The 113,691-nt window shown below is 69.1% G+C and carries 100 protein-coding genes, 4 tRNA genes, 1 pseudogene and 1 riboswitch (1 of these 106 cut by a window edge); of the genes and pseudogenes, 65 read left to right on the forward strand and 40 right to left on the reverse strand.

Features of this window, described 5'->3' with window-relative positions; genetic code table 11:
* Positions 1 to 50 precede the first annotated feature (50 nt).
* Positions 51 to 1,034 carry a calcium/sodium antiporter gene (locus QWY80_RS05795; RefSeq protein ID WP_290229762.1) on the reverse strand — a complete coding sequence of 328 codons (984 nt, stop codon included), beginning with the start codon at positions 1,032 to 1,034 and terminating at the stop codon, positions 51 to 53.
* Positions 1,035 to 1,192: 158 nt separating this feature from the next.
* Here QWY80_RS05795 and QWY80_RS05800 point away from each other — a divergent pair, with 158 nt between their 5' ends.
* The 8 genes from QWY80_RS05800 (at position 1,193) to QWY80_RS05835 (ending at position 9,562) form a co-directional block, all read left to right on the forward strand.
* Positions 1,193 to 2,566: a paraquat-inducible protein A gene (locus tag QWY80_RS05800; protein WP_290229763.1), complete on the forward strand. Its 1,374-nt coding sequence runs from the start codon at positions 1,193 to 1,195 to the stop codon at positions 2,564 to 2,566.
* Positions 2,563 to 4,242, forward strand: a complete 1,680-nt coding sequence (gene pqiB, locus QWY80_RS05805; RefSeq protein ID WP_290229764.1) for an intermembrane transport protein PqiB — start codon at positions 2,563 to 2,565, stop codon at positions 4,240 to 4,242. Before QWY80_RS05800 ends, pqiB begins: the two co-directional genes overlap by 4 nt.
* Positions 4,243 to 4,267: 25 nt before the next feature.
* Positions 4,268 to 4,861 carry a PqiC family protein gene (locus QWY80_RS05810; RefSeq protein WP_290229766.1) on the forward strand — a complete coding sequence of 198 codons (594 nt, stop codon included), beginning with the start codon at positions 4,268 to 4,270 and terminating at the stop codon, positions 4,859 to 4,861.
* A 151-nt stretch (positions 4,862 to 5,012) separates the two neighbouring features.
* The gene (locus QWY80_RS05815; RefSeq protein ID WP_290229767.1) at positions 5,013 to 6,305 is read left to right on the forward strand and encodes a DEAD/DEAH box helicase; all 1,293 of its coding nucleotides are present in this window, start codon (positions 5,013 to 5,015) and stop codon (positions 6,303 to 6,305) included.
* 69 nt (positions 6,306 to 6,374) lie between these two features.
* A complete protein-coding gene (locus tag QWY80_RS05820; protein ID WP_290229768.1) occupies positions 6,375 to 6,923 on the forward strand; it encodes a hypothetical protein in 549 nt (182 codons plus the stop codon).
* A gap of 46 nt (positions 6,924 to 6,969) precedes the next feature.
* Complete coding sequence (locus QWY80_RS05825) at positions 6,970 to 8,127, forward strand: MFS transporter (RefSeq protein ID WP_290229923.1); 1,158 nt, start codon at positions 6,970 to 6,972, stop codon at positions 8,125 to 8,127.
* Between the two features lie 22 nt (positions 8,128 to 8,149).
* Positions 8,150 to 9,199 (forward strand): asparaginase, encoded by a 1,050-nt coding sequence (locus QWY80_RS05830; RefSeq protein ID WP_290229769.1) that lies wholly within the window; start codon positions 8,150 to 8,152, stop codon positions 9,197 to 9,199.
* A gap of 126 nt (positions 9,200 to 9,325) precedes the next feature.
* Positions 9,326 to 9,562 carry a DUF2789 domain-containing protein gene (locus QWY80_RS05835; protein WP_290229770.1) on the forward strand — a complete coding sequence of 79 codons (237 nt, stop codon included), beginning with the start codon at positions 9,326 to 9,328 and terminating at the stop codon, positions 9,560 to 9,562.
* Positions 9,563 to 9,578: 16 nt separating this feature from the next.
* Here QWY80_RS05835 and QWY80_RS05840 read toward each other — a convergent pair whose 3' ends face one another.
* Both QWY80_RS05840 and trhP read right to left on the reverse strand, forming a co-directional pair.
* Complete coding sequence (locus tag QWY80_RS05840) at positions 9,579 to 10,256, reverse strand: TVP38/TMEM64 family protein (protein WP_290229771.1); 678 nt, start codon at positions 10,254 to 10,256, stop codon at positions 9,579 to 9,581.
* 109 nt (positions 10,257 to 10,365) lie between these two features.
* Complete coding sequence (gene trhP / locus QWY80_RS05845; protein ID WP_290229772.1) at positions 10,366 to 11,784, reverse strand: prephenate-dependent tRNA uridine(34) hydroxylase TrhP; 1,419 nt, start codon at positions 11,782 to 11,784, stop codon at positions 10,366 to 10,368.
* A 228-nt stretch (positions 11,785 to 12,012) separates the two neighbouring features.
* Between trhP and queC the strand changes: the two genes are divergently transcribed.
* From queC to QWY80_RS05865, 4 genes are read left to right on the forward strand one after another with little or no spacing between them, the layout of a single operon-like run.
* Positions 12,013 to 12,759: a 7-cyano-7-deazaguanine synthase QueC gene (gene queC, locus QWY80_RS05850; protein ID WP_290229773.1), complete on the forward strand. Its 747-nt coding sequence runs from the start codon at positions 12,013 to 12,015 to the stop codon at positions 12,757 to 12,759.
* Positions 12,759 to 13,403 (forward strand): 7-carboxy-7-deazaguanine synthase, encoded by a 645-nt coding sequence (queE, locus tag QWY80_RS05855; RefSeq protein ID WP_290229774.1) that lies wholly within the window; start codon positions 12,759 to 12,761, stop codon positions 13,401 to 13,403. The genes queC and queE overlap by 1 nt, the downstream gene beginning before the upstream one ends.
* The gene (locus QWY80_RS05860; RefSeq protein WP_290229775.1) at positions 13,403 to 14,248 is read left to right on the forward strand and encodes a 6-pyruvoyl trahydropterin synthase family protein; all 846 of its coding nucleotides are present in this window, start codon (positions 13,403 to 13,405) and stop codon (positions 14,246 to 14,248) included. The genes queE and QWY80_RS05860 overlap by 1 nt, the downstream gene beginning before the upstream one ends.
* The gene (locus QWY80_RS05865; RefSeq protein ID WP_290229776.1) at positions 14,245 to 14,550 is read left to right on the forward strand and encodes a YkgJ family cysteine cluster protein; all 306 of its coding nucleotides are present in this window, start codon (positions 14,245 to 14,247) and stop codon (positions 14,548 to 14,550) included. The genes QWY80_RS05860 and QWY80_RS05865 overlap by 4 nt, the downstream gene beginning before the upstream one ends.
* Here the strand turns inward: QWY80_RS05865 and QWY80_RS05870 are convergent.
* A complete protein-coding gene (locus QWY80_RS05870; protein ID WP_290229777.1) occupies positions 14,525 to 14,818 on the reverse strand; it encodes a hypothetical protein in 294 nt (97 codons plus the stop codon). The two genes, QWY80_RS05865 and QWY80_RS05870, sit on opposite strands and share 26 nt — an antisense overlap.
* A gap of 291 nt (positions 14,819 to 15,109) precedes the next feature.
* On the opposite strand from QWY80_RS05870, the gene QWY80_RS05875 reads away from it, so the two are divergent.
* Positions 15,110 to 15,922: a helix-turn-helix transcriptional regulator gene (locus tag QWY80_RS05875; RefSeq protein WP_290229778.1), complete on the forward strand. Its 813-nt coding sequence runs from the start codon at positions 15,110 to 15,112 to the stop codon at positions 15,920 to 15,922.
* 54 nt (positions 15,923 to 15,976) lie between these two features.
* Here QWY80_RS05875 and QWY80_RS05880 read toward each other — a convergent pair whose 3' ends face one another.
* The 8 genes and pseudogenes from QWY80_RS05880 to QWY80_RS05915 all read right to left on the reverse strand — a co-directional run.
* Positions 15,977 to 16,354, reverse strand: a complete 378-nt coding sequence (locus QWY80_RS05880; protein WP_290229779.1) for a histone-like nucleoid-structuring protein, MvaT/MvaU family — start codon at positions 16,352 to 16,354, stop codon at positions 15,977 to 15,979.
* 254 nt (positions 16,355 to 16,608) lie between these two features.
* Positions 16,609 to 18,285 (reverse strand): 30S ribosomal protein S1, encoded by a 1,677-nt coding sequence (gene rpsA, locus QWY80_RS05885; protein ID WP_290229780.1) that lies wholly within the window; start codon positions 18,283 to 18,285, stop codon positions 16,609 to 16,611.
* A 179-nt stretch (positions 18,286 to 18,464) separates the two neighbouring features.
* On the reverse strand, positions 18,465 to 19,151 hold the full coding sequence (gene cmk / locus QWY80_RS05890) for a (d)CMP kinase (protein WP_290229781.1): 687 nt from the start codon (positions 19,149 to 19,151) through the stop codon (positions 18,465 to 18,467).
* Positions 19,148 to 21,409 carry a bifunctional prephenate dehydrogenase/3-phosphoshikimate 1-carboxyvinyltransferase gene (locus tag QWY80_RS05895; protein WP_290229782.1) on the reverse strand — a complete coding sequence of 754 codons (2,262 nt, stop codon included), beginning with the start codon at positions 21,407 to 21,409 and terminating at the stop codon, positions 19,148 to 19,150. The genes cmk and QWY80_RS05895 overlap by 4 nt, the downstream gene beginning before the upstream one ends.
* 3 nt (positions 21,410 to 21,412) lie before the next feature.
* Positions 21,413 to 22,504 (reverse strand): prephenate dehydratase, encoded by a 1,092-nt coding sequence (gene pheA, locus QWY80_RS05900; protein ID WP_290229783.1) that lies wholly within the window; start codon positions 22,502 to 22,504, stop codon positions 21,413 to 21,415.
* A 56-nt stretch (positions 22,505 to 22,560) separates the two neighbouring features.
* Entirely contained in the window at positions 22,561 to 23,679 is a 1,119-nt protein-coding gene (gene serC, locus QWY80_RS05905) for a 3-phosphoserine/phosphohydroxythreonine transaminase (RefSeq protein ID WP_290229784.1), read from the reverse strand.
* Positions 23,680 to 23,697: 18 nt separating this feature from the next.
* A complete protein-coding gene (gyrA, locus tag QWY80_RS05910; RefSeq protein WP_290229786.1) occupies positions 23,698 to 26,352 on the reverse strand; it encodes a DNA gyrase subunit A in 2,655 nt (884 codons plus the stop codon).
* A 111-nt stretch (positions 26,353 to 26,463) separates the two neighbouring features.
* Positions 26,464 to 26,823, reverse strand: a pseudogene (locus QWY80_RS05915) (acyl-CoA thioesterase); the annotation flags it as partial.
* Between the two features lie 110 nt (positions 26,824 to 26,933).
* Between QWY80_RS05915 and QWY80_RS05920 the strand changes: the two are divergent.
* The 4 genes from QWY80_RS05920 to QWY80_RS05935 all read left to right on the forward strand — a co-directional run bounded on the left by QWY80_RS05920 (position 26,934) and on the right by QWY80_RS05935 (position 31,767).
* On the forward strand, positions 26,934 to 27,857 hold the full coding sequence (locus tag QWY80_RS05920) for a recombination-associated protein RdgC (RefSeq protein WP_290229787.1): 924 nt from the start codon (positions 26,934 to 26,936) through the stop codon (positions 27,855 to 27,857).
* A gap of 5 nt (positions 27,858 to 27,862) precedes the next feature.
* Positions 27,863 to 29,032, forward strand: coding sequence for a 1-acyl-sn-glycerol-3-phosphate acyltransferase (locus QWY80_RS05925; RefSeq protein WP_290229788.1), 1,170 nt, complete (start codon positions 27,863 to 27,865; stop codon positions 29,030 to 29,032).
* A 96-nt stretch (positions 29,033 to 29,128) separates the two neighbouring features.
* Positions 29,129 to 29,836 (forward strand): transglutaminase-like cysteine peptidase, encoded by a 708-nt coding sequence (locus tag QWY80_RS05930; protein WP_290229789.1) that lies wholly within the window; start codon positions 29,129 to 29,131, stop codon positions 29,834 to 29,836.
* Between the two features lie 11 nt (positions 29,837 to 29,847).
* Positions 29,848 to 31,767: a bifunctional diguanylate cyclase/phosphodiesterase gene (locus QWY80_RS05935; RefSeq protein WP_290229790.1), complete on the forward strand. Its 1,920-nt coding sequence runs from the start codon at positions 29,848 to 29,850 to the stop codon at positions 31,765 to 31,767.
* A 97-nt stretch (positions 31,768 to 31,864) separates the two neighbouring features.
* Here QWY80_RS05935 and QWY80_RS05940 read toward each other — a convergent pair whose 3' ends face one another.
* From QWY80_RS05940 to QWY80_RS05965, 6 genes are all read right to left on the reverse strand, one after another.
* On the reverse strand, positions 31,865 to 32,203 hold the full coding sequence (locus QWY80_RS05940; RefSeq protein ID WP_290229791.1) for a tryptophan synthase subunit beta like protein: 339 nt from the start codon (positions 32,201 to 32,203) through the stop codon (positions 31,865 to 31,867).
* Positions 32,204 to 32,238: 35 nt separating this feature from the next.
* A complete protein-coding gene (locus QWY80_RS05945; protein ID WP_290229792.1) occupies positions 32,239 to 36,072 on the reverse strand; it encodes a retention module-containing protein in 3,834 nt (1,277 codons plus the stop codon).
* Between the two features lie 144 nt (positions 36,073 to 36,216).
* Positions 36,217 to 36,840 (reverse strand): response regulator transcription factor, encoded by a 624-nt coding sequence (locus QWY80_RS05950; protein ID WP_290229793.1) that lies wholly within the window; start codon positions 36,838 to 36,840, stop codon positions 36,217 to 36,219.
* Positions 36,841 to 38,271 carry an HlyD family type I secretion periplasmic adaptor subunit gene (locus QWY80_RS05955; protein ID WP_290229794.1) on the reverse strand — a complete coding sequence of 477 codons (1,431 nt, stop codon included), beginning with the start codon at positions 38,269 to 38,271 and terminating at the stop codon, positions 36,841 to 36,843.
* Entirely contained in the window at positions 38,271 to 40,436 is a 2,166-nt protein-coding gene (locus QWY80_RS05960) for a type I secretion system permease/ATPase (protein ID WP_290229795.1), read from the reverse strand. Before QWY80_RS05960 ends, QWY80_RS05955 begins: the two co-directional genes overlap by 1 nt.
* A gap of 33 nt (positions 40,437 to 40,469) precedes the next feature.
* Positions 40,470 to 42,347: a TolC family outer membrane protein gene (locus QWY80_RS05965; protein WP_353960440.1), complete on the reverse strand. Its 1,878-nt coding sequence runs from the start codon at positions 42,345 to 42,347 to the stop codon at positions 40,470 to 40,472.
* A gap of 410 nt (positions 42,348 to 42,757) precedes the next feature.
* Here QWY80_RS05965 and QWY80_RS05970 point away from each other — a divergent pair, with 410 nt between their 5' ends.
* The 3 genes from QWY80_RS05970 to QWY80_RS05980 all read left to right on the forward strand — a co-directional run bounded on the left by QWY80_RS05970 (position 42,758) and on the right by QWY80_RS05980 (position 47,889).
* Positions 42,758 to 43,039, forward strand: a complete 282-nt coding sequence (locus QWY80_RS05970) for a hypothetical protein (RefSeq protein ID WP_290229797.1) — start codon at positions 42,758 to 42,760, stop codon at positions 43,037 to 43,039.
* Positions 43,040 to 43,167: 128 nt separating this feature from the next.
* A complete protein-coding gene (gene thiI, locus QWY80_RS05975) occupies positions 43,168 to 44,649 on the forward strand; it encodes a tRNA uracil 4-sulfurtransferase ThiI (protein WP_290229798.1) in 1,482 nt (493 codons plus the stop codon).
* Positions 44,650 to 44,733: 84 nt separating this feature from the next.
* A complete protein-coding gene (locus tag QWY80_RS05980; RefSeq protein WP_290229799.1) occupies positions 44,734 to 47,889 on the forward strand; it encodes a transglycosylase domain-containing protein in 3,156 nt (1,051 codons plus the stop codon).
* A gap of 10 nt (positions 47,890 to 47,899) precedes the next feature.
* Here QWY80_RS05980 and QWY80_RS05985 read toward each other — a convergent pair whose 3' ends face one another.
* Complete coding sequence (locus QWY80_RS05985; RefSeq protein WP_290229800.1) at positions 47,900 to 48,169, reverse strand: hypothetical protein; 270 nt, start codon at positions 48,167 to 48,169, stop codon at positions 47,900 to 47,902.
* 278 nt (positions 48,170 to 48,447) lie between these two features.
* Between QWY80_RS05985 and metG the strand changes: the two genes are divergently transcribed.
* From metG to QWY80_RS06025, 8 genes are all read left to right on the forward strand, one after another.
* The gene (metG, locus tag QWY80_RS05990) at positions 48,448 to 50,484 is read left to right on the forward strand and encodes a methionine--tRNA ligase (RefSeq protein WP_290229801.1); all 2,037 of its coding nucleotides are present in this window, start codon (positions 48,448 to 48,450) and stop codon (positions 50,482 to 50,484) included.
* Positions 50,485 to 50,492: 8 nt separating this feature from the next.
* Positions 50,493 to 51,281 carry an RnfABCDGE type electron transport complex subunit B gene (locus tag QWY80_RS05995; RefSeq protein ID WP_290229803.1) on the forward strand — a complete coding sequence of 263 codons (789 nt, stop codon included), beginning with the start codon at positions 50,493 to 50,495 and terminating at the stop codon, positions 51,279 to 51,281.
* A 160-nt stretch (positions 51,282 to 51,441) separates the two neighbouring features.
* On the forward strand, positions 51,442 to 52,077 hold the full coding sequence (gene nth / locus QWY80_RS06000; protein WP_290229804.1) for an endonuclease III: 636 nt from the start codon (positions 51,442 to 51,444) through the stop codon (positions 52,075 to 52,077).
* Positions 52,078 to 52,145: 68 nt separating this feature from the next.
* Positions 52,146 to 52,901, forward strand: coding sequence for a YdcF family protein (locus tag QWY80_RS06005; RefSeq protein ID WP_290229805.1), 756 nt, complete (start codon positions 52,146 to 52,148; stop codon positions 52,899 to 52,901).
* A 120-nt stretch (positions 52,902 to 53,021) separates the two neighbouring features.
* Positions 53,022 to 53,393: a response regulator transcription factor gene (locus tag QWY80_RS06010; protein WP_290229806.1), complete on the forward strand. Its 372-nt coding sequence runs from the start codon at positions 53,022 to 53,024 to the stop codon at positions 53,391 to 53,393.
* Complete coding sequence (locus QWY80_RS06015) at positions 53,393 to 55,453, forward strand: 3'-5' exonuclease (RefSeq protein WP_290229807.1); 2,061 nt, start codon at positions 53,393 to 53,395, stop codon at positions 55,451 to 55,453. The genes QWY80_RS06010 and QWY80_RS06015 overlap by 1 nt, the downstream gene beginning before the upstream one ends.
* A gap of 28 nt (positions 55,454 to 55,481) precedes the next feature.
* Positions 55,482 to 55,685 (forward strand): hypothetical protein, encoded by a 204-nt coding sequence (locus tag QWY80_RS06020; RefSeq protein ID WP_290229808.1) that lies wholly within the window; start codon positions 55,482 to 55,484, stop codon positions 55,683 to 55,685.
* 3 nt (positions 55,686 to 55,688) lie between these two features.
* The gene (locus tag QWY80_RS06025) at positions 55,689 to 58,427 is read left to right on the forward strand and encodes a sensor histidine kinase (RefSeq protein ID WP_290229809.1); all 2,739 of its coding nucleotides are present in this window, start codon (positions 55,689 to 55,691) and stop codon (positions 58,425 to 58,427) included.
* A gap of 191 nt (positions 58,428 to 58,618) precedes the next feature.
* On the opposite strand, the gene QWY80_RS06030 is transcribed toward QWY80_RS06025, so the two are convergent.
* Genes QWY80_RS06030 through QWY80_RS06040 form a run of 3 tightly spaced genes read right to left on the reverse strand, consistent with a single transcriptional unit; the run spans position 58,619 to position 61,341 of the window.
* A complete protein-coding gene (locus tag QWY80_RS06030; protein ID WP_290229810.1) occupies positions 58,619 to 59,746 on the reverse strand; it encodes a DUF294 nucleotidyltransferase-like domain-containing protein in 1,128 nt (375 codons plus the stop codon).
* Positions 59,747 to 59,753: 7 nt separating this feature from the next.
* Positions 59,754 to 60,071, reverse strand: a complete 318-nt coding sequence (locus QWY80_RS06035; RefSeq protein ID WP_290229811.1) for an HlyU family transcriptional regulator — start codon at positions 60,069 to 60,071, stop codon at positions 59,754 to 59,756.
* Between the two features lie 49 nt (positions 60,072 to 60,120).
* The gene (locus QWY80_RS06040; protein ID WP_290229812.1) at positions 60,121 to 61,341 is read right to left on the reverse strand and encodes an argininosuccinate synthase; all 1,221 of its coding nucleotides are present in this window, start codon (positions 61,339 to 61,341) and stop codon (positions 60,121 to 60,123) included.
* 169 nt (positions 61,342 to 61,510) lie between these two features.
* On the opposite strand from QWY80_RS06040, the gene rnt reads away from it, so the two are divergent.
* Entirely contained in the window at positions 61,511 to 62,176 is a 666-nt protein-coding gene (gene rnt, locus QWY80_RS06045; protein ID WP_290229813.1) for a ribonuclease T, read from the forward strand.
* A gap of 154 nt (positions 62,177 to 62,330) precedes the next feature.
* Here the strand turns inward: rnt and QWY80_RS06050 are convergent, their stop codons facing one another.
* Positions 62,331 to 62,675 (reverse strand): Grx4 family monothiol glutaredoxin, encoded by a 345-nt coding sequence (locus QWY80_RS06050; protein WP_290229814.1) that lies wholly within the window; start codon positions 62,673 to 62,675, stop codon positions 62,331 to 62,333.
* Between the two features lie 165 nt (positions 62,676 to 62,840).
* Here QWY80_RS06050 and argF point away from each other — a divergent pair, with 165 nt between their 5' ends.
* The 5 genes from argF to QWY80_RS06075 all read left to right on the forward strand — a co-directional run bounded on the left by argF (position 62,841) and on the right by QWY80_RS06075 (position 66,529).
* Positions 62,841 to 63,761 (forward strand): ornithine carbamoyltransferase, encoded by a 921-nt coding sequence (argF, locus tag QWY80_RS06055; RefSeq protein WP_290229816.1) that lies wholly within the window; start codon positions 62,841 to 62,843, stop codon positions 63,759 to 63,761.
* Between the two features lie 108 nt (positions 63,762 to 63,869).
* Complete coding sequence (locus QWY80_RS06060; RefSeq protein ID WP_290229817.1) at positions 63,870 to 64,172, forward strand: hypothetical protein; 303 nt, start codon at positions 63,870 to 63,872, stop codon at positions 64,170 to 64,172.
* Positions 64,173 to 64,240: 68 nt separating this feature from the next.
* A riboswitch (TPP riboswitch) is annotated at positions 64,241 to 64,363 on the forward strand.
* A 59-nt stretch (positions 64,364 to 64,422) separates the two neighbouring features.
* A complete protein-coding gene (gene thiO / locus QWY80_RS06065) occupies positions 64,423 to 65,523 on the forward strand; it encodes a glycine oxidase ThiO (protein ID WP_290229818.1) in 1,101 nt (366 codons plus the stop codon).
* A complete protein-coding gene (gene thiS / locus QWY80_RS06070) occupies positions 65,520 to 65,729 on the forward strand; it encodes a sulfur carrier protein ThiS (RefSeq protein WP_290229819.1) in 210 nt (69 codons plus the stop codon). The genes thiO and thiS overlap by 4 nt, the downstream gene beginning before the upstream one ends.
* Entirely contained in the window at positions 65,729 to 66,529 is an 801-nt protein-coding gene (locus tag QWY80_RS06075; RefSeq protein ID WP_290229820.1) for a thiazole synthase, read from the forward strand. The genes thiS and QWY80_RS06075 overlap by 1 nt, the downstream gene beginning before the upstream one ends.
* A 123-nt stretch (positions 66,530 to 66,652) precedes the next feature.
* Here QWY80_RS06075 and QWY80_RS06080 read toward each other — a convergent pair.
* Positions 66,653 to 66,728 (reverse strand) — tRNA-Ala (locus QWY80_RS06080).
* 196 nt (positions 66,729 to 66,924) lie between these two features.
* Between QWY80_RS06080 and QWY80_RS06085 the strand changes: the two genes are divergently transcribed.
* From QWY80_RS06085 to nadB, 7 genes are all read left to right on the forward strand, one after another.
* The gene (locus QWY80_RS06085) at positions 66,925 to 67,572 is read left to right on the forward strand and encodes a response regulator (RefSeq protein WP_290229821.1); all 648 of its coding nucleotides are present in this window, start codon (positions 66,925 to 66,927) and stop codon (positions 67,570 to 67,572) included.
* 9 nt (positions 67,573 to 67,581) lie between these two features.
* Positions 67,582 to 69,396, forward strand: a complete 1,815-nt coding sequence (gene uvrC, locus QWY80_RS06090; protein WP_290229822.1) for an excinuclease ABC subunit UvrC — start codon at positions 67,582 to 67,584, stop codon at positions 69,394 to 69,396.
* A gap of 70 nt (positions 69,397 to 69,466) precedes the next feature.
* Positions 69,467 to 70,015, forward strand: a complete 549-nt coding sequence (gene pgsA, locus QWY80_RS06095) for a CDP-diacylglycerol--glycerol-3-phosphate 3-phosphatidyltransferase (RefSeq protein WP_290229823.1) — start codon at positions 69,467 to 69,469, stop codon at positions 70,013 to 70,015.
* A gap of 58 nt (positions 70,016 to 70,073) precedes the next feature.
* Positions 70,074 to 70,148 (forward strand) — tRNA-Gly (locus QWY80_RS06100).
* Between the two features lie 108 nt (positions 70,149 to 70,256).
* A tRNA-Cys gene (locus tag QWY80_RS06105) sits at positions 70,257 to 70,330 on the forward strand.
* 35 nt (positions 70,331 to 70,365) lie between these two features.
* Positions 70,366 to 70,452: transfer RNA gene (locus tag QWY80_RS06110), tRNA-Leu, on the forward strand.
* A gap of 53 nt (positions 70,453 to 70,505) precedes the next feature.
* A complete protein-coding gene (gene nadB / locus QWY80_RS06115; protein ID WP_290229825.1) occupies positions 70,506 to 72,959 on the forward strand; it encodes an L-aspartate oxidase in 2,454 nt (817 codons plus the stop codon).
* Between the two features lie 7 nt (positions 72,960 to 72,966).
* Here the strand turns inward: nadB and QWY80_RS06120 are convergent, their stop codons facing one another.
* Complete coding sequence (locus tag QWY80_RS06120; protein ID WP_290229826.1) at positions 72,967 to 73,371, reverse strand: hypothetical protein; 405 nt, start codon at positions 73,369 to 73,371, stop codon at positions 72,967 to 72,969.
* The gene (locus QWY80_RS06125) at positions 73,331 to 73,624 is read right to left on the reverse strand and encodes an FAD assembly factor SdhE (protein ID WP_290229827.1); all 294 of its coding nucleotides are present in this window, start codon (positions 73,622 to 73,624) and stop codon (positions 73,331 to 73,333) included. Before QWY80_RS06125 ends, QWY80_RS06120 begins: the two co-directional genes overlap by 41 nt.
* A gap of 199 nt (positions 73,625 to 73,823) precedes the next feature.
* Between QWY80_RS06125 and QWY80_RS06130 the strand changes: the two genes are divergently transcribed.
* From QWY80_RS06130 to lapB, 3 genes are read left to right on the forward strand one after another with little or no spacing between them, the layout of a single operon-like run.
* The gene (locus QWY80_RS06130) at positions 73,824 to 74,120 is read left to right on the forward strand and encodes an integration host factor subunit beta (protein ID WP_290229828.1); all 297 of its coding nucleotides are present in this window, start codon (positions 73,824 to 73,826) and stop codon (positions 74,118 to 74,120) included.
* 43 nt (positions 74,121 to 74,163) lie between these two features.
* Positions 74,164 to 74,469, forward strand: coding sequence for a lipopolysaccharide assembly protein LapA domain-containing protein (locus tag QWY80_RS06135; protein ID WP_290229829.1), 306 nt, complete (start codon positions 74,164 to 74,166; stop codon positions 74,467 to 74,469).
* A gap of 1 nt (position 74,470) precedes the next feature.
* Complete coding sequence (gene lapB, locus QWY80_RS06140) at positions 74,471 to 75,652, forward strand: lipopolysaccharide assembly protein LapB (RefSeq protein WP_290229830.1); 1,182 nt, start codon at positions 74,471 to 74,473, stop codon at positions 75,650 to 75,652.
* A gap of 3 nt (positions 75,653 to 75,655) precedes the next feature.
* Here the strand turns inward: lapB and pyrF are convergent, their stop codons facing one another.
* The gene (pyrF, locus tag QWY80_RS06145; protein ID WP_290229831.1) at positions 75,656 to 76,357 is read right to left on the reverse strand and encodes an orotidine-5'-phosphate decarboxylase; all 702 of its coding nucleotides are present in this window, start codon (positions 76,355 to 76,357) and stop codon (positions 75,656 to 75,658) included.
* Positions 76,358 to 76,608: 251 nt separating this feature from the next.
* Here pyrF and QWY80_RS06150 point away from each other — a divergent pair, with 251 nt between their 5' ends.
* The 5 genes from QWY80_RS06150 to QWY80_RS06170 all read left to right on the forward strand — a co-directional run bounded on the left by QWY80_RS06150 (position 76,609) and on the right by QWY80_RS06170 (position 80,668).
* Positions 76,609 to 76,890, forward strand: a complete 282-nt coding sequence (locus QWY80_RS06150) for a ComEA family DNA-binding protein (RefSeq protein ID WP_290229832.1) — start codon at positions 76,609 to 76,611, stop codon at positions 76,888 to 76,890.
* A 99-nt stretch (positions 76,891 to 76,989) separates the two neighbouring features.
* A complete protein-coding gene (locus tag QWY80_RS06155; RefSeq protein ID WP_290229833.1) occupies positions 76,990 to 77,526 on the forward strand; it encodes an FxsA family protein in 537 nt (178 codons plus the stop codon).
* A gap of 214 nt (positions 77,527 to 77,740) precedes the next feature.
* Complete coding sequence (locus tag QWY80_RS06160) at positions 77,741 to 78,034, forward strand: co-chaperone GroES (RefSeq protein WP_040187202.1); 294 nt, start codon at positions 77,741 to 77,743, stop codon at positions 78,032 to 78,034.
* 53 nt (positions 78,035 to 78,087) lie between these two features.
* On the forward strand, positions 78,088 to 79,731 hold the full coding sequence (groL, locus tag QWY80_RS06165) for a chaperonin GroEL (protein WP_290229835.1): 1,644 nt from the start codon (positions 78,088 to 78,090) through the stop codon (positions 79,729 to 79,731).
* A gap of 202 nt (positions 79,732 to 79,933) precedes the next feature.
* Positions 79,934 to 80,668: an RNA methyltransferase gene (locus QWY80_RS06170; RefSeq protein WP_290229837.1), complete on the forward strand. Its 735-nt coding sequence runs from the start codon at positions 79,934 to 79,936 to the stop codon at positions 80,666 to 80,668.
* A gap of 67 nt (positions 80,669 to 80,735) precedes the next feature.
* On the opposite strand, the gene QWY80_RS06175 is transcribed toward QWY80_RS06170, so the two are convergent.
* From QWY80_RS06175 to QWY80_RS06210, 8 genes are all read right to left on the reverse strand, one after another.
* Positions 80,736 to 82,088, reverse strand: coding sequence for a Na+/H+ antiporter family protein (locus tag QWY80_RS06175; RefSeq protein WP_290229838.1), 1,353 nt, complete (start codon positions 82,086 to 82,088; stop codon positions 80,736 to 80,738).
* 328 nt (positions 82,089 to 82,416) lie between these two features.
* Positions 82,417 to 83,427: an Lnb N-terminal periplasmic domain-containing protein gene (locus tag QWY80_RS06180; protein WP_290229839.1), complete on the reverse strand. Its 1,011-nt coding sequence runs from the start codon at positions 83,425 to 83,427 to the stop codon at positions 82,417 to 82,419.
* 64 nt (positions 83,428 to 83,491) lie between these two features.
* The gene (gene lhpI, locus QWY80_RS06185) at positions 83,492 to 84,442 is read right to left on the reverse strand and encodes a bifunctional Delta(1)-pyrroline-2-carboxylate/Delta(1)-piperideine-2-carboxylate reductase (protein WP_290229840.1); all 951 of its coding nucleotides are present in this window, start codon (positions 84,440 to 84,442) and stop codon (positions 83,492 to 83,494) included.
* Positions 84,443 to 84,569: 127 nt separating this feature from the next.
* Positions 84,570 to 85,604 (reverse strand): histone deacetylase family protein, encoded by a 1,035-nt coding sequence (locus QWY80_RS06190; protein WP_290229841.1) that lies wholly within the window; start codon positions 85,602 to 85,604, stop codon positions 84,570 to 84,572.
* A gap of 12 nt (positions 85,605 to 85,616) precedes the next feature.
* Positions 85,617 to 86,894 carry a TRAP transporter large permease gene (locus tag QWY80_RS06195; protein WP_290229843.1) on the reverse strand — a complete coding sequence of 426 codons (1,278 nt, stop codon included), beginning with the start codon at positions 86,892 to 86,894 and terminating at the stop codon, positions 85,617 to 85,619.
* A complete protein-coding gene (locus tag QWY80_RS06200; RefSeq protein WP_290229844.1) occupies positions 86,891 to 87,436 on the reverse strand; it encodes a TRAP transporter small permease in 546 nt (181 codons plus the stop codon). The genes QWY80_RS06195 and QWY80_RS06200 overlap by 4 nt, the downstream gene beginning before the upstream one ends.
* Positions 87,437 to 87,512: 76 nt before the next feature.
* Entirely contained in the window at positions 87,513 to 88,586 is a 1,074-nt protein-coding gene (dctP, locus tag QWY80_RS06205; protein WP_290229845.1) for a TRAP transporter substrate-binding protein DctP, read from the reverse strand.
* Positions 88,587 to 88,712: 126 nt separating this feature from the next.
* On the reverse strand, positions 88,713 to 89,975 hold the full coding sequence (locus QWY80_RS06210; protein WP_290229846.1) for an ArgE/DapE family deacylase: 1,263 nt from the start codon (positions 89,973 to 89,975) through the stop codon (positions 88,713 to 88,715).
* Between the two features lie 299 nt (positions 89,976 to 90,274).
* Between QWY80_RS06210 and QWY80_RS06215 the strand changes: the two genes are divergently transcribed.
* From QWY80_RS06215 to QWY80_RS06245, 7 genes are all read left to right on the forward strand, one after another.
* Complete coding sequence (locus QWY80_RS06215) at positions 90,275 to 93,067, forward strand: monovalent cation/H+ antiporter subunit A (protein ID WP_290229847.1); 2,793 nt, start codon at positions 90,275 to 90,277, stop codon at positions 93,065 to 93,067.
* Positions 93,067 to 93,405, forward strand: a complete 339-nt coding sequence (locus QWY80_RS06220) for a Na+/H+ antiporter subunit C (RefSeq protein WP_290229849.1) — start codon at positions 93,067 to 93,069, stop codon at positions 93,403 to 93,405. The genes QWY80_RS06215 and QWY80_RS06220 overlap by 1 nt, the downstream gene beginning before the upstream one ends.
* A complete protein-coding gene (locus tag QWY80_RS06225) occupies positions 93,402 to 94,925 on the forward strand; it encodes a monovalent cation/H+ antiporter subunit D (protein WP_290229850.1) in 1,524 nt (507 codons plus the stop codon). Before QWY80_RS06220 ends, QWY80_RS06225 begins: the two co-directional genes overlap by 4 nt.
* Positions 94,922 to 95,428 (forward strand): Na+/H+ antiporter subunit E, encoded by a 507-nt coding sequence (locus QWY80_RS06230; RefSeq protein ID WP_290229851.1) that lies wholly within the window; start codon positions 94,922 to 94,924, stop codon positions 95,426 to 95,428. The genes QWY80_RS06225 and QWY80_RS06230 overlap by 4 nt, the downstream gene beginning before the upstream one ends.
* Positions 95,425 to 95,694: a K+/H+ antiporter subunit F gene (locus QWY80_RS06235; RefSeq protein ID WP_290229852.1), complete on the forward strand. Its 270-nt coding sequence runs from the start codon at positions 95,425 to 95,427 to the stop codon at positions 95,692 to 95,694. Before QWY80_RS06230 ends, QWY80_RS06235 begins: the two co-directional genes overlap by 4 nt.
* Positions 95,691 to 96,035 carry a Na+/H+ antiporter subunit G gene (locus QWY80_RS06240; protein ID WP_290229853.1) on the forward strand — a complete coding sequence of 115 codons (345 nt, stop codon included), beginning with the start codon at positions 95,691 to 95,693 and terminating at the stop codon, positions 96,033 to 96,035. Before QWY80_RS06235 ends, QWY80_RS06240 begins: the two co-directional genes overlap by 4 nt.
* A gap of 161 nt (positions 96,036 to 96,196) precedes the next feature.
* Complete coding sequence (locus QWY80_RS06245; protein WP_290229854.1) at positions 96,197 to 97,303, forward strand: pyridoxal phosphate-dependent aminotransferase; 1,107 nt, start codon at positions 96,197 to 96,199, stop codon at positions 97,301 to 97,303.
* 3 nt (positions 97,304 to 97,306) lie between these two features.
* On the opposite strand, the gene QWY80_RS06250 is transcribed toward QWY80_RS06245, so the two are convergent.
* From QWY80_RS06250 to QWY80_RS06260, 3 genes are all read right to left on the reverse strand, one after another.
* Positions 97,307 to 97,567, reverse strand: coding sequence for a hypothetical protein (locus tag QWY80_RS06250; protein WP_290229856.1), 261 nt, complete (start codon positions 97,565 to 97,567; stop codon positions 97,307 to 97,309).
* Positions 97,568 to 97,750: 183 nt separating this feature from the next.
* The gene (locus tag QWY80_RS06255; RefSeq protein ID WP_290229857.1) at positions 97,751 to 97,936 is read right to left on the reverse strand and encodes a hypothetical protein; all 186 of its coding nucleotides are present in this window, start codon (positions 97,934 to 97,936) and stop codon (positions 97,751 to 97,753) included.
* A gap of 178 nt (positions 97,937 to 98,114) precedes the next feature.
* A complete protein-coding gene (locus QWY80_RS06260; protein WP_290229858.1) occupies positions 98,115 to 99,062 on the reverse strand; it encodes a LysR substrate-binding domain-containing protein in 948 nt (315 codons plus the stop codon).
* A 270-nt stretch (positions 99,063 to 99,332) separates the two neighbouring features.
* Between QWY80_RS06260 and QWY80_RS06265 the strand changes: the two genes are divergently transcribed.
* Positions 99,333 to 100,202 (forward strand): pirin family protein, encoded by an 870-nt coding sequence (locus QWY80_RS06265; RefSeq protein WP_290229859.1) that lies wholly within the window; start codon positions 99,333 to 99,335, stop codon positions 100,200 to 100,202.
* A gap of 73 nt (positions 100,203 to 100,275) precedes the next feature.
* Complete coding sequence (ycaC, locus tag QWY80_RS06270; RefSeq protein ID WP_290229861.1) at positions 100,276 to 100,908, forward strand: isochorismate family cysteine hydrolase YcaC; 633 nt, start codon at positions 100,276 to 100,278, stop codon at positions 100,906 to 100,908.
* Positions 100,909 to 100,915: 7 nt separating this feature from the next.
* Here ycaC and QWY80_RS06275 read toward each other — a convergent pair whose 3' ends face one another.
* Both QWY80_RS06275 and QWY80_RS06280 read right to left on the reverse strand, forming a co-directional pair.
* Positions 100,916 to 101,506: a carboxymuconolactone decarboxylase family protein gene (locus QWY80_RS06275; RefSeq protein ID WP_290229862.1), complete on the reverse strand. Its 591-nt coding sequence runs from the start codon at positions 101,504 to 101,506 to the stop codon at positions 100,916 to 100,918.
* Positions 101,507 to 101,538: 32 nt separating this feature from the next.
* Positions 101,539 to 103,017, reverse strand: a complete 1,479-nt coding sequence (locus tag QWY80_RS06280) for a pyridoxal-phosphate dependent enzyme (protein WP_290229864.1) — start codon at positions 103,015 to 103,017, stop codon at positions 101,539 to 101,541.
* 164 nt (positions 103,018 to 103,181) lie between these two features.
* Between QWY80_RS06280 and QWY80_RS06285 the strand changes: the two genes are divergently transcribed.
* The 7 genes from QWY80_RS06285 to amrS form a co-directional block, all read left to right on the forward strand.
* Positions 103,182 to 105,413, forward strand: a complete 2,232-nt coding sequence (locus QWY80_RS06285; protein WP_290229865.1) for an ATP-binding protein — start codon at positions 103,182 to 103,184, stop codon at positions 105,411 to 105,413.
* The gene (locus QWY80_RS06290; protein ID WP_290229866.1) at positions 105,410 to 105,958 is read left to right on the forward strand and encodes a DUF4242 domain-containing protein; all 549 of its coding nucleotides are present in this window, start codon (positions 105,410 to 105,412) and stop codon (positions 105,956 to 105,958) included. The genes QWY80_RS06285 and QWY80_RS06290 overlap by 4 nt, the downstream gene beginning before the upstream one ends.
* 108 nt (positions 105,959 to 106,066) lie before the next feature.
* Positions 106,067 to 106,627: an OsmC family protein gene (locus QWY80_RS06295; RefSeq protein WP_290229867.1), complete on the forward strand. Its 561-nt coding sequence runs from the start codon at positions 106,067 to 106,069 to the stop codon at positions 106,625 to 106,627.
* Complete coding sequence (locus QWY80_RS06300) at positions 106,624 to 107,943, forward strand: FAD-dependent oxidoreductase (protein ID WP_290229868.1); 1,320 nt, start codon at positions 106,624 to 106,626, stop codon at positions 107,941 to 107,943. Before QWY80_RS06295 ends, QWY80_RS06300 begins: the two co-directional genes overlap by 4 nt.
* 185 nt (positions 107,944 to 108,128) lie before the next feature.
* Positions 108,129 to 111,263 (forward strand): ATP-binding protein, encoded by a 3,135-nt coding sequence (locus QWY80_RS06305; protein ID WP_290229869.1) that lies wholly within the window; start codon positions 108,129 to 108,131, stop codon positions 111,261 to 111,263.
* A gap of 95 nt (positions 111,264 to 111,358) precedes the next feature.
* Positions 111,359 to 112,756, forward strand: a complete 1,398-nt coding sequence (locus QWY80_RS06310) for an FAD-binding oxidoreductase (protein ID WP_290229870.1) — start codon at positions 111,359 to 111,361, stop codon at positions 112,754 to 112,756.
* A 138-nt stretch (positions 112,757 to 112,894) separates the two neighbouring features.
* On the forward strand, positions 112,895 to 113,691 hold the 5' portion of the coding sequence (amrS, locus tag QWY80_RS06315) for an AmmeMemoRadiSam system radical SAM enzyme (protein ID WP_290229871.1). It continues 307 nt past the right edge of the window; the window shows 797 of its 1,104 coding nt (coding positions 1-797); it begins with the start codon at positions 112,895 to 112,897; its stop codon lies beyond the right edge, outside the window.

The raw sequence follows: 113,691 nt of genomic DNA on the forward strand, positions 1-113,691 counted from the left end.
CCGAATTCGCCGCAGGGAACCTGTGTCGCAGTGTCGCAGCCAGCGGCGCTTCAGGCCCCGCCGCCGGTCACCACCAGGTTCACCATCCAGCTCGTGTAGGCCAGGAACATCGCCAGCAGGGCGGCGCCCTCGAGGCGGTTGATGCGCCCCGCCCGCCCGCGCCAGCCCAGGGCGAAGACGGCCATCAGGGCGGTCATGGCGGTCATCAGGCTCCAGTCGCGCAGCAGCACCTCGGTCCCCACCTGGATCGGCGCGATCACCGCCGCCAGGCCCACCACGCCCAGGGTGTTGAAGAGGTTGGAGCCCACCACATTGCCCAGCACCAGGTCGTGCTCGTTGCGGCGCAGGGCGCTGACGGAGGAGGCCAGTTCCGGCAGCGAGGTGCCCACCGCCACCACCGTCAGGCCGATGATCAGGTCGCTGACGCCGAAGCCCTGGGCGATGGCCACGGCGCCCCACACCAGGATCCGCGAGCTGATCACCAGCAGCACCAGGCCGACGCCGGTCCAGACCAGGCCGGCCCTGAGGCTCAGCGGATGGACGGCGAGGCTCTCCTCGGTATCGGCGGCCAAGGGGTCCTCGCCCTCGCGCCGGGCGCGGAGGATGCTGAACACCATGAAGGCGGCCAGCAGCAGCAACAGCAAGATGCCCTCGAGCCGGCCGATCAGCCCACCCCACATCAGCAGCGCCGAGAGCAGGGTCGCCCCGCCCAGCAGCGGCAGCTCGCGACGCACCACCGACGAGTGCACCGCCAGCGGCGAGATCAGCGCCACCAGGCCGAGGATCAACCCGATGTTGGCGATGTTGGAGCCATAGGCATTGCCCAGGGCCAGGCCCGGATTGCCCTGCCCCGCCGCCAGCGCCGACACCACCAGCTCGGGCGCCGAGGTACCGAAGCCGATCACCAGCATGCCGATCAGCAGCGGCGAGAGCCCGAGGCGGGCCGAGGTGGCCGCCGCCCCGTCGACGAAGCGCTCGGCGCTCCACACCAGCAGGATCAGGCCCGCCACCACCGCTACCGCAGGAAGGATCATCGTCTCGCCCCGATTACATTCAAGTTTGCATGTTTGTATATGGTGCCCGCCGCGACGACGTGTCACACTTTGCATGATCGACCGCGACGCGGGCAGTGGCGCAGTGTACGCCGAGCCCACGCCCCGGTGAAGTCGTTGCCCCAGGGAGTGATTCGACCTTGGCCAAGCCGCCCTCGCGCCTTCTCGACCGCCTGCCGACGCTGCCCCACGGGGCGCCGCGGGTGGATCGCACCCCGCCCGAGGCCCGGGCGCGGCGGCGCCTGCGCGCCTGTGCGGAGTGCGACTGGGTGGTCCTGCTGCCCCCCTTGCGCCCCGGGGAGAAGGCCGACTGCCCACGCTGCGGCCATACCCTGGTCAAGCGCCACTTCCGTCCCGCCCAGCGCAGCATGGCCCTGGCGCTCGCCGCCCTGCTGGCGCTGGGCCTGGCAATGGCCTTTCCCTTCGTCAGCTTCTCGGTGGGCGGCATCGGCAATCGCATCGAGCTGCCGCAGACGGCCACCACCCTGATCGGCTTCCATCAGCCGGTGGTGGCCGGCGCGGTGATCCTCACCATCATGGTGTTGCCGGCGGTCTACCTGCTGGGGGTGATCTGGCTGCAACTGGGGCTGCTGCGCGAGGCGCCGTTGCCGGCCAGCCGCACCATCGCGCGTTCCCTGGCCCAGCTGACGCCCTGGATGATGGCCGACGTCTTCATCATTGGCGCCCTGGTCAGCCTGATCAAGATCGCCGGCATGGCCAGCGTCGAGCTGGGGATCTCGTTCTGGGCCTTCTGCGCCTTTGCCATCCTGCTGCTGATGACCAGCCAGTCGCTGGACGCCGACTGGATGTGGTTCTCGCTGGCCGGCGAGCCCAGGGCGCCGGAGGGGACCCGCACCGGCGAAGCGGCGGCGCCCCAGGGGCTGGCCGGCTGTCATACCTGCGGGTTGGTGAATCGCCTCGACACCGGCGGTCGCGGCCGCTGCCGGCGCTGCGGCGATCGCCTGCGCAGCCGGCTGCCGCACAGCCTGCAGCGCACCTGGGCGCTGCTCGTCGCCGCGGCAGTGATGTACGTGCCGGCCAACGTCTATCCGATCATGACCACCACCAGCCTCGGCCACCGCTCGCCCTCCACCATCGTCGGGGGCGTGGTGGAACTGGTCCAGATGGGCTCCTGGCCGGTGGCGGCAGTGATCTTCGTGGCCAGCGTGATGGTGCCGGTCGGCAAGCTGGTGGCCCTCGCCTGGCTGTGCCTGGTCGTGCACCGCAGCAGCGAGCTCAACGCCGTCACCCGCACCCGCCTCTACCGCCTCACCGAATTCATCGGCCGCTGGTCGATGATCGACGTCTTCGTGGTGGCCATCCTGGTGGCACTGATCCGCGCCGGCTCGCTGATGTCCATCGAGCCCGGTCCCGCCGCCCTGGCCTTCGGCGCCGTGGTGGTGATCACCATGCTGTCGGCCATGACCTTCGATCCGCGGCTGATCTGGGACGGCTCCCCGCCGCGACACTCCCCGACCACTCCTGACCGACATCCACAAGGAAACTCCGGATGAGCGATACCCCACCCCCCGACGCCAAGCCGGACGAGGAGCTGCATCGCGCCAAGGCCTCGCCCCAGGCACGCTTCTCGCCGATCTGGATCGTGCCCATCGTGGCGATCCTGATCGGCGCCTGGCTGGTCTACGACAACTACCGTAGCCGTGGCCCCCAGATCACCCTGCTGATGGGCAACGCCGAAGGCATCGAGGCCGGCAGCACCCTGATCAAGACCCGCAACGTGGAGGTGGGCCGGGTCGAGAGCGTGCAGCTGTCCGAGGATCTCTCCACGGCGGTGATCACCGCCCGCATGAGTCCCGACACCGACGCGATGCTGGTCGAGGACAGTCGCTTCTGGGTGGTCAAGCCGCGCGTCGGCCGCGAAGGCATCAGCGGGCTGGGCACCGTGCTCTCCGGTGCCTACATCCAGCTCGAGCCGGGCACCAGCGCGGAACCCGCGCGACGGTTCGAGGTCAGCGACCAGCCGCCGGTGGCGCCGGCCGGGGCGGCGGGGCTGCGCATCAACCTGATCAGCCAGCTCGGCAATTCGCTGGGGGCCGGCGACCCCGTGACCTATCAGGGCTATACCGTGGGCCGGGTCGAGGAGGCCACCTTCGACGCCGAGTCGCGTCGCATGCGGCATCGCGTCTTCATCGAGTCGCCCTACGACAGCCTGGTCACCGGCAGCACCCGCTTCTGGTCGGCCAGCGGCATCGACCTGCGCCTCGACTCCGAGGGCTTCCGGGTCAACGTGGAATCCCTCGAGACGCTGCTGGGCGGCGGGGTCACCTTCGGGGTACCCGACGACCTGCCGCTGGGTCGGCCGGTGGAGGCGGACGCCACCTTCAACCTCTATCCCGACGAGGACAGCGCCCGCCAGGGCACCTTCAACCGCTACCTGGAGTACGTGCTGCTGGTGGAAGATTCGGTGCGCGGCCTGTCGCGTGGTGCCCCGGTGGAGTTCCGCGGCGTGCGCGTCGGCACCGTGGCCGCGGTACCCTGGAACTTCACCGCCACCCAGCCGCAGGGACGCGACGGCTTCTCGATCCCGGTGCTGATCCGCATCGAGCCCCAGCGGCTGGGCATCGAGAACCAGGAGATCGACCTCGACGAGTGGCGCCAGCGCTACCGGCGCTTCTTCGACCTGGGGCTGCGGGCCACCCTCAAGAGCGGCAACCTGCTCACCGGGTCGCTCTACGTGGACCTCAACTTCGACCGGGACCTGCGCGGCGACTACGAGCCGCAGACCTTCGCCGAGCGGCGCGTCTTCCCCACCACCGCCAGCGGCTTCGCGCTCATCGAGTCCCAGGTCACCGAGCTGCTGACCAAGCTCAACGACCTGGAGCTCGAGCCGCTGCTGGCCGGCCTGGACCGCAACCTGGCCGCCTCCGAGGCGATGCTGGGCGAGGTCCGCGAGCTGTCCGACTCGCTGCAGGGGCTGCTCGACTCGCCGGAGACCCGCGAGATGCCGGCCAACCTCAACGCTACCCTGGAGGAGCTGCGCACCACCCTGGAGGGCCTGTCGCCGGAGTCCGCCGCCTACCAGGACCTGCTCGGTGCGGTGCGGCGCCTGGAACGGCTGATGCGCGACGTCCAGCCGGTGGCCAGGACGCTCTCCGACAACCCGCGCGCCCTGTTGTTCGACAGCCTGGACAGCGAGGATCCGACGCCGCGGGCGCCGCGGCGCGAGTGACGCGAATCACGATGGAGGGAACCCCATGAAGGCAAGCGGATGGATGAGTGCCGCCCTGATGGCCCTGCTGCTGGCGGCTTGCGCCGGCACCACCCCGGCGCCGCAGCGCTACACCCTGCCGGACGCCCCCGCCGGGGAGACGGCGGGCGCCGAGGCGCCCCACCGGTTGCTGCTGCGCCCCCCGCGGCTGGCCGACTACCTGGACGTCGACGGCCTGATCATGCAGATGGACGACATCACCCTGGTCGAGGCCCGCGGCCACCAGTGGGCCGAGGCCCTGGGTCGCCAGCTGCAGCGTGGCCTGCGTGACCGCCTGGCCACCGCCCTGCCCGAGACCCGGGTGCAGCTCGACGAGCCCGGGGGACGCGAGGCGCAGGCGCTGACCCTGGGGCTCGAGATCAACCGCTTCCAGGGACGCCATGACGGCCTGGCAGTGATCGGCGGTCGCTGGCGGCTGCACGCCCCCGACGGCCGGCTGCTGGCCGAGGATGCCCTGCGGGTGGAGACCGAACTGGCGGCCGACGGCTACCCGGCCCTGGTGCGCGCCCTGGGACGCGGCCTGGACAGCGCCGCCGAGCGGCTCGCCGCAGCGATCCGCGCGGCGCGGCAGGAAGAATAGCTGCGACTTTGCCCAGGATCTGGCATAATCCTCCGCGCGGCATTGACACTGCGTCCCTTCTGCCGCCCTTGACCCGATTATTCCACGCCCCGGCCGGGACCGGTCACGCCTAGAGCGCGTGACGCAGCCGTGGCGTTCCTGCGGAGAGCGCATGACCTTTTCCGACCTCGGCCTGCGGGCCGAACTGCTGCGTGCCGTCGAGGCACAGGGCTACACCACCCCGACCCCCATCCAGCGCCAGGCCATTCCCGCCGTCCTCAAGGGCGGTGACCTGCTGGCCAGCGCCCAGACCGGCACCGGCAAGACCGCCGGCTTCACCCTGCCGATGCTGCAGCGCCTGGCCGACGGCCCGCGCCCCGGCAAGCGCCGGGTACGCGCCCTGGTGCTGGCGCCGACCCGCGAGCTGGCCGCCCAGGTGGGCGAGAGCGTGGCCGACTACGGCCGCCATCTCACCCTGAAGAGCCACGTCATCTTCGGCGGCGTGGGCCAGCAGCCCCAGGTGGACGCCATCCGCCCCGGCCTCGACGTCCTGGTGGCCACCCCGGGTCGCCTCCTCGACCTGCAGCAGCAGGGCCATGTGGACCTGTCGAAGGTCGAGATCCTGGTGCTGGACGAGGCCGATCGCATGCTCGACATGGGCTTCATCCACGACATCAAGAAAGTCCTCCGACTGCTGCCCGAGCAGCGCCAGAACCTGCTGTTCTCCGCCACCTTCTCCAACGAGATCCAGGCCCTGGCCGGCAAGCTGCTCGACGCGCCCGAGACGATCGAGGTGGCACGTCGCAACACCACCGCCGAGACCGTCGATCAGGCGATCTACCGCGTGGACCGTGAGAAGAAGCGCGAGCTGCTGGCCCACCTGATCGGCCGGCATGGCTGGCACCAGGTGCTGGTCTTCACCCGCACCAAGCACGGCGCCAACCGCCTGGCCGAGCAGCTCAGCAAGCAGGACATCCCGGCCATGGCGATCCACGGCAACAAGAGCCAGTCGGCGCGCACCCGGGCGCTGTCCGCCTTCAAGGGCGGGGATCTGCAGGTGCTGGTGGCGACCGATATCGCCGCCCGCGGCCTGGACATCAACGAACTGCCCCACGTGGTCAACTTCGAGCTGCCCAACGTCGCCGAGGACTATGTCCACCGCATCGGCCGCACCGGCCGGGCCGGCAGCGAGGGCCAGGCGGTCTCGCTGGTCTGCGTCGACGAACACGGCCTGCTCAAGGGCATCGAGCGACTGATCAAGCGCGACCTGGAGAAGCGCATCGAGCCGGGCTTCGAGCCCGACCCCGACGCCCGGCCCGAGCCCATCGAGAACGGCCGGCGCAGCGGGCATGGTGGTCGCGGCGGCCAGCGCAACGACGCCGGCGCTCAGCGCCGTCAGGAGGGTCGCCGGGACGACGCCGCTCCACGGCGCCGCCGCCGTGGCCCGCGCCGGCACCAGGCGTGACGCCGCGCTGGCAGGCTGAATCGTAATATGCGAATGTAGTCCGCTACTAGCGATGGATAAGCCCTCACCATGCTGAAGCGACTGCTGGGCAAACAGCCCCTCGAGGTCTGGGTCATCAAGCAGGTCGATGCCGACCTGCTGCACCTCTGTGGCCGGGCGACGCTGCCGGCCAAGCCCAACCGCAGGGCGGTGCAGACCGACCTCGAGCAGGACCGCTACCGGGGACCGGTGCGCATGGCCACAGGCGTGGTGCTCAACGCCCGGCTGTTCCAGGCGCTGGTGCCTGTCGAGGCCCTGCAACTGCTGCCCGACGACCGGGCACGCTGGCACGGCCGCGACTGGCCGCTGTCCCAGGTTCCCCAACGCTGCTGGACCTTCCCGGGGCGCCTGGTGGCCCAGGCCGATCCCCTGGGGGGCCCCGGCGCCCTGGTCAGCGCCGAGGACGTCTCGGCGATCCGCCGCCAGGCGGAGCGGCAACCGCCCCGCACGCCTGACCGGGTCGAGTTCCGGCCGGAGAATGAGCTCGAGGATCACACCCTGGTGGTACCCATCGAGGACGACACCCCACGGACACGCCGGGTGAGAACCGGCCGGGAGTGGCGGCGTGACGGTGAGTGACCTCGCGACACGGGGCCAGCGCACCCTGCCCGTCTTCATCGGCCTGATGATCCTGGTGGGACTCAACCTGCGCCCCGCCCTGTCGAGCCTGGCACCGGTGCTGACGCGCATCCAGCAGGATACCGGCCTGCCGGCCGTGGCCATCGGCGCCCTGACCACCCTGCCGGTGCTCTGCCTGGGGCTCTTCGCACCCCTGGCTCCCTGGCTGGCCAAGCGCCTGGGGCCCGAGCGGGCGCTGGCCGCCGCCCTGTTGCTGCTGGCCGGCGGCCTGCTGCTGCGCGGGATACCGGCCGTCACGGCCCTGTTCCTGGGCACCCTGATGGTAGGCGCCGCCATCGGCGTGGCCGGCACCCTGCTACCGGCCCTGGTCAAGCGCGAACTGCCGACCGGGGCCGACCTGATGACCGGCGTCTACACCATGGCCCTCTGCCTGGGCGGCGCCCTGGGCGCCGGGCTCAGCATCCCCCTGGCCGACCGGCTGGGCGGCTGGCCGTTGGGCCTGGCCAGTTGGGCGACACTGGCGCTGCTGGCCCTGGTGGCCTGGGGTGCCCTCGCGCCCCGGCGCGAGCGGACGGCGCTGCCCGGCGGGGGCGGTTCCATGCGCGAGATCCTCGGCCAGCCGCTGGCCTGGCAGGTGATGCTGCTGATGGGCCTGCAATCGTCGCTGGCGTACATCGTCTTCGGCTGGCTCCCCACCCTGCTGGTGGCGCGCGGCTACAGCGAGGCCGAGGCCGGCTGGATAATGGGTGCCTCGGTGATGGTGCAACTGGTCTCGGCACTCTCGGCGCCCTGGCTGGCGCGCCTGGGCCGCGACCAGCGCCCCGCCCTGTGCCTGGCGCTGGGCGTCACCGCCAGCGGGCTCTGGCTGCTGCTCCAGGCGCCGACGACGCTGCGCTGGCCCGGCGCCCTGCTGCTGGGTCTCGGCCAGGGCGCCAACTTCAGCCTGGCCCTGACACTGATCGTACTGCGCAGCGGCACCTCGCGGCTCGCCGGCAAGCTCTCGGGCCTGGCCCAAGGCGGCGGCTACACCCTGGCCGCCCTGGGACCGCTGGGCGTCGGGGTGATGCTGCAACTGGACCTGGGGCTCACGCTGATCACCGCCTTCCTGCTGACGATCTGTGCCCTGGCGGCCACCTTCGCCCTGTTCGCCGGGCGCAACCGCCGCCTCGAGATCGACGCCGCAGGACGGGTGACGACGCGCTAGCCCGGAAGAGGAGACCGCCTTCATGACCGCTCCCCGCTCCCCGCTCCCCCTGCTGGTGATCTACACCGGCGGCACCCTGGGCATGCTCGAGACCCCGCAGGGCCTCGAGCCCGGCGGGGATATCGAGCGCCGCCTGTATCGGGCCCTCGACGGCCTGCCGCCGACGCGCCGCGCCAGCCTGCCCAGCTTCGAGATCCTGGCCTTTCCCGACCCCATCGACTCCAGCGCCGCCACGCCGCGCGACTGGCAACGCCTGGCCGCGGAGATCGCCGCCCGTTATCGCGACTACGCCGGCATAGTCGTGCTGCATGGCACCGACACCCTGGCCTGGACCGCCTCCAGCCTCGCCTACCAGCTCCAGGGCCTCGACCGCCCGGTGGTGGTGACCGGTGCCATGCGCCCCCTGGAGGCCGAGGGCAGCGACGCCCTGGCCAACGTCGAACTGGCCCTGCGCTTCGCCGCCACCCCCGCCCTGCAGGAGGTGGCCATCGCCTTCGCCGGCCGGCTGCTGCGCGGGGTGCGCTCGCGCAAGTGGCATACCCGCGTCCCCCTGGCCTTCGAGAGCCCCAACTACCCGCCGCTGGGCGAATGGGTGGGCGACGACCCCGTGCTCTATCCCGGCCGCGGCCTGGAGCGCCAGCAACGCGGCGCCCCGCGCTTCGAACTCCCCGACTACGCTCCCCTGGCGCGTGGCGGCGTGGCGCGCCTCGTGCTCTGGCCCGGCATCGACGCCGACCAGGTCGCGGCCTGGCTCGCGGCGCCGTCGCTCAGGGGCGCCCTGCTGGAGATCTGGGGCGGCGGCAACCTGCCCCAGGACCCGGCCCTGCTGGGGGCACTGGCCGAGGCGAGCGGCGCGGGCAAGCTGCTGGCGGCCATCAGCCAGTGCCCGGTGGGCGACATCACCCTCGGTCACTACGCCGCCGGGCAGGGTCTGGCCGGTGCCGGCGTACTCGCCGGCGACGCGATGACGCCGGAAGCCGCCTTGACCAAGCTGGTCCATCTGCTGGCCCAGCCGCTGGACGACGCCGAACGCCGCCGACGCTTCCTCACCCCCCTGGTCGGCGAGCGCTGATCGCCGGCCACTGCGTTGACGGCAGCCGGGCAGGCCTAGGCCGAAACGGCTATGTTGGGAGGTGCCGGCGGCCGCGTGACGGTCGCCGGCACGACACCCGACCCGCGACCGCGCAGGAGAGCCGCCATGGAACACCCCGACCACCCCTTCACCGAACTCTTCGAGCAGTTGGGCCTGGCCTCGGACCCCGAATCCATCAAGCGCTTCATCGAACGCCATGCGCCGATCCCCGAGGCGGTCGCCCTGCCCGATGCGCCCTGCTGGAACGAGGGTCAGGCCGAGTTCCTGCGCGAGGCCATCGAGGAGGACGCCGACTGGGCCGAGGTGGTCGATCATCTCAACACCTCGCTGCGCAAGGGGTGAACGGCGCAGCGGCCTGCTAAGAGCCTGCCTGGGCGTTCGCCGCGATCCGCCGCTGCACCCAGCCGCCGATCAGCAGCAGCATGGCCAGCGCCAGCAGCGGCAGCATCACGTCGGCCCCCAGCGCCTCGTCCCGCTCCACGGCTCCCAGGGCGGCATAGATGGCGCTGGCATAGATCGCCCACTTGATACCCAACCCCACCACGGCGGCGATCACGAAGGTCCCCAGCGGCAGGCGCAGCAGCCCCGCCGCGAAGTTGACCACCGAATGGGGAAAGCCCGGGAGTATGCGTAGCGCACACTGGGTCAGGAAATCGCTGCGCCGCTCCAGGTGACGCATCATGCGCCGGATATGCCCCCCGGTGGGTAGGCGATCGCCGAGGTACGCGGAGAGATGATAGGCACCGATGGCGCCCCCGACGCTGCCCACGACCAGCATCGGCGCCGCCGCCAGGGGGGGATAGAAGGGGGCGATCAACCACAGGCCGAGACTGCCGGGCAGACCGATGGTCAGGGCGACGCCCATCACCAGGACGACCCCGATGACCACGGCGGGGTGATGGGAGGCCTCCTCCGCCCAATGCTGCAGCTCGGCGAGGTCGGGCGAGTCCCATACCCACAGGTACGCCGCCATCAGGAAGGCGGCGCCCAGGGTGGCCAGGAGCCAGGGTCTGCCCAGCAGGCGGTCGAGAATCATGGCAGGCATCCGGTCGGCATTCGGCCCATGGTGCCATGCCGCAGAGCCCCGGCCCAGCCATTCACACCGCGCACGCCTATCCGCCTGCGCCTTACGGCGCCGGAGAAGCTCAGCCCGGCAGGTCCCGCATCAGCAGGGCGAACTCGATGCGCTCGGGGGCGATGGCCTCGCCGGGCACCGGGATGCGCACCCGATGGCCGGAGCCGGGGGCTGCGTTCACGGACTCGCCACGCCGGTTCTCGATGTGTTCCAGGGTGAAGCGACGATTGCCGCCGGGCAGCATCAGCTCCATGCCGTCGCCCACCTCGAAACGGTTCTTGACGTCGATCTCCAGTCCGCCGCGGTCGGGGTCGTAGCCGATCACCTCGCCGACGAACTGCTGGTGCACGCCCACCGAGTTGCCCCGCTCGTAGTTCTGGTACTCGTCGTGGACGTGGCGACGGTAGAAGCCTTCCGTATAGCCGCGGTTGGCCAGATTGTCGAGCTCGTCCATCAGGCGCATGTCGAAGGGCCGGCCGGCCACGGCGTCGTCGATGGCCCGGCGATAGACCTGGGCAGTGCGCGCCACGTAGTAGTGAGACTTGGTGCGCCCCTCGATCTTCAGCGAGGTCACGCCCATCTCGGTCAGCCGCGGCACATGCTGCACGGCGCGCAGGTCCTTGGAGTTCATGATGTAGGTGCCGTGCTCGTCCTCGTACACCGGCATCAGCTCGCCGGGCCGGGAGCGATCCTCGATCAGTGCCGAGAGCTCGTCCTGGCCTTCCACGCCACCCGCGGTAGCGGTGCTCTCCAGGGTGCTGCTGCCGCCCCCGGAGGCGATCAGCCCGCCCTGCTCGGGAGTCCAGACGCCGCTTCCCGCATGGGCCGCCGCCGAGTTGGCCGGCACCAGGTCGCCGGTCTCGTCATGGGCCGCGGCCACGGTGTTGTACTTCCAGCGGCAGGCGTTGGTGCAGGTGCCCTGGTTGGGATCGCGGTGATTGAAATAGCCGGAGAGCAGGCAACGCCCGGAATAGGCGATGCACAGGGCGCCGTGCACGAAGGTCTCGATCTCCAGGTCGGGGCAGGCGGCGCGAATCTCGGCGATCTCCTCGAGCGACAGCTCCCGCGACAGGATGATCCGGCTGATGCCCTGCTGCTGCCAGAACCTCGCGGCCGCCCAGTTGACCACGTTGGACTGCACCGAGAGGTGGATCTCCTGATCGGGCCAACGCTCGCGGATCATCATGATCAGCCCCGGGTCGGACATGATCAGCGCATCCGGGCCGGCCTCGATCACCGGCTCCATGTCGCGCAGGTAGGTCTTCAGCTTGCTGTTGTGTGGCGCGATATTCGAGGCCACGTAGAACTGCTTGCCTCGCTCGTGGGCATAGGCGATGCCACGGTGCAGGTTGTCGAGCTTGAAGTCGTTGTTGCGCACGCGCAGCGAATAGCGCGGCTGGCCGGCATAGACGGCATCCGCCCCGTAGGCGAAGGCATAGCGCATGTTCTTGAACGTCCCCGCCGGGGAGAGCAGTTCGGGAGCTTTCATGGGGTCACCGTTGTCAGGACGATGGCGCCGGAGGCGCAGGAAGTGAGGGGGCTGCATTATAACAGCGCCGAGCGCCGAGCGCCGAGCGCCGAGCGCCGAGCGCCATTCCCCGTGCACCTGTCCCGCCGGTCAAGTAAACTATGTCGCCTGCCGGACCGGATCCCGGCTCCCGTGCTTTTTTCTCGAGAGGCTTGCACGGACGACAAATTCTCCGATACGAGACCCGCTATGACCCTTTCTGCTTCCTCCACGGCGGCTGGCCGCGCCAGCGTGGTGATCTATTCCGGCGGTATGGACTCCTTCACCGTCCTGCATCGCGCCCTGCGCGAGGGACGCGAGGTCCACGCCCTCTCCTTCGACTACGGCCAGCGCCACGCCCGCGAACTCGAGGTGGCCGCCCGCGTCTGCCGCGAGCTCCACGTGCCCCACCAAGTGGTGGATATCCGCGCCATCCACGGCCTGATCGACGACTCGGCGCTCACCGATGCCGATCGCGAGCTGCCCGAGGGCGACTATGGCGAAGAAAACCTCACCGCCACCGTAGTGCCGAACCGCAATATGATCCTGCTCTCACTGGCCATCGCCAAGGCGGTGAACATCGGCGCCGGCCGGGTCGACTACGGCGCCCATGGCGGCGACCACGTGCTCTACCCCGACTGCCGCCCCGAGTTCGTCGAGCGCATGAACGCCGTGGCCGGCATCGCCAACTTCGCGCCGGTGGAGATCCACGCACCCTACCTGCGCGCCGGCAAGGCCGAGATCCTCGCCGACGGCCTGGCCATGGGGCTGGACTATGCCGACACCTGGACCTGCTATCGCGGCGAGGCCCTGGCCTGCGGCCACTGCGGCAGCTGCCGTGAGCGACTGGCCGCCTTCGCCGTCAACGGCGCCGTCGACCCCCTGCACTATTCACAGCGGCCCGACCCCGCCGCCGCTGCGGCCCCACGGCCCAGCTCGCCCGAGGGGGAACGCTGATGTATCACGTCAAGGAGGCCTTCTATACCCTACAGGGTGAAGGCGGCCAGACCGGGCGCGCCAGCGTCTTCTGCCGCTTTTCCGGCTGCAACCTCTGGTCCGGGCGTGAACGGGATCGCAGCGCCGCCGTCTGCCGCTTCTGCGACACCGACTTCGTGGGCACCGACGGCCAGAACGGTGGGCGCTTCGCCGCTGCCGCCGCGCTCGCCGACCACCTGACCCGGCTATGGCCCGACCAGCAGGGGGTGGCCACCCCCTATGTGGTGTTCACCGGGGGCGAACCCCTGCTGCAGCTCGACGAGGCGCTGATTCGCGCCATGCACGAACGCGGTTTCGAGGTCGCGGTGGAGACCAACGGCACCCTGCCCGCCCCCGCCGGCATCGACTGGCTGTGCGTCAGCCCCAAGGGCGAGGCGCCACTCGCCATCACCGCCGGGGACGAGCTCAAGCTGGTCTTCCCCCAGGCCGACGCTCCGCCCGAGCGCTTCACCCGACTCGACTTCAGCCACTTCTTCCTGCAGCCCCTGGACACCACCCCCACCGGTGGGGGTGGCGACAGCATGTCCCGGGCCGTGGCCTACTGCCTCGCCCATCCGCAGTGGCGGCTCTCGCTGCAGACCCACAAGATCACGGGGATCGACTGATGACGCTATTCGTCAACCGCCTGACCCAGCTCGACGTCTCCCTCTGGAGTCCGACCCGCGGCCTGGTCGGCGCCAGTTGGCAGGTGGATGTGGAACTCGACGGCGAGCTCGGCGAGGACGGCATGCTGTTCGACTTCGGCGAGGTGAAGCCCTGGCTCAAGCAGCGCCTCGACGCCGGCGCCGACCACACCCTGCTGCTGCCCTCCCGAGCCCCCGGCGTGGAACTCGCCGAGTGCCGCGAAGGCCTTTGCGTACGAACCTCGCGGCCCTGGGCCATGGAGCTGCGCGCCCCGCGTCAGGCACTCACCCCCCTGCCCTGGGCGGAGATCACCCCCGAGCGCCTGGCCGAACACCTGGCCGGCGAGCTGATGCGCCGCCCGCCGCCGCGGGTCAGCGACATCCGCCTGCACCTGCGCGAGGAGGCCATCGAGGGAGCCGCCTACACCTACAGCCACGGCCTCAGGCGCCACGCCGGCAACTGCCAGCGCATCGCCCACGGCCATCGCTCGCGGCTGCACATCTGGCAGGGCGGCGAGCGTCAACCCGAGCTTGAGGCCCGATGGGCCGAACGGCTGGCGGACTGCTACCTGGTGGACACGGCAGACGTGGTGGAGGAAGCGGAACCGAGCTATCCGCCACGGCTCAGCACCCGCTACCAGGCCGAGCAGGGCCACTTCTCCCTGTGCCTGCCCGCCAGCCGCTGCCATACCCTGTCCACCCCCACCACGGTGGAGCACATCGCGGGATGGCTGGCCGATTGGATCGCCCGGGAAACCGGGCGCGAAACACGGGTGCAAGCCTTCGAGGGCATCGACAAGGGTGCCATCGCCGAGGCCCGGCCATGAGTGAGTGTCGCCCCGGGTGCGGCGCCTGCTGCATCGCACCTTCGATCAGCTCGCCGATCCCCGGCATGCCCGACGGCAAGCCGGCCGGCGTGCGCTGCGTTCAGCTCGACGAACGCAACCTCTGCCGGCTGTTCGGCGATCCTCGCCGCCCGGCGGTCTGCGAGCGCTTCGACTTCGATCACGAACTGTGCGGCGACGACCGCGGCGAGGCCCTCGCGCGCATCGCCGCCCTGGAACTGGCGTCCGGCACGGGCGAACCGGACCGCGGACCCGGCCTCAGGCGATACGACCGAGCGACTTGAGGGTCTGGAGCAGGTGGCTGACGCTGTCGGCGGGCTGATGATACTCCCGCATCAGCGCCCTCAGGCGCTCCTCGAAGTACCGCTGTCGAGTGGCAGGATCCTCTTCCGGCGCTGCCGTGGGCTGCACCGGCGGCCCGCTGGGAATCTCCTGCCGAGCGTCGGGCTGCTCCAGCTCGCGCAGGGCCTCGGCGAAGGCATCATCGAGTTCTCGGAACTTGCGCAGCTTCTCGCGCTCATCCATCGGCTTGCGTTGCGTCTGATGTTTCATTCGTTACCGGTCGTACCTGGGAGCGATCGACGAGGAGGCCTGGGGGTGACCGCCCGCACAAAGGGAAAGTCGCAGTATACCGCCATTGTCCCCTGCGGCGAAGGGGCCGGCCTTTCTCCCGTGAGTGGCAAGACTATGCCCCAACGCGCATAGAAGTATTTCAAACTTGCCTTTACTGTGGCCTAGGACGCATAAAGTGAGGAAAAATCCTATGAATCCGCGAGGCATGACGCCGGGAGGCGCCTCGCGACGAGCGGACCGGGAACATCGCGCAAGGAACAAGGCCAGAGAATGTTCAACGAGATGATGCGAGCAGAGATCTGGCTGCAAGACACCCTGGAGAGCCAACGGACCATCGACGACCTGGCCGAGCGTCTCGGTTACTCCAGCTCCCAGATCAGGCGCCGATTCCGGCAGTGCTTCGGCATGTCACCCAGTGCCTACCGGGAGAGCCTGAGGCTGGAAAAGGCGGCACGCCTGCTGGTACACACCCCCCACGGCATTCGTGACATCGCCACCCGCTGCGGGTACACGAACCACTCGGCCTTCAGCCGCGCCTTTCAGCGCCGCTTCCAACAGAGCCCGCGTCACTACCGCCAGAGCCGACGCACCAGCTTCCGGCGCCTGGGGATCACCGCGGACGGGCTGGCGGTCAAGGTGCGCCGCCTGGACGAAGGCGCCGCCGTGGTGGCACGCCGCTACGAGGCCGACACCGGCCTGGCGTCGGCGGAGAACTGGGAGGAGAGTCTCGACGGTTGCCGACACGTCCTGCCGGACGCGCTGCGCGACGCCACTGCCATCGTGCTGCTGCATGATCCCACCCGCGACAGCCGGCTGCCGAGGCTCGACTCCGGAGTGCTGGTGGATCCCGGTGCCGCCGATTCCCTGGCCATGCCCCCCGAGTTGCGCCTGGTCGAACTGCCCAGTGAGCGCTGTGCCTGCGTGACCGTCGACGATCGGGTGGCACTGGACGCGGCCGTGACGAGCCTGCTGGCCGTTGGACTTCCGGAGATGGGCGAATACTACAATGGCGAGGCGATCCGGCTGGTAAGATCCCGAACGGGGCGGGAACTCCAGTGCCCGCTAGTTGCCGTCTCACGCTGATTGGCCGGAAAGAAAACGGGGCGACATCTTGTTGTGACGCCGCCCCGCCTTGCATCACTCCTCTACGCGAACCAACCAGGACTCGACGGTGTCGGCGCCGAACTCGTCCTTCCACGCCTTGAGTGTCTTCTGGTTGCCACCGCGAGTTTCCACGACCTCACCGGTGTTCGGGTTCTTGTAGATCTTCAGCTTGCGCTTGCGACGCCCACTGGAAGCGCTGGCGGCCGGCTTGGAGGCGGCTGCGGCGGGCTGGGGGTCCAGCAGGGCGATGACGTCGGCGGCGCTCTTGTCGAACTCCTTCATCAGCGCCTCGAGCTTCTCCTTGAACTCGAGTTCCGCCTGGAGGCGCTTGTCGTTCTGCAGCTTGTCCAGGTTGGACTGGAGTTCCTTGAGCTGCTGTTCCATCTGCATGTATTCGCTAAGCAGTGACATGGATAGTCTTCCTTTTCTCGGGTTGGCAAGTTGTATCGGGACACGCATTATGCGCTTTCAGGCTAAACGCTGGCAATAGTCTGGACGACTCACGGATTATCTGCAACTCGGAGTTAAACCCGTTCCGAGTTTCACTGGACTACGACTCGAGAGCAAGTATCGCCAATGTAAAGTCGGCACTCGGTAAACGTCGGCTAAAAAAAACCGCCGCCCCGTGGGGCGGCGGTTCTTCGACGTGCGGCACCGGGTACCGGTCAGTCCTGACCCATCTGCTGCTTGATCAGATCGCCGATGGTGGTCGGGCCACCGCTGTCGACATCCTGATCGCGCAGCTTCTTGAGGTTCTGACGAGTGTCGTCCTGCTCCTTGGCCTTGATGGAGAGGTTGATCTGGCGGTTCTTGCGGTCGACGCCGATGATGCGTGCCTCGACGCTGTCACCCTCGGTCAGCACGTTGCGCGCATCCTCGACGCGATCGGCGCTGATCTCGGAGGCCTTGAGCACCGCGACCACGTCGGTGGCCAGCTCGACCTGGGCCTGCTTGGCATCCACCTCGACCACGCGACCGGTGACGATGGAGCCCTTGTCGTTGACGGACAGGAACTCGGCGACCGGATCGGTATCGAGCTGCTTGATGCCCAGCGAGATGCGCTCACGCTCCGGGTCGATGGAGAGGATCACCGCCTCGGCCTCGTCGCCCTTCTTGAACTGGCGCACGGCCTCTTCGCCGGTCTCGGTCCAGGAGATATCGGAGAGGTGCACCAGGCCATCGATGCCGCCTTCCAGGCCGATGAAGATGCCGAAGTCGGTGATCGACTTGATGGTGCCGGAGACACGGTCGCCCTTGTTGTAGCTGGCGCTGAAGGTCTCCCAGGGGTTCGCGGTGCACTGCTTGATGCCGAGCGAGATGCGACGACGCTCCTCGTCGATGTCCAGCACCATGACGTCCACCTCGTCGCCTACCTGGACGACCTTGGACGGATGGATGTTCTTGTTGGTCCAGTCCATCTCGGAGACGTGGACCAGGCCCTCGACGCCCTCTTCCAGCTCGGCGAAGCAGCCGTAGTCGGTGAGGTTGGTGACCTTGGCGTGCACCTTGGTGCCTTCCGGGTAACGATCCTTGATGTTGACCCAGGGATCCTCGCCCAGCTGCTTCAGGCCCAGGGAGACGCGATTGCGCTCGCGGTCGAACTTGAGCACCTTGACGGTGATCTCGTCGCCCACGGCCACGATCTCGCTGGGATGCTTGATGCGCTTCCAGGCCATGTCGGTGATGTGCAGCAGGCCATCGACGCCGCCCAGGTCGACGAAGGCGCCGTAGTCGGTAAGGTTCTTGACGATACCCACGATCTGCTGGCCTTCCTGCAGGGTGGCGAGCAGAGCCTCACGCTCGGCGCTGTTCTCGGCCTCGAGCACGGCGCGACGGGAGACGACGACGTTGTTGCGCTTCGGGTCGAGCTTGATGACCTTGAAGTCGAGTTCCTTGTTCTCGAGGTGCGTGGTGTCGCGCACCGGACGCACATCGACCAGGGAACCCGGCAGGAAGGCGCGGATGGAGTCGACGTCGACGGTGAAACCGCCCTTGACCTTGCCGTTGATCACGCCCTTGACGATCTCGTCCTTCTCGAAGGCGGCTTCCAGGACCTTCCACGCTTCGGCGCGCTTGGCCTTCTCGCGGGACAGGCGGGTCTCGCCGAAACCGTCCTCGACGGCTTCCAGGGCGACGTGGACCTCGTCGCCGACGGCGATGGTCAGCTCGCCGTTCTCGTCGCGGAACTGGGCCGCGGGGATCTGACCTTCGGACTTCAGGCCGGCATTGACGGTGACCCAGTCACCCTCGATGTCGACGACGGTAGCCGCGACGATGGCGCCGGGCTCCATGTTGATGTCCTGGAGAGACTGTTCAAAAAGTTCAGCAAAGCTTTCGCTCATGATGTTCCTACGTGATCAACGTTGAGTGCGGCGGTACCGCTTCCTCCGCACCACCAGCGAGTGCGGGCCTTATTCACCATGCCCCCGGGGATGTTGGCGCTGGTTCGACCTGGCTCGGCTCTCGGCTATCGGTGCCGGGCCACGTCATCACATCCTGCCGGGAACGCCGCAAGGGAGTTTCAGGTGGCGGGTGCCAGACCACGCTCGGTCAGCAGTTCCGTCAGCCGATCCACCACTTCCGGTATCGTCAGGCGCGTGGTGTCAAGCATGATGGCATCACTGGCCGGCTTGAGCGGGGCCACGCTGCGTTGCATGTCGCGTGCATCGCGCGCCTGAATCTCCTTTAAAAGACTCGATAGACTAGCATCCACCCCGCTCTCCCGCAACTGCAGCTGGCGGCGTCGCGCCCGCTCCTCCGCGCTGGCGGTGAGGAAGATCTTCAGCGGGGCATCGGTGAACACCACGGTGCCCATGTCGCGACCGTCGGCCACCAGGCCGGGCGGCTGGCAGAAGTCGCGCTGGCGCTGCAGCAGTGCCTGGCGCACCTGGGGCAGCGCCGCCACCTGGGAGGCGGCATCCCCCACCTGCTCGGTGCGGATCGCCGTGGTGGCGTCCTCGCCCTCCAGGTGGACCCGGGTCGCCTCGCCCTCGGCCAGGAAGACCACATCGAGGCCGGCGGCCACCCCGGCCAGGCCCACCTCGTCGTCCAGGGCGACGCCGTGCCTGCCCGCCGCCAGCGCGGTCAGTCGGTAGAGGGCCCCGCTGTCGAGCAGGTGCCAGCCCAGCCGTTCGGCCACCAGGCGACTGATGGTGCCCTTGCCGGCCCCGCCGGGACCATCGACGGTGAGTACCGGAGTCTCGGTCATGCGCCCTCCTCGTCCCGTTCTTCCCTGAGCGACAGGCCAACCCGGCGCACCAGGTCCACGAACCCCGGGAAGGAGGTAGCCACGTTGGCGCAGTCGTCGATGCCGATCTCCTCGCCGGCCCGCAGCGCGGCGATGGTGAAGGCCATGGCGATGCGATGATCGCCCCGGCTGTCGATGCGCCCACCGCCATAGTTCGGCCCCTCGCCGCCGCGCCCGACGATATCGATACCGTCCGGCAGCAGGGTGTTCTCCACGCCCAGCGCGGTCAGGCCATCGGCCATGGCCTGCAGGCGATCGGACTCCTTGACCCGCAGCTCCTCGGCGCCCCGCAGCCGGGTGGTCCCTTCCGCATTCGCGGCGGCGATGAACAGCGCCGGGAACTCGTCGATGGCCAGCGGCACCTGGTCCACGGGGATCTCGATGCCGTGAAGCGGCGCGTAGCGGATATGCAGGTCGGCCACCGGCTCGCCGCCCACCTCGCGCTCGTTTTCCAGGCGCAGGTCGGCGCCCATCAGCTCGAGGATATTGATCACCCCGATGCGGGTCGGGTTGATGCCGACGTGCTCCAGCACCAGGTCGGACCCCGGGGTGATGGCCGCCGCCACCAGGAAGAAGGTGGCAGACGAGATGTCCGAGGGCACGTCGATGGGGGCCGCGGTCAACCTGCCGCCGCCCGACAGCCAGCAGGTGTCGCCCTCACGGTGCACCTCGTAGCCGAAGCCGGCCAGCATGCGCTCGGTGTGGTCGCGGGTCGGCGCCGGCTCGCGCACCCGGGTCTCGCCCTCGGCGTAGAGGCCGGCGAGCAGCAGGCAGGACTTCACTTGGGCACTGGCCATGGGCATGTCGTAGGTGATGCCCTTGAGTGCCTTGCCACCATGGATGTGGAGAGGCGGACGACCACCCTCGGCGGTGTCGATCTCGGCGCCCATCAGGCGCAGCGGATCGGCCACCCGGCCCATGGGGCGCTTGGTCAGCGAGGCGTCGCCGGTCAGCTCGGTGTCGAAGGCCTGGCCGGCCAGGAGCCCCGAGAAGAGGCGCATGGCGGTGCCGGCGTTGCCCACGTAGAGGGATCCCGCGGGGGGCTTGAGGCCGTGCATGCCCACCCCGTGGACGGTCACCCGTCCCTGGTGGGGGCCCTCGATGGCCACGCCCATCTCGCGGAAGGCCTGCAGGGTGGCCAGGCTGTCCTCGCCCTCGAGGAAGCCCTTCACCTCGGTGACGCCCTCGGCGAGGGCACCGAGCATGATGGAGCGGTGGGAGATCGACTTGTCGCCGGGCACACGGATGCGCCCGCTGACGCCGCCGCCGGGACCCACCCGGTAGCGCAGCTGCTTGCCGTCTTGTTGCATCTGGTATTCCGCCTGATAGCTGGTCTGGTTGAGCAGGGATTCGAAATAGTGTCGCGCGTGACTGGCCCGATCGAAGGTGGCCAGCATGGCATCGCCGTCGCCGGCCTCCACGGCCCGGCGCAGGCGCGCCAGGCCCGCCTCGAAGTCGTCCAGGGCGGCCAGCACCGCCTCGCGATTGGCGGCGAAGATGTCGCGCCACATCACCGGGTCGCTGCCGGCGATGCGGGTGAAGTCGCGAAAGCCCCCGGCGGCGTAGCGGAAGATGGCCAGGCGCTCGTCCTGGCGCGCCAGGGTGTCCACCAGGGAGAAGGCCAGCAGGTGCGGCAGGTGGCTGGTACGGGCCAGCACCTGGTCATGGCGTGCCACCTCCATCTCCAGCACCTCGGCGCCGCAGGCCGTCCAAAGGTCGCGCACCCGGGCGATTGCCGCGGGGTCGGTATCCGCCTCCGGGGTGAGGATCACCTTGTGGCGCGCATAGAGCCCGGGGTCGGCCGCCGCCACGCCGCTCTTCTCGGAGCCGGCGATGGGGTGGCCCAGCACCAGGCACGGCGGCACCCGACCGAAGGCGGCGACGGCGCAGTCGCGAATGGTCGCCTTGGTGCTGCCCACATCGGTGATCACCGCCTCGGGAGCGGCGCGTTCGAGGCAGGCGGCCAGCTCGGTCATCACGCCGCGCATGGCCAGCACCGGCACCGCCAGCACGATCATGGAGGTGCCTTCCACCAACGGCGTGAGACGGGTATCGCCGCGGTCGATCAGGCCCATCTCGATGCCCCGGGCGATCTCGTCGGCATCCGGGTCGCAGGCGAGGATCTCGCCGCGATGGCCGGCAGCGCGCAGGGCCGCGGCGAGCGAGCCGCCGATCAGCCCCAGGCCGACGATCAGGATGCGAGACTCACGAACCCGCATGGCCTAGAGCACGCCGATCGGATAGGAGCCCAGCACCTTCACCTCGGAGGCGCGCAGCCTCACCTCCTCGAGGACCGCCGCCACCCGCGGCTCGTCGCGATGCCCCTTGAAGTCGATGAAGAACACGTAGTTCCAGACCCCGCTGCGCGAGGGTCGGGTCTCCAGGCGCGTCATGTCGATCTGGTGGCGATGGAAGGGCTCCAGCAGGTCGTGCAGGGCACCGGGCTGGTTGCGCATGGCCACCACGATGGAGGTCTTGTCCTCGCCGGACATGGGCACGTCCTGGTGGCCGATGATCAGGAAGCGCGTGGAGTTGTCGGGGCGATCCTCGATTTTCTCGGCGAGCCGGGTCAGGCCATACAGCTTGGCCGCCATGTCACCGGCGATGGCCGCGCTGTGCCATTCGGTCTTGACCAGGCGCGCCGCCTCGGCGTTGGACGCCACCGGCACCCGCTCGGCATGGGGGAAGTGGGCATCGAGCCACTTGCGGCACTGGGCGAAGGATTGCGGGTGGGAGTAGATCCGCGACACCTTGTCCTGGCGGGTGGTCTCGCCCACCAGCAGATGGTGGTGGATGCGCAGCACCACCTCGCCGCTGATGACGAGCCCCGAATCCATGAAGGAATCCAGGGTATGGTTGATCACCCCCTCGGTGGAGTTCTCCACCGGCACCACGCCGTAGTTGGCGGCACCGGCCTCCACCTCGCGGAACACCTCGTCGATGGCCGCCATGGGCAGGCTGATGGCGCTGTCGCCGAAGTGCTTGAGGGTGGCCTGCTGGGTGAAGGTGCCCTCCGGCCCCAGGTAGGCCACCTTGACCGGCTGCTCCAGCGCCAGGCAGGCGGACATGATCTCGCGGAACAGCCGGGCGACCTCCTCGCTGTCCAGCGGCCCCTTGTTGAGGGCCATGATCCGACGCAGCACCTGGGCCTCGCGCTCCGGGCGATAGAACACCGCCTGGGGATCCCTGGCGGTCTTGACCTGGGCCACCTGCTGAGCGCAGGCCGCCCGCTCGTTGATCAGGTGGAGGATCTCGCTATCCAGCTCGTCGATGCGGCTTCGCAGCGCATCGAGATCGATGGGGGTGTCATTCATGCTTGTCCCCTGATGTCCGTTATGTGTCCAGTGTTACGGCGCCTGGCGCTCGGCGCTTAACCATGCCGCTGCTCGAAGTCGGCCATGAAGTCGATCAGGGTATCCACGGCGACCTCCGGCACGGCGTTGTAGAGGCTCGCGCGCATGCCGCCGACGCTACGGTGGCCCTTGAGGTTGAGCAGCCCGATCGCCTCGGCCTCCTCGAGAAACGCCTTGTCGAGGCGATCGTCGGCCAGCACGAAGGGGACGTTCATCCGCGACCGGTTCGCCACCGAGATGGGATTCGAGTAGAGATCGCTGCCATCGATGGCCGCATAGAGCTTGCTCGCCTTGCGTGCATTGATCTCGCCCATGGCTTCCAGGCCACCGACCTCTTCCTTGAGCCATTCGAACACCAGGCCCGCCAGGTACCAGCTGTAGGTGGCCGGGGTGTTGATCATCGAACCCGCCTCGCTGAGCGCCTTGTAGCCGAACAGCGTGGGCATGTCGGCACGCGCGCGATCCAGCAGGTCGTCGCGCACGATCACCACCACCAGGCCCGCGGGTCCGATGTTCTTCTGGGCCCCGGCGTAGATCACCCCGAACTTCGAGACATCCAGCGGCCCGCAAAGAATGCTCGAGGACATATCGCAGACCAGCGGCACCTCACTGCCATCCGGCCGGCGCGGCCCTCCCCCTTCACTGCCGGGGATATAGTCGAACTCGAGCCCACCGATGGTCTCGTTGGCGGTGTAGTGCAGATAGGCGGCGTCCGCGGAGAGCGCGATCTCCTCGGGCCGCGGCACGGCGGTGTGGCGATTGGCCTCGCTACTGGCGGCCAGGTGAACTCCACCGAACAGGTGGCGCGCCTCCTTGATCGCCTTCTGCGCCCAGATGCCGGTGTGAACGAAGTTGGCGCTCCCCCCCTGCCCCAGCAGGTTGTAGGGCACGGCGGCGAACTGCTGGGTGGCCCCGCCCTGGGTGAAGAGCACCCGGTAGTTGGCGGGAATGGCCAGCAACTCGCGCAGGTCGGCCTCGGCTTTCTCGGCGATGGCCACATACTCGGGTGCACGGTGGCTCATCTCCATCACCGACAGCCCACGGCCGTGGTAGTCCAGCAGCTCGTCGCGGGCCCGCTCCAGCACCGCGGTGGGCAGCGCCGCCGGACCGGCGCAGAAGTTGAAGTGACGTGTCATCGGTGTCGTCTTTCCGTTTCAGAGTTCTTCCTCGGCATCGTCAGCGGAAGGCGTCTCCGACTCTTCCGGCTCGTCGATGCGCACGGTCTTGACCAGCTTCTCGTCGTTGCCCAGGCGAATCAGCATCACCCCCTGGGTATTGCGCGAGGTGACCGAGACCTCCTCGACCCGGGTGCGCACCAGGGTGCCGCGGTCGGTGATCAGCATCATCTCGTCGCTGGAGTAGACCTGCATGGCGGCCACCAGCGAGCCGTTGCGACTGCTGGTCTGCATGGCGATCACCCCCTGGCCGCCGCGGCCGCGCAGCGGGAATTCCTCGAGGCGGGAGCGCTTGCCGTAACCGTTCTCGGAGGCGGTGAGGATGTAGATCTGCCCCCCATTGCCGTTCTCCAGGGTGGCGCCCTCCTCGCCCTCGACCTCGCTGTCGGCCTCGGCATCGATCTGCTGGCTCTGGGGGATGATCAGGCTGATCACCTCGGCATCACCCTGCAGGCGCATGCCACGCACGCCGCGGGCCGTCCGGCCCATGGCGCGGACCTTGCCTTCCTCGAAGCGAATCGCCTTGCCGTTGGACGACAACAGCATGACATGGTCGGAGCCACTGGTGATGGCGGCGCCCACCAGGCGGTCGCTCTCCTCCAGATCGATGGCGATCAGGCCCACGCTGCGGGGGCGCGAGAACTGCTCGAGGCTGGTGCGCTTGACCGTGCCCTTGGCGGTAGCAAAGAGGATGTAGCTGTTCGGGTCGTAGTCGTGCACCGGCAGGATGGCGTTGATCGCCTCGCCCTCGTCGAGCGGCAGCAGGTTGACCAGTGGCTTGCCCCGCGAGCCGCGACTGGCCGCCGGCATCTCGTAGACCTTGAGCCAGTAGACCTTGCCGCGATTGGAGAACAGCAGCACGGTGTCGTGAGTCGAGGCCACCAGCAGGTGCTCGATGACGTCCTCGTCCTTCATGGTCGTGGCCGACTTGCCGCGGCCGCCACGGCGCTGGGCCTGGTAGTCGGAGAGCGGCTGGGTCTTGGCGTAGCCCGAACGCGACACCGTGACCACCATGTCCTCCTCGGCGATCAGGTCCTCGAGGCGCAGGTCGAGGTGGCTGGCCTGGATCTCGGTCTTGCGCGGGTTGCCGAACTGGTCGCGCACCGCGATCAGCTCCTCGCGAATCACCTCCAGCAGGCGTTCGGCGGAGGCCAGGATGGCGGAGAGCTCGGCGATTTTCTCGAGGATGCCCAGGTACTCGTCGAGCAGCTTCTCGGTTTCCAGTCCGGTCAGGCGATGCAGGCGAAGCTCCAGGATGGCCTGCGCCTGGGCCGGTGACAGGCGATAGTCGGTACCGGTCGGGTTGAGGCCGAAGCCCTCCTCCAGGTCCTCCGGCTTGCAGGAGGTGGCGCCGGCACGTTCCAGCATCCCGGTGACCTGGCCGGGCTGCCAACGGCGGGCCAGCAGCTTCTCCCTGGCCTCGCTGGCATTCGGCGAGGCCTTGATCAGCTCGATCACCTCGTCGATGTTGGAGATGGCGACCGCCAGGCCCTCGAGGATATGGCCACGCTCACGGGCCTTCTTCAGTTCATAGAGGGTGCGCCGGGTCACCACCTCGCGGCGATGGCGGATGAAGGCCTCGAGCACCTCCTTGATGTTGAGGGTGCGCGGCTGGCCGTCTTCCAGGGCCACCATGTTGATGCCGAAGACGTTCTGCAGCTGAGTCTGGGCGAAGAGGTTGTTGACCACCACCTCGCCGGACTCGCCGCGCTTGACCTCGATCACCACGCGCAGACCATCCTTGTCGGACTCGTCGCGCAGTTCGGCGATGCCGTCGATCTTCTTGTCCTTGACCAGCTCGGCGATCTTCTCGATCAGCCGCGCCTTGTTCACCTGGTAGGGCAGTTCGGTGACGATGATGTGGTCGCGGCCGGTCTTGTCGTCGTGCTCGATGGTGTGGCGGGCGCGTACGTAGATGCGCCCGCGGCCGGTGCGATAGGCCTCGAGGATGCCGGCGCGGCCGTTGATGATGCCCCCGGTGGGGAAGTCCGGCCCGGGGATGTACTCCATCAGGTCATCGACGGACAGGGTGTAGTCGTCGATCAGCGCCAGGCAGCCGTCGATCACCTCGATCATGTTGTGCGGCGGGATGTTGGTGGCCATGCCCACGGCGATGCCCGAGGAGCCGTTGATCAGCAGGTTGGGCACCTTGGTGGGCAGTACGTCGGGGATGCGCTCGGTGCCGTCGTAGTTGTCGACCCAGTCGACGGTGTCCTTCTCGAGGTCGGCGAGCAGCTCGTGGGCGAGCCGCGCCATGCGCACCTCGGTATAACGCATGGCGGCGGCGTTATCGCCGTCGATGGAACCGAAGTTGCCCTGGCCGTCGACCAGCACGTGGCGCATGGAGAAATCCTGGGCCATGCGCACGATGGTGTCGTAGACGGCGCTGTCACCGTGGGGGTGGTACTTACCGATGACATCGCCCACCACGCGGGCGGACTTCTTGTAAGGCTTGTTCCAGTCGTTGCCGAGCTCGTGCATGGCGTAGAGCACACGCCGATGCACCGGCTTGAGGCCATCGCGCACGTCGGGCAGCGCCCGGCCGATGATCACGCTCATCGCGTAATCGAGGTACGACTGCTTCAGCTCGTCCTCGATGTTGACTGGCAGAATCTCTCTGGCGATGTCACCCATGGGTCGTCGAATCCTTTGCACTGCAAGAGGTTGGCCGCCCTCAGTGGCGTTGCCGCGGGCGCCCAATAACAGCCTCCCATCATACCACCCCGAGCGGGCAAAGGCAGCGCGCTATTCGATCACCAGCGGCTCGAGCCGCGTACGCAGCTCGCCCTCGATGGGCATGGCCTGGCCGACGGTCGTATCGAGCAGCACGAAGGTCAGGGTGGCGGCGCTGACCAGGGCACCGTCGCGTACCCGGCGAATCCGCTGATGCATCTTCGCACTGCGCCCACCCAGCGCCGAGAGGCGACTGTCGATCTCCAGGTCATCGCCGGCGAGGGCCGCCTCGTGGTAGTCGATGTTCAGGTTCACCGCCACGAAGGCCAGGCCCCCGTCCTGCAGCCACCGGAACAGCTCGGGCCGTTCGTCGAACCAGGCCCAGCGCCCCTCCTCGAGGAATTCCAGGTAACGGGCGTTGTTGACATGGCCGTAGCCGTCGAGGTGATAGCACTCGTTTTACTACATCCCGGCGATCGACGCTGGCACCCAGGCGCCCCTTCAGGGATAATGGCGCCCCTTTTCGCCGGGAAAAATGCTTCATGTGGTTCAAGCACTTACACCTTTATCGGCTACACGATGCCCCCGAGCTGGACGCCGCCACCCTCGAGGAGGCCCTCGCCGAACAGGCGGCCCGCCCGCTGGGCGGTCAGGATCCGCGTCGCCTGGGCTGGACACCGCCCGCCGGGCGTGCCGGCACTCACCGCCTGCACGAGTTGCAGGGACAGCGCCTGCTCAGCGCCCTGCGCCAGGAGCGCCTGCTGCCCGCCTCGGTGGTACGCGAGGAGGTGGACGAGCGCGCCGCCGAGGTGGAGGCCCGCGAGGGGCGCAAGCTGCGCCGTCAGGAGAAAAGCACCCTCAAGGAGCAGGTGATCGAGGAACTGCTGCCGCGAGCCTTCGTGCGCAGCCAGCGGATCGACCTGTGGTGGGACACCCGGCGGCAGCTGATCGGCATCGCTGCCAGCTCGCGTTCCCGCGCCGAGGAAGTGCTGGACCTGTTGCGCGAAACCCTGGGCAGCCTCAAGGTCACCCCGCTCACCAGCCAGACGCTGCCGATGCGCGCCATGACCCAGTGGCTGGTCGAACCCGACTCGCGCCCCGCTGACATGACGCTCGGCGACCAGGTGGAGCTGAAGGCCAAGGGTGACGACGGTGTGCTGCGCGCCCGCCAGGTGGACCTCGACAGCGACGAGATCCAGCAATTGCTGGAGAGCGGCCGCCAGGCCAGCAAGCTGGCCCTGGAGATCGATGGCCGGCTAAGCTTCGTGCTGCACGACGACCTGGCCCTGAAATCGCTGCGCTTCGGCGACGCCCTGATCGACGAGGCCAATGCCAGTGACGACGGCGACGACGCCCTGGTGCGCCTGGAAACCGACTTCGTGCTGATGGCCCAGTCCCTGGGCGACAACATCGAGCGCCTGATCGCCTGGCTGGGCGGCGAGTCTGGTGCCACGAGCAAGCCGTGAGAGCCATGAGCGAGATTCGACCCGACACCACTGCCGCGGACCCCTGGGCCGAGATCCGTCCCTACAATGACGACGAGGTCGCCGAGGTGCTGTCGCACCTGGCCCACGAGCCCGAGCTGCTCGACGCCCTGACCCGCTATCGCCTGCCGCGCCTGTCACGCTTCATGCCGAGCCTGTCGCGCACCCTGGCCAGCCTGGCGATCCGCCGCGAGGTGCGCGGGGTAACCAGCGTCAAGGCCTTCCAGCGGCGCATCGCCGACTACATGGAGCGGATGATCCGCACCACCACCGACGACTTCGAGACCGAGGGGCTCGACGCCCTGGATCCGGATACCGCCTACCTGTTCATCGGCAACCATCGCGACATCTCCCTGGACCCGGCCTTCGTCAACTACGCCCTCTACCTGGCCGGTCGCGACACGGTGCGCATCGCCATCGGCGACAACCTGCTCAAGAAGCCCTACGTCAACGACCTGATGCGCCTCAACAAGAGCTTCATCGTGCCCCGCAGTGCCCGCGGCAAGCGCGCCATGCTGGCCGCCTACCAGAAGCTCTCCGGCTACATCCGCCACTCCATCACGGAGGATAACCACTCCATCTGGATGGCCCAGCGCGAGGGGCGCGCCAAGGACGGCATCGATCGCACCGACCCGGCGATCCTCAAGATGATGACCATGGCACGCCGCGCCGAGGACCGTGAGATCGGCATCGGCGAGGCGATCCGCGAACTGCGCCTGGTACCGGTGGCCATCAGCTACGAATACGATCCCTGCGACCTGCAGAAGGCCCGGGAACTCCACGCCATGCATGCCGACGGCAACTACGAGAAGGGGCAATTCGAGGACATCCAGTCCATCGTGGCCGGCATCACCGGCCACAAGGGGCGGGTCAAGCTGAGCTTCGGCACCCCGCTCGGCGCCGACTTCGACAGCCCCGAGGCGGTGGCCGCCGAGATCGATCGCCAGGTGCTGGAAGGCTATCAACTGTTTCCCAGCCACTACCTGGCACTGGAGGCACTGGGCGACGCCCCAGAACTGGTCGATCGGTCGGCCATCAGCGATGCCGACCGGGCCCGCTTCAAGGCGCGCCTGCAAGAGGTTCCGGAAGCGCTGCGCCCCTGGTGGCTCGCCCAGTACGCCAACCCCGTGCGCAACAAGGCCGGACGGTGTCGGTAAGAGGATGGGCGTGCCGCCGACGCCTCGCCCCTGCTGCTCGCATTAGCGTTTCCCGGCACCTAGACTTTAGCCAACGCTGATCGATGCGAGTCGCCCATGCCGCCAGCTTCACCTAGCCCGCTGCCATCGCCGGAGCGTCGCCGCTTCCTGGCGGGGCTCGGCGCCCTGGCGCTGGCAGGCGGCCTGGGCCTTCGCCCTACCCTCGTCGACGCCAGCTTCGACCCTTCCCGACTGCGCCAGAGCATGCAGCGCCAGTACGGCCAGCGCGGCCTGGCCGTACTGGAGGAGTGGTTCGAGCTTCTCGAACGGTTGAGGGATGCCGACCTGCGCCGCCGCCTCGAAGGCGTCAACGACTTCTTCAACCGCCGGGTGCGCTGGATCGACGACATCCGCGCCTGGGGCCAGGAGGACTATTGGGCCACCCCGCTGGAGGCCCTGGGCAAGGGAGAGGGCGACTGCGAGGACTACTCCATCGCCAAGTACGTGACCCTCAAGCAACTCGGCGTTCCGGGTGACCAGTTGCGCATGATCTACGTACGAGCGCGCATCGGCCGCGGCCGGAACGCCCAGGCGCACATGGTGCTGGGCTACTACGAGACGCCCTCGGCCGAGCCACTGGTCCTCGACAATCTGGTGCCATCGATCACCCCCGCCTCGCAGCGCACCGACCTCGACCCGCTGTTCAGTTTCAACAGCCAGGGGCTGTGGGCCGGCGGTAGCAGCGAGTCGCGGGCCGATCCCCTGGCGCGTCTCTCACGGTGGCGCCGGGTGCTCGATCGCATGCGCGAGCAGGGATTCATCTAGGGAGATCCATCATGTCGCTCATCAAGCAGCTCTGGTTGACCATCGCGGTACTGCTGCTGCTCGCCTTCGGCGGCAGCCTGTTCATCGGCGTCTCCACCAGTCGCCACTACATCGAGCAGGAAGTGGAGATCAAGAACGCCGATAACGCCAATGCCCTGGCACTGACCATGAGCCAGATGGAGAAGGACCCGGTGACCATCGGCCTGCTCATGGCCGCCCAGTTCGATACCGGCCACTATCGCCGCATCGAGCTGCGCGATCCCGACGGCGAGGTCATCGACTTGCGCGAGGGGCCGGAGCAGGTGGAGGACGTGCCGAACTGGTTCGTCGACCTGGTGCACTTCGACGTCCGCCCCGGCAGCGCCGTGATCCAGGACGACTGGCGCCAGTACGGCACCCTCACCCTGGAGAGCCAGCACAGCTTCGCCTACCGCTCCCTGTGGCGCAGCACCCTGGCCCTGTTGGGCTGGTTCGCGCTGGCCGGAGCGATCAGCCTGGCACTGGCCGCCTGGATCGTGCACAGCATTCGCAGCCCGCTGCGCAGCGTGGTGGAACAGGCCCGCGACATCGGCTATCGGCGCTTCGCTACCTCGCCGGAACCCCGCACCCGCGAGCTCAAGGAAGTGGTCCAGGCCATGAACCAGCTCTCCACTTCCGTGGCCGAGATGCTCGGCCGCGAGAGCGAACGCCTCGATGCGCTGCGCAAGCGGCTGCAGCATGATCCGGTGACCGGCATCCTCAACCGGTCGGCCTTCCTGGAACAGCTGGCGATCATGCTCGAGAGCCATGACCGGCGCGCCACCGGCAGCCTGGCCCTGGTGCGCATCTCGCGCCTGGGCGAGGTCAGCGAGCACCTCGGCCACGCCGAGACCGACCGGCTGCTCAAGACGCTCGCCCAGGAGCTGGAGCAGCTCGGCAATGTCCGTGGGGAGGGGGTCGCCGGCCGCCTGAGCGGCAGCGACTTCGCCCTGCTGGTACCCGGCACCGTGGAGCCTGCCCCACTGGGGCGCGAACTGACCCATCGCCTGGGCACCCTGCAAGAGGGACTGGAGGAAGTCGCCGTGGGCCTGCCCTCCGCCCTGATCGCCTACGCCCAGGGCGACCGCCCTGCCGCCCTGCTGGCCAGCCTGGACGGCGCGCTCGCCACCGCCGAGAACCGCGGCGACCTGGCCCAGTTGATCGCCGAGGGTCCCCAGCGCCTGCCGCTGTTCAACACCCACGCCGACTGGCGCCAGGCGCTCACCCAATCGCTCCAGGACGGCGTCTACCTCGGGCGTTTCCCGGTGCTGGACGCCGAGGGCAAGCTGCTTCACCTCGAATGCCCCTCGCGGCTGCGCCTCAAGGGCGAATGGCGCCAGGCCAGCGTCTTCATGCCATGGATCTCCCGACTGCAGCTCGACACCCAACTGGACATGGCGGTAGCTCGCGAGACGCTGCGCGAGATAGACCGGCACGGCAAGCCGCTGGGCATCAACCTCTCACCCGCCTCGGTGTGTAATGCGCGCTTCGTTCTCGACCTGCGCGGCCTGATGCAATCCTACCGCCATGCGGCCGCCAAACTGTGGCTGGAAGTCCCCGAGTCCATGGTGATCCACGACCTGGAGAGCTTCCGCAGCCTGTGCCGCGAACTCCAGCCCTTCGGCTGCCGGCTGGGCCTGGAACACGTGGGCCGCGAGTTCCGCCGCATCTCCGACCTGCAGGCCCTGGGCCTCAGCTACCTCAAGATCGACGCCTCCCTGATCAGGGGCATCGATGGCAGTCGCGAACAACAGACGATCCTGCGCGGCATGGCCACCCTCTGCCACTCCATCGGCATCCTCGCCATCGCCGAGGGCGTCGACACCCTGCAGGAGGCCGAACTGCTGCATGAACTGGGCATGGACGGCGTCACCGGGCCCGGCATCCGGCAGCTGGATCGCCCCGGCGGCTGATCGACAGTCGACCCTGGAAACGCACCCAGAACGCCATCGCCCCGCCTGCAGGCGGGGCGATGGCGTTGGCGTTGGCGTTGGCGTTGGCGACTTGACGTCAGATCACGCCGCTCTCCTCGTCGCCTCCCCCCACCAGGTCAAGACCATGGAGACGACGACGCAGCGTCTGACGCTCCATGACCTTCTGCTGGGCCGCCTCCGGCAGCTCGGTGAAGCTGATCACGCCCTTGTCCATCAGCAGTTCGATCACGTCCTCCAGCACCCGCACGAAGGCCAGGTCCGAGGCCTGGAAGCGCGCTGGCCCACGACTGCCCTCGCCCTCCATCAGGAAGGCCAGCAGCTCGGGCGAATCCGCCGGGAGGTACTCCGCACACTCCGGCGTCTCGTCGCGGCTGATCAGCTCGATGCGACCCTCATTGTCGCGCTTGATGTACATGGGCGTACTCCTGAGAAATCCTGATCGACACCTGGTCACTCGATATCGAGCTGGCCGCTGTCGATCAGGGACTGGATGAAGGTAGAAGAATCATTACCGTCCATGCCGACATCCTTCAGCAGGATCGTCTGATCCGCATTGCTGCCATCTCCGTTGTCGATGCCGCCATCATGCTTGATATGCAGCATGGTGTCGCTTCCCGATTCCCTGGCGAGGATATAGTCATCGATGTCTTCGCTGCCGAAGCCCGCCCCCTGCAGGAGATCGCTGATATCCAGCTTGTCCGCATCGGCATCCGTTCCGAAGTCGCCGAGGGTGAAGTCCATCACCGTATCTTCGGCCGGGTCGTTCTCGGCACCCTCATCACCGAAATTCCAGGCAAAGGTATCGGCGCCCAGGCCACTGGACATGATATCGTCGCCGGCAGTACCAATCAGCACATCCGCTCCAGCGGTACCGTCGAGGTGATAACCCTCCCCTTCTGTGGGGTCATCCGCCTCAACATGCACACTGAACTGCCCGGCGTTAGAGACATCGTCATCCCCATCCGTCATGGCAACCGCAAAGTCAAAGCCCTGATCGGAGCGAGTCTCGCCGACATGGTAGCTCACCTGGCCGAGGGTGATCTTCGCGGTCGCATCTGACGAGTACGTCCCCGCCCCATCCACATTATCAATCATGGAGGCGTCCACTGAAACGGTTGAAGTCTGCGCTTCCAGAACCAGTGTATGGAACTCGAAATCGTTGATCTCGATAGTCGCACTCTCATACTCTGCCGTATGATCGAAGTAGATATACCCCGTCTCTTCAACATCCCCTGCACCGATCGCTGTATAGGCGACCAGCATGGCGCCGTTACCCGCATTACGAATCGTACCGAGCGTGGCATGCGAAGTGGTGGTTTGCTGCCCGTTATCCAGGAACTCGAACGTCACGTCTTCCCCCGGATTCAGGTGATTATTCCCGAAGCCGGTACCTGCGCCACTTGAGTTGATCCCGTGAGACGACGTCACTTTCACTTCAGCTTCAGTGGCAAGGTCTACATCGCCATTGATAGCCCCCCTGTCACTGCCCCACTCTCCCGTATCGGCATCATACCAAACGCCATTGGGAAACTTGCCCGAGTCCACTGCCTGGATATCCAAGGTGATATCTTTTCCGGCAGGCGGCTTTATGACTTCAAACCGATACGCCCCTGAAGCATCAACATGCAAGGTGAAGTGGGTTTCTCCTGAATCGGGACCACTCGCCCAAGTGGCAGTCAGCGTACTACCGCCCTCACTGTAATTGTATTCATATCCGGAGTTTTCTGGATCGCCATCGCCATTACCACTCAGATCGAAACCACCTGAACCATCGGCACCAGCAACAAAATCAATCTGTCCGACACCTACAGGCCTGGTGAAGCCGACCACTGCATTCTGTACAGAGTTAATGCTAGGCACGTCATCGACGACCGACGGGGTCACTGCCCCCACCGCAGTATCGCCGTCACTATCAGTCGCCACGACGTTCACCGAGCCCAGGTCCAGGTTGTTCTCGCCACTGCCCGCCAGGTGCTTGAAGTCGTTCGCCAGCGTCGCCGTCACCTGCGCCGTACCGGCCGCCAGGTCGACGCTCGACAGGCTCAGCGTGATCGCCGTCACGCCGCCGATCTGGCCGACGATCTCGGTATCGCCGTTGCGCGCCCAGACCACCTCGTCTCCGGCGATGCCGTCGGTATCGGTGATCAGCCCCGACAGGTCGGTACTGAACGCCATGCTCACCAAGGCGTCGCTGCCCAGCGTGAAGCTCAGCGTACCGCTGTGGCTAAGCGATTCCTTGGTGCTGTCCGAGCCGCCCGCCAGGTCATCCTCATCGACCGTCGGCATGATGCCGGCGGCATCCTGCGGATCACCACCGTCCGCAATGCTGATGGCCTTGCTGGCCTCGTCGGCATCGCCATCGCCGTCGATGATGCGATAGCTGAACGAGGCATCGACATCGCCCCCGCCGTTGTCGACGCTGTCCGCCGGGGTGAAGCCCCAACTGCCGTCGGCGTTGAACACATAGTCACCGATGCCCGCCACACTGAAGCCGAAGTCGCCGCCACCGAGATCCGTACCGTAACCGAGGGCGACAAAGCCGCTGCCCAGGTCCACATGAGTGACCGTCGCGCCGTCCGCCCCCTCGGTGTCGTTGGCCAGCAGGTCGCCGCCGATGGCCGAATCCCCTTCGGTCAGGGCCGACGCCGGCTCGACGACGGCCACCGGACCGTCGTCGAGCACATCGATGGTCATGCGGGTATCCGCCGTATCGCCATCGCTGTCGGTCACCGTGACTTCGAAGACGTCCTGGATGCCCTCGCTGGTCCCGGTGCTGGCGTCATCCGGATGTTCCGTGGTGTTGTCAGTCAGGGTGTAGGCCCACTCGTAGACACCACCGCCGTTCAGCCTCACTTCCAGGGTGCCGTAGGTGCCGTTTACCGTGCCGCCACTGGTCACGTCCACCCCGGCGATCACCAGGGACGCGGTGGTATCGGCGCCACTGTGGGTGACGTTGAAGGTGCCGGAGGTGCTCTCGGCGGTGCTGCTCGGATTGCTACCGTCGTCCAGCGCGGCCTCGTCGACCCGGTTGCCGCCCTCGGCATCCACCACGGGGAGGCTCGGCACGGAATCGGGGACGATGGTCAGGCCGACCGTCGCCATGGCGGTGTCGCCATCCGCGTCGGTGAGGGTGTAGGTGAAGCTGTCGGCGCCCTCGGCCCCCGGGGCGGCGGTATAGGTGAAGGTGCCGTCGCCGTTGTAGACCACGCTACCCTGGCTCGGTCCGCTGGCCACGGCGATGCCGCCGGCCAGGTCGACGCCGTCGGCACCGGCCGTGTCATTGGCGAAGACGTCGATGTCGACGCTGCCGTCCTCGGCCACCTCGCCTGCCAGGTTGTCGTCACGGGCCACCGGGCCGTCGTCGTTGACGTCGAGGGTCAGCGTCACCTCCGGCGAGACGTCGCCGTCGTCGTCGGTCACCCGTACCCCGAACAGGTCCTGCACCTGGTCGGCGGTACCGGTGGCATCGTTCCCGTCATGCTCGAGGGTGTTGGCGTCGAGGGTGTAACTCCAGCTGCCGTCGGGATTCACGGTCAGGGTGCCGTATTCCCCGGCCACCGCGGTGCCGTCGGCGGTGATGGCGGTCCAGTTGCCGTCCCTGTCCTGTACCTCGATCAGCGCCAGGCCATCATCCCCGGTGTCGATCTGGAAGCTGCCGGTGGTGGTATCGGTGCCACCGCCGCTGCCACCCGCCAGGGCGGATTCCCAGACCATGTCGCCATCGAGATCGGCGGTCGCGACGCTGGGAAGCGAGTTCGGCGCTTCCTCTTCTTCGACAGCCAAGGCGGCTTCTTCTTCGACAGCCAAGGCGGTGAGCTCGTTTTCGGGGAAGTCCCCGGACTCCAACTGGCCCAGGCCGTAGTCGAAGCTGAGCGACGAGACCTGCTCGGTAATGTGCCCCAGCATCACGAAGCTGTGGCCACCTCCCGCGGCACCGCCCGGACCGGCCCCGGCGGCGGTGGCGTCCAGTTCCTCGAGGAGGTCGCCCTCGCCCTCGTCGATGGCGGTGAGCAGGGCCTCCAGGTCCTCGTCCAGTGCGCTGGCTTCTTCCTGCGTCACGGCTTCATCCGCACTGAGCTCCGGCGTCATGGCCACTTCCTGGCCACCCTGGATCAGCGTGGGGTCGAGGCCGTCCCCGAAATCGAGCTCAACCCGGGCATTGTCCGCGGTGACGAGGACTTCGCCCTCCGCCAGGGTGTCGCCCACACGCAGTTCATGCAGGTTGCCCTGGGCATCCCGGGCCCAGGCCTGGCCGGTGATGGCGATGACGGTTGCGATGGCCATGATCTGACTCCCTGGGTCATGTTCTGGTTATGTCGTTACTGCAAAGCTAGGCGAGGCGGGCCGCATCGGGTATTGGACCGAAGGACAGGCCGGGGAACGGGCACGGAGGGGCCCTTGCCACGGCGAGGAGCCGAGGTCGGTCCCTCAATGCCCGGTTTCGAGCGCCTGGGGCTCGCGTTGTGACAGGCGCAGGACCAGTTGCATGCGATCACGCACGCCAAGCTTGCGGAAAATGGCTCCCAGGTGGGCCTTGACGGTCCGCTCGGTGATACCGAGGCGTCGTGCCACCTCCTTGTTGCTGAGCCCCTCCACCACGGCGAGCGCCACGCTGCGTTCGCGCTCGGTGAGCCGCTGCAGCGTTTCTTCCCTCAGCCGGTCGGCGCCGCCCAGCGCCTGGAAGGCACCGCCGACCACCCTGGCCATCAGGTCCGGCGGTACCCAGATCCCCTGGTGGGTGATCACCAGCGCCGCCTGGCGCAACACCTCGGGCGGCGACAGCGCATGCACATAGGCCCTGGCGCCCGCATCCAGGGCCTGGAAGGCCTCGCGTGGCGTCGGTGCATAGCTCATCACGGCGAGAGCCGCCCCGGACCGCCGGAGCACCTCGACCAGCCCGGGCCAGGCCTCGACATCGGCCATCACCCAGACGCAATCCTCCCGAGTCACCCAGGCCCTGGCCTGAGCGGGAGCGACCAGGCGCGCCGCGCTGAAGGCCTCGCGCCAGCGGGGTATCTCGTCGCGTCCCTGGCTGACGAAATAGGTCGCCATCTATCGCTCTCCCAATGCGTTGCTCCAGGCCCTGAGGATCGGCTTGAGCAGGTACTGCATGACGGTGCGCTTGCCGGTCATGATGTCGACCTCGGCGGTCATGCCGGGAATCACCTCCATCTCCGGATGGGCCTGGGCGTCCTCCGTGGAGCGCACCCGCACCAGGTAGAAGGTGTTGTCGTTGTCGTCGGTGATGGTATCGGCGCTGATATGGTCGAGCTCGGCCTCGAGCCCCCCGTAGATGGCGAAGTCGTAGGCCGTCAGCTTGATGGTGGCGGGCTGACCGGGGCGCAGGAAGGCGATGTCCTGGGGGGCGATGCGCGCCTCCACCACCAGTTGGTCGTCGCTGGGCACGATCTCCACCACCTCCTGTCCAGCCTGGGCCACCCCGCCGAGCGTGGTGATATGCAGCCGCTGCACGACGCCGGCCACCGGCGAGCGCACCTCGGCGAGGCGCACCCGATCCTGCAGGCCGGTGCTCGATTCGTTCAGCGCATTGAGATCGCCCAGCGTCTGGGCCAGGTCGTTACGCCAGTCGCTGCGCCGTTCACTGCCCAGTTCGCTGAGCTGCCCCTCGGCCTCCTCGACGGCCGCCTCGAGGCGCGACACGGCGGCCGCGGCCTGGTCGCGCTCCCCCCGAGCGCGCGACACCTCGCGCTCCAGGCGCAGCACGTCCACCTCGGAGACGGCCCCGGAGTCGAGCAGTGGCCGCGTCAGGTCGAGCTCCTGTGAGGCCATGTTGAGCTCCCGCTGCGCCGTGGCGCCCCGGGCCTGCGCCTCGCGCAGCTCCTCCTCGCGTTGGCGGATGCGATCCCGCAGCACGTTCTCCTGCTCGCGCAACTCCTCACGCCGGCTCTCATGGACTTCGCGCTCCTGGGCGACGATGTCGGGGACCTCGGTACGCAACTGCTCATCGGGTTGGAAGGGGGTATCGGTGACCAGCGCCCGCAGGCGTTCGGCCCTGGCGCGCAGTGCCAGGGCCTGGGCCCGGTTCTCCCGGAAGTTGGACAGGTAACGGGTGGGGTCGAGGCGCATCAGCACTTCCCCCTGCTCGACCCGTTCCCCTTCACTGACCAGGATCTCCTGGACCACGCCGCCATCGTAGGTCTGTACCCGCTGCATCTGGCTGGAGGGGATGACCCGGCCGGCGCCACGGGTCACCTCGTCGATGGGCGCGAAGTACGCCCAGGCCAGCAGTCCGATCAACGCCAGCAGCACGATATAGAGGAAGGCGCGGGCGCGGATGGGATCCTGGCGCAGGCGCGCCCAGTCGGCATCGCTGGCCCAGTCGCGGTTGAGGTGGGCGGCACTCACCCGGCGCGCGAAGAGGCGGTCCATGAAGGGGCGAAACGGCCTGCCGCCCACCTCGGAGAAACGCCCGATCGCCTCGAAGCCACGCTGCTCGGCGCTCCTGTCATCCGACCTGGCCATCAGCGGGCCCTCCCGATCTGTCCCTGGCGCAGCGCCTCGACCACCTTGTCGCGGGGGCCGTCCGCGACCACCTTGCCGGCATCGATGACGATGATCCGATCCACCAGCGACAGCAGCGAGGTGCGGTGGGTCACCACCACCAGCGTCTTGACCCGGGCATAGGCCTTGAGATGGGCCTTGAAGGCCTCCTCGCTGGCGTGATCCATGGCGCTGCTGGGCTCGTCAAGCAACAGGACCTGCGGGTCGTTGACCAGCGCCCTGGCGATCGCCACCGCCTGGCGCTGCCCCCCGGAGAGCGCCTGCCCACGCTCACCCACCTGCAGATCGACGCCCTGGGGATGGGCGTTGACCAGGGCGTCGAGGCCGCTGAGCTCCAGGGCCCGCAGCAGTGCCTCGTCATCCACGCCCTCGCTGCCGCCACCGGCCACGATGTTCTCGCGCAGCGTGCCGTAGAAGAGGCTGACGTCCTGGGGGACGTAGCCGATCTGGCGACGCAGTTGGATGGGGTCGAACTGGCGCAGGTCCACGCCATCGATCATCACCGCCCCCGCGGTGGGCTGGTAGAGCCCCAGGATCAGCTTGTTTAGGGTGGTCTTGCCGCACCCGATGCGTCCCAGCAGTGCGACCTTCTCGCCGGGCTGGATGCTCAGCGTGACGTCACGCAACGCCTCGCGCTCCTCCTCCGGATAGCGCATCGCGACCCTGTCGAAGCGGATCTCGCCGCGGATCACCGGCCGGCTGACGAAGGCCTTGCCCTCGGGGCGCTCCACGGGGCGCTCCATGACGCCGTTGAGCGACTGCAGCGCGGTCGACGACTGGTGGTACTGCGCCAGCAGGGCGGCCGCCTGGCTGACCGGCGCCATCGCCCGCGAGGAGAGCAGGTAGGCGGCGATCAAGCCCCCCTGGGTCAGGCTGCCGTCGATGATCAGGTAGACCCCGATGATGATCACGCAGACCGCCACGCTGTGCTGGGCCCAGAGCGCGACGCTGGAGACCGAGGAACTCACCAGGCGCAGCTGGGCCGCGGTACGCGACAGATAGGCCGAGGCCTTCTCCCAGCTGCCCTGGAGGCGGCTCTCGGCGCGCAGCGTCTTCACCGTTTCCAGCTGCGACACCGACTCCACCAGGGTCGCGTTGCGCTGGGCACTGACCCGCCAGGTGGTCTCGGAGAGCTCGTGCAGCTTGCCCTGGGCCGCCATGGCATAGAGCAGCACGCAGAGGATGCCCACCAGCACCGGAATCACCAGCGGCGGACCGATCAGGGCGATGATCCCGGCGAACAGCAGCACGAACGGCAGGTCGACCAGCGCCACCACGGTGGCCGAGCCGATGAAGGTGCGCACCGACTCGAAGGATTGCAGGGTCGCGGCGAAGGAACCGGTCGAGGCCGGCTTCGCCTCCAGGCGCAGGCCCAGCACCCGCGACATGATCGACGCGGAGAGCTCGACGTCGGCGCGGCTCGCCGCCAGGTCGACGAAGGCATTGCGCATCAGGCGCAGCGCCAGGTCGAAGCAGAGCACGATGAAGATCCCCGCCGCCAGCACCCACAGGGTCTCGGTGGCCTGGTTGGGCACCACCCGGTCGTAGACGTTGAGCACGAACAGCGGCATGGCCACGGCGAACAGGTTGATCATCGCCGAGCCGGCGAGGACGTCCCGGTAGAGCTTGCGATTCTCGCGGATCACCCCCCAGAACCAGTGGTGCGAGCGCTGTCGGGTGACCTCCGGCCCCCGCGCGTCGAAATGGAAGCGCGGCCGCACATAGATCGCCTGGCCGCCATAGCTCGCCTGGAGGCCGTCCAAGGCGACCTCGGTCTCGGCGTCCCCCAGCTCGGGAAAGATCACCCGCGCCCGGCGCGCCTCGAGGTCGAGGCCCAGCAGCACGCAGGCGCGCCCCGGCTCGAGCAGCAGCACCACCGGGAACAGCGCCGGGTTCAACTGCACCAGGCGACTCTTGACCAGCCGGGCCGTCAGGCCGGCACGGCTCGCCGCCCGGGGGAAGACCCCGGGGGTCAAGCGCCCCGCCTCCAGCGGCAGCCCGGCGGTCAGCGACTCGGCAGTGGCGGTGCGATCATGCAGGGTCGCGATGGTCTGCAGGCACTCGAGCAGCTCGTCAGGCACGGCCGAGCGCGAGTCCGCCGGGTCCAGGGACTCTCGATGGGTCACGAACACCTCTGAAGTCGATGGGCCCCGCCGGGATCACCCGGCGAGGCGGCTGGCAGATGCATCGCTCGACCCCGCTTCAGTCGAGCCCGGCGCGGGCCGGAAGCCCAGGTCCAGGTTCTCGCCGACACGTTCCAGGGTTACTTCCACACGCCGGTTCTGGCGGCGCTCCTCGACGCTATCGTTGGAGGCTACCGGCCTGCGTGAGCCATAACCGCGGGTCTGGATCAGGTCGCGCTCGACCCCCTGCCTCGCCAGGTAGCCGGCCACGCTGTCGGCACGCCGCTGCGAGAGGGGATCGTTGATGGCGTCGCTGCCGGTGCTGTCGGCGTGACCGGCAATGAAGATGCGCTCCAGGTCATCACGGCCACGGATCTGCTCGACCAGCTCCGAGAGCTCACCGCGCGCCTCGGCGGAGAGTTCCGCGCTGTTGACGGCGAACAGGGCATCGGCGGAGAGGGTGATGTCCGGCGCCCGGGTCGGGGCGGGCGCGCTGATCCCGCCGGTGAAGTCGGCGAGGGTGTAGCCCATGCCTGCCTCCACGGGGCAGATCGTCTCGGGGTCGAGCGCCACCCCGTCACTGCCCAGCTCGGCCAGGGTCGGCATGTCGTCACGCCGCACCTGGAGGGCCTGCATCAGCTGCCCCGTGGCGGCCAGGGTGCGGGCATCGGCCAGGACCACGTCGTATTGGGCATTCACGTAGGCACGGCTGGCCTCGAAGTACTCGTTCTCGCTGTCCAGGACGTCGAGCAGCGTGCGCTGGCCGATATCGAACTGCTGCTGGTAGGCGCCCCGCACCCGGTCGATCGACTGGCGATGCTCGTTGAGGTACTGGAGCTGCTCGCGGAGCCGCTGGGTGTCGTTGTAGGCGATCTGGGTCGTCTGGCGGACGTTGGTGCAGGCCTGGTCGCGCTGGTTGGTCGCCTGCTCGACGCGATCGCTGGCGGCATGGAAGGAGGCCAGGTCGCTGCCCCCACGGTAGAGGTTCATGCTCGCCACCAGCTCGATGCGGTGACGGTCGCGGCTGCCCAGGCCATCGAAGCCGCTCTCGTTGCGGTAGGTGCCGGTACGCCCCTGGAGGTCCAGGCGAGGATGGAAGGCGGCCCTGGTCCTCTCCTGCTCGGCACGGCTCGCCTCGATGTTCTCGATGGCGGCGTGGAACTCCGGATTGCCCTGGAAGGCCAGGTCGACGGCCTCGACCACCGAGGGCGGCAGCCGATCATCGAGCTCGGGGGCGGGGGCCAGGGTTTCGGCGGGCAGCTTCCCGACGATACGCTGGAAGCGCGCCGTCACGTCGTGCAGGTTGGACGCCTCGGTCATCAGGTTCGACTCGGCCAGGGCCAGCCGCCCGCTGATCTGCTCCAGGTCCACCCCCCGACCGGTCCCGGACTGCACCCGCTCCTCGATCTGGTTGTAGACCCGCATGTGATCGGCGTAATTCTGCTGGGCCAGCCGCACCAGTTCGCGATAGCGCTTCACATCCAGGTAGGCGCGCACCGCCTCGAGGGTCACGTTCTCGCTGGCCTCCAGCAACTCGTAGTAGCCCACCAGCTTGGCGCGATCGAGGCGTTCCACCTCGCTGCGCGTGGCGAAGCCGTCGTAGATCATCTGGGTGATGCTGAGCTCGTAGAAGTCGGTGTCGTAGCTGCCCCGCCTATCGTACTGACGGTCCTCTCGACCGAGACCGGCGGTCGCCTCGATGCTCGGCAGGTAATTGCCGCGCGCGACGCCCACGTCGTGGCCGGCGGCACGCAGGCCGTTCCAGGCGGCATGCACCTCGGGGTTGGTCTCCAGGGCCTGTCGGACCACTTCGATCAGGTCGGATGACCCCGGTGCGGCCAGCCCCTGGGGCAGGTCCTGGGCGATGGCGGCGGGCAGGGGCAGGAGTGTCAGGCTGACACCCAGGGCGGCCAAGCCGGCCAACCGAGATTGGCGGAGGCGTCTTCTCGTTGGGCGTTTCATCATGCGTTCCCTTGTCATGAACCCGCCCGGACGGGCGGAGTCACTAGCGTCGGTGTGTGCGTTTATTCTTGGCTTGCTGGAGTTCGAGGACCGTTTCCTGCTCCCCGAGACCGAGAGCGCTCGCCAGCCTATCGCCCCAAGAACCGCCTCCTGGGCGGGTGACAAACCTCATACTATTTGTAACCAAGCGTAACGCAGGGGCGTCGTTTGTCCAGTGATATGGGCATGGCACAACGAAGACTTTCTACATTTCTTATGTAAGCCTCGGCTTACGCTGCGTGAGCCTCTCTTCCACGACGGGCAAACGTGCTATGGTCACGGCGATTGCCACGACACGGCTGCGTCATCACAAGGAGAACGCCATGTCCTCATCGGAAATCCAGAAGACCCGGGTCATCAACGAGTTACGGGGGTTCATCAAGAAGCTTCTCCAGGACCCGAAGATCCTCGAGCAATCCCTGGAGATCGCCCGTCGTCACCTGCGGGATGGCGGCACCCCGGAGGTGATGGCGCGTATCGCCAACGAGATCTCGGACACCACCAGCGTGCACATCCCCGACGACCCGGCCGAGCACTCCGAGGCCGACCGCCTCTTCCTGGAGCTGCTCAAGGAAGTGGTCAACGAGGAGCAGGCCCTCTACTGAGCCCGGCCCCGCCTCAGGCATCGACGACGCCCGGCCCGCGCCGGGCGTCGTCGTTCCGGACAGCAGGCCGGGGGCTCTGGTAGAATGACAAGCAATTGTTTCTACAGACATTATACAGAACCCTGACGATGTACTACCTGCTCAAGCTGTTCCCCGAGATCACCATCAAGTCACGCTCCGTACGGCGCCACATGACCCGGTGCCTGACGGCCAACGTACGCAACACCCTGAAACCGCTGGACGAACGCATCGGCGTCAAGGAGCGCTGGGACCTGCTGCAGGTGATCCTCCCCGAGGACCTGGGCAGCGACGGCGTCGGCGAGGTCGAGCAGCGGCTCGGGCGCATCCCCGGCATCCAGGAGATTCAGGTGGTTCGCGAGGTAGACTTCCGGACCCTGGACGATATCGCCGGGCATATCGTGCCCATGTGGCAGGGACGCATCGAGGGGAAACGCTTCCGCGTCTCGGCCAAGCGGCGTGGCGAGCATGACTTCTCCTCGCACGACATGGAGCGCCACCTCGGGGCGCGGCTGCTGGCGGCCTGCGGAGATGCCAGGGTCGATCTCACCCGTCCCGAGGTCGACGTTCCCGTCCAGGTGGTGGACCGTCGCCTGCGCCTCATCGACCGCCGTCTCCCGGGCCTGGGAGGCTATCCCCTGGGCTTGCAGGGCCAGGCAATGGCGCTGATCTCGGGGGGCTTCGACTCGCCGGTGGCGGCCTGGCGGATGATGCGTCGTGGCATCAAGACCCACTTCCTGTTCTTCAATCTCGGCGGGCCGGCCCACGAGGCCGGGGTGCGCGAGGTCACCCACCACCTCTGGCGACGCTACAGCCTCTCCCACCGGGTCAACTTCATCTCGGTACCCTTCGAGCCGGTGGTGGCCGAGATCCTGCGCCGGGTGCCGGACGGCCTGATGGGGGTGGTGCTCAAGCGCATGATGGTGCGCGCCGCCTCGCGCATCGCACGGCGCTCACGGGTGCCGGCACTGGTCACCGGTGACGCCATCGCCCAGGTGTCCAGCCAGACCCTCACCAACCTGGCGCTGATCGATGACGCCAGCGACCTGCCGGTACTGCGGCCGCTGCTCACCGAGGACAAGCAGGAGATCATCGCCCAGGCCCGTGTCATCGACACCGCACGCTTCGCCGAAACCATGCCCGAATATTGCGGCGTCATCTCCCGGCGCCCGCATACCCGTGCCCGACGCGACCGGATCGAGGAAGCCGAGTCGCAGTTCGACTTCGCGGTGCTCGAGGCCGCCATCGCCGACGCCGAGGTCACCCGCTCCGACCGGCTGGCGGAACGCCGGCAGCTTCCCGGCGAGGTCCCGGTCGTGGAATCCTCCGCCGAGCTGGCCGGTCGGCAGGACGTCAGCGTCATCGATATCCGCCCCCCTCAGGAACGCGACGCCGCCCCGCTGGAGCTGCCCGAGGTGCCATGCCTGGAGATCCCCTTCTACGAACTCCAGGAGCACGCGCCCGGCCTGCCCAGGGAAAGGCGTTACTTCCTCTACTGCGACCAGGGCGTGATGAGCCGCATGCAGGCACTGCATCTCCACGACCGCGGCCTGACCCATTTCGGCGTCTATCGCGTCCCCGGCGACGAATAGCGAATCCCTTGCCCCGCCTCGCTCGGAAGCTTCTACGCTACAAGGAGATACCTTCTGTTACGAAGGGCCCCGAGGAGTGCGGAAATGGCCAGGCACAAGGCGCGGCTTCCCGAGCGTGACCCCGGCACCGGCGAGGTGTTGCTGGATCCCGGCTGGCCGCGGCCACCGGGCAACCGGCTCACCCCACCCGCCGCGCATCGGCGACCGCTCTGGCCGTGGGTGCTGCTGGTACTCGTGCTGCTGGCGTTCGCCATCGCCGGCCTGCTGGTGGCCGAGGCACGCACCTCGCACTTCCAGTCCCGTGAGCTGTCGCGCTACGCCGGCACCCTGACCTATACCCTGGCCCCGGGCCCCAGCGACCGCTGGCACGTGCCGGATCACGGCCCCTTCGACGATCGTCTGGGCTACACCCGGCTGCCCGACTTCCAGTCCCGCCTGCTGCAGCGTGACTTCCACGTCGAGCGCCAGGCGCGCTTCTCGCCCGCCCTGCTGGATTACGTCGAGCGGGGGTTCTTCCCGCCCTATCGGGAGAAGACCCGGGCCGGCCTGTCCCTGGCCACCTGCACCGGCGACGACCTCTATCGCTTCCACCATCCGCAGCGCCACTACGTGCGCTTCGAGGAAATACCGCCGCTGGTGGTGGAGATGCTGCTCTACATCGAGAATCGCCAGCTGCTGAACGAGGACGCCCCCCACGCCAACCCCGCGGTGGACTGGCCCCGCTTCGCCCGCGCCGCCCTCTCCCAGGTCGGTCAGGCCCTGGACATGCCCGGCCAGTCGGCCGGCGGCAGCACCCTGGCCACCCAGATCGAGAAGTACCGCCACTCCCCCGGCGGCCTCACCGTCGGCCCCATGGAGAAGCTGCGCCAGATGATTTCGGCCAGCGTGCGCGGCTACCGCAATGGCCCCGAGACCCTCAGCGCCCGCCAGGACGTGGCCCTGGACTACCTCAACAGCGTGCCGCTCTCCGCCGCCCCGGGTTACGGCGAGGTGCACGGGCTGGGCGACGGACTCCGGGTCTGGTTCGGGGCCGATTTCGAGGCGACCAACCACCTGCTGTCCGCGGCCCGAGCCGCCACCTCCCCCACTCCCGATCAGGCGCGGGCGGTACGCCGAGCGCTCGCCTTGATGATCGCCCAGCGGCGCCCGTCCTGGTACCTCGACGGCGGCCGCAACGAACTGGAGCGACTCACCGACACCTACCTGGATCTGCTGGCGTCCGAAGGGATACTGAGTCCGGCGTTACGGGATACCGCCCGGCAACAGCCGCTCGCCTTCCGCGACTTCGAGGCCGCCCCGCTGCGGCGACGGGTCGAGGACGACAAGGGCTTGCGCGTCGCCCGCACGCGGCTGGCCGGGCTCTTGGACGTATCCCTCTACGAACTCGACCGCTTCGACCTCTCCGCCCGGACCACCCTGCACGGCGAACTGCAGCGCGAGGTCACCGACTACCTCCATCGGCTGGCCGACCCCGAGTTCGCCGCCGAGGTCGGCCTGATCGGCGAGCGCCTGCTCTCCCCCGAGAAGACCACCGAGGTACGCTACAGCTTCACCCTCTTCGAGCGCGGCGAGGACGGCTTCCGGGTCAGGGTCCAGACCGACAACGGCGACCAGCCCTTCGACATCAACTCAGGCAGCAAGCTGGAGCTCGGCTCCACCGCCAAGCTGCGGGTGCTGGCCACCTACCTGGAGGTCATCGCGGAACTGCACGCGCGCCATGCGCACCGCCCGGCCGATGAGCTCCGCGGCCTCGCGGTCGATCGCCAGGACCCCATCCGGCGCTGGGTGCTGGACCGGCTGATCGACGACCCCCAGCGGTCCCTGCGCGATCTGCTGGACGCCGCCATGCAGCGGCGTTACTCGGCGAGCCCCCACGAGGCCTTCTTCACCGGTGGCGGCCGCCACACCTTCAGCAACTTCCGCCGCGAGGACAATGGACGCAACCCGACCCTCGCAGAGGCGCTGCGCGAATCGCTCAACCTGCCCTTCGTGCGCCTGCTGCGCGACCTGGTCAACTACAGCATCCACCAGGACGCCGACCGCCGTCGGCTCCTCGAGGACGACGGGGACCCGCGTCGCCTCGACTACCTGCAGAGCTTCGCCGACCGCGAGGGACGCGTCTTCCTGCAGCGCTTCTGGCGCAAGTACCGGAACCTGGACAGCAAGGCCCGCCTGGAGGCCTTCCTCGGCGGCCTGAAACCCGACGCCCGACGAATCGCCGCGGTCTACCGCTATCTCCATCCCGAGGCCGACCTGATCGGCTTCACCGCCTTCCTCGCCGAACGGCTGCCTGGCGGACTGCCTGACAGCGCCCGGCCGACGGCACTGTTCGACGGCACCGCGCCCCAGGACCTGAGCCTCTCCGACCAGGGCTACATCGCCGGCGTACACCCACTGGAGCTGTGGCTGGTCGGCTTCCTGGCCGACCGCCCCGACGCCAGCTACGCGGATGCCGAGTTCGCCAGCCGCGACGCTCGCCAGGAAGTCTACGGCTGGCTGTTCCGGACCCGCCACCGCAACGCCCGCGACGTACGCATTCGCACCATGCTCGAGGTCGAGGCCTTCCTCGACCTGCATCAGCGCTGGGTCCGGCTGGGCTACCCCTTCGACCACCTGGTGCCATCGCTGGCCACCGCCCTGGGCAGTTCCGGCGACCGCCCCGCGGCGCTGGCCGAACTCATGGGCATCATTCTCAATGACGGGGTTCGCCTACCTACCCGGCGCATCGACGAATTGCATTTCGCCGAGGGCACGCCCTACGAGACCCGCTTCCTGCCCGACGCCGAACGTGCACGACGCGTGATGGCCCCCGAGGTGGCCGCCGTGCTGCACGAGGCCCTGCAGCAGGTGGTGGAAGGCGGCACCGCACGCCGTCTGCATGGCAGCTTCGCCCTCGACGACGGCACGCCTGTGGCCCTCGGCGGCAAGACGGGAACCGGCAACAACCGCTTCGAGACGGTGACGCGCACGGGCCAGGTGCTCCACTCCGAAGCACGCAACCGCACCGCCACCTTCGTCTTCTATCTGGGCGAGGACCACTTCGGCACCCTCACCGCCTACGTGGCTGGCCAGGAGTCGGACGACTTCCGGTTCACCTCGGCCCTGCCCGTCCAGGCATTCAAGGGCATGGAGCCGATCCTCTCCCCCTATCTGCCCCCCGCCGTCCGGACCGGCTGCCGCCCGGCAGACGGCCAGGACATGCTGATGGCAGATTCCACGCCAGGGGGCGGCAGCTCCTGAGCGCGTTGCCTCACTGACAGGGCACCACCTCACGCCGGGTGTTCAAGGCCCACAGGTTCTGGCCATCGGGCGTCGCGCCCTGTTCGCTCCAGGTCTCGGTGATCTCCAGGCAGTAGGACCCCAGATTCTCGATGGTGACCTGGGGATCGGCGGGACGCTCGTTACCGATCCGCATGATGTCGGGATCCTCGCTGGTGTAGCGCGGCGCGATGGCGCCGCCGGTGCAACCGGCCAGCAGCACGGCCAGGCCAAGCCACAGAAGAAGTAGTTGACGGGACATGGCGTCTACCTCCATGAAGCGCCGGGGCGGCAGGAGGGTCGCCTTCACCGCCTGGCAACGCCCTGGCCCCGTATGGTGAGGGGGATGCGCGATTTGCGGAACCGCTCTAGCCAGCTTAGTCGTCGCGGGACCGCCAGGCGAGGGGGTACGGGTGCAGCTGGCGCGGAAGATGCTACAATCGAGGCCTGATTTCACGGACATTTCGCATGGCGGCCTCGACTTCGCCCAGGCGTCGAGTCGGCCTCCATGTACCACGCCACGGGAACCTCAGAGCCACCATGTCGAACACCGCCCCGCGCCAGATACTGGTCACCAGCGCCCTTCCCTATGCCAACGGGGCCATCCACCTGGGCCACTTGCTGGAGTACATCCAGACCGACATCTGGGTCCGCTTCCAGAAGAGTCGTGGTCATGAGTGCCGCTACGTGTGCGCCGACGACGCCCACGGCACCGCCATCATGCTGCGCGCCGAACAGGAAGGCATCACTTCCGAGGCGCTGATCGACCGCGTCAGCCGCGAGCACCAGGCCGACTTCGCCACCTTCGGCGTGGCCTTCGACAACTACCATTCGACCCACTCCGAAGAGAACCGCCATTTCAGCGAGCTGATCTACACCCGGCTGCGTGACGCCGGCCATATCGCCACCCGCGACATCGAGCAGATGTACGACCCGGTGAAGGGACTCTTCCTGGCCGACCGCTTCATCAAGGGCACCTGTCCCAAGTGCCGGACCGACGACCAGTACGGCGACAACTGCGAGGCGTGCGGCGCCACCTACACCCCGGCCGAGCTGATCGACCCGGTGTCGGCGATCTCCGGGGCCACCCCCGAGGTGCGCAGCTCCACCCACTTCTTCTTCAAGCTGCCCGACTTCGCCGACTTCCTCAAACGCTGGATCGACCACGGCCACGTCCAACCGCAGATCCGCAACAAGCTGATGGAGTGGTTCGAGGCCGGTTTCAACGAGTGGGACATCTCCCGCGATGCCCCCTACTTCGGCTTCGAGATTCCCGATGCCCCGGGCAAGTACTTCTACGTCTGGCTGGACGCTCCCATCGGCTACCTGGCCAGCTTCAAGAACCTCTGCGAGCGCGAGGGGCTCGACTTCGACACCTACTGGAAGAAGAACAGCGACGCCGAGGTCTACCACTTCATCGGCAAGGACATCGTCTACTTCCACGCCCTGTTCTGGCCTGCCATGCTGCACGGTGCAGGCCTGCGTACCCCCACCGCGGTGAACTGCCACGGCTTCGTGACAGTGAACGGCGCCAAGATGTCCAAGTCCCGCGGCACCTTCATCAAGGCCGCCACCTACGCCGAGCACCTCAACCCCGAATACCTGCGCTACTACTTCGCCGCCAAGCTCACCTCGGGAGTCGACGACCTCGACCTCAACCTCGAGGACTTCGCCCAGCGGGTCAACAGCGACCTGGTGGGCAAGGTGGTCAACATCGCCAGCCGCTGCGCCGGCTTCGTCAAGAAGCTGGGAGGCGGGACACTGTCGGAACGTTGTACGGAACCCGATCTCGTCGCGCGCTTCATCACCGCCGGCGACGAGATCGCCGAGCACTTCGAGGCCCGCGAGTTCGGCCGCGCCATGCGCCTGGTCATGGAACTGGCCGACGAGGCCAACACCTACATCGCCGAGGCCGAGCCCTGGGTGCTGGCCAAGCAGGCGGGCAAGGAGCAGGAGGTGCTCGACATCTGCTCGGTGGGCATCAACCTCTTCCGCCAGTTGATGGTCTACCTCGCACCGGTGGTCCCGGCCATGGCCGAAGGGGCACGCCACTTCCTCAGGCTCGACGACCTCGACTGGGAGAGCCGCCACGAGCTGCTGCTGGGCCACGAGATCGCCAAGTTCAAGCCGCTGATGACCCGCGTGGAGCGGGACAGGATCGATGCCATGATCGAGGCATCCAAGGAGGACCTGGTGGAAGAACAGAAGCTCAAGGAAACCCCGAAGGGGCCGCTGGCCGATGACCCCATCGCCGAGGAGATCGCCTTCGACGACTTCGCCAGGGTCGACCTGCGGATCGCACGCATCGCCAAGGCCGAATACGTCGAGGGGGCCGACAAGCTGCTCCAGTTGACCCTCGACCTGGGCGGCGAGACCCGCACCGTCTTCGCCGGCATCCGCTCCGCCTACGCCCCCGAGGCCCTGGAGGGCCGGCTGACGGTGATGGTCGCCAACCTGGCGCCGCGCAAGATGCGTTTCGGCGTCTCCGAGGGCATGGTGCTGGCCGCCGGCGACGACGGCGGCATCTACCTGCTGTCCCCGGACAGCGGCGCCGAGCCCGGACAGCGTGTCCGCTGAGGTATGCCGTGACCGCCGACGCCCGCTTGATCGATGCCATTGACGCCGAACTGCCCCAGACCCAGTGCGGCAAGTGCGGGCATCCCGGCTGTCGCCCCTACGCCGAGGCCATCGCCGGAGGCGAGGCGATCAACCGCTGCCCACCCGGCGGCGAGGCCACCCTGGCCAGGCTCGCCGAGCTCACCGGCCAGCCCGCCCAGCCGCTGGCGCAGCCCGCCCAGCCGCCGCTGGCGGCCTGGATCCGCGAGGACGAATGCATCGGCTGCACCAAATGCCTGCAGGCCTGCCCGGTGGATGCCATCGTCGGCGCCGCCAAGCGCATGCATACCGTGATCGTCGACGAATGCACCGGCTGCGAGCTGTGCGTGGCGCCCTGTCCGGTGGACTGCATCGACCTGCTCCCCCACCCCGGCTGGCAGGCCGCGGAGACCGGCGCCGAGCGTCACGCCTACCTGGCGCGACGCGCCGAAACCGGCCGCCGTCGCCATCGGGCACGCCAGCAACGCCTGGCCCGTGAGGCTCGCGAGAAACGCCTCGAGCGCCAGCGCCGGCTGATGCAGCGGCGCCAGGGCGCCCAGCGCGGTGAGGCCGGTGGCGGGGCGGGTGAGACGCGCCGCCGCCGGATGGCGGTCAAGGCCGCCGAGCAGGCCATGAAGCGCGTGCAGCAGCACCTCGACAGCGCCCGCCGGCGTGGCGACGCCGAGGCGGAAGCCACCGCCCGGGCGCAGCTGCCCGAGGCCGAGCGGCTGCTCGCCGAGGCCCGCCAGGCGCTGGAACAGACAAGCGCAGCCGAATGACTCGAGACAACATACCGTACTCACCGCTCGGGGCTGATCCGGTGGCAGGCCTGCGAGGAGGCGCTGTGAATACCTCCGTGTACGCTACCGACGCCATCCCTGGCGTAGGACCTCCTCTTCGGCCTGCCCCCGGCGCCCCTCGCTCTCGCCAGGGAATGCCATGAACGCCCAGAAACGCTACGAGATCTTCGCGCGGCTGCGCGACCACAATCCCGAGCCCACCACCGAGCTCCACTGGGAGACCCCCTTCGAGCTGCTCGTCGCGGTGCTGCTCTCCGCCCAGGCCACCGACGTGGGCGTCAACAAGGCCACCGCGCGCCTCTTCCCCGTCGCCAACACCCCCCAGGCGATCCTCGACCTGGGCCTCGACGGCCTCAAGGAGCACATCAAGACCATCGGCCTCTACAACACCAAGGCCGAGAACCTGATGAAGACCTGCCGGCTCCTGGTCGAGAAGCACGCCGGCGAGGTCCCCCGCACCCGCGCCGCCCTGGAAGCACTGCCCGGCGTGGGCCGCAAGACCGCCAACGTCATCCTCAACACCGCCTTCGGCGAGCCGACCATCGCCGTGGACACCCATATCTTCCGGGTGGCGAACCGCACCGGCCTGGCCAGGGGCAAGGACGTGGTGGAGGTCGAGCGGAAGCTGCTGCGCCATGTACCCCGGGAGTTTCGCCAGGACGCCCACCACTGGCTGATCCTCCACGGCCGCTACACCTGCGTGGCGCGCCGGCCGCACTGCGGCAGCTGCATCATCGAGGACCTCTGCGAGTTCACCGAGAAGACCGAACTGTAGCGGCCCAGTGGCAGGCCCATGGCGAGGCTGCTTGACTGCGGAACACCAGTATCTGCCGAGGCCGAGCGATGGAAATCCTCAAATACCTGCTGCTGCCCCCCGTGATCAACGCCCTGCTGGTGCTGGCAGGCCTGCTGCTCGGTACCCGGCGCATACTCGGCGGCCTGCTGGTCGCCCTGGGGCTCATCAGCCTGCTGGCGCTGGCCACGCCCTGGGCCAGCCATGCCCTGCGCCAGGGACTCGAACCCGAGCCGCTGCCGGGGCCGGGTAGCCTGGGTCGCGCCCAGGCCATCGTCATCCTGGGCGGGGGCCGCGACTACAGGGCCCCGGAGTTCGGCTGGGGCGACGCCCCCGCCAATGCCACCTGGCGGCGCCTGGCCTACGGCGCCCATCTGCACCGCGAGAGCGGCCTGCCGATCCTGGTCAGCGGCGGCCGCGTCCACGACGAACACAGTGCCGAGGCGAGCCTGATGGCCGCGGCACTACGCGAGGTGTTCGGGGTACCGGTGCGCTGGCTGGAGGGCGAGAGCCGCAACACCGCCGAGAATGCCCGACTCAGCGCCGCCATGCTGGCGCATGACGACATCGAACGCATCGCCCTGGTCTCCCAGGCCTGGCACCTGCCCCGCGCCAGCGCCGAGTTCGAGGATACCGGCCTGACGGTCATCCCGGCCCCGACCGAATTCGCCAGCGCCCCGCCACCGGGACTCCACGGCTGGCTGCCACGCGCCTACCACCTGCACCAGAGCACCCGGGCCCTGCACGAGTGGCTGGGACGGGCCACACGCTCTCTCGGCTCACGGCTGGCCGACCTGACCCGCTGAGCGACCACCGCACGCCGGCACTCCCGGCCGTCCTGCCAAGGTCGCCTATGCCGTCCCGGTCAGTCCCGCTAGACTGATCGGTAAGATGGCATTATCCAAAGGAAAACGAGGAGCGCGCCCATGGCCAAGGTGCTGGTAGTGGACGATGAGCCCAATATCGTTCTCTCCCTGGAGTTCCTCATGCAGCAGGCCGGCTTCGAGGTAGTGACCGCCGAGGACGGCGAAAGCGCCCTGGAACGCGTCGCCGAGGGCACCCCTGACCTGGTGCTCCTCGATATCAGCCTGCCGGGCATCAGCGGCTTCGACGTGCTCGAGCGCCTGCGCGCCGACCCCACCAATGCCCGCCTGCCGATCATCATGCTCACCGCCCACGGCCGCGAGGTCGAGCGCGAGAAGGGCATGGCGCTCGGCGCCGACGACTATGTCACCAAGCCCTTCTCCACCCAAGCACTGGTCGAGAAGGTCAAGACGTTGCTCGCCGAGGTCCCCTGATGGCGCGTCGTGCCTCCGGCCTGCCCCGACGCCAGCCGCTGGTGGGGCTGTGGCTGCTGCTCAGCGGCATCAGCCTGCTCGGCGGCGCCGTCTTCGCCCTGTGGCTCGACTCCCTCCTCGCGCCCCAGGGTGTCGCCCGCCTGGTGCTGTGGCTGGGCTGCTTCTCCGGTGGCGCCACCATCTTCCTGGTCGGCCTGCTGCTCGAGCGCCAGCTGTTCACGCCGCTGCGTCACCTCCAGGTGCAGCTGGCCCGCCTGGTGGCCAACCCCGATGCCCGCGACGACTATCCCCCCGAGGGCTGGCTGCGCGGCCTGGGCCCCGACCTGATGCGCATCCGCGAGGCCTGGCACAGCGACCGCACGCGCCTGGCTACCGCCCATGCCGAAGGCGCACGCAGCGCGGCGCGCATCCGCCAGGAACTCGAGGCCCTGCTGCAGGTGCTCGAGACCCCGCTGCTGCTGTGCGACCACCACCGCCGCATCCTGCTCTTCAACCAGGCCGCCGAGACGCTATTCGAGGGCCAGGCCGGCCTGGGGCTGGGCAAGCGGCTCGAGTCCCTGCTGCCGACCACCAGCCTGCGGGACGCCCTGGGGCAGCTACCCGCCGACGGCACACCCCGCGAGGTCCTGGTGCCCAACGGTGAACGCTGGCTGCGCGCCATGCTGCGCCGCGTGCCGGGCAGCCACGGCGAGACCCTGCTGACCCTGACCGACACCACCGCGGCCTGGACCAGCGAGATGGGCGCCCGGGCGGAGCTGCTCGACGGTCTGCCGCGCCTGCGCCGCCACGGCGCCAGCCTGACCAGCGCCGCCGATGCCCTGGGCGCCCTCCCCGAGGCGTCCGGCGAACTGCGCCACCGCCTGGAGGGCGTGATCGAAGAGGAGAGCCAGGCCCTGGGCCGGGACATCGAGCGACTCGCCACGCTGCTGGAGCGCATGCAGCAGGAGGGCGAACGCCTGGTACCGCTGTGGTCCAACGACCTTTGGGCCGCGCTCAACGAGCGCCGCGCCGCGCCGCGCCGGGTGACCCCGGTGGGCATGCCTGCCTGGCTCAGAGGCGACGCCATCGCCCTGCTGGTGCTGCTGGAATCGCTGCTGGAGGCGCCCTCCCTGGCCCTGGGCGACATGGCACTCGAGGGCGAGGTGTGCCTGGGCAACCGGCGCGTCTACCTGGACCTGATCTGGCGTGGCCAACCGCTCGGCGAACGCCGCCTGGCCGAGTGGCAAGCGCAGCGTCTCGACGACCTGCCGTTCTCGCCCCGGGTCGCCGACGTGCTGCGCCAGCATGCCAGCGACGCCTGGAGCCTGGCCGATGCGGACGGTGAGCACGCCCGGCTGCGCCTGCCGCTGCCGGCCGTCGAGCGGGTGGGTGCGCCACGGCCGGCCACCCCGCCGCGGCCCGAGTTCCACGACTTCGGCATCGCCGAGCTGCCGCCGCCGGATGCCGAGCTCGCCGCCCGGCCGCTGCGCACCCTGGAGGTGGTGGCCTTCGACACCGAGACCACCGGCCTGGAGCTGCGCCGCGGCGACACCGTGATCAGCCTCGGTGCCTGCCGGATCGTCAACGCCCGGCTGCTGGCCAGCGACACCTTCGACGTGCGCGTCGACCCGGGTCGACCGATCCCGCCGGCCAGCACCGCCATCCATGGCATCACCGACGACGACGTGGCCGGCGCCCCGCCGCTGTCGGTGGCGCTGCCACGCTTCCGCGACTATATCGGCGATGCGGTGATCCTGGCCCACAACGCCGCCTTCGACCTGCTCGCCCTGCAGCCGTCGGGCGCCGAGGTGAACCTGGACATGCCGGTGCTCGATACCCTGCTGCTTTCGCGCGCCCTGGATGCCAGCCTCGACGGCCACGACCTGGACAGCCTCGCGCAACGCTATGCCCTGAGCTTCCCGCCCGGCACCCGCCACACCGCCCTGGGGGACGCCCGGGTCACCGCCGAGTTGTGGCTGGCCCTGTTGCCGCGCCTTGAGGCCCGCGGCATCGAGACCCTGGAGCAGGCACTGGCCCTGCAGGCCAGCGCCCTGGACAGGGAGGATGCCTGCGCCTCATGACCCCACTCGCCGTCCGGGACCCACGCCCATGCTGAACACGCCTCGCCGTGGCGAACGACTGCTGGCGCTGATCGTGCTGGCCGCGGTGCTCTTCTCACCGCCGCTGGTACTGGTCTTCGACCGGCCGGCCACGGGTCCCTCCTGGCTGCCGCTCTACCTGTTCGCCGCCTGGGGGCTGGTGATCGCCCTGGCGGCCTGGCTGCTGGAAGGCCCCTCGGGCCCGCGGGAGTGACGCATGCGCAGCGACGCCGTGGTGCTCACCGTCGCCTTCGGCTACCTGGCGCTGCTCTTCGTGATCGCCGCCTGGGGCGACCGCCGCGCCGAGCAGGGCCGCTCGCTGATCGGCTCGCCCACCGTCTATGCGCTCTCCATCGCCGTCTACTGCACCGCCTGGACCTTCTACGGCAGCGTGGGGCGCGCCACCCAGTTCGGTCCCAGCTTCCTGCTGATCTACCTGGGCCCGACGCTCGCCATGCTCCTGGCGCCCTTCCTGATCCGCAAGATGGTGCGCATCGCCAGCGCCCAGCGCATCACCTCGATCGCCGATTTCATCAGCGCCCGCTATGGCAAGAGCTCGAGCCTCGGGGCCCTGGTGGCGCTGATCGCGCTGATCGGCATCACCCCCTACATCGCCTTGCAGCTCAAGGCGATCACCGTCAGCCACGCGGTGCTGGTCAACTACCCCGAGGCCGCCGAGCTGCGCCTGGCCGATGAACCCTTCTGGGCCGACAAGTCGTTCTGGGTGGCGCTGGTGCTGGCGGTGTTCATCATCCTCTTCGGCACCCGCCACCTGGACGCCAGCGAGCGCCACGAGGGCATGGTGGCGGCCATCGCCTTCGAGTCGCTGGTCAAGCTGGCGGCCTTCCTCTCGGTGGGCGTGTTCACCCTCTTCGTGCTCTTCGCCGGCCCCGGCGACTTGTTCGGCCGGGTCGCCGCCAGCCCCGAACTGGCCGGCCGGCTAGGGCTCGACGCGGTACCGGGGGGCGCCACCGGCTGGGTGGGCATGCTGGTGCTGGCCTTCCTCGCCTTCCTCGCCCTGCCCCGCCAGTTCCAGGTGCTGGTGGTGGAGAACGTCGACGAGCGTCACCTGGCCCGGGCCAGCTGGCTCTTTCCCCTCTACCTGGTGGCCATCAACCTCTTCGTGATCCCCATCGCCATGGCCGGCCTGCTGCTCGCCGGCGATGCCGCGGACCCCGACAGTTTCGTGCTGACCCTGCCGCTGTCGGCGGACCTGGAGGGCCTGCCGCTGCTGGTGTTCATCGGCGGGCTCTCGGCGGCCACCAGCATGGTGATCGTCGAGACCATCGCGCTGTCCACCATGGTCAGCAACCAGCTGGTGATGCCGCTGCTGCTGCGCACCCGGCGACTGCACCGCGGGGGGCGCGGCGAGCTGGCCGGCTGGCTGCTGGGCATCCGCCGCGTGGCCATCGTGCTGATCCTGCTGCTCGGCTACCTCTACCACGCGCTGATCGGCGACGCCTACAGCCTGGTGACCATCGGCCTGGTGTCCTTCGCCGCCGCCTGCCAGTTCGCCCCGGCCATGCTGATCGGCATGTACTGGCGGGGCGCCACCCGCAACGGCGCCGCCCTGGGGCTGATCGCCGGCACCCTGGTATGGGCCTGGACCCTGCTGATCCCGGGCTTCGCCCAGTCCGGCTGGCTCGACGCCGGGTTCCTCGAGCAGGGCCCCTGGGGCCTGGCCTGGCTACGTCCCTACGCCCTGTTCGGCCTGGAGGGCTGGGACATCTACACCCACGCCCTGCTGTGGAGCCTGACCGCCAACGTCGGTCTGCTGGTGGGCGTATCGCTGTTCAGCCGCCAGTCGCCGCTGGAGCAGACCCAGGCGGCGCTGTTCACCGAGGCGATGCACCCCCACCTGCTGCAGACCTCGCTATGGCACGGCCAGACCAGCCGCGGCGAGCTGCGCGCCCTGCTCGACCGCTACCTGGGCGCCGCCGCCACCGCCCGGATCTTCGCCGACCAGGACGGCGAGGCCCCGGGCGATGAGCGGCCCGCCGCCCCGGCACTGATCGCCCGCGCCGAGCAGGCGCTCTCCGGTGCCCTGGGCAACGCCTCGGCGCGGGTACTGATCAACTCGGTGGTCCGCGGTGAGGCCCTCGACCTGGAATCGATCCTCAGCATCCTCGACACCACCTCCGAGACCCTGGAGGTCAACCGACGCCTGGAACAGCAGTCCCAGGAGCTGGCCCGCACCAGCGAGGAACTGCGCGCCGCCAACGAGCGGCTGCGCGAGCTCGACCGCCTCAAGGACGAGTTCGTGGCCATGGTCAGCCACGAGCTGCGTACCCCGCTCACCTCGATACGCGCCTTCGCCGAGATCCTGCGCGACAGCCAGGCGCTGCCCGAGGAGAAGCGCGCGCACTTCCTCGAGGTGGTGGTCAAGGAGAGCCAACGGCTGTCGCGGCTGATCGAGGAGATCCTCGACCTGGCGCGACTCGAGAGCGGGCGCCTGACGCTGGACCCGCAGCGCCTGGACCTGGTGGCCCTGGCCCGTCACAGCGTCGATGCCGTGCACCATATGCAGGAGGATCGCGGCGTGGCCCTGGAGGTGGCGATCGCCCCGCAGGCGGCGCCGGTGGTGGGCGACCCGGACCGCCTGGAGCAGGTGATCATCAACCTGCTCGACAACGCCGGCAAGTTCGCCGACGAGGGCGAGCCCCGGGTCCGGCTCAGCCTCGTCCGGCACAAGGACCACTACCGCCTGGCGGTGGAGGACAACGGCCCCGGCATCGCCGCCGAGGAGCGCGAGCGGGTGTTCGAGAAGTTCCACCAGATCCAGCGGCCGGGCGAGAGCCCCGAGAAGCGCCGCGGCCGCCCCAGCGGCAGCGGCCTGGGCCTGCCGATCAGCCGCGGCATCGTCGCCCACCTGGGCGGCCGCCTCTGGGTGGAGGAGGCCCCCCACCTGGGCGGCGCCTGCCTGGTCATGGAGCTGCCGGAGGCGCCGGCGTCGTAAATCGGAATGCGGAGGACAGGTGGTAGGAGGGATGCTCCGCATCGCGACTGGCGCCGCCAGGCGCCTGGCGGTGTCGCCAACGCGTAAAGGCCTCGCCGGGAGGCCTACGGTCTCCAGTCGCGCAACGCAGTTGCCCTCCTACAACCCGGTTTCCGGGGCTGGTTGAAAAGCCAGGAGGCCGCCGCTATTGGCTACTGGCGCGGGGCCCATCGCTGCAGTGCTCGAATCTGCTGTAGATCGTGGCGCAGCAGCAGGCGCTGGTCCTCGCCGAGCCGCGCAACGTCCACCCAGCCATCGGCGGCGCGGCCGGCGACGAGGTTGTCGCGCTGCTCGGCCAGCACCAGCCCCTGCAGCCGTCCCAGGGCGGCGGTCAGGGCACGACACATCTCCGCCGACAGCACATCGCGAGCCACCAGCGCCACCAAGCGCCGCCGCGTATCGCTCTCGCGCACGCCGTGGCGCAGCGCCAGCAGGCGTACGGCGCCGACCAGCGGCAGCAACCCCTGGCGCTTGAGGTCGAGGGCACGCTCGTGGGGCGCGCCCTCCACGCCACCCGCCAGGCGGCCGAAGCGGTCCAGGGCCACCGGCGACTCGTCGAGCAGGCTGGCCATCTCGTCGAGGAACAGCGCCGCCGACGGCATCAGAGCGGCGATCGCCTCGCCCAGGGCCTCGGCCAGGGCCGCTTCACCGTAGACCGGGCTGAAGTCGAACAGGATATTGGCCTGCTGCACGCGCTTGACCCGTCGCTCCGCGGTCCAGATCGCCAGCTGCTCGCGCCACTCCGAGAGCCGCTTGCGCCACATCGGCCAGCGCGCCATCACCTGGCCGTTGCACAGCGGAATGCCCGCTTCGTCGAGGCGGGCCGTGAAGCGCTCGCCCAGGGACTGGAAGTAGCCGTCGATCGCGGTGTGCCGCGCGTCCGGGTAATCGGCGATCACCATGGCGTTGTCCTGGTCCGGCCCCAGCAGGCTCTCGTGTCGACCGCCGGAGCCCATCACCAGCACGCAGAAGGCCGCCGGCGGCTCTCCCCAGCCCTGGCCCGTCATTTCGTCCAGGGCGAGCCGGATGGTGCGGCGGTAAAGCCAGGCGTTGTGGTCGCTGATCAGCTGAGCGATACGCCAGGCGGGCAGGTCGAGGCGCACCAGGGCATCGACCAGGGTCGGCTGCCAGGCGTGGGCATCGGCAAGGTCGGGCTCGGGACCCAGGGCCTCGAGGGCGTCGCGCAGGGGTGACAGCAGGGCAGGCAGGGTGGCGGGATCGGGCAGGGACTCCTCGGCGAACAGCCCCCGCCAGGGCGAGGCGCGATGCAGCAGGCGCACGGCGTGTTCAGCGGGCGTCGAACATGTCGTCGCCCACCTCGTCGATGAAGCGCTGCGCCTTGCTGATCATCAGCTGGTCGCAGGCCTCGCGGCCGGGCACCATGTCGGAGCGCTCGAAGCGGTGCTCCAGCACCTCGCCCTCCTCACCATCGCCGTCGCCGGCCAATGGCTTGCGGATCCAGCCGCTGACCCGGTACTGCCCACCCTGCTCGGCGGGCTCGGAGATGATCAGGTAGCCGTGGTACTCCACCGGCTCGGCGGCAGAGGCGTTGCCGGACCTGGCTTCACCGCCGCCGAACAGGCCGGAAAGCAGCTTCTTGAACATGGCATGGCTCCTTGGCCCATGCCGGGCGCCCGTGGGCGCCCGGGGCGGCTCAGTCCTGCTTGCGGCCCTTGCCGGCGGCGATGCGCAGGCGCAGGGCGTTGAGCTTGATGAAGCCCTCGGCATCCTTCTGGTCGTAGGCGCCGGCGTCGTCCTCGAAGGTGGCCACCGATTCGTCGAACAGCGACTGCTTGGACTGGCGGCCGGCGACGATGACGTTGCCCTTGTAGAGTTTCAGGCGCACCACGCCGGAGACGTTCTTCTGGGTCTCGTCGATGGCGGCCTGCAGCATGCGCCGCTCCGGGCTCCACCAGTAGCCGTTGTAGATCACCTCGGCGTACTTGGGCATCAGCTGGTCCTTGAGGTGAGCCTCCTCGCGGTCCAGGGTGATCGACTCGATGGCGCGGTGCGCCTTGAGCATGATGGTGCCCCCGGGGGTCTCGTAGCAGCCGCGGGACTTCATGCCCACGTAGCGGTTCTCGACGATGTCGAGACGCCCGATGCCGTTTTCGCCGCCCAGTTGGTTGAGCGACTCGAGCACCTCGTGGGGACGCATCGGCGTGCCGTCGATGGCCACGATGTCGCCCTTGTCATAGGTCAGCTCGACATAGGTGGGCTCGTCCGGGGCGGCCTCCGGCGAGACGCTCCAACGCCACATGTCCTCCTCGGCCTCGGCCCAGGGGTCCTCGAGGATGCCGCCCTCGTAGGAGATGTGCAGCAGGTTGGCGTCCATGGAGTACGGCGACTTCTTCTTCTGGCTGGTGAAGTCCACCGGGATGTCGTGCTGCTGGCAGTATGCCATCAGCTTCTCGCGGGAGGTCAGGTCCCACTCGCGCCAGGGCGCGATCACCTTGACGCCGGGCTTGAGCGCATAGGCGCCCAGCTCGAAGCGCACCTGGTCGTTGCCCTTGCCGGTGGCGCCGTGGGAGATGGCGTCGGCGCCGGTCTGGTTGGCGATCTCGACCAGCCGCTTGGTGATCAGGGGGCGCGCGATGGAGGTGCCCAGCAGGTACTCGCCCTCGTAGATGGTGTTGGCGCGGAACATCGGGTAGACGTAGTCGCGCACGAACTCCTCGCGCAGGTCCTCGATGTAGATCTCCTTGACGCCCAGGGCCTGGGCCTTGGCACGGGCCGGCTCGACTTCCTCGCCCTGGCCGATGTCGGCGGTGAAGGTCACGACCTCGCAGTCATAGGTCTCCTGCAACCACTTGACGATGACGGATGTGTCCAGGCCGCCGGAATAGGCCAGCACGACCTTCTTGACATCGGACATTCGGGGGCTCCTTTCTGGTGAACGTCTTGAAAACGCCAGTATAGCGCGGCGGCCGGCCAGCGAATACCGCCGACGGGACGCCGCCGGGCCGAGCTGCTAGACTGGCGCGGATTCGAGGCCGGGCCCGCGGGCAGCCGGTCGACCCACAGGCCCGATCGAGGAGGGGTGCATGAGCGAGGCGATCGCCCGCGACCTGATGGCACAGCGATTCCGCAGCTACCTGCCGGTGGTGATGGACCTGGAGACCGGCGGCTTCAACGCCGAACGCGATGCGATCCTCGAGATCGCCGCGGTGACCCTGACCATGGACGCCGAGGGCAGGCTCCTGCCCGACGCCACCTATGCCTTCCATGTCGAGCCCTTCGAGGGCGCCAACGTCGAGCAGTCGGCGCTGGACTTCACCGGCATCCGCCTCGACGACCCCCTGCGCCGGCAGGTCGCGTGCAGCGAATCCGAGGCACTGGGTGAGATCTTCCGCCCGGTGCGCAAGGCCATCAAGGCCCACGGCTGTACCCGCGCCATCCTCGTCGGCCACAACGCCGCCTTCGACCACAGCTTCCTCAACGCCGCCGTGGCGCGCTGCGGCCTCAAGCGCAATCCCTTCCACCCCTTCTCCAGCTTCGACACCGCCTCGCTGGCCGGACTGATGTACGGCCAGACGGTGCTGGCCCGCGCCTGCCGCGCCGCCGGCATCGAATTCAGCAACGACGAGGCCCATTCCGCCCGCTACGACACCGAGCGCACCGCCGAGCTGTTCTGCGCCATGGTCAACCGCTACAAGGAGATCGGCGGCTGGGCCCAGGCCCAGCGCGAGCAGGGGATGGAGGAGGCGTAAGCTGGAAGCTGGAAGCTGGAAGCTGGAAGCTGGAAGCTGGAAGCTGGCCAGCAGCATGAGCCCACCTCCGCCAATAGCAAACGCCCCCACAGCTCAATCGCTGCGGGGGCGTTCTTCTTCAAGCTTCCAGGCGCGAAGCGCCGCTCTTCAGCCTTCAGCCCTCGGGCTGATCGTCCTTGTGCTTCTCGGCAGTTTCCTTGACCAGCTTCTCCAGCTCGCCGTTCTGGTACATCTCCAGCACGATGTCGCAGCCGCCGACCAGCTCGCCCTCGACCCACAGCTGGGGGAAAGTGGGCCAGTTGGCCACCTTGGGCAGCTCGGCGCGGATGTCCGGATTGTCCAGCACGTTGACGAAGGCGAAGCGCTCGCCGCAGGCCATCAGCGCCTGGACGGTCTGGGCGGAGAAGCCGCACTGCGGCAGCTGGGGGGTGCCCTTCATGTAGATCAGGATGGGGTTCTCGCCGATCTGGCGCTGGATGTTCTCGACGGTGGTGCTCATGGCATCTCCCTGTTCGTGTCGCATGCCGCCGGCGGGCCAGGGCCCTGGGCAATACCCGAGTCCGGCGGTCGGTCTTGGTGATGACCCATTGTACGGATAGCGGGCGCGTTGCGCATCCCCCGGCGCCTGGCTAGGATGGACGTTTTTTCCCGCGGAGCGACCGCCATGGCCACACGGCATTTCCTGACCCTGCTGGACGCCAGTCCCGACGAGCTGCACTACCTGATCCAGCGCGCCATCACCATCAAGAACGAGCTGAAGACCCAGGGGCCGAGCTATGCGCCCTTCCGCAACCGCACCCTGGCGATGATCTTCGAGAAGTCCTCGACCCGCACCCGGGTCTCCTTCGAGACCGCCATGGCGCACTTCGGCGGCCACGCCCTGTTCCTCTCGCCCCGCGACACCCAGCTGGGCCGCGGCGAACCCATCGGCGACACCGCCCGGGTGCTCGCCGAGATGGTCGACATCGTGATGATCCGCACCTTCTCCCACGCCGGGCTGGAGGAGTATGCCGCCGCCAGCGAGGTGCCGGTGATCAACGCCCTCACCGACGACTACCACCCCTGCCAGCTGCTCGCCGACGTCATGACCTGGACCGAGCTGCGCGGCACCCCCAGGGGCAAGACCGCGGTATGGATCGGCGACGGCAACAACATGTGCCACTCCTGGATCAATGCCGCCCGCCAGTTCGACTTCCGGCTGCGCATCTGCTGCCCCGAGGGCTTTGAGCCGCGCCGCGACATCCTCGAGGCCGCCGGCGACCGGGTCACCCTGCACCGCGCCCCCGCCGAGGCGGTAACGGACGCCGACCTGGTCACCACCGACGTCTGGGCCTCGATGGGCCAGGAGGAGGAGCAGGCCAAGCGCGAGGCCGCCTTCGCCGGCCTGCAGGTCAGCGAGGCGCTGCTGGATCGCGCCAGCCCCGACGCCCTCTTCCTGCACTGCCTGCCCGCCCATCGCGGCGAGGAGATCAGCGAGACCCTGCTCGACGACCCGCGCGCCGTGGTCTGGCAGGAGGCCGGCAATCGCCTGCACGCCCAGAAGGCGCTGATCGAGTTCCTGCTGCTGGGCCGCGTGGAGAGCTAGACCGCAGCCTCCAGGGCCTGCGCAGCTGCCGCCCCCCTTAGACTTTGGTTGATACGACCTTGGTGGTATAATGCGCTGCAGCACCTTCCAGCAAGGATGACGCGGCGCATGACACCTACCCCCGACACCTTCGGCATGCAGCGCAGCCTGCGCCAGTGCCTCTCCCACATGGCCGCCCTGCTCTACCGCCAGGGCCATGTGCTCGAGACCGTCACCATCCCCCACCGCGGCCTGGACCGCTCCGCCCTGCGGGTCCTGGACGGCGAGTCCCGCGAGTGGTCCACCTGCCAGCGCGTCCTCGAGTCCAGCGCGGCCGCCACCTGGAACGCCCAGCAACGCTTCGTCCTCACCGGCCTGGGGCGCGAGCTGTTGTTCGACATGTTCGGGGAAGGCGCCGCCGACTGCGCCTGAGGGCCGGTTCGCCGCTGACCGGCCCGCCGACGCCAGATTGCGTCGGCGGGCCGGTTTCGTTATGTTGGAAGCACTTGTCGGGGAGCCCTGGCACGCGCACGACGCCGTGCACGGGGGCTGAGATCGGTACGGCCGAACCCGTTGAACCTGATCAGGTTGATGCCTGCGGAGGGAACAAGGACGTGTACTACCGCCCGCTGTCCCGCATCCGGCCTGTTCGTCACCATTCACCCGCTGGATGCCCGCTATCGTGACACTCAACGCCGGACATACCGTCGCCGTCGCCGGCGCCGGACTCCTGGGGCGCCTGGTCGCCTGGCAGCTGCTGCGCGACGGCCATGCCGTCAGCCTCTTCGATGCCGGGGACCTGGACACCCCGCCCGCCGCCGCCTGGACCGCCGCCGGCATGGTCGCACCGCTGTGCGAGACCGTGGTCAGCGAGCGCTGCGTCTACGACATGGGCCGCCTCGCCCTGGCCCAGTGGCCGCGCTGGCTCGAGGAGCTCGAGGCCCCCTCCCTGTGGCACCGCCGCGGCAGCCTGATGGTCGCCCACCCCCAGGACGAGGGCGAACTCGCCCAGTTCCGCCGCGACCTGGACGGCGCCCTGGGCGCCTCCGCCCACTACGCCGAGCTGGATGCCGCCGGCCTCAATGAGCTCGAGCCCGACCTGGCGGGCGGTTTCCGTCACGGCCTGTTCCTCGAGGAGGAGGCCCACCTGGACAACCGTGAGCTGCTCGCCCGACTGCTCGAGGCGATCCGCCGCCTGGGCGGCGAGTGTCACGGCCACTGCCCGGTGGAGACCTTCCCCGGCGAGCTGGAGACGCCCGCCGGGCGGCGCACCTTCGACCTAGTGATCGACTGCCGCGGCACCGGCGCCCGGCCGCGCCACCCCAGCCTGCGCGGGGTGCGCGGCGAGACCCTCCACGTGCACACCGACGAGGTCCACTTCACCCGCCCGGTGCGCCTGATGCACCCGCGCTACCAGCTCTACGTGGTGCCCAAGCCCGGCGGACGCTTCGTGATCGGCGCCACCCAGATCGAGAGCGAGGACCGCTCGCCGATCTCGCTGCAGTCCTCCCTGGAGCTCTCCAGCGCCCTCTATACCCTGTCACCGGCCTTCGCCGAGGCGCGCATCCTCGAGCAGGGCGTCAACCTGCGCCCGGCCTTCCGCGACAACCTCCCCCATGTCACCTGCCACGACGGGCTGATCACCGCCAACGGCCTGTTCCGCCACGGCTACCTGCTGGCCCCCGCGGTGGCCGGCCACCTGCTGGCCGTGGTGCGCGGCCGAGGCGCCCAGCCCTTCGCCGACGTCCTGGCGGCACCGCCGCCACAGGAGCACACCCCATGAGCGAGATCACCCTGAGCCTCAACGGCGAGCCCGCACGCCTGCCGGAAGGCACGGCGCTGTCACGGGCCCTGGAACTCTGGGGCTACGCCGACCGCAAGGTCGCCGTGGCCGTCAACGACGCCTTCGTACCGCGCTCGACCTGGGTCGAGCGCCCGCTCGCCGAGGGCGACCGCATCGATATCGTGGCCCCCGTAGGAGGTGGCTGATGAACCCGACACCCGACGACGCCCTGGTCCTCTACGACGAGGCCTTCGCCAGCCGCTTCCTGCTCGGCACCGCGCTCTATCCCTCGCCGACGGTGATGCAGGAAGCGATCGCCGCCGCCGGTTGCGACATGGTCACCCTGGGCCTGCGCCGTCAGAACCCTGCCGGCGGCGACGGCGACGCCTTCTGGCAGATCCTCCGCGAGAGCGGCTGCCGGCTGCTGCCCAATACCGCCGGCTGTCGCTCCGCCCGGGAGGCGATCACCCTGGCCGAGATGTCCCGGGAGCTGTTCGACACGCCCTGGATCAAGCTCGAGGTGATCGGTGACGACTACAACCTCCAGCCCGATCCCTTCGGCCTGCTGGAGGCGGCCCGCGAGCTGGTCGACCAGGGCTTCAAGGTGCTGCCCTACTGCACCGACGACCTGGTGCTCTGCCAACGGCTGCGCGAGGCGGGCTGCCAGGCTTTGATGCCCTGGGGCTCGCCGATCGGCACCGGCCGCGGCCTGATGAACCGCTACGCCCTGCACACCCTGCGCAGCCGGCTCGACGTGCCACTGATCATCGACGCCGGCCTCGGCGCCCCCTCCCAGGCCGCCGAGGCCATGGAGATGGGCTACGACGGCGTGCTGCTCAATACCGCCGTGGCCAAGGCCCGCGAGCCGGCGCGCATGGCCGCCGCCTTCGCCACGGCGATCGACGCCGGTCGCCAGGCGTGGCTGGCCGGCCTGATGGAGCGCCGCCAGACCGCCAGCCCCAGCACGCCGACCCTGGGCCAACCCTTCTGGCACGCCAAGGGCTGACAGCATGCATGCCACTGTCCGCCAGGGACGGCGGACGTGCGGGAGGTTTACCCGGTTTTTTTACCCACGCACGAAAAAGCCGCCTGGCGGATTGCGCCAAGCGGCTGATTCGTCAAAACTCGTTGGTGGAGCCTAGCGGGATCGAACCGCTGACCTCAACACTGCCAGTGTTGCGCTCTCCCAGCTGAGCTAAGGCCCCACGTCGTCTCGCCATCGCGAGAACGGGGCAAATTTTACGGTGCAGACACGACAGCGTCAAGCCTTTTTTCGATGCCGCCTCGAGGTCCTAAGAAGTCTTTCCACCTCGGACGCAGTTGTGCCACTCTTTAGTTGGATGCGACCTGCCCCGCACCGGCATCCCGAGAACCACCCGAAACGCCCAGGAGCCACCCACCTTGATCAAGGTACTGATTGCCGATGACCACCATCTGGTAAGGACCAGCATCGCCCACCTGCTCAACGACGAGGAGGACATGCGCGTGATCGGCGAGGCCTCCTGCGGCGAGGAGGCGATCCTGGAGGCGAAGCGGCTGAGTCCGGACGTGGTGCTGATGGACATCCGCATGCCGGGCATCGGCGGCCTGGAGGCGACCCGCAAGATCACCCGCTCCCTTCCCGACACCCGGGTGCTGGTCCTCACCGCCTGGCTCGAGGAGACCTTCGCCCAGCGCCTGCTCGACGCCGGGGCCTACGGCTTCATCAGCAAGGACTCCCAGCACGGCGAGATGGTCGGCGCCATCCGCGACGTCTTCGGCGGCCAGCGCTATGTCAGCCCCGACGTGGCCCAGCGGCTGGTACTGTCGCGCATCGATTCGACCGACAACCCCTTCGACCAGCTCTCCCACCGCGAGATGCAGGTCGCGATGATGATCGTCAACTGCCAGAGGGTGGCCGACATCTCCGACAGGCTGTTCCTGAGCCCCAAGACGGTCAATACCTACCGCTACCGAATCTTCGAGAAGCTCGGCGTCCACTCCGACGTCGAACTCACCCACCTGGGGCTGCGTCACGGCCTGGTGGAAGGCTTCGCCGGCGTCCAGTAGCCTCTGCCCATGAGCTTCGATCCTCGACATTTCCTGGCCTCGGTCAGCGAGGCACCCGGCGTCTACCGCATGCTGGACGCCCAAGGCGACACCCTCTACGTGGGCAAGGCGCGCCGCCTGAAGGCGCGCCTGGCCAGCTACTTCCGGGGGGCCCTCAATGCCAAGACCCAGGCCCTGGTGGGGCGCATCGCCGACATCCAGGTGACGGTCACCAACAGCGAGACCGAGGCGCTGCTGCTGGAGCAGACGCTGATCAAGGAGCTGCGTCCGCCCTACAACATCCTGCTGCGCGACGACAAGTCCTACCCTTTCGTCTTCGTCACCGACCGCCACCCCTTCCCGGCGCTGGAGTACAAGCGGGCCCGGGTGCGGCGCGACGACGGCCGCTACCTGGGTCCCTACCCGAGCAGCGGCGCGGTGCGCGAGAGCCTGTCGCTGATGCAGAAGATCTTCCGCATCCGCAACTGCGAGGACAGCGTCTTCGCCCACCGTACCCGCCCCTGCCTGCAGTACCAGATCCGGCGCTGCAGCGCCCCCTGCGTCGGCTACATCTCGGAGGAGGCCTACCGGCGCGACCTGGAGCACGCCGTGCAGTGCCTGGAGGGCAAGAGCGAGCAGGTCACCCGCGAGCTCAGCGAGGCGATGGAGGCGGCGAGCCGCGAGCTGGCCTTCGAGGAGGCGGCACGCCTGCGCGACCAGATCCAGCAGTTGCGCCAGTTGCAGCAGCGCCAGATCGTCGACACCGGCGACGGCGATGCCGACGTCTTCGCCCTGGCCAGCCGCCCCGGCGCCCTCTGCATCTCGGTACTGGCCATTCGCGGAGGCCGGCTGCTCGGCGCACGCCACCATGCCCCGGCCAACGGCCTGGACCTGCCGGCCGAGGCACTGCTCGGCGACTTCATCAGTCAGTACTACCTGGGCCAGGCCCGCGAGATCCCCCGCGAGGTGATCACCAGCCACCCGCTACCCGACGCGGAGCTGCTCGGCCAGGCGCTGACCGAACGCGCCGGGCGCAAGGTGCGCATCGCCCACCAGGTGCGCGGCCACCGTGCCCAGTGGAAGGAGCTGGCCGGCACCAATGCCGAGCAGCAACTGGCCGGCCAGTTGGCCAACCAGTCCCAGCTCTCGCGGCGCTTCGAGGCACTGCGCGAGGCCCTGGGGCTCGACACGCCCCCCGCGCGCCTGGAGTGCTTCGACATCAGTCACAGCCACGGCGAGGCCACCGTCGCCTCCTGCGTGGTGTTCGACGAGAACGGCCCGCGCAAGTCCGACTATCGGCGCTTCAACATCGAGGGGGTCGCCGCCGGCGACGACTATGCGGCCATGCAGCAGGCGCTCACGCGTCGCTTCCGCCGCCTGGCCGAGGGCGAAGGCGAGCGTCCCGACGTGCTGATCGTCGACGGCGGCAAAGGCCAGCTCAACATGGCCCGCGAGGTGTTCGCCGAGCTCGGCATCCGCGGGATCCTGCTGCTCGGCGTGGCCAAGGGCAGCACGCGCAAGGCCGGCCTCGAGACGCTGTTCGTGGAGACCGTGGACCGCACCCTGGACCTGGAGGCCGCCTCCCCGGCCCTGCACCTGATCCAGCACATCCGCGACGAATCGCACCGCTTCGCCATCACCGGCCACCGCACCCGGCGCGACAAGGCGCGGCGCACCTCCACCCTGGAGGGCATCCCCGGGGTCGGGCCGCGGCGCCGTCGCGAATTGCTGCGCTTCTTCGGCGGCCTGCAGGGCGTCAAGCAGGCCAGCCGCGAGGAGCTCGCCCGGGTGCCGGGCATCAGCGCCACCCTGGCCGAGACGATTCATCGGGCCCTGCATGGATGACGGCCACGAAGGTGGATAGAATGGCCGCACTTTCGATGCCCCCTCCCACCGGCAAGGACAGCTTCGCGCGATGAACATCCCCAACCTCCTGACCCTGGCCCGTATCGCCTTCATCCCGCTGCTGGTGGTGCTCTTCTACCTGCCCTTCGCCTGGAGCATGCCGCTGGCCGCCGCCTTCTTCGCCCTCGCCTCGGTGACCGACTGGCTCGACGGCTACCTGGCCAGGCGCTGGGACCAGTCGACCCCCTTCGGCGCCTTCCTCGACCCGGTGGCCGACAAGCTGATGGTGGCCGTGGCCCTGGCACTGCTGATCGAACGCTACGAGGCCATCTGGCTGACCCTGCCGGCCCTGGTGATCATCGGCCGCGAGATCGTCATCTCGGCGCTGCGCGAGTGGATGGCCGAGATGGGCAAGCGGGGCCAGGTGGCGGTGTCCTGGATCGGCAAGGTCAAGACCACCCTGCAGATGGTCTCGATCCTCCTGCTGCTGGCCTTCGCCCCCGGCACCCCGATCGCCATCCTGGCCGTGCTCACCCTCTACGCGGCCGCCGTGCTGACCCTGTGGTCCATGATCCTCTACCTGCGGGCGGCCTGGCCGCACCTCAGCGATTCCATGTAAGCGCCCCAAAAGCGTTTGACAGTCACCGACTTATCCGTATAATTCGCTCTCGAGTCGAGCGGGAATAGCTCAGTGGTAGAGCATCGCCTTGCCAAGGCGAGGGTCGCGAGTTCGAATCTCGTTTCCCGCTCCATGATTCTCCTACGGGAGAAGCGGACTCGAGAGGGTCGCGAGCCGGTGCGCCGGTCCGATCGCATCTCGTTTCCCGCTCCATTCATTCCCGAATGGAATGACTCGATGAGGCTGGATGGCAGAGTGGTTATGCAGCGGACTGCAACTCCGTGTACGCCGGTTCGATTCCGACTCCAGCCTCCACTTTCCCCCTTTTCGGCCCGCTCGAACACCGCGCCGCCCGGATGGCGAAATTGGTAGACGCAAGGGACTTAAAATCCCTCGGTGGCGACACCGTGTCGGTTCGAGTCCGACTCCGGGCACCACATCGTCCGACGCCGTATCCGCTTCGCGCGGACCACCGATGGGGCACCGTCCGATGAAGCTGCCGCCCCTGCGCGACCCCTACTTCACCCATCGCTATCGACGCCGCCTGCATGTGCTCAGGGTGCTGCTGGCCCTGACCATCACCTTCGCCATCAGCCTGCTGCTGGTGATCGGCGACGGCAGTCACGACCTCGGGATCGGACTGTGGCGGGCCTTCGACGTACTGGTGGGCACCCTGGTGGGCATCGCCGTGACCATGCTGGTACTGCCCCAGAAGGCCACCGACACCATGCGCTTCATGCTCGCCGAGAACCTCGACCGCATGGCGCGCCTCTACCATGCCCACACCTCGGCCACCGAGTCCGTGGACCTGGACACCCGCGCGCTCCTCAAGGCCACCAGCAGCCTGCTGGTCAAGCAGCGCGGCCTGGTCGATGCCATCCACCGCGAGCGGCGCCTGAAGCGTGGCGAGCTCGACGACCTCATCTCCCTGCAGCGCCGCATGCTCTCCACCATCGAACTGCTGCTGGAGACCCACTGGACTACCCGCGCGGGCCACGATCGCATCGCCGCGATGACCGGGCTGCGCGACGAGCAGCATCGCCTGGCCCGTGAGCTCGGCAGCCTGGCCTTCCAGGTGCGTACCGGGCGCAGCATCGACGTGCGGGTGAGCCGCATCGACCCGCAACGCTACGCCGACCTGGCCAGCAATGCCCGCGACGATACCGGGCGCACGCTGTTCAGCCCCAGCGGCTATCTATGGCTCAATCGTGAGCTTGCCCGCCTCACGGAAGCCCTGGCAGAACGGCTAGGCGACCTGACCCGCCTCCCAGCCACCGCCTGCGCCGGGCTTCCGGACGCAAATGGGCTCCCTCCGGCCCCGCCGTCTTCGATAAAGGAAGGCCCGACAGAGGAACGCAAGATGACTCCCGGCAATCATGACGTCCTGATCATCGGCGGCGGCGTCGCCGGCCTGGTGCTGGCGCTCGAGATCGCCGAGCGGCGGCGGGTCACCCTGCTGCGTCCCGCCAGCGACGACCGGGGTGCCAGCCGCTGGGCCCAGGGCGGCATCGCCGCGGTGCTCTCCCCCCAGGACGACTTCACGGCCCATGTCCAGGACACCCTGGTGGCCGGCGACGGCCTGTGCGACGAACGCGCGGTGCGCTTCACCGTCGAGCAGGGCCCCTCCGCCATCGAGCGCCTGCTCACCCTGGGCGTGCCCTTCACGCCGGACCCCAGCCCCGATGCCGGCTACCCCTACCACCTGACGCGCGAGGGTGGCCACGGCGCACGACGCATCATCCACGCCGCCGACGCCACCGGCCTGGCGGTCATGGACACCCTCAAGGCCCACGTTGCCACCCACCCGGCGATCCACATCCGCGACGACCTCACCGCCATCGGCCTGATCGGCGACACCGCCGGCAACTGCCGCGGGGCCCGCTGCCTGGACGCCGCGGGCCGGCTCCACGACCTGCTCGCCGCGGACACCGTGCTGGCGACCGGCGGCGCCAGCGGCCTCTACCGCCACACCACCAGCCCCCAGCCGGCCAGCGGCGAGGGCATGATGATGGCCGCCGAACTGGGCGCGGAGCTGATGAACCTGGAATTCCAGCAGTTCCATCCCACCTGCCTCTACGACCCGCAGGGCACGCCCTTCCTGATCAGCGAGGCAGTACGCGGCGAGGGCGGCCGCCTGCTCAATGCCGCGGGCGAGCGCTTCATGCCGGCCCTGGATCCGCGCGCCGAGCTGGCCCCACGGGACGTGGTGGCGCGCGCCATCGATGCCGAGATGCAGCGCACCGGAAGTGACCACGTCTACCTGGACATCCGCCACCTCGGCGAGGCGGCGATCCACCACCATTTCCCCACCATTCACGCCCACTGCGCGAGCCGAGGCCTCGACATCACCCGTGAACCGATCCCGGTGGTGCCGGCCGCCCACTACAGCTGCGGCGGCGTGGCCACCGACCTGGATGGCGCCACCACGGTGCCGCGGCTCTACGCGATCGGCGAAGTGGCTTGCACCGGGCTGCACGGCGCCAACCGCATGGCCAGCAACTCGCTGCTGGAGTGCCTGGTGTTCGCCCGCAGCTGCGCGGCCGCCCTGGAGATCGCGCCCCGCCGGCCATCGACCGCCCCGCTGACGACCTACGCCACCGGACGCCATGCCGTATCGGTGGCAGGGATCGCCGAATGGCGGGAGGCGATGCGCCGGGTGATGAGCGCCCGCGTGGCCATCGTCCGACATGATGCGGGCCTGGCGGAGGCGACGACCGAACTGGCCCGGCTGGAACGGGACATCGCCCCACGGGTCGCGGCAGGCGTTCCGGATGCGGCGCTGGCCGGCCTGTGGCACGCCCTGCGCCTGGCGCGCCTGACCGTCGCCAGCGCCCAGGCACGGCGAGAATCGCGCGGGCTCCACCACAACCCCGACTGCCCGCACCACGCCGACCCGGCCCCCCGCGCGTCGCGAATCCGCCTGGCCGACCTGCCGCCGGCCTGAGGCCCGATCAGCCCCGGGCGGCCTGCACCAGCCAGCGCCTCAGCCGCCACCGCGATGGCCCATCGCAGCTGTCCGGCCATAGCCACAGCCGGCGACCGTCGACGCGCAGGCCGAGCAGCCAGGTCCCGAGGTAGTCGCACTCCAGCGAGACCGCACCGGGCTCGGCATCGGACGCGGCCTGCCAGTACCACTGCAGGCCGCGCCCGGGAAGCGGCGTGGCGCGCAACTCGCCGCGCGGCCGCCGAACGGCCAGCCATCCCAGCAGGACCAGCAGCGTCGCCACCGCCGACAGCGCCATGCCGAGGGGAAGATAGTAGAAGAGCAGGCCGGCCACGGCAGTGGCCGGCAGCGCCTGGGCCAGCAGCGCCAGCCTAGACGGGACGATGCGCAACGCTATCGGCGCTCTCGGCATGCTCGATGATCATCTCCACGATGCGGCGCCGGGCCGGCGCCTCGGGGAGCTCGCGGCGCATCAGCCAGGCGAAGAGGTCCTGGTCCTCCTCGTCGACCAGCTCACGGAAGGCGGCCTGCTCGGCCTCGTCCAGGCCGTCGTAGCGCTGCTCGAGGAAGGGCACCAGCAGCAGGTCCAGCTCCCACATGCCGCGGCGGGAGTGCCAGTAGAGTCGCTTGCGCCGTGCCGCTTCCGGGGTGGATGGTTCGTTCAATGTCGACCTCGCCATTCCGATGGGGTGGGCGCCCAGTATACCCGACGCCTGCGCCGACGGCAGCCGACCCGCGGTGTTCGGCCCCTTCCTCGCCAATGGTCGTATATCGTTGTTTTGTCACGCTTTGCCGAGTATGCTTTGGGAAAACAAGAGCGCGGGTTGGTAGACCCCGGTTGCGTGCCGCCAACGGAGACCCTCGATGACCAAGTCAGAGTTGATCGAACAGATCGCCATGCGACAGCCCGAGCTGTCACTCAAGGAAGTCGAAGCGGCGGTTCGGCTGATCCTCGATGACATCACCGTGACCCTGGCCGAAGGCGGTCGCGTCGAAATTCGAGGCTTCGGCAGCTTCTCGCTCCACTACCGCGAGCCGCGCATCGGGCGCAACCCGAAGACCGGCGACCCGGTCGCACTGGACGGCAAGTTCGTGCCACACTTCAAGCCCGGCAAGGAGCTGCGCGAGCAGGTGGATGCCAGCCGCGCCCTCGGCTACTGAGTCCCTGCCAGGCCATCACCATCCATTCACAGGGGACATATGCATGCGTTGGCTCAAAGGCCTGATCCTGGCCATCATCCTGCTGGCGGTTCTACTGGTCGGCATCCTCTTCGCCGTCAACAACCAGCAGGCACTGCCGCTGAACCTGATCTGGATCGAGCTGCCCGCCGCCTCGCTCTCCGTCTGGCTGCTGGCCGCCCTCGCCGTGGGCGTACTGCTCGGCATGCTGGCCATGAGTGGCGTCTACCTGCGCCTGCGCACCCTGCTGACTCGCGCCCAGCGCCATAACCAGCAGCAGCGCAAGGAGCTCGACCGCCTGCGTGTCCAGGAGCTGAAGGAACTCCCCTAGGATGCCCGATGTCCTGCTGCTGACCCTGTTGTTGGCAGCGGTCGCCATCGGCTGGTGGCTCGGCCGCCGCGAACGCAGCAAGCGTCCCGATCCCGCGCCATCGCCAGGGCTGGCGCGGGATTATTTCGTGGGCCTCAACTACCTGCTCAACGACCAGCAGGATCGCGCCATCGAGACCTTCGTCGGGGCGCTAGAGGTCAACAGCGAGACCATCGACACCCACATCACCCTGGGCAACCTCTTCCGCACCCGCGGCGAGGCGGACCGGGCCATGAAGATCCACCAGAACCTGCTGGCCCGCCCCACCCTGACCTCGGGCCAGGGAGATCGCGTGCAGCTCGAGCTGGCCCGGGACTTCCTGTCGCTGGGCCTGCTCGATCGTGCCGAACGCCTGCTCAAGGGACTGATCCGCGAGAGCCAGGACGACGAGATACGCCTGGCGGCCAAGCGGTTGCTGGTCGACCTGCTGGAACGCGAGGGGGAGTGGGCGGCGGCCTACGAGGTGGCCCATCCCCAGCTGCTGCGGCAGAGCGAGGAGACCCGTCGGGCCGCCGCCCACTGGCTCTGCCAACTGGCCGAGGAGGAGCGGCACAACGCCACGCCGGTACTCGCCCGACGCCACCTGCGCCAGGCGCTCAACGTCGACGCCCGTTGCGTACGCGCCAACCTGTTGCTGGCCGACCTGGAGCACGACACCGCCCACTATCGCCAGGAGATCGCCCTGCTCTCGCGGATCCCCGACCAGGATCCGGCCTTCACCCCCACCCTCCTCGAGCCGCTGAGCCGGGCCTACCGGCTGCTGGACGACGAGGAGGGGCTGGTCGACCACCTGCACGCCCTGCTCGAGGCGTCGCCCTACACCAGCGTGATCATCCTGCTGGCCGAGACGACCCGCCACCGCGCGGGGATCGAGCACGCCATCGACCTGGTCAGCGAACAGCTCAATCGCGAGGCCAGCCTGGGCGCGCTCGACTACCTGATCGACCTCTACCGCCAGTCCAGCCAGGGAGAGGCCCTGGCCCAGCTCGAGCTGCTGCAGCGACACACCCGGACCCTGCTCGGGAAACTGCCCCGCCACCGCTGCCGGCGTTGCGGCTTCGCCGGCGACCAGCTGCATTGGCAGTGCCCGCGCTGTCGCAGCTGGGGCACCACCAAGCCGATCACCGGCATCGAGGGGGAATAGGCCTCAGCGGGCCTCGAGCTCGGCCTCGACGGCGGCCAGGGCCGCCATGGGGTCCTCGGCCTGGGTCACCGGCCGCCCCACCACCAGATGGGTGCTGCCCGCCGCCATGGCATCCGCCGGGGCCATGATGCGACGCTGGTCGCCGGCGGCGGCGAAGCGCGGGCGAATCCCCGGCGTCACCTTGAGGAAGTCATTGCCGCACAGCTCGCGAAGCCGCGCCGTCTCCTGCGCGGAGCACACCACGCCATGCATGCCACTGTCGCGAGCCAGTACGGCCAGGCGCTCCACCTGCTCCGCCGGCGATGCCGCGACCCCCACCTCGGCCAGGTCCTCCGCCGCCATGCTGGTGAGCACCGTCACCGCGATCAACCGGGTGCCCAGGCCATGCCGATCCAGACGCTGGCGGGCGGCCTCCATCATGCGGCGCCCGCCACCGGCGTGGACATTGACCATCCACACGCCCTGCTCGGCGGCGGCCTGCACGGCGGCGGCCACGGTGTTGGGGATGTCGTGGAACTTGAGGTCCAGGAAGACTTCGAAGCCGCGCCCGTGCAGGGCCTCCAGGACGTCCGGACCGCTGCGCGTGAACAGCTCCTTGCCGACCTTGAGCCGACAACGCGCCGGATCGAGGCGATCGGCCATGCACAGCGCGGCATCCAGGGAAGCGTAATCGAGGGCGATGATCAGGGGGGAAGCGGTAGACACGAACCTGGCTCCTGGCAAGTGATGATCGTCGGGTGAGTATATCAGCCGCAGCCCATGGGGGCGGTGCGATATGCCATCAGGATCACCGGCGACATCCGCCGGTGCGGGACAGCGATCGACGACACGCGATTGCCGTCATGGCCCACACCAGTCGTCTCCGAAATCCGACACTCGAGAGGACGAGGTCACACTAGCTTGAAACAGGCACCCCGGCAGCCGGGGGCACATCGCCACCACAGAGGAGAACCACCATGAAAGGATCGATCCGGACCGGGTTCGGGGCACTGCTGATCGCACTGCTGCTGGGACTGGCCCCGCTGACCGCCACGGCCCAGGACGTGGCCCCCATCAACGTCAACGAGGCCGACGCCGAACTGCTGGCCGAACTGCCGGGCATCGGGCCCAGCAAGGCGACGGCGATCATCGAGGACCGCGAGGCCAACGGGCCCTTCGAGGGCACCCAGGACCTCACCCGCGTCAGCGGCATCGGCGAGGCTACCGTGGCCAATCTCGAGGACCAGGTCAGCTTCTGAGCGCCCCGCCACCGATGGCGCGGATGCGGCATCGGTGGCCCCGCTTGATTTCACCCGGGACGCCCCCATCTCCATGGGCATTGCCACCATGGAGGCGTCATGCCCTTTCTTCTCGTCTTCTCCCTGTTCGCCCTGCTCGATTTCGTCGTCCTCTTCGCGGTGGGCAGCCAGATCGGGCTGTTGACCACCCTGCTGATGGTGCTGGCCACCGGCTTCATCGGTATCCACCTGATCCGCCGGGAGGGGGCCGCCACCTTCGCCCGCGCCCGGGAGCGCCTGGAACGCGGCGAGGTCCCCTCCGGCGAGCTGCTCACCGGTGCGGCGCTGATCTTCGGCGGCGCCCTGCTGATGGCCCCCGGCTTCCTCTCCGACGCCCTGGGCTTCATGTGCCTGATCCCCGATGCCCGCCGCCTGCTCGGCAAGCTGCTGGCCTGGCTCGGGCTCCATGCCCGCGGCATCCATGTGCAGTCGGGGGGATTCTCCGACACACGGGGCACGCGCCCCCGGGACGACTGGCAGCAGGCCAACGAGGCCCGCCGCGACGAGGCCGAACAGGCCTCGGAGCGCCACCGCGAGAGCGACGCCGAGGAGCCCCTGGAAGGCGACTTCATCTCTCGCGACGAACGGCGCCGCTGAGGGGCCGGCGCGCGGAAAAAATTTTTCGCGAGGACCCTTGAAAGCCCACCGGCGAGCCCCACTTACACGTCAGCAACAGGTTTCGGTGCGGTCTCCGCACCTTTTTCACGGAAGGCGCTCGTCGCCTCCCACCTCTGCAGCCCGGGCTGCGAGGACATGATGCAAACCGCCGGGCCCTTTCCCGGCACTGAAAACCATCAGGAGAACGTGAGCAATGAACATCCGTCCCTTGCACGATCGCGTCGTCATCCGTCGCGTCGAGGAAGAACAGAAAACCGCTGGCGGCATCGTGCTCCCGGGCAACGCCCAGGAAAAGCCGACTCGTGGCGAGGTGCTCGCCGTCGGTAACGGCCGGATTCTGGACAGCGGCGATGTGCGTCCCCTGGACGTCAAGGTCGGCGATACCGTGATCTTCAAGGAGGGCTTCGGCGTTGAGAAGCAGAAGATCGACGGCGAAGAGGTCCTGATCATGAGCGAGTCCGACATCCTGGCCGTGGTGGAAGGCTGATCCGCCATCCCTGCGAATTCTGACGTTCACGACTCAAAAGGAAGATAGCGAAAATGGCAGCGAAACAAGTCAAGTTCTCCGATGATGCCCGCAAGCGCATGGTGCGCGGTGTCGACCTGCTGGCCAATGCCGTCAAGGCGACCCTGGGTCCGAAGGGCCGCAACGTGGTGCTCGAGAAGTCCTTTGGCGCGCCCACCGTCACCAAGGACGGCGTCTCCGTGGCCAAGGAGATCGAACTGAAGGACAAGTTCGAGAACATGGGCGCCCAGATGGTCAAGGAAGTCGCTTCCAAGACCTCCGATGACGCTGGCGACGGTACCACCACCGCCACCGTGCTGGCCCAGGCCATCGTCACCGAGGGCATGAAGGGCGTGACCGCGGGCATGAACCCCATGGACCTCAAGCGCGGCATCGACAAGGCCGTCATCGCCGCCGTCCAGGCGATCCGTGACCTCTCCGTCCCTTGCACCGACTCCAAGGCCATCGCCCAGGTCGGCACCATCTCCGCCAATGGCGACGCCCGCATCGGTGAGATCATCGCCGAGGCCATGGAGAAGGTCGGCAAGGAAGGCGTGATCACCGTCGACGAGGGTCGCGGCCTGGAAGACGAGCTGGATGTCGTCGAGGGCATGCAGTTCGATCGCGGCTACCTGTCGCCCTACTTCGTGACCAACCAGGACACCATGCAGGTCGAGCTGGAAGACCCCTACATCCTGCTGGTCGACAAGAAGATCTCCAACATCCGCGAGCTGCTGCCGACCCTGGAAGCCGTCGCCAAGGCCGGCAAGCCACTGGCGATCATCGCCGAGGACATCGAGGGCGAGGCCCTGGCCACCCTGGTGGTCAACACCATGCGCGGCATCGTTAAGGTCGCCGCCGCCAAGGCCCCCGGTTTCGGTGACCGCCGCAAGGCCATGCTGCAGGACATCGCCATCCTGACCAACGGCACCGTGATCTCCGAGGAAGTAGGTCTGACCCTCGAGCAGGCCACCCTGGATCACCTGGGCTCCGCCAAGCGCGTGACCATGTCCAAGGAGAACACCACCATCATCGATGGCGCCGGTAACGACGCCGACATCGAGGCCCGCGTCAACCAGATCCGCGCCCAGATCGAGGAAACCTCCTCCGACTACGATCGCGAGAAGCTCCAGGAGCGTGTCGCCAAACTGGCCGGCGGCGTGGCCGTGATCCGCGTCGGTGCCGCCACCGAAGTGGAAATGAAGGAGAAGAAGGCCCGCGTCGAGGACGCCCTGCACTCCACCCGCGCCGCCGTCGAGGAAGGCGTGGTGCCCGGGGGCGGTACCGCCCTGGTGCGCATCCTGGCCAAGGTCGCCGACACCAAGGGCGACAACGAGGACCAGAACCACGGCATCGCGATGACCGTGCGCGCCCTGGAGACACCGCTGCGTCAGATCGTCACCAACGCCGGCGAAGAAGCCTCCGTGATCCTCAACAAGGTCAAGGATGGCGAAGGCAACTACGGTTACAACGCCCAGACCGGCGAGTTCGGCGACCTGTTCGAGATGGGCGTGCTGGACCCGGCCAAGGTGACCCGCACTGCGCTGCAGTCCGCCGGTTCCGTGGCTGGCCTGATGATCACCACCGAGTGCATGATCGCCGACGATCCGGACGAGAAGGAAGCCGCTCCGGACATGGGCGGCATGGGCGGCATGGGTGGCATGGGAGGCATGATGTGATCGCCTCCTGACCTCCCAGGCATTCGCCTGATCGAACCCCCGCCGGGCAACCGGCGGGGGTTTTTTAGTTTTAAGCTGCAAGCTATAAGTCGTAAGTCCCCACTCTATGGCTTTGGGGATTTTCTTCGAGCTTACAGCTTACGGCTTACAGCTTTCCGTCCTACCGCTAGAATACAGGCCCCACTCCACCAGCAGCTGCCACATGCTCCACAACATCCGCATCGTCCTCGTCCAGACCTTCCACCCCGGCAATATCGGCGCCTCGGCACGGGCCATGAAGACCATGGGCCTCTCCGACCTGGTACTGGTCAACCCACGTTGCTTTCCGGATAGCGAAGCGACGCGACTGGCCGCCGGGGCCGAGGACCTGGTGGACAATGCCCGGGTGGTGGAGAACCTGGAGGCGGCGGTGACGGACTGCGTACAGGTGGTGGGGGCCAGCGCCCGGCTGCGCAGCCTGCCCCTGCCCCACTTCGACGAACCGGACGAGATGGCCCGGGCACTGGTCGAGAACGCCGCCCAGGATCCGGTGGCCCTGGTGTTCGGCCGCGAACGCTTCGGCCTCACCAACGAGGAGATCCGCTGCTGCAGCCACCAGGTGAGCATCCCCGCCAACCCCGACTACGGCGTGTTGAACCTCGCCCAGGCGGTGCAGGTGCTGGCCCACGAGGCCTTCAGGGCGTGGCGCCGGCGCCCCGAGAGCGGCTATCGCCCCGCCCTGCCGGCCGAGGACCGCCAACCCAGCCGCGAGCAGTTGGGCCATTTCCACGACCACCTGGCCCGGGTGATGCGGCGCAGCGGCTTCCTGACCCAGCCCCATGCGCGCACCGAGGCACAGTTGCAGGCGCTGTTCGCGCGTGCCCAGCCCTCCCGGCGCGAGCTCTCGCTGCTGCGCGGCCTGCTGGCCTCCCTGGAGGGGCAGCTGCCGAACGAGTGATGCCTCAGGACGAATGACGGCGGCCAAGTGGCCGCCGTCATCGTTCGGGCACGGGGGTCCCCCGCAGTTACAGCATCATGGCCGCCGCCCAGCCGAAGCCGATCAACGGGATGTTGTAGTGCAGGAAGGTCGGCACCACGCTGTCCCAGATATGGTCGTGCTGGCGGTCCACGTTGAGTCCCGAGGTCGGGCCGAGGGTGGAGTCGGAGGCCGGCGAACCGGCATCCCCCAGCGCCGCGGCGGTCCCCACCAGCGCCACGGTGGCCAGCGGCGAGAAGCCGAACTGCACCGCCAGCGGCACGAAGATCGCCGCGATGATCGGGATGGTGGAGAAGGAGGAGCCGATGCCCAGGGTGATGAAGAGCCCCACCAGCAGCATCAGCAGCGCCGCCAGGCCGCGGTTGTCGCCGATCACCGCGACGCTGGACTCCACCAGGGTCTCGATCTGGCCGGTGGCGTTCATCACCGCGGCGAAGCCGGAGGCAGAGATCATGATGAAGCCGATCAGCGCCATCATGCGCATGCCGCTGGTGAAGAGGTCATCGGCCTCGCGCCACTTGAAGATGCCGCCCAGGGAGAGCAGCGCGAAGCCCACCAGGCCGCCCAGCACCATGGAGCCGGAGTAGAGCTGGATACCCAGCGCCGCGACGACTGCCGCGATCGACATGGCCAGCCCCAGGGCATGGGGCTCGGCACGGGACTGGGGGTGATGGTGCGGTACATTGGTGGTGGCCAGGTCCAGCGCCTCGTAGTCGCGCGGCCCGCGGTAGCTCGCAAAGACCGCCACCGCGAGGCCCAGCGCCATGCCCGCCACCGGCACGCCCATCGCCAGCGGCACCATGCCACGCCCGATCGTAAGTCCCAGTGCCTCGCCAGCCTGGTTGATGTTGGCCAGCAGGATATCGTTGAGGAAGATCGCCCCGAAGCCCACCGGCAGCAACATGTAGGGCGCGGTGAGGCCGAAGGTGAGCACGCAGGCCACGGCCCGCCGGTCCAGGCGCAGCTGATTCATCACCTTGAGCAGTGGCGGGATCAGGATGGGGATGAAGGCGATGTGCACCGGGATCAGGTTCTGGGAGGAGACCGAGACCAGCAGCACCGCCACCAGCAGCAGGGCCTTGACCGTGGTCTGGCGGCTGGCGGAAGCCTCCTGACCGAGCAGCGAGATCAGGCGATGCGCCAGCAGGTCCGGCAACCCCGAGCGGGAGATGGCCACCGCGAAGGCGCCCAGGGTCGCGTAGGCCAGCGCCACCTTGGCACCGCCGCCCACGCCGTCGTTGAAGGCGGCGAGCGTCTCCTCGAGGGAGAGCCCGCCGACCAGGCCACCCGCCAGGGCCCCGAGCACCAGGGCGAAGACTACCGAGACCCGTGCCAGCGACAGGCCCACCATCACCAGCACCGCAAGAATGACTGCGTTCATGTCCATTATCCGAATGGGAGGAGGATTGGAGGGAAAAAGCCGGCGAATATTACCAGACTTCAGGGCTTCGGCCGACCCACTCCTCTGGCCAGTGCCCGGCCTCGACTGTCATCGAAGGGTCACGCCACGGTGATCGGGTCGTCACATGGAATCGCGAAGATGACCCTGGGTCGCGAGCAGGACCCGCCAGGCAAGGGACACTGCCAACCCACGCCAGGGACGCGAGGGTGCAGGGAGCACCCCAGGGAAGCGGAAGGCACCGGGAGGGTGCCCAAGGAGGATGTCGATATCGCCACGGCCGCTGGCCGTGGCGTTCTTGTTCAGGCCCTCAGGCCCGGCCCCATCCCGGCACCCCTTCGCGGATGCGCCTCGAGAAGTCCGGATCGCCATCGGCCCGCCTCGCCCGTTCGGTGATGTCCCCCAGCCGTCTCAGCTCGACCAGCGAATGCCCCGGTACCAGCCCCCCGTGGTCGCGCACATAGCTCGGCAGCAGGCCGGTGAGAAGCAGGCGATGATCCACCGGCAGGCCGCCGATGATGCGACGCATCAGGGCGAACACCTGGGTGGTGCAATTGGCGGTGATGGTGTGATAGAAGCGCGGCTCCCGCTCCAGGCGGTTGGCCTCCTCCACCAGGGCCAGCAGCAGGGCCAGGCGCTCGCGCTTGCCCAGCAGGACTCGATAGAGGGTCACCGACTCGCCGCGCACATTGCTGCGCAGGCGCACTAGGTCACGCTCGTCGGCGGCGATGATCGCCAGCTCGAAGCGCTTGAAGAAGCCGCCCAGCTCGGAGAAGGGCTCGTGGCGTTCGCGCCGCACCTCCACCGAGAAGGCCACGAACTCCCCGATGCCGCCGCGCGCATCGGCGAAGCCGAAGGAGAGCAGCACATGGGCGATGCCGGGACGCCCCCAGCGGGAGACGAAGAGGTCCAGGGACGCCAGCCGCGACAGGTCGTACTCGCGCGCCTCCCAGGCGATCCGCGCCCGGTCGCGGGTCTGCCAGTCGAAGCAACGCACCCGATCCAGCACCAGCCGGTCCCCGAGGCGCCGCCCGGTGGCCTGATGGGCGACGTCGTCGGCCCAGTCCAGGTCGCGGGCGGGACGGATCCGTCGCCACCAGGCCAGTAGCGCCAGCATCGCGGTCGCCATGCCGGCCGCCGGCACCGCACGCGTTCCCTGCCAATACAGCCACAGCAGGCCGGTCCCGGCCAGCAGCCAGGCCAGGGCGGCCAGGCGGCGGCCGGGCCGCGACACGGGCAGCCGATACAGCAACGCCAGGCTCCCCCAGAGGGTACTCAGGCCCAGGGCCAGGCGCATGACGAGGTCGAGGGCAAACGGCATGGGCGAACTCCCTTCGGCCTGCCGCCAGGCTAGCACGCAGCGTCGTCCCCCGCTCTCAACGCTGTCACCATACCTTCCCGGGGCCCTCCAACTGCTCCCACACTTCGACGGCCGCGGCCAGGTCCTCCAGTGAGGCCCCCACCGACTTGAACAGGGTAATCGCCTCCGCCGAGGAGCGTCCGGCCTTCTCGCCGCGCAGCAGCTCGGCCAGCTCGGCACGGATGGCGTCGAAGGTGAAGGCCCCCTCATCGATGGCCTGCAGGATATCGCCGGCCTCCCCTTTCGCCCCGGCGTAGGTATCCACGAACACCTCGCTGCGCACCAGGCAGTCGGCGTCGGTCTCGCGCATGCTGGGGCGGAAGGCGCCGATCAGGTCCAGGTGGGTGCCGGGCGCGAGCCACTCGCCGCGAATCAGCGGCTCGCTGGAGAGGGTCACACAGCTGACGATATCCGCCTCGCGGGTGGCCGTCGCCAGGTCGGTGACCGGCGCGGCGTCGAAGCGCCCGGCATAGTCGGCGGCCAACCGCTCGGCCTTCTCCGGATGGCGGCCCCAGATGCGCACGCGACGGATGGGACGCACCGCCGCATGCGCCTCGATGATCATGGGCGCCAGCTTGCCGGTGCCCACCACCAGCAGGGTCTCGGCGTCCCGGCGGGCCAGCTCGCGGGCGGCCAGGGCGGAGGCCGCCGCGGTACGCCGACGCGTCAGCTCGCTGCCGTCGAGGCAGGCCAGCGGCCGGCCGTGCCGACCCTCGCTCAACAGGTAGACCCCGGCGATCGCCGGCACGCCGTGCTCGGCGTTCTGGGGGAAGACGTTGACCATCTTCACCCCGATGTAGCCGGCCCGTTCCCAGGCCGGCATCAGCAGCATGGTGGCCTCGCCGTCGGGACGATGCATGGCATGGTGATGGCGCGGCGGCGATTCCACCCCCTTGCGGAAGGTCGTCGCCAGGCGCTCCACCAGCGCTTCCCAGGGCAGCGAGGCCGCCACCTCCTCGGCCGTGATCACTCGCATCTCAGGCCTCCGGTAGCGCCGCGGGTGGCTGGGCTCATGCGAGCCTTGCTGTCGTGGTAGCGGATACTCATGTCTCTCTCCTCGGAGCGGCGCCGACCTCGGCCCGCCGGGTTCGGGATGACGGGCGTCAGGCGGCGCCGTAGCCCTTCAGGAAGGCCGCCAAGTTGGCTCCCAGGTGTTCGGTGGGATAGCCCCCTTCCTGCACGATCACCGTGGGCAGGTCGATGGCCGCCAGGCGGCGGCCCAGGGTGACGAAGTCGTCGGTCTCCAGTGCCAGTCCCGCCAGGGGATCGGCGTGGTGGGCATCCAGCCCCAGGGCCACCACCAGGGCCCCGGGCCGGAAGGCCTCGAGCTGGGTGATGAGACTCTCCAACGCCGCCATGAAGGCGCCGCCGTCACTGCCCAGCGGCAGCGGGGCATTGCGGTTGGCGCCCCGTCCATCGCCGTCGCCCGTCTCGTCGGCGCCGCCCCAGAAGAAGGGGTAGAAGTCCGCCGGGTCGGCGTGCAGCGAGCCGGTCCAGACGTCGCCGCGGGCATAGAAGATGTCCTGGGTGCCATTGCCATGGTGCAGGTCCACGTCGAGGATCGCCACCCGGGCATGATGCTCGCGCAGTACGCTGGCGGCCAGCGCCGAGTTGTTGAGGAAGCAGAAGCCGCCGGCGCGCTCCGGCCCGGCATGATGCCCGGGCGGCCGGCACAGCGCGTAGGCGCTGCGCTCGCCCCCCACCACACTCTCCGCAGCCGCCTCGGCGGTGGCGGCGCTGGCCAGGATGCCGGCGAAGCTCTCCGCGGTCATCGGGCAGGCCATGTCATGCATGTGCCAACCCACCTGGCCCACCGGGTGGCGCGGATAGTGATGGCCGCCGCCGCAGGGGTGGACGTTGGGCGCCACGATCTCGGCGGCATCCGGTAGCGCCCGCCAGCGGGCGTGGATGGTCTCCAGGAACTCGAGGTAGCGAGCGGCATGGATCCGCGCCAGCCGATCGCGCAGCAGCGGACCGTCGCTGGCGATGGGCACGCTCAGCGACAGGCCGCCGTCGGCCAGCCCCCGGGCCAGCAGCTCGGCGCGCACCGGCCCCTCGGGAGAGTCCACCGGCCTGCCGCGCAGCAGGAAGCTGGGCGGCGCATGGCGTTCCTGGTCGGGGTGGTAGTAGAGCTTCATGGTCGTCCTCGTTCAGCCCAGCAGCGAGGGAATCCAGGTGGAGAGCGCCGGGAAGGCGGCCAGCAGCAGGATCACCACCAGGAAGGCCACATAGAACGGCAACGAGGCGAGGATCGCCCGTTCGTAGGGCACCTGGGCGATGCGTGCCGCGGTCATCAGGGTCATGCCCACCGGCGGGGTGACGTTGGAGATGTTGAGCACCACGATCATCAGGATCGCGAAGTGCAGCGGATCGAAACCCAGCTGGATCATCGCCGGCACCAGCACCGGGGCCACCACCACCAGCGCCGGCAGCACGTCCATCACCGTGCCGATCAGGATCAGCAGCAGGCAGACCGCCATCAGCTGCAGGAAGGCCGAATCGCTGAAGGTGGTGATCAGGCCCGCCGCCTCCCGGGCGATGCCCGAACGGGTCACGAACCAGCCCAGCACCGCCGAGGTGGCCAGCAGGAAGAACACCACCCCCGAGAAGCGCACCGTCACCACCAGGGAGTGCCACACCTTGCGCCAGGTGAGATTGCGATAGAAGACCACGCCGATGACGATGGCATAGACGGCAGCGAAGCCCGAGGCCTCGGTGATGGTGGTCAGCCCCGAGAGGATGCCGCCGAGGATGATCAGCGGCACGATCATCGCCGGCAGCGCAAGGAAGAACGACATCACCGCGACCCTGAACGGCGTCGGCGCCTGCTTGGGATAGCCGCGTCGCCAGGCCAGGAAGAGGCTCACCGCCAGCAGGGCGCCGGCCATCAGCAGCCCGGGGATAATGCCCCCGGCGAAGAGGTCGATCACCGAGATGTCGCGCAGCAGGGTCGCATAGACCACCATCACCACGCTGGGCGGGATGATCGGGCCGATGATCGACGAGCAGGCGGTGATCGCCGCGGCGTACTCGGCGTCATAGCCCTGCTTCTTCATCTCGGGGATCATGATCTTGCCGATGGCCACGGTATCGGTGATCGCCGCGCCGGTGAGCCCGGCGAAGAATACCGACACCGAGACGTTGACATGGGAAAGCGCCCCGCGCACCCGGCCGAACATGGCGTTGTTGAAGGCGATCAGCCTGTGGGTCAGGCCGCCCTGGTTCATCAGTTCGGCGGTGAAGATGAAGTAGGGCACGGCGATCAGCAGGAAACCGGAAACGCCGGAGAACATGCGATCGGCGATGATGCCGAGCATGCGCTCGCCGCCCATGGCATAGCCGCCGGCCAGGCCGGACAGCGCCATGACCACCGCCACCGGGGCGCCGATCAGCAGCAGGACGACGAAGACGACGATGGCGGGCGTCATGGGCGCTCCTCCGCATCCACGGTCTCGATCAGCTCGTCGATGGCCGACTGGTCATCGATGAAGTGTTCCAGCAGGTCGAAGCCCTGCACCAGGTGGAGCAGGATGATGGCGCCGCTGATCGGCACCACGATGGCGGTGAACTTGCCCGGGACCTGGATGCGGTCGGAGACCATATAGACCTGGGAGGCCCCCAGGAAGTAGTCCCAGCCGTACCACAGCAGCAGTGCCCCGAACAGCGCGATCACCGCCAGGCAGGCGCCGGCGGCAAGATGCAGCAGGAACCGCGGCAGGCTGCGCACCAGCAGCGTCATGGCCACGTGCTCGCCGTAGCGCAGCGAGATGGTCATGGACAGGAAGCCGATCCACGGCAGAAAGAGCCGGGCCAGGGAGTAGGTCCAGCTCAGGGTGCTGCCGGTGGCCAGCTTGTAGAGGAAGGCCGTGAAGGAGATGCCCAGCATGATCAGCACACAGGCCACGCAGGTCACGATTGCCACCCGATTGACCGCATCGCTCAGGCGGCGCAGGGGCTGCAGGAAGCGCATCGGCTAACCTCGCGGGCGTCGGCGACCGGCCGGGAGCCGCCCGGTCGCGTGTCGAAGGAAGGGGGCCGACGCCGCCTCAGCGGCCGTAGACCGCCACATCGGACTCGGCGACTGACTCGCCAACCCGCTCCACCTCGGCCAGGAAGGCGTCGACGTCCTCCGCGGCGATGCCGAAGTCCTCGACGATCCACTCCCGCCATGCCGGCCGTGCGATCTCCGCCATGCGGGCCCGCTCCTCGGGCGGCATGATGTGGCATGCCTCGAAGCGCTCGCAGGACTCCTCCCAGCCGGCGGTGGCCAGGGCGCCGGACATGCCGTGGCTCAGCGCGATGGCCTCGCGGGCCGAGGTGACGATCGCCGCCTGCTGCTCCTCGGTGAGCTCCTGGAACCAGGCTTCGCTGACCAGCCAGGCGGCACTGTTGTAGACGTGGCCGGTGAGGGTGGTGTAGTCGGTCACCTCGTCGAAGTTGAAGGTGGTGTTGAGCACCGGCGCATTGAACTGGCCATCGGCCAGGCCGGTCTCCAGGGCGGTCACCAGCTCGCCCCAGGGCAGCGGCGTGGCCGAGGCCCCCAGCGCCTTCATGATCGCCACGTGGCCGGGGTTCTCCTCGGTGCGGATGTTGAGCCCCTCGAGGTCCTCGACGGTCTCGATCAGCCGCTCGTTGTTGGTGAAGGCCACGAAGCCGCCGCCGTCGTCGAAGGTGCCGAGGTAGCGCATGTCGGCCTCCTCGATGGTCCCCGACATAAAGTCGGCGAACCACTCGCTGTCGAAGAAGGCCCAGGCCTGGCGCCAGTTGTCGAACAGGAAGGGCGCGGTCATCAGCTGGTAGTCGTCGTAGAAGGAGGACATGGCCCCGGTGGTGATGATGGTGGACTGCAGGGTCCGGCCACCCTGCACCTCGGAGGCCGTCTCCACCTCGGACCCCAGCTGGCCGCCACCGAAGATGTTCACCGTCACCTCGCCGCCGGTGCGCGTCTCGACCAGGTTCTTGAAGTGCACCAGTGCCGGGTAGACCTCGTTGTTGGTCATGTCCTCGGGCAGCAATGTAGAGATGGCCATCTCGGTGGACTGCGCCTGCGCCTGGGCGGCGGCCATGGCCAGGGGTAGCGCCGCCACGGCGGCCAGGCGGGGGAAGGTCGTCTTGTGCATCACGCTTGCCTCTTTATCACTTGTCGTTGTCTGGCTCGAGGGAACGGCGGCACACAGGTACCACCCTGCCCTGAGCCTAGGACGAAAGCGCCGGGCCCGCTTGCCTGCCACGGCGTGGAGCGCAACTCAAGCGCTGTCACGCCAGCGGCACAGGAAGAGCGCATAGGCCTTGAGCACGTGGCGGATCGAGGCGATGTCGACCCGCTCGTCGATGCCGTGGATGCGCTCGGCCACCGGCCCGTAGCAGGTGCCGGCCACCCCGGCCACGTGGAAGGCGCGCAGGTCGGTGGTGCAGGTGGAGAGGTAGGGCTCGATCGGCTTGCCGGTCAGCGCCCGATGGCAGTCGCCGAGCAGGGCGATGCCGGGGCTGTCGAGGTCCACCAGGTGGCCCTCGGAGCGGAAGCCGGGGAAGTCCACCCGCGGTGGCCCCCCGGGCAGCCCCTGCTCGGCATGGGCGCGCCGCACGCCATCGCGCAGCCGCTGCATGATCGTCGCCGGGGAGACGCCCGGGGCGAAGCCGAGCCGGCCCTCGACGATGGCGTGGGCCGGCACGCTGGAGGCCCAGTTGCCGCCCTCGAGGCGCCCGACGTTGAGGTTGAAGGGATGCGCGTGACTATCGTAGGGGGCCGTGCGCTCAGCGTTGAGCTCCTCCTCCAGGGCCTTGAGTGCCGGCAGCAGCCGCAGCATGGTGTCGATAGCGTCGCTGCCTGCGGCGGTGTCCAGCACATGGGCCGGCACCCCGTCGACGCGAATACGGAAGCGCACCACGCCCACCTGGCCGGTGTAGAGCCGCGCGCCGAAGGGCTCGGGAATCAGCACGAAGTCGCCGTGGTGGCCGCGCTGGATGCAGGCCAGGGCGCCGTTGCCGCTGCACTCCTCCTCGATCACCGTCTGCAGGGTGAGCGGGAAGTCGAGGGCGACACCGGCCTCGCGTACCGCGGCCACCGCCATCACCATGGCGGCGATGCCCGCCTTCATGTCGCCGGCGCCGCGGCCGTAGAGCCAACCGTCCTCCTCCCAGGGCTCCCAGGGGGGCCGCGTCCAGGTGTCGATGGGCTCCGCCGGTACCACGTCGAGGTGGCCGTTGAACACCAGGTGAGGGCCGCCGGCGTCGCGGTTGAGGGCCGACACCAGGTTGTAGCGGCCCGCACAGGGCCAGTCCACCGGGGCGTGGCAGGGGTGAGCGGCGAGCCCGGGGTCGTCCAGGGGCACCCGCTCCACCGGCAGCTCCAGTCGCTCGAACCAGCGCTGCATGGTCGCCAGCACCCCGGCCTCCTCGCCCAGCACGCTGTACTCGGCCACCAGCTCCCGGAGCAGATCCAGGGTGCGGTCGAACAGGGCATCGCAACGCTCCAGTACTCGTTGCTCATGGTCGCGTAGCATCATCATCCGTCTCCGTGCCTGCCCGATGCGCCTCTCAATCACATGGCCCCTTCCATCCTGTCAGGGTAGTCGATGGCGCCGTGGGGAAACCTGACAACGCAAGGACAACCCATAGACGCACTAAGGTACTGGCCCCTTCACCGGGGATCTGAGCATGGGACGGGCCGGCGCTCCGGTCAGTTTAAACGCCCGTTGACGACGGCCGGCCTCTCGGCACGGGACGCCGCTATAGTGATTCATGCGGGGCATCGGTATAGACCCCTTCTGTTCGTTCCTTTTCATGACGGATAGACAGAAGAGTCCCTATGGCGCTGGCACTCATCATTCTGATACCGCTGATAGGGGCAAGCCTTCCGGCGCTTTGTCGTGGCAGCGCGCCCCGCCACCTGGCGCTGATGACGGCCCTTCCCGCCGCCACGAGCCTGGCCCTGCTGCTGGCCTGGCTGCCGCAGGTGATGAACGGAGAGGTCATCGTCCGGCAGTTGACCTGGCTCCCGTCCCTGGGGCTGAACGTCGCCCTGCGTCTCGATGGAGTGGGCCTGCTGTTCGCCCTGCTGATCACCGGCATCGGCTGCCTGATCATCCTGTATGCGCGTTACTATTTCGAAGGCAGCGCCTCCGCCGCCCGCTTCCATAGTCTGGTGTTGATGTTCATGGCCGCGATGCTGGGCATCGTGCTGGCGGAGAACCTGCTGTTCATGCTGGTCTTCTGGGAGCTGACGAGCCTGGTATCCTTCCTGCTGATCGGCTTCAATGCCGACAGCCAGGCGGCCAGGCGGGGTGCCCGGATGTCACTGGTGATCACCAGCGGCGGCGGGCTGGTGCTGCTGGCCGGCATCGTCCTGCTGGGACAGGTGGTGGGCAGCTATCAGCTGAGCGAGGTCCTGCAGGCCGGCGACAGGCTGCGCGCGCACGAGCACTACGGCCTGATCCTCAACCTGATCCTGCTCGGCGCCTTCACCAAGTCGGCACAGTTTCCCTTCCATCTGTGGCTGCCGCATGCCATGGCGGCTCCCACCCCGGTGTCCGCCTACCTGCACAGCGCCACCATGGTCAAGGCCGGACTCTTCCTGCTCGTCCGCCTCCATCCGGCGCTGGCGGAATCCGAGCTGTGGTTCCACCTGGTCACCGTCACCGGCATGCTGACCCTGATGGTCGGGGCCTTCGTGGCCATGTTCATGCACGACATGAAGGGGCTGCTGGCCTACTCCACCGTCTCCCACCTGGGCCTGATCATGTTGCTGCTCGGCCTGGGCACGCCCCTGTCGCTGGCGGCGGCGCTGTTCCACCTGGTGTGTCATGCCCTGTTCAAGGCACCGCTGTTCATGATGGCCGGCTACGTGGATCACGCCACCGGCACCCGCGACATGCGGCGTATCAACGGCATGTGGCGATTCATGCCCACCCTGATGGCGCTGTCCGCGATACCGGCCGCGGCCATGGCCGGGCTGCCGCTGATGAGCGGCTACCTGAGCAAGAAGCTGCTGTTCAGCGAGAGCCTGCTGGTGACGACGCCCGGCTGGGCGGTCGCCGTGATCCCCGTCTGGGTGACGCTCGCCGGGCTGTTCTCCATGGCCTACTCCATCCGCATCTTCCACAACGTCTACTTCAACGGCAGGCCCGTCGACCTGCCCACCTGGCCGCCGCGGGAGCCGCGCCTGGCCGCCCTGACGCCGATCGCGCTGCTCGCCCTGGCCTCGCTGTACGTCGGCCTGGCGCCGGCGGGCATCTACCGGGAGCTGGTTCACCCCGCGGTCATGGCGTCACGGCAGGCCGCCATGCCCGCCGTCGATTTCAACGCGCTCGGCGGCGCCCTGCCCATGGCCATGAGCCTGACGGCGATGACAGGCGGGGCGCTGTTCTACCTGATCCGTGACCCCCTGTTCCGCCTGCACGCCCGTCTGCCGGAGGTCGACGCCAAGGAGATCTTCGACTGGATCATGCGCTGGTCCATCGCGCTCTCGCAACGGCGCGTCTACCAGCTGGAAAACGGCTCCCTGCAGCGCTACCTGACGTTCATCATGATCACCGTCATCGTCCTGGTCGGCTGGGACCTGCTGGCGGTGCCGACATGGCACGGCGGCGTGCCCATGACGCCGCTCGACCCGCTGACCGCTGTGGCGGCTGCCCTGCTCTGCCTGGCGGCGACCGGTGTCGCGGTGTTCCACCACCACCGGCTGCCGGCCCTGCTGCTGCTGGGGGTGACCGGCCTGTTCGTCACCGTCGCCTTCGCCCGCTTCTCGGCCCCGGACCTCGCCTTGACCCAGTTGATGGTGGAGGTGATGGCCGTGGTCATCATGATGCTGGCGCTCTCCTTCCTGCCCCAGCAATCGCCGAAGGAATCCTCACCCCTGAGGATGACCCGCGACCTGGCGATCGCCGGCCTGATGGGCGGCGGCGTCACGGCCTTCAGCTTCGCCATCCTGACACGCCCCCCGGACAGCATCTCCGCCTTCTTCCTGGCCAACAGCCTGCCCGGCGGTGGCGGCACCAACGTGGTCAACGTGATCCTGGTGGACTTCCGCGGCTTCGATACGCTCGGCGAGATCACCGTGCTGGGCATCGCCGCGGTCGCGGTGTTCGCCTTCACCCGCGACCTGCACCTCAAGGAGCGGGTGGTCGACACCAACCCGAGACACTGGGTCGCCGAACCCCATCCGATCATGCTCAGCACCGTGGCCAGGCTGGTGCTGCCGATCGCCCTGCTGGTCTCGGCCCATATCTTCCTGCGCGGTCACAACCTGCCCGGCGGCGGCTTCATCGCCGGCTTGATCACCGCCGTGGCGCTGACGCTGCAGTACATGTCGGGCGGGCTGGTCTGGGCCCAGGAGCGCATGCTGACCGCCTTTCGCCCCTTGATCGGCGCCGGCATCCTGATCGCCACCCTCACCGGCCTGGGCAGTTGGCCGTTCGGCTATCCCTTCCTGACCTCGGCCCACGACCACGTCCACTGGCCGCTGGTCGGCGAGCTCGAACTGGCCACCGCCATGCTCTTCGACCTGGGCGTCTACGCCACCGTGGTCGGGGCGACCCTGCTGATACTGGCCAACCTCGGCAAGCTGATGACGGTCGCCGGCCCCGGCAAGGAGATCGGCTGATGGAGCTGCTCTACGCGATCACGCTCGGCATCCTCACCACCTGCGGCGTCTACCTGCTGCTCCGCGCCCGCACCTTCACGGTCATCCTGGGGCTGACCCTGCTCTCCCACGCCGTGAACCTCTACCTGTTTGCCTCGGGACGCCTGGCCACCGGCGCCCCGGCCATCATCGGCCTCACCGAGCACCCGGCGGATCCGCTGCCCCAGGCGCTGGTCCTCACGGCGATCGTGATCGGCTTCGCGATGACGGCCTTCGTGGTGGTGCTGGCCCTCAAGGCGGCGGTCGAGCTGCGCAACGACCACGTGGACGGGGAAGACCCCGACGAGGACCGGTCATGAGCCATGCGTTGATTCTGCCGATCCTCCTGCCCCTGCTGACCGGCGCCGGCCTGCTGCTGCTCTACCGGACCCCGACCGGGCTGCAGCGCCTGGTCGGCATCGCCAGCACCGCCGGCCTGACGCTGCTTGGCCTGTGGGGCCTGCACGCCGCCGGAACGGGCGACCATCACCTCTACCATGTGGGCGACTGGCCGGCCCCCTTCGGCATCGTGCTGATCCTCGACCGGCTCGCCGCCATCATGCTGACGCTGACCGCCGTCCTCGGGCTGTGCTGCCTCCTCTATGCCAGTCGCGGCATCGACCGCGGCGGTGCCCATTTCCACGCCCTGTTCCAGTTCCAGCTGGCCGGCCTCAATGGCGCCTTCCTGACCGGCGATCTGTTCAACCTGTTCGTGTTCTTCGAAATCCTGCTGATCGCCTCCTACGCGCTGCTGCTGCACGGCGGCGGCAGGGCGCGCAGCCGCGCCGGGCTGCACTACGTGATCATCAACCTGGTGGGCTCCGCCCTGTTCCTGATCGCGCTGGGCACCCTCTACGGCCTGACCGGCACCCTCAACATGGCGGACCTGGCGCTGAGGGTCGCGGCCGCGCCGTCGGCGGATGCGCCGCTGCTCTCCGCCGCCAGCATGGTGCTGCTGGTGGTGTTCGGCATCAAGGCCGCCATCCTGCCGCTGCTGTTCTGGCTGCCGCGCGCCTACTCGGCCTCCAGCGCCCCGGTCGCGGCGCTCTTCGCCATCATGACCAAGGTCGGCGTCTACGCCATCCTGCGCGTCTTCCTGCTGGTCTTCGGGTTGGGGGAGAACCCGGTCAATGCCACCGCCTGGGAGTGGCTGTGGCCGCTGGCGCTGCTCACCCTGGCGCTGGGCGGCATCGGCGTGCTGGGCTCGGACAGCCTGCGCACGCTGACGGCGTACCTGGTCATCCTGTCGGTGGGCACCCTGCTGGCGACCATCAGCTTCGTGACCCCGGCGACCCTCGGTGCCGCCCTGCTCTACCTGATCCACAGCACCAGCATGGCCGCCGTCTTCTTCCTGCTGGCGGATCTGCTGGGTCAGCAGCGCGAACGGGGATACGACCGCTTCTCCGTGGTCGCGCCGATGGGCCACCGCTGGCTGCTGGGCAGCGTCTTCTTCGTGGCCGCCATCGCCATGGTGGGCCTGCCCCCCTTCAGCGGCTTCGTCAGCAAGGTCTGGATCCTGCAGGCGACCACCTTCCAGCCCCGGGGGCTCTGGCTGTGGGGCGTGCTGCTGGCCGCGGCCCTGCTGACCCTCATCGCCGTCAGCCGCACCGGCAGCAGCTGGTTCTGGCGGCCAGGAAGCCTGGCCGAGCCGCGTACGCTGGACCGTGGCTGTCTCGCGCTGGTCTGCCTGATGGTCGCCCTCAACGGCGCCCTGGCGGCCATGGGCGAGCCGGTGATGCGCTATCTTGAGCTGACCGCCGAGCAGTTGCTGACACCGCACGCCTATATCGCCGCCATGCTGCCGGAGGGCATCCACCTGGACAGGGAGGTAGCACCGTGAGTCCTTTGCTCCGCTCGCGTCAGTTCTGGTTGCCGCATCCACTCTTCTCGCTGTTCCTGGCGCTGCTGTGGCTGCTGATGGTCAACCGGTTCAACGTGTCGCATATCTTGCTGGGCCTGGCCCTGGGGGTGGCGATTCCCTTCGTTACCCACGACTTCTGGCCCGAGCGGGCGAAGGTCAAGCACCCCCTGCCCCTGCTGCGCTATGCCGGGGTACTGCTGGTGGACATCCTGCGCTCCAACCTGGTGGTGGCGCTGCGTATCCTGCGACCGGCGCGCCATCTGCAGCCGGGCTTCTTCGTCTACCCCGTGGAGCTTGACGACGACTTCGCCATCACCATCCTGGCCAGCACGATATCGCTGACGCCGGGCACGGTATCGATCCACTACGATGCCAAGGCCAACACCCTGCTGGTCCACGCCCTGCACCTGGAAGACGAGGCCGACGCCATCGCCGGGATCAAGCAACGCTACGAACAGCCATTGAGGGAGATCTTCCGATGATTGCCGTCGTCATACCGATCGCCCTGACGCTCTTCGCCGCGGCCGCACTGCTCAACCTCTATCGCCTGGCCATCGGGCCGGATATCGTCGATCGGATCCTGGCGCTGGACACCCTGATGATCAACGGCATCGCCCTGATCGTGCTGTCGGACATCTGGATGGGGCTGGGCGTGCTGTTCGAACTGGCCCTGCTCATCGCCCTGATGGGCTTCGTCGGCACCGTGGCCATGAGCAAGTACCTGCTGCGGGGGGACGTCATCGAATGACCAGCATCGACATGCCGTGGTTCATGCAGCTCGTGGTCGCCGGCTTCCTGCTGTTCGGGGCCATCGTGGCGCTGATCGGTTCCTGGGGCCTGGCCAAGCTGCCCGACTTCTACATGCGCCTGCACGGGCCGACCAAGGCCAGCACGCTGGGCGTCGGCTGCACGCTGATCGGCTCGCTGCTGTTCTTCAGCCACCAGCAGGAGGGCGTCTCCGTCCAGGAGGCCCTGGTGACGATCTTCCTGTTCGCCACCGCCCCGGTCAGCGCCCATATGATGGCCAAGGCGGCCCTGCGCCGACGCCTCAAGGGCGTGCCACGAACGCGCAACATGCCCGAACGGTAGGGGACGAACGCCGTGACTCGAAGCGAGCGGCACCGGGGACAGCCCCTGGCGAGGCGCCTGTCCGCGATCGCCCTGGACCCGCGCCCGCGCGGGTCCATCCACGGCACAAAGCCTGCTAGGGTAAGCGGTGGCTTCATGGTTCACATCGACTGGAGAACAGGATGCCCCGCTTCCCCGACTACCTGACCGGCGACGGTCCCACCAACCCCTTCCCCGGCGTGCGCGTGCTGGAGCGCCGGCTGGGCCGCGAGATCCCCCATCAGCTGGGCTCCAACGAGGGGCTGGACATGCCCCATCGCGCCCTGCGCGACCACTTCGGCGATGCCATGGCCGCCCATGTCTACAGCTACGGGGACGCCGAGGCGCTGGGCATCCGCCGGCGTATCGCCGAGCAGCAGGGCATCCCCATCGAGGCCATGCTGGTGGACGCCGGCGCCGACAGCCTGATCGCCCTGGCGCTGCGTGCCCTGGTCGAGCCGGGCGACACCCTGGTCGGCACCGCCGGCACCTACCCCACCTTCGGCTACTTCGCCCGCGGCCAGGGGTGCCGGCTGCTGGAGGTTCCCTACGACGAGGGGCCGAGCCGCCTGGCTCCCGACCTGGAGGCGCTGGCCGCCACCGCCCGGGACGAAGGCGCGCGGCTGGTCTATCTGGCCAACCCCGATAACCCCGGTGGCCACCTGCACACCGACGCGGACGTGCAGGCCCTGCGCCGGGAGCTACCGGACGACTGCTGGCTGCTGCTCGACGAGGCCTATCACGACTTCCGCGACGATGCCGATGGCGAGTTCGGGCGGCGGATACTGCCCGGGGTGGTACGCCTGCGCACCCTCTCCAAGGCCCATGGCCTGGCGGGGCTCAGGGTCGGCTACGCGATCGCCGAGCCGGAAACGCTGGCGGTGATGATGAAGGTGCGGATCCACTACGCGGTCTCGACCTTGACCCAGGCCGCCGCCGAGGTGGTGCTGGACCACCCCGACGAGGTCCGCGCCCACGTGGCGGCGGTGCGCGAGCGCCGCGAACGCCTGGCTGCCCATCTGCGCGAGCTGGGCGCCGACGTGCTGCCCAGCGCCACCAACTTCGTCGGCCTGCGCCTGCCCGGCGCCGAGCTGGCCGGCCGGGTGCACCAGGCCCTGCTCGACGACGGCAAGCTGATCGCGCGGCCCGCCGACCCGGCGCTGGGTCACGTGCTGCGCATCACCGCCGTGGAGGATGCCCTGGTGCCGGGCCGGCTGGCGATCCTGGAGCGGGCCCTGAAGGAGGGGTGAGGCTCAGCAGCGGCCCTGCATCCGCAGCCCAGGCGGGCAGAACCCGCCGCGGCGATGATCGCGACGATCATGATAGTGCCGCCGCTCGTGGCGGTGGCGATGACGGTAGTGGCGATCGTCGCCGCGATAGTGGCGATGCCGGTCGTAACCATCGACCTCCAGCAACGGACGGGTCTCCAGTCGCGCCGGAGTATAGCTGCAGCCGGCCAGGGTCAAGGTCGTGGCCACCAGGACCATCATCAGCAGTCGCACGGGAGTCCTCATGGAGATGTCCTCGCAAGGCATTCGGTGTATGAGCCCCCTTCGTCCCCGGTTCGTCTCGCCTCCTGAAGGCCTCTGCGGGCGGGCGGATCGAACAGCGTTCTATAAGTAAATCACCCGCCCCGCTCGCCGGCCAGTTACCAGCAAGGAAAGACGGTGCAATCTCGCGACGCACAGCGTCGTGTCTCAGCAACGTCCCTTCTTGGCTTGCCCGGGGGGACAGAAACCGCCACGGCGCGCCGGCGGGCCACCGCGGTCGTCGTCGATGACGATCAGCGGCTCGGAACTGATACGCGCGGGGGTATAGCTGCAGCCGGCCATGACCAGGGTGGCCGCGACCAGGGCGATGGGAAACAGCAGGCGTCGATTCATGGGATCCTCCGGGGGCACTCGGGTTTCAGAACACTGTGCGCATTCTAGCGAACTGGCCGGGCGCCACCCATGTGGCAGGTCGACGACACCGGCGTATCCATGTTGCGACAGTAGCCAGGCTCGGGCATGTCGCACCACCGTCGACTGCCGATCCTCTCCGCCGCGCTGAAGCCGCTCCTCACGCCCCCGTTTCCTGACCGTCCGCGTCCGGCCCCGTCGGGGTGGTGAAATCGACCTCGTTGATGTTCTCCCCCAGGAAGTCCAGCAGTGCCCGGACCGCCGGCAACACGCCGCGCCGCGAGGGGAAGACGGCATGCAGGATGCCGCCCCGCGGTTCCCAGCCGGGCAGCACGTCGACGAGGCGCCCCGCCTGCAGGTCCTGGCCCGCCACCAGCAGCGCCAGCTTGACCACACCGAGGCCCGCCAGGGCGGCCTGGTGCAGGGTTTCGGCATTGTCGGTGACCAACCGCGGGCGATGGCGGAGCTGGGCGGTCGCGCCATCCGGCCCGTCCAGCGCCCAGAGGTGCTGCCGGTCGACCTGCTCGAAGTCCAGGCTCGGTAGCCCCGCCAGTTCCCCGGGCACGCTCGGCCGCATTCGCTCCTCGAACAGCCCGGGCGATGCCATCAGCCGCTGGGGGCTCCTCGACAGCACCTTCATGGCCAGGTCGCTGTCCTCCAGCGGCGGGAAGCGTACCCGGATGGCCATGTCGAAGCCCTCCCGCACCACGTCCACCCGGCGACTGGTCGCCTCCACCTGGACCTCCACATCGGGGCACTGCGCCATGAACCGCACCAGCAGCGGCGTGATCAGGTAGTGCAGCAGGCTGGGCGGGCAGCTCAGCCGCACCGTGCCTCGCGGCTTGGCCAGGTTGCGCTCGATCAGTTCATCGGCCGCCTCCGCCTCCACCAGCATGGCCACGCAGTGGCGATGATAGGCCCGGCCCAGTTCGGTGACCGAGAGGTGGCGCGTCGAGCGGTTGAGCAATCGTACCCCCAGGCGCGCCTCCAGTTGGGCGATACGCCGACTCAGCTTCGACTTGGGCAGGCCCAGGGCCCGGCCGGCCGGGGCGAAGCCACCGTGTTCCACCACCTGGGCGAAGTAGTAGAGGTCGTTGAGATCCTGCATGGACTGCCCACCCAATCGTCCTGAAAATGGAACGATGAGTGTGAATCATAGCCTCTACCGCTGCCAACGTTCCCAATTTAAGCTTCGTCTGAAAAGTCGGCGAGCGATGGCCAGACAAGGCAAAAATTGGCGAAAAGACGGAGTTTACGAGCTGTAAATGAGTACTTTGAGCCGATTTTTAACGTCGTATGGACGAGCGCAGGCAGTTTTCAGACAAAGCGTAGGCTTTCCGCATCGGGCCAACACCCCCACTCGAACAGGAGCCACACCATGAAGAAGATTCTCGGCATCTACGGTGCCCCCCGCGGCCACTGGGTCGGCGACGGCTTCCCCGTCCGCTCGCTGTTCTCCTATGACCGCCTGGGCGCCGACCACCTGAGCCCCTTCCTGCTGCTCGACCATGCCGGCCCCCAGGACTTCACGCCGGCGAGCCGGCCCCGCGGCGTGGGGGCGCACCCCCATCGCGGCTTCGAGACCGTGACCCTGGTCTACCGCGGCGAGCTCGAGCATCGCGACTCCAGCGGCGGCGGCGGGCGCATCGGCGAGGGCGACGTCCAGTGGATGACCGCTGGGGCGGGCATCGTCCACGAGGAGTTTCACTCCCCGGCCTTCACCGAGCGAGGCGGCTCCCTGGAGATGGTGCAGCTATGGGTCAACCTGCCGGCCGAACACAAGTCGGCGCCCGCGGCCTACCAGACCCTGCTCGACGCCGAGATCCCACGAGTCTCGCTGCCGGGACGGGCCGGCGAGCTGCGCGTGATCGCCGGCGAGTATCGGGGCCATCGAGGGCCAGCCCATACCTTCACGCCGATCGACGTCTGGGACCTGCGCCTGCAGGCAGGCGGCGAGGTCTCGCTGGCGGTGCCCGAGGGGCATACCAGCCTGCTGGTGGTACTCGAGGGCACCGTGCAGGTCAACGGCGACGCCGTGGTACGGGACGAGGCGGTGGTGGCCTTCGAGCGTCGGGGCGATGCGCTGCGCCTGGAGGCCAACAACGACGCCAGGCTGCTGCTGCTCGGCGGCGAGCCCCTCGACGAGCCGGTGGTGGGCCATGGCCCCTTCGTCATGAACAGCGAGGAGGAGATCCACCAGGCCTTCGCCGACTTCCAGCAAGGCAAGTTCGGCACCCTGCATGGCTAGCGGCATGGCCGCGGCCACCCGCGCCCGGCAACCGCGCCGGGCGCTTCATCCGAGAAAGCGAAGGAGAGACGAGATGTCCTACACCTACCACCGCCTGAACAAGGACGATGTCGCCCTGCTGATGGTCGACCACCAGGCCGGGCTGCTCTCGCTGGTGCGCGACTTCAGCCCGGACGACTTCAAGAACAACGTCCTGGCCCTGGCCGACATCGCCAGGTTCTTCGAGATCCCGACCATCCTCACCACCAGCTTCGAGGATGGCCCCAACGGGCCCATGGTGCCGGAACTCAAGGCGACCTTCCCCGACGCCCCCTACTTCGCCCGCCCCGGTCAGATCAACGCCTGGGACAACGAGGAGTTCGTGGCGGCGGTCAAGGCCACCGGCAAGAAGCAGCTGCTGATCGCCGGCGTGGTCACCGAGGTGTGCGTGGCCTTCCCCACCCTCTCGGCCCTGGAGGAGGGCTTCGAGGTGTTCGTGGTCACCGACGCCTCCGGCACCTTCAATCCGACCACCCGCGACGCCGCCTGGGACCGCATGTCCCAGGCCGGGGCCCAGCTGATGACCTGGTTTGGGGTCGGTTGCGAGCTGCACCGCGACTGGCGCAACGACATCGAGGGCTTCGGCGGCCTGCTGGCCGGTCATCTGCCGGCCTATGCCAACCTGATGCAGAGCTACGAGCAGCAGAGCCTGGCGCACCAGCGCTGAGGTCCGGTCAGACACTGTCCATCGCAATGGGCCGCCCCACGGTGAGCGGCCCGGTCAGTGCATCCGGCAGCTCGCGGAAGGCGGCATCCGCCTCGACTCCCAGGCCGTCGAGGAGGCGGGTGAAGAAGGCCCGCGCCGCCACCACGGCGACGATATCGAAGATCTCGTCATCGCCGAGGCCGTGACCCCGAAGGGTAGCGATATCCTCGGCGCCGACCTCCGGCGCCCTCCGGGCCACCTTGGCGGCGAAGGCCATGATCGCCCGCTCCGCCTCGCTTAGGACACCCTCCTCGTCCGCCACCACCGCCAGGGTCGCGTCCATGCCCAGCAGCTGCGCCAGCGCCCGGGCATGGGCCAGCGCACAGTAGGTGTTGCCCAGGGCGCGGGCGGCGGCCAGGGTCACCAGCTCGAAGCGCCGCGGCGAGACATGCCGGCGGATGGTCGCCTGCAGGGCCGCCCAGCGCGACATCACCTCCGGGCGGTGACCGAACGCCCGGGCGTAGTTGGGCAGATAGCCGAAATGGGCCTCCTGGCGCCGGTACATCGCCGCGACGTCTCCCTCGGCGCGCTCGGGGGCGAGGGTCTCGAGATAACTCATGGTCGATACTCCTGATGGTGAAGGGCCGCCGCTCAGGCGGTGGCGGGACGGGGATGCAGCCAGGCCGGCAACAGGCGTTCCGGTTCCACCTCGGCCTCGGCGTCGTAGGCGACACCGCAGGCGGTGAGCCGCTCGCCCAGGCTGCCGTCCCGCCAGGCCGCGAACAGCTCACCGCAGCCGCCCAGCGGCTCGCCGCCGATGAAGACCTGCGGGATGGTCACCGATCCGGTTCGCCGGGCCAGCACCGGGCGCAACCGCCCCCCCAAGTCGTCATGCTGGCAGGCCGGCCCATCGAGTTCGACGCTCAGGTAGGGGATGCCGAGCCGGTCGAAGAGCTTACGTGCCGCCCAGCAGAACTCGCACCAGGCCAGGGCAAACATCACTACCCGTGCCCGAGCCAGGGCGTCGCCGACGAAGCGTTCGGCCTCGGCATCCAGGGTCGCCACTGGCTCGGCCACCGGCGCCGGTACCGGCACGGCCGCGGGGCGATCGAAGCGATAGCCCGGCGTGGAGCGCGACAGGGCCAGCTCCTCCGCGTTCATCTCGTCGTCGATGCCCGCGAACAGCGGCGTGGTCTGGTAGCGTTCGCCGGTGTCGGGCAGCATGCAGACGATATGGCTGCCGGGAGGCGCGCGACGCGCCACCGCCAGGGCCGCGGCCAGGGTGGCACCGCCGGAGATGCCGGCGAAGATGCCCTCCCGGCGCGCCAGAGCGCGGGTCAGACGCAGCGCCTGCTCGCCGGCCACCGGCACCACCTCATCCACCAGGCCGTCGGCCACCGCCTGCTGGGTGAGCGGGGAGATGAAATCGGGACTCCAGCCCTGCATCAGGTGAGGACGGAAGCGCGGATGGCTCGCCCCCGGCGGCTGGGCCTCGCCGCTGCCCAGCAAGGGGGCATTGTCCGGCTCGGCGACCACCACCCGGGTGTGCGAATCGGCCGCCTTCAGCACCCGGGCCACGCCCTTGAGGGTCCCGCCGGTGCCGAAGCCGGTCACCCAGGCGTAAATCGGCACGCCGCAGAAGTCGTCGAGGATCTCCCGGGCCGTGGTGCGGCTGTGCACCTCGGCATTGGCCTCGTTCTCGAACTGGCGACACAGGAAGTAGCCATGGGCGTGAGCCAGCTCGATCGCCTTGGCCAGCATGCCGCTGCCCTTCTCGGACGCCGGGGTCAGCACCACCCGCGCGCCCAGGAAGCGCAGCAGCCGGCGCCGCTCCAGGCTGAAGCTCTCGGCCATGGTCACCACCAGCGGATAGCCCTTGCGGGCGCACACCATGGCCAGGCCGATGCCGGTATTGCCGCTGGTGGCCTCGATCACCGTCTGGCCGGGGCGCAGCGCCCCGCTGCGCTCGGCGGCCTCGATCACCGCCAGCGCCATGCGGTCCTTCACCGAGCCCATGGGGTTGAAGGCCTCCACCTTCACGTGCAGGTTGACGTCCGGCGGCGCGAGCCGGGCGAGGCGCACCAGCGGGGTGCGGCCGATGGTCTCCAGGATGCTGGCATAACGGGTCATGAGGTGTCTCCTCGGTTCGGGGCCTGTTCGCAGCGTGGCGCCACGTCGAGGAAGCGGGCGTGGAAACCAGCGTGGTTTTTCACCCCCCGGGCGTGAGAATCGACGCCGGGGCCACCGACCCGGCGGGCTATACTGCAAGGGGTCCCCACCAGGGGCATACGAAGATGGCGCTGACCCTCAATCTGCTCGGCGAGCTCGAAGTGATTCGGGACGGCCAGCCCGTGGTGCTGCCGCCCTCCAGGAAGACCCGCGCCCTGCTCGCCTATCTCGCCCTGCATCCGCGCGCCCTGAGCCGCGAACACCTCTGCGACCTGCTCTGGGAACTGCCCGACGACCCGCGCGGTTCGCTGCGCTGGAGCCTCTCCAAGCTGCGCCGCCTGGTGGATACGCCGGGCCGAACGCGCCTGCGGGCCGACCGCGCCGGCGTCGCCCTGGATACCTCCGATATGGATATCGATGTCAGCGACCTGCACGGGTTGCTGGCGGCGGGGCTGCAGCGGGCGGATACCCGGGACCTGGAGGCCGCCGCCCAGCGCTATCGCGGCCCCTTCCTGGAAGGCCTGGAGCTCGACGCCTTCCACGACTTCCATGCCTGGTGCCTGGCCGAGCGCGAGTCGGCCATGCGCGCCCAAACGGCACTGCTCGCGGCCCTGGTCGAGCGCCTGCTGGCGACCCCCGAACGCGCCCTGCCCCATGCCCACGCCTGGGTGCGCCTCGCCCCCTTCGACGAGGCCGCGCGGGCACACCTGGTGCGGCTGCTGCTGGCCCTGCACCGTCCCCGGGAGGCCGAGCAGCAGCTGCAGCTGGGCATGCGCCTGCTCCGCGAGGCGGGCCTGTCGGCCGGCGGCGAGCTGCTACGCGCCTGGCGCGCGCCCCGGGCCGCCCCGCCCGGCGGCGAGCCCGAGGCCCCGGCGGCCCCCCTGGGTCCCGTGACCGAGCCCCCCGACGACGCGACCCTGGAGGTGCTGCGCTGGGCGGCCCTGCTCGCCCCCGGCCTCGACCCGGCGACCCTGGGTCGGGTCTCGGGGCTCGACACCAACCGCATCGGCGCCGCCCTGGAGGCGGCCGAGCGCCGCCAGTGGCTGGTCACCGGCGACGAGGGGCCGCGCTTCCCCCGCCAAGAACTGGTCGATGCCTTCTACGCCGGCATCTCCCCCACCCGGCGCCAGGCGATGCACCGGCGCATCGCCGAGTGGCTGGCCGAGGCGCCCCTCTACGACCTGGAGCATGCCGCCGATCTGGCCCACCACGCCCAGGCCAGCGGCGACCCCGAGCTGGCCGCCCGGGCGATGATCACCGCCGGGCGGCTCTGCCTGCGCATCTTCGCCAACGACGAGGCCCAGCGCTTCGCCCAGCGCGGCCTGGCCATGGCCGAGCGCCTCGCCGGCACCCGGGGCGTCTGCCTGGCCCTGGAACTCCACGACATCCTCTACAGCGCGGCGCCCCTGGCGGACTGGGAGGCCGGCGCCGGCGAGGTGGTGGCCCTGGCCGAGCAGGCCCTGGAACACGGCGCCCTGGCCCATGCCCGGCTCGGCTACCAGTTGGCCAGCCATATCTGCTGGGCCCACGGCCAGTGGTCGGGGGCCCACGAGGAGGCCCTGCAGGCCGAGCGCGTGACCCGCTGCGCCGACGACCGCGAGCAGGTCATCGCCATGGCCGAGACGGCCCGCTGCCTGGCCATGCTGGAGCGCGACCTGGACCAGGCCGCCGAGATGCTGGCCCAGGCCCGCGACCTGGCCAACCAACGCCACCTCAGCCACCCGGCCCTTCCCCTGGCCCAGGGCCTGCTCTGCCTCCACGCCGACCGCTTCGACGAGGCGGAAAGGCACTTCCAGGACGCCCGCACCCTGTGCAAGGCCAGCGGCGACCGGCTGGGGGAGTTCCAGGCCCAGGAGTCGCTGCTGCTGATCGACCTGGAGCGCGACGACTATCCCCAGGCCCGGGAACGCTGCCGGGCACTCCTGGCCCTCGGCGAGCGCCTGCGCGACGGCAGCGAGGCCCCCTTCGCCGCCGCCGCCGAGGCGCTGTGCCACTACGCCCTGGAGGACGACGCCGGCCCCTTCGACGTCGCCCTGGTGACCCTGCGCCACGCCGACGCTCGCCACCGCCTGGCGCTGCTGCTGCTCCAGGCGGCGCGCCTCGACCTGGAGCGCGGGCGGATCGAGGCCGTCCGCGCCCGCGCCGTCGAGGCCCTGGAGCACGCCCGGGTGCTGGAGCGCCATAGCGAACAGCTGCTGGCCCTGACGCTGCTGGCCGAGGCCGCACGCCGCGGCGGCGACGCGGACGCCCGGCACCGCCATGCCGAGGCCGCCGCCGCGCTGCTGCCGGGACCGGTGGCCGGCTGGGCGAGGCGCCGCCACCGGGCCCTGGCGGCCGCCCCGGAGGACACGGGATGATCGATCTCTTCCTGGAGCGACGCTTCGCCCGCCCCCTCGAACCGGCGCTGGTGACGTCGCTGACCCTCGCCGCCCAGGACTGCTTCGACCGGCACCGGGTCGCCTGGCAGGAGAGCCTGCTGGCCCGGGACGGCCAGCGCCTGCTCTGCCACTTCCAGTCCCCGGACCTGGAATCGGCGCGCCTCGGCCTGCGCCAGGCCGGGGCAGACATCCGTACCCTGTGGGCCGGCAGCGTCCATACGGCCCCGCTGCCGCATGAGGCGCCCCCGGCCGAGCCCAACGTGGTGGTGGAGCGCCGCTTCGCCGCCCCGGTCAGCCTGGCGGCGATCCAGGCCCTGGAGGATGCCGGCGCCGCCTGCCTGCACAACCACCGGGTGCGTTTCCTGTGCACCTTCTTCGCCGCGGACCGCCGGCGCATGCACTGCCTCTACCGGGCACCGGATGCCGAGTCGGTGCGCCTGGCCCAGCGCCAGGCCGGCATGCCGGTGACGCGTATCTGGGCCTGCCGGCGCATCCTGCCACCCGCTTCCACGCCCGCGGCGTGAAATACCACGTCCTCTCCCACGCTGGGTCCCACGCGGCGGGCCCAGTCTCGTCCTTGACCGCTGAGGTCACCCACGACGAATCCCGACAACGAGGCGAGGAGAGATCCCATGCACACCGCCACTGCCACCATCGACAACGGCGTCAACGTCACCGCCCTTCTCGACGCCCGCGAGGCCCTGGCCCAGGCCCCCGAGGCCGCCCGCTTCACCTGGCGCGCCCACTGCGACTGGGTCAGCGGCACCCACAGCCACATCGCCGTGGAGGACTTCCACGGCCTCGGCGAGACCCAGCACCACAAGTCAGGCGTCACCTTCGACGTGGACCACCCCGAGGTGTTCGCCGCCGAGGATCACGGCCCCACCCCGGTGGAATACGTGCTGGTCGGCCTGGCCGGCTGCCTCACCGCCGGCATCGCCGCCGTGGCCCAGAACCGCGGCATCCAGCTGCGCTCGGTCAGGGCCAGGGTAGAGGGCAGCATGGACATCCAGGGGATCCTGGGCATGGACCCCGAGGTGCGCAACGGCTTCGACGACGTCCGCGTGGTCTACGAGATCGACGCCGACGCCAGCCGCGCGGAGATCGAGGCGCTGGTCGCCCAGTCCCAGAAGCGTTCGGCGGTCTACGACCTGCTCACCAATCCCACCCAGGTCCGAGTGGAGGTGGCATGATCCCCGCGGCCTCGCGCCCGCCGCGTCGCCCGGCCCGCGCCGTGACCGTCGTGGTCATCGGCGCGGGGTACGCCGGGCTCGCCATGGGCCACCATCTGGCGCGGCGCGGTATCGACCATGTGCTCCTCGAGCGCGGCGAGGTGGCCAACGCCTGGCGCCACCAGCGCTGGGACTCGCTGCACCTGCTCACCCCCAACTGGGAGTGCCGGCTGCCCGGGCGGGCCTACGCGGGCCCGGACCCCGACGGCTACATGGGCATGCCGGAGCTCATCGCCTTCCTGGACGACTACGCCCGGCGTCTGGCCTCGCCAATCCACACCGGCACCCGGGTGACGGCGGTGCGGGCCGACGAAGACGGCTACCGGGTGGAGACCGACCGCGGGATGTGGCACTGCCGGGCAGTGGTGATCGCCACCGGCGCCTGCCAGGTGCCGGTGGTGCCCGCTCTGGCCGAGGCCCTCCCGCCCTGGATCACCAGCCTGACGCCGCTGGCCTATCGCCGTCCGGACCGGCTCCCGCCGGGCGGGGTGCTGGTGGTGGGCGCCTCGGCCAGCGGCGTGCAGCTGGCCGACGAGCTCCGGCGCAGCGGCCGGCCGGTGACCCTGGCGGTGGGCGAGCACCTGCGCCTGCCCCGCCGCTACCGCGGCCGCGACATCGAATGGTGGCTGGATGCCGCCGGCCTGCTCGACCAGCGCTTCGACGAGGTGGAGGACATCGCCCGGGCGCGACGCCTGCCCTCGCCCCAGCTGGTGGGCGGCCCCACGCCCCGCGACCTGGACCTCAACACCCTGAGCACGAAGGGCGTGCGCCTGGCGGGACGCCTGGCGGGCCTGGCCGGCACCCGGCTGCAGTTCGCCGGCTCATTGGCGATGCACTGCACCTCGGCGGACCTCAAGCTGGGCCGGCTGCTCGACAACCTCGACGCCTGGGCGCTGGCCCACGGCTGGCACGACGCCCTGCCCGCCCCCGAGCGCCCGCCACCCACGCGGCTGCCCTCGCGGCCCTGCCTGGGCCTCGACCTGGCCGACGGCGAGATCCAGACGGTGCTCTGGGCCACCGGCTTCCGGCCCGACTTCTCCTGGCTGCGGGTGCCGGTGTTCGATGCCAGGGGCCGCCTGCGTCACCATGGCGGCGTGGTGGCGGCCCCGGGGCTCTACGTCATGGGCCTGCCGTTCCTGCGCCGGCGCAAGTCGGGCAGTCTCTACGGCGCCGCCGACGACGCCCGCGAGCTCGGCGACCACCTGGCCGCCTGGCTGGCCCGGGGCCACCGCCATGGCCCGATGCCCCGGGGATTGCCCACCGGGATCACCGCCTGACTCTCACCCTCTTACGCGCCGGTCCGTTCGGCCGGCGCGTCCCTGGCCTTCCCCAGCACGACGGCGGCGTCCGGCCACTATACTGGCTGGGCGAGGAGCCATCGGGCCCTCGGGGAGTCGCGCCAGGGCGGCGGCCTTCCCCCATCCCTGCAGGGATTGCCGGTTGTCGAGCGACGAGGCAGACCATGTTGGACATTCGCCTGCTGGGCGAACAGCGAGTCGTGGATGCCGGAACGCCGATCGACGCGCTGCGCTCGCCACGGCTACAGGCCCTGCTGGCCTACCTGGTGATCCATGCCGGGACACCGCAGGGCCGCCAGCATCTGGCCGCTGTCTTCTGGCCCGACTCCAGCGAGGCCCAGGCACGCACCAACCTGCGCCGCGAACTGCACCAGCTGCGCGCCGCCCTGCCGGATGCCGGGCGCTGCCTCGCCGTGGAGGCCCACAGCCTCTGCTGGCGCGAGGATGCCCCCTGCCACCTCGACCTGCTCGCCTTCCGCCGGACCGCCGCCGAGGCCGAAGCCGCGACGGACGACGACGCCTTCCTGACCGCCGCACGCCAGGCACTGGATGCCTATGGCGGCGACCTGTTGCCCGGCCTCTACGACGACTGGGTACTCGAGGAACGCGAACGCCTGCGCCAGCGCTGCATCGCCCTGCTCGACCGCCTGGCCGCCACCCTGGCCGGACAGGGCCGGCTGCCGGCGGCGCTGGAGCCTGCCCGGCGCCGAGTGGAACTCGAGCCCCTCGAGGAGTCCGGCTATCGGGCCCTGATGCGGCTGCAGGCACTCGCCGGCGACCGGGCCATGGCGCTGCGCACCGGTCAGCGCTGCGCCACCCTCCTGGCACGCACCCTGGGCGTCGAGCCCTCCGCCGAGACCCTGGCCCTCTACGAGGAACTCTCCCACCCCGTCGAGCCGCGTCTGGCCGTGGCGCCGGCCCTGCGCCAGGCGCCGCCGCTGATCGGCCGCGACACCGAGCTGGACGTGCTCGAGTCCGCCTGGGCCCGGGTCGCCCAGGGGCCGCGCCTGATCGTGATCGCCGGCGAGGCCGGGGTGGGCAAGTCGCGCCTGGCCGCGGAGCTCGCCCACCCCATCCAGCAGCGTGGCGCGCCGGTGGCCCAGGCACGCTGCTTCTCCTCCCAGGCCCGTCTGGCGCTCGCCCCGGTGGTCGAATGGCTGCGCAGCGCGGCGTTGCGACCGGGCATCGACCAGCTGGCGCCGACCTGGCGCCAGGAGGTCGGCCGGCTGGTCCCCGAGCTGGGCACCGGCCCGGCCTCGGCCCCGGCACCCCTCGCCGATGCCTGGCAGCGCCGCCAGTTCTTCGAAGGGCTGGCGCGTGCGATCCTCGCCGCCGGACGGTCCACGCTGCTGGTGCTCGACGACCTGCAATGGTGCGACGGTGAGACCCTGGCCTGGCTCGAGGTGCTGCTCCACCTGGAACCGGCCGCGCCCCTGCTGCTGGTCGCCACCCTGCGCAGCGAGGAGTTCGACGACAACCTCGAGCTGGTGGCCTGCTGCCGACGCCTCCAGGCCCAGGGGCTGCTCCAGCGCCTGGAGCTCGCGCCCCTCGAGGCACGCCAGACCGCCGAGCTCGCCGCCACCCTGCACGAAGCCCCGCTCGACGCCTCGGAGGCGCGTCGATTGCAGGCACGCACCGGCGGCTTCCCCTTGTTCGTGGTCGAATCGCTGCGCGAAGGCGGGACACGACCGTCACGTATCGAGGCGATCCTGGACCAGCGGCTCGCGCGACTCGGTCCCGCCGCGGAAGAGTTGATCGGGCTGGCGGCCGCCCTGGGACGGGACTTCTCCCTCGACCTGCTGGCCACCGCCAGCGAGCTCGACGAGGCCAGCCTGCGAGGCGCCATCGACGAGCTGTGGCAACGACGGCTGCTGTGCGAACACGCCCCGTCCACCTATGACTTCGCCCACGACCTGCTCCGCGAGGCCGCCTATCGCCGGCTCACCCCGCCGCACCGCCGGCTGCTGCACCGCCGCCTGGCCATCGCCCTGGAACGCACCCTGAGTGACGAAGGCTCCACGCTGGCGGCCCAGGTCGCCGAACAGTTCGAGGCCGGGGGCCAGCCCGAGCGGGCGATCCACTATCACGCCCTCGCTGCCGAGGCCGCCACCGCGGTGTTCGCCCTCGCCGACGCCATCCGCCATTACGACCGGGCGCTCGCGCTGCTGGCCGAGCAGCCGCCCGGTGCGACGCGCGACCGGCGCGAGCTGGCCCTCTGCGAGGCACTGGTCTCGCCCCTTGCCGCCCTGCGCGGCTATGCGGCCCCGCCGGTCGGCGACACCATCGAGCGCAGCGTCGCATTGGGCGAACGCCTCGGCGAGACCACGGAAACCGCCCGCGGCCGGGCCGCCCTGTGCTGGCACCGCTTCGTTCAGGGGCGGATGCAGGAGGCCGCGGACCTGGCGCAGTGCCTGGCGGCTCCCCAGACCCGCGCCGGCTGGCGCCGCCAGGCGCTGTCGCTACCGCTGTTCGGCCTCGGCCGGCACCAGGAGGCACTGGATTGCCTCCAGGGTGACGAGCCGGAGGCGGAAGACGATGACCGCCACCTGTTCGGTTTCCACGCCACGGTGCTGGTGCGTGGCGCCGAGGCGCACCTGCACTGGCTGGTGGGGCAGGCCGACAAGGCGGCAGAGACGGCGACCTCCGCCCTGCGCCTGGCCGCCGCTTCCGGCCAGCCCTTCGAGGCGGCGATCGCCCACGGCTACGCGGCGATCACCTACCACCTGCTCGGCGATCGCGAACGCACCGACGAGCACGCCGCCACTCTGCGCCGCCACTGCACGCGCTACGGCTTCGCCTACTACGGCGAGTGGGGCCGGATCCTGGCCGGTCGCCTGACCGGCGGCGCGGCCGGCGAGGCCCTCATCCGCCAGGGCATCGAGCGACTGCACCAGCAACACGCCGGGGCGCGCATGCCGTTCTGGCTCGCCCTGCTCGCCGAGGTGCTGGTCGAGACCGACCGCCCCGACGAGGCGGGCCGGGTCCTCGGCGAGGCACGCGACTGGGCCGAGACCTACGGCGACTACTGGTGGCTTCCGGAACTCTGGCGCCTCGACGCCGCCTCCTGCCCGTCGGGCGAGGCCGAGGAGCGCCTCCGGCGAGCCCTGGCGATCGCCACCCAGCAGGGCGCCCTGGCGTTGCAGCTGCGGGCCGCCCTCGACCTGGCCCACCGCCACCTCACCGCGGGGCGCCACGAAGCAGCCCGCGACCTGCTCGGCCCCCTGCGCGGGCGAGCCGCCGACTGCAACCCCGCCGAACTGGCCGCCCTCGACGCCCTGCTCGAGCGTACCCGCGCCTGAAACACGCCACCCCCTCCCGCGAACGCCTCCCGAACGCTGAGCGAACGCCGCCTAGTCCATGCTCGAGTCTCCGGACGAACCCTCAGGAGGCATCCATGACCCGCAATGACAACATTCCAGAGTCCGCACTCGAGACGCTGCAGGGCGGCCTGCGTGGCAAGCTGAGCCGCCCCGGCCAGGAAGGCTACGAGACGGCCAGGGGCGTATGGAACGGCATGATCGACCGTCATCCCGGTGCCATCGCACGCTGCGCCGACGTCGCCGACGTGATGACGGCGGTACGCACGGCACACGAGCACCGCGTCCCCCTGGCCGTGCGCGGCGGCGGCCACAGCGCCAGCGGCCTGGCCCTGTGCGAGGACGGCCTGGTGATCGACCTGTCGGCCATGCGTGGCGTGCGCGTCGACCCGGTGGCCCGCACGGTCACCGCCGAGGCCGGCTGCACCCTGGGCGATGTCGATCACGCCACCCACGCCTTCGGCCTCGCGACCCCCTTCGGCATCATCTCCACGAGCGGCATCGGCGGTCTCACCCTGGGGGGCGGCAGCGGCTACCTCTCCCGCCACTACGGCCTGTCGATCGACAACCTGCTGGCCGCCGACGTGGTGCTGGCCGACGGCAGCTTCGTGACCGCCAGCGCCGAGTCGCATCCCGACCTCTTCTGGGCGCTGCGCGGCGGCGGCGGCAACTTCGGGGTGGTCACCGCCTTCCAGTTCCGCTGCCATCCGGTACGCAACGTCATGGCCGGCCCGGTCCTCTATGACGTGGCCGACACCGCCGAGGTGCTGCGCTGGTACCGCGACTTCCTGCCCTCGGCGCCCGAGGAGCTGTATGGCTTCTTCATGGTCGGCACCGTACCGCCGGCCCCACCCTTCCCGGAGGCCCTGCACGGCCGACACGTCTGCGGCATCGTCTGGGTCTACAGCGGCGAGCGCGACGCCGCCGATGCCGCCCTCGCCCCGGCCCGGCAGTTCGGCACACCGCTGCTCGACGGCATCCACGAGGTACCCTTCCCGGCCCTGCAGTCGGTCTTCGACCCGCTCTACCCGCCGGGACTGCACTCCTACTGGCGGGGCGACTTCTTCGCCGAGATTCCCGACGAAGCCATCGCCGTCCACGAGCGCTTCGCCGAGGTACCCACGCCGCTCTCCACCATGCACCTCTACCCCATCGACGGGGCCGCCCAGCGAGTGGGCCGGGACGCCACCGCCTTCCACTACCGCAACGCGACCTGGAACGCGGTCATCCTGGGCATCGATCCCGACCCGGCCAACGCCGACCGTATCCGCGACTGGGTGGTGCGCTACTGGGAGGCGCTGCACCCCAGCTCGGCGGGTGGGGCCTACGTGAACTTCATGATGGACGAGGGCCACGACCGGGTACGGGCGACCTATGGCGAGAACTACGACCGGCTGGCCCGCATCAAGGCGCGCTACGACCCGGACAACCTGTTCCGCCACAACCACAACATCCCGCCGGCCGATCCGGCGTGATTGCGGCGCAATCCCTTCCCTGCCCTGCCCCGATCTGCCCATCGGCGGGGCACATTGACGGCAGGGACCCGGAACGAGGCGGGAGGCGGGCAGTCTCAGGAACAGGTCCTCTCCCGCCTCACCCATCACCACGGTCTCATGGACAACACCCTCGAACGCAGCGTGCATCCCACCCATCACTGGCACCGCCTGGACGACGGCCGTGTGCAGTGCGACGTCTGCCCACGCGCCTGCAAGCTACGCGAGGGGCAGCGCGGGCTGTGCTTCGTGCGCGCCCGCCAGGGCGACCAAGTGGTGCTCACCAGCTACGGGCGCTCCAGCGGCTTCTGCCTCGACCCCATCGAGAAGAAGCCGCTCAACCACTTCCTGCCCGGCACCGCCGTGCTCTCCTTCGGCACCGCCGGCTGCAACCTGGCGTGCAAGTTCTGCCAGAACTGGGACATGAGCAAGTCCCGGGAGATGGACACCCTGGCCGACGCCGCCAGCCCCGAGACCCTGGCCGAGGCCGCCGCGGGCCTGGGCGCCCACAGCGTCGCCTACACCTACAACGACCCGGTGATCTTCCTGGAGTACGCCATGGACGTGGCCGACGCCTGCCGCGAACGCGGGGTGCGCTCGGTGGCGGTCACCGCCGGGTATGTCTGCGACGCCCCGCGCCGCGAGTTCTTCGCCCACATGGACGCCGCCAACGTCGACCTCAAGGCCTTCACCGAGGGCTTCTATCGCAAGATCTGCGGCGGCAGCCTGAGCCCGGTACTCGACACCCTGCTCTACCTGCGCCACGAGACCGACGTCTGGTTCGAGATCACCACCCTGCTGATCCCGGATCACAACGACTCGCCCCGGGAGATCGAGGCGCTGAGCCGCTGGGTAGTGGACCAGTTGGGCCCGGACGTGCCGCTGCACTTCACCGCCTTCCACCCCGACTGGAAGAT

This window comes from Halomonas ramblicola (assembly GCF_030409215.1).
GTDB classification, from domain to species: domain Bacteria; phylum Pseudomonadota; class Gammaproteobacteria; order Pseudomonadales; family Halomonadaceae; genus Halomonas; species Halomonas ramblicola.

Coding starts and splice junctions, on each gene's coding strand:
- QWY80_RS05795 (WP_290229762.1), bottom strand. CDS start 1,034: ATGATCCTTCCTGCGGTAGCGGTGGTGGCGGGCCTGATCCTGCTGGTG.
- pqiB (WP_290229764.1), top strand. CDS start 2,563: ATGAGCGATACCCCACCCCCCGACGCCAAGCCGGACGAGGAGCTGCAT.
- QWY80_RS05810 (WP_290229766.1), top strand. CDS start 4,268: ATGAAGGCAAGCGGATGGATGAGTGCCGCCCTGATGGCCCTGCTGCTG.
- QWY80_RS05815 (WP_290229767.1), top strand. CDS start 5,013: ATGACCTTTTCCGACCTCGGCCTGCGGGCCGAACTGCTGCGTGCCGTC.
- QWY80_RS05820 (WP_290229768.1), top strand. CDS start 6,375: ATGCTGAAGCGACTGCTGGGCAAACAGCCCCTCGAGGTCTGGGTCATC.
- QWY80_RS05825 (WP_290229923.1), top strand. CDS start 6,970: ATGATCCTGGTGGGACTCAACCTGCGCCCCGCCCTGTCGAGCCTGGCA.
- QWY80_RS05830 (WP_290229769.1), top strand. CDS start 8,150: ATGACCGCTCCCCGCTCCCCGCTCCCCCTGCTGGTGATCTACACCGGC.
- QWY80_RS05835 (WP_290229770.1), top strand. CDS start 9,326: ATGGAACACCCCGACCACCCCTTCACCGAACTCTTCGAGCAGTTGGGC.
- QWY80_RS05840 (WP_290229771.1), bottom strand. CDS start 10,256: ATGATTCTCGACCGCCTGCTGGGCAGACCCTGGCTCCTGGCCACCCTG.
- trhP (WP_290229772.1), bottom strand. CDS start 11,784: ATGAAAGCTCCCGAACTGCTCTCCCCGGCGGGGACGTTCAAGAACATG.
- queC (WP_290229773.1), top strand. CDS start 12,013: ATGACCCTTTCTGCTTCCTCCACGGCGGCTGGCCGCGCCAGCGTGGTG.
- queE (WP_290229774.1), top strand. CDS start 12,759: ATGTATCACGTCAAGGAGGCCTTCTATACCCTACAGGGTGAAGGCGGC.
- QWY80_RS05860 (WP_290229775.1), top strand. CDS start 13,403: ATGACGCTATTCGTCAACCGCCTGACCCAGCTCGACGTCTCCCTCTGG.
- QWY80_RS05865 (WP_290229776.1), top strand. CDS start 14,245: ATGAGTGAGTGTCGCCCCGGGTGCGGCGCCTGCTGCATCGCACCTTCG.
- QWY80_RS05870 (WP_290229777.1), bottom strand. CDS start 14,818: ATGAAACATCAGACGCAACGCAAGCCGATGGATGAGCGCGAGAAGCTG.
- QWY80_RS05875 (WP_290229778.1), top strand. CDS start 15,110: ATGTTCAACGAGATGATGCGAGCAGAGATCTGGCTGCAAGACACCCTG.
- QWY80_RS05880 (WP_290229779.1), bottom strand. CDS start 16,354: ATGTCACTGCTTAGCGAATACATGCAGATGGAACAGCAGCTCAAGGAA.
- rpsA (WP_290229780.1), bottom strand. CDS start 18,285: ATGAGCGAAAGCTTTGCTGAACTTTTTGAACAGTCTCTCCAGGACATC.
- cmk (WP_290229781.1), bottom strand. CDS start 19,151: ATGACCGAGACTCCGGTACTCACCGTCGATGGTCCCGGCGGGGCCGGC.
- QWY80_RS05895 (WP_290229782.1), bottom strand. CDS start 21,409: ATGCGGGTTCGTGAGTCTCGCATCCTGATCGTCGGCCTGGGGCTGATC.
- pheA (WP_290229783.1), bottom strand. CDS start 22,504: ATGAATGACACCCCCATCGATCTCGATGCGCTGCGAAGCCGCATCGAC.
- serC (WP_290229784.1), bottom strand. CDS start 23,679: ATGACACGTCACTTCAACTTCTGCGCCGGTCCGGCGGCGCTGCCCACC.
- gyrA (WP_290229786.1), bottom strand. CDS start 26,352: ATGGGTGACATCGCCAGAGAGATTCTGCCAGTCAACATCGAGGACGAG.
- QWY80_RS05920 (WP_290229787.1), top strand. CDS start 26,934: ATGTGGTTCAAGCACTTACACCTTTATCGGCTACACGATGCCCCCGAG.
- QWY80_RS05925 (WP_290229788.1), top strand. CDS start 27,863: ATGAGCGAGATTCGACCCGACACCACTGCCGCGGACCCCTGGGCCGAG.
- QWY80_RS05930 (WP_290229789.1), top strand. CDS start 29,129: ATGCCGCCAGCTTCACCTAGCCCGCTGCCATCGCCGGAGCGTCGCCGC.
- QWY80_RS05935 (WP_290229790.1), top strand. CDS start 29,848: ATGTCGCTCATCAAGCAGCTCTGGTTGACCATCGCGGTACTGCTGCTG.
- QWY80_RS05940 (WP_290229791.1), bottom strand. CDS start 32,203: ATGTACATCAAGCGCGACAATGAGGGTCGCATCGAGCTGATCAGCCGC.
- QWY80_RS05945 (WP_290229792.1), bottom strand. CDS start 36,072: ATGGCCATCGCAACCGTCATCGCCATCACCGGCCAGGCCTGGGCCCGG.
- QWY80_RS05950 (WP_290229793.1), bottom strand. CDS start 36,840: ATGGCGACCTATTTCGTCAGCCAGGGACGCGACGAGATACCCCGCTGG.
- QWY80_RS05955 (WP_290229794.1), bottom strand. CDS start 38,271: ATGGCCAGGTCGGATGACAGGAGCGCCGAGCAGCGTGGCTTCGAGGCG.
- QWY80_RS05970 (WP_290229797.1), top strand. CDS start 42,758: ATGTCCTCATCGGAAATCCAGAAGACCCGGGTCATCAACGAGTTACGG.
- thiI (WP_290229798.1), top strand. CDS start 43,168: ATGTACTACCTGCTCAAGCTGTTCCCCGAGATCACCATCAAGTCACGC.
- QWY80_RS05980 (WP_290229799.1), top strand. CDS start 44,734: ATGGCCAGGCACAAGGCGCGGCTTCCCGAGCGTGACCCCGGCACCGGC.
- QWY80_RS05985 (WP_290229800.1), bottom strand. CDS start 48,169: ATGTCCCGTCAACTACTTCTTCTGTGGCTTGGCCTGGCCGTGCTGCTG.
- metG (WP_290229801.1), top strand. CDS start 48,448: ATGTCGAACACCGCCCCGCGCCAGATACTGGTCACCAGCGCCCTTCCC.
- nth (WP_290229804.1), top strand. CDS start 51,442: ATGAACGCCCAGAAACGCTACGAGATCTTCGCGCGGCTGCGCGACCAC.
- QWY80_RS06005 (WP_290229805.1), top strand. CDS start 52,146: ATGGAAATCCTCAAATACCTGCTGCTGCCCCCCGTGATCAACGCCCTG.
- QWY80_RS06010 (WP_290229806.1), top strand. CDS start 53,022: ATGGCCAAGGTGCTGGTAGTGGACGATGAGCCCAATATCGTTCTCTCC.
- QWY80_RS06015 (WP_290229807.1), top strand. CDS start 53,393: ATGGCGCGTCGTGCCTCCGGCCTGCCCCGACGCCAGCCGCTGGTGGGG.
- QWY80_RS06020 (WP_290229808.1), top strand. CDS start 55,482: ATGCTGAACACGCCTCGCCGTGGCGAACGACTGCTGGCGCTGATCGTG.
- QWY80_RS06025 (WP_290229809.1), top strand. CDS start 55,689: ATGCGCAGCGACGCCGTGGTGCTCACCGTCGCCTTCGGCTACCTGGCG.
- QWY80_RS06035 (WP_290229811.1), bottom strand. CDS start 60,071: ATGTTCAAGAAGCTGCTTTCCGGCCTGTTCGGCGGCGGTGAAGCCAGG.
- QWY80_RS06040 (WP_290229812.1), bottom strand. CDS start 61,341: ATGTCCGATGTCAAGAAGGTCGTGCTGGCCTATTCCGGCGGCCTGGAC.
- rnt (WP_290229813.1), top strand. CDS start 61,511: ATGAGCGAGGCGATCGCCCGCGACCTGATGGCACAGCGATTCCGCAGC.
- QWY80_RS06050 (WP_290229814.1), bottom strand. CDS start 62,675: ATGAGCACCACCGTCGAGAACATCCAGCGCCAGATCGGCGAGAACCCC.
- argF (WP_290229816.1), top strand. CDS start 62,841: ATGGCCACACGGCATTTCCTGACCCTGCTGGACGCCAGTCCCGACGAG.
- QWY80_RS06060 (WP_290229817.1), top strand. CDS start 63,870: ATGACACCTACCCCCGACACCTTCGGCATGCAGCGCAGCCTGCGCCAG.
- thiS (WP_290229819.1), top strand. CDS start 65,520: ATGAGCGAGATCACCCTGAGCCTCAACGGCGAGCCCGCACGCCTGCCG.
- QWY80_RS06075 (WP_290229820.1), top strand. CDS start 65,729: ATGAACCCGACACCCGACGACGCCCTGGTCCTCTACGACGAGGCCTTC.
- uvrC (WP_290229822.1), top strand. CDS start 67,582: ATGAGCTTCGATCCTCGACATTTCCTGGCCTCGGTCAGCGAGGCACCC.
- pgsA (WP_290229823.1), top strand. CDS start 69,467: ATGAACATCCCCAACCTCCTGACCCTGGCCCGTATCGCCTTCATCCCG.
- nadB (WP_290229825.1), top strand. CDS start 70,506: ATGAAGCTGCCGCCCCTGCGCGACCCCTACTTCACCCATCGCTATCGA.
- QWY80_RS06120 (WP_290229826.1), bottom strand. CDS start 73,371: ATGCCGAGAGCGCCGATAGCGTTGCGCATCGTCCCGTCTAGGCTGGCG.
- QWY80_RS06130 (WP_290229828.1), top strand. CDS start 73,824: ATGACCAAGTCAGAGTTGATCGAACAGATCGCCATGCGACAGCCCGAG.
- QWY80_RS06135 (WP_290229829.1), top strand. CDS start 74,164: ATGCGTTGGCTCAAAGGCCTGATCCTGGCCATCATCCTGCTGGCGGTT.
- lapB (WP_290229830.1), top strand. CDS start 74,471: ATGCCCGATGTCCTGCTGCTGACCCTGTTGTTGGCAGCGGTCGCCATC.
- QWY80_RS06150 (WP_290229832.1), top strand. CDS start 76,609: ATGAAAGGATCGATCCGGACCGGGTTCGGGGCACTGCTGATCGCACTG.
- QWY80_RS06155 (WP_290229833.1), top strand. CDS start 76,990: ATGCCCTTTCTTCTCGTCTTCTCCCTGTTCGCCCTGCTCGATTTCGTC.
- QWY80_RS06160 (WP_040187202.1), top strand. CDS start 77,741: ATGAACATCCGTCCCTTGCACGATCGCGTCGTCATCCGTCGCGTCGAG.
- groL (WP_290229835.1), top strand. CDS start 78,088: ATGGCAGCGAAACAAGTCAAGTTCTCCGATGATGCCCGCAAGCGCATG.
- QWY80_RS06170 (WP_290229837.1), top strand. CDS start 79,934: ATGCTCCACAACATCCGCATCGTCCTCGTCCAGACCTTCCACCCCGGC.
- QWY80_RS06175 (WP_290229838.1), bottom strand. CDS start 82,088: ATGAACGCAGTCATTCTTGCGGTGCTGGTGATGGTGGGCCTGTCGCTG.
- QWY80_RS06180 (WP_290229839.1), bottom strand. CDS start 83,427: ATGCCGTTTGCCCTCGACCTCGTCATGCGCCTGGCCCTGGGCCTGAGT.
- lhpI (WP_290229840.1), bottom strand. CDS start 84,442: ATGCGAGTGATCACGGCCGAGGAGGTGGCGGCCTCGCTGCCCTGGGAA.
- QWY80_RS06190 (WP_290229841.1), bottom strand. CDS start 85,604: ATGAAGCTCTACTACCACCCCGACCAGGAACGCCATGCGCCGCCCAGC.
- QWY80_RS06195 (WP_290229843.1), bottom strand. CDS start 86,894: ATGACGCCCGCCATCGTCGTCTTCGTCGTCCTGCTGCTGATCGGCGCC.
- QWY80_RS06200 (WP_290229844.1), bottom strand. CDS start 87,436: ATGCGCTTCCTGCAGCCCCTGCGCCGCCTGAGCGATGCGGTCAATCGG.
- dctP (WP_290229845.1), bottom strand. CDS start 88,586: ATGCACAAGACGACCTTCCCCCGCCTGGCCGCCGTGGCGGCGCTACCC.
- QWY80_RS06210 (WP_290229846.1), bottom strand. CDS start 89,975: ATGATGATGCTACGCGACCATGAGCAACGAGTACTGGAGCGTTGCGAT.
- QWY80_RS06215 (WP_290229847.1), top strand. CDS start 90,275: ATGGCGCTGGCACTCATCATTCTGATACCGCTGATAGGGGCAAGCCTT.
- QWY80_RS06220 (WP_290229849.1), top strand. CDS start 93,067: ATGGAGCTGCTCTACGCGATCACGCTCGGCATCCTCACCACCTGCGGC.
- QWY80_RS06225 (WP_290229850.1), top strand. CDS start 93,402: ATGAGCCATGCGTTGATTCTGCCGATCCTCCTGCCCCTGCTGACCGGC.
- QWY80_RS06235 (WP_290229852.1), top strand. CDS start 95,425: ATGATTGCCGTCGTCATACCGATCGCCCTGACGCTCTTCGCCGCGGCC.
- QWY80_RS06240 (WP_290229853.1), top strand. CDS start 95,691: ATGACCAGCATCGACATGCCGTGGTTCATGCAGCTCGTGGTCGCCGGC.
- QWY80_RS06245 (WP_290229854.1), top strand. CDS start 96,197: ATGCCCCGCTTCCCCGACTACCTGACCGGCGACGGTCCCACCAACCCC.
- QWY80_RS06250 (WP_290229856.1), bottom strand. CDS start 97,567: ATGAGGACTCCCGTGCGACTGCTGATGATGGTCCTGGTGGCCACGACC.
- QWY80_RS06255 (WP_290229857.1), bottom strand. CDS start 97,936: ATGAATCGACGCCTGCTGTTTCCCATCGCCCTGGTCGCGGCCACCCTG.
- QWY80_RS06260 (WP_290229858.1), bottom strand. CDS start 99,062: ATGCAGGATCTCAACGACCTCTACTACTTCGCCCAGGTGGTGGAACAC.
- QWY80_RS06265 (WP_290229859.1), top strand. CDS start 99,333: ATGAAGAAGATTCTCGGCATCTACGGTGCCCCCCGCGGCCACTGGGTC.
- ycaC (WP_290229861.1), top strand. CDS start 100,276: ATGTCCTACACCTACCACCGCCTGAACAAGGACGATGTCGCCCTGCTG.
- QWY80_RS06275 (WP_290229862.1), bottom strand. CDS start 101,506: ATGAGTTATCTCGAGACCCTCGCCCCCGAGCGCGCCGAGGGAGACGTC.
- QWY80_RS06280 (WP_290229864.1), bottom strand. CDS start 103,017: ATGACCCGTTATGCCAGCATCCTGGAGACCATCGGCCGCACCCCGCTG.
- QWY80_RS06285 (WP_290229865.1), top strand. CDS start 103,182: ATGGCGCTGACCCTCAATCTGCTCGGCGAGCTCGAAGTGATTCGGGAC.
- QWY80_RS06290 (WP_290229866.1), top strand. CDS start 105,410: ATGATCGATCTCTTCCTGGAGCGACGCTTCGCCCGCCCCCTCGAACCG.
- QWY80_RS06295 (WP_290229867.1), top strand. CDS start 106,067: ATGCACACCGCCACTGCCACCATCGACAACGGCGTCAACGTCACCGCC.
- QWY80_RS06300 (WP_290229868.1), top strand. CDS start 106,624: ATGATCCCCGCGGCCTCGCGCCCGCCGCGTCGCCCGGCCCGCGCCGTG.
- QWY80_RS06305 (WP_290229869.1), top strand. CDS start 108,129: ATGTTGGACATTCGCCTGCTGGGCGAACAGCGAGTCGTGGATGCCGGA.
- QWY80_RS06310 (WP_290229870.1), top strand. CDS start 111,359: ATGACCCGCAATGACAACATTCCAGAGTCCGCACTCGAGACGCTGCAG.